Raw genomic sequence first — 115,343 nt, 5'->3', positions numbered from 1 at the left:
CAATACTCTGCTGTGATGCTGCAATACGTATTTGTTACCCGCTTGCAGTGATTTTTGATCGAGCCAACACAATAGAACTTCTACATCTTTTTCAACAAAAGGAAGTTCTTCGGCTGTGACAAAAAAATCACCTCTGCTGATATCTACATCATCTGTAACATGCAATACCACAGGTTGCCCTTCCACAGCAAAATCATTTTCAATTCCATTAATTTCGATTTTAGAGATTTCTGTAGTAATCCCTGCCGGAAGAATGTGAATCTGGTCTCCTTTTCTGAATTGTCCGCTTAATACTTTTCCTGCATATCCACGATAATCGTGCAATTCCTCAGTTTGTGGACGAATAACATACTGAACCTGAAAACGACTTCCACTTGCAAATTCTTCATTCAACTCAACATTTTCCAAATATTCTAACAGTGAACTTCCTTGATACCAATCTGTTTTTGAGGACAATGAGACAATATTATCTCCTTTCAGAGCAGATATAGGGAAATAGCTCACATTATTTAATCCTAAATTTTCGGCAATGGTTGAGTATTCTTCTTTTATGGCTTCGTAAACTTCTTCTGAATAATCAACCATATCCATTTTATTGATTGCAACCACCACTTTTTTCAGTTTAAGCAGTGATGCAATAATAGAATGTCTTCTGGTTTGCTCAATAACTCCTTTACGGGCATCAATAAGAATCACCATCAAATCTGAATTAGAGGCTCCCGTAATCATATTTCTCGTGTACTGAACGTGTCCCGGAGCATCTGCAATGATGAATTTTCTTTTAGACGTTGAAAAATACCGGTAAGCAACATCTATTGTAATTCCCTGTTCTCTTTCCGCACGTAAACCGTCGGTCAAAAGAGCAAGATCAACTCCGTCTTCATTTTTATTTTTTGAATGTTTTTCCAGAACCTCCAACTGATCCTGCAAAATGCTTTTGCTATCGTAAAGCAGTCTTCCGATAAGGGTACTTTTCCCGTCATCTACACTTCCTGCTGTTATAAATCTTAAAATATCCATATGTAATTCATTAATGATGAGTAATAGGTAATGAGTAATTTGCTCTACATAGAATTATTGCCCATTACTAATTGCTGATTATTGATTAAAAATAGCCTCCTTTTTTACGGTCTTCCATCGCGGCTTCGGTGACTCTATCATCGATTCTCGTTTCTCCTCTTTCCGAAATTCTGGTCGCGACTATTTCTTCAATCACTCCATCAATAGTAATCGCCTCAGATTCCACCGCTGCAGTGCAGGTCATATCTCCCACGGTACGATAACGGATCTTTTTTGTGGTGATAATATCATCAGATTCCAAAGTTGCATATTGAGAATGGGCGATCCATTGTCCGTTAAGATCTATCACCTCTCTTTCATGAGAGAAGTAGATAGAAGGAAGCTCTATTTCTTCTCTTTGGATATAGCTCCAGATATCAAGTTCTGTCCAGTTGCTGATAGGAAACACTCTCACATTTTCCCCTTTATGAATTTTCCCGTTGAAAATATTCCACAATTCAGGACGTTGAAGTTTAGGATCCCATTGCCCGAATTCATCTCTCACCGAAAATATTCTTTCTTTAGCTCTAGCTTTTTCCTCATCCCTTCTCGCCCCTCCAATACAGGCATCAAATTCAAATTCTTCAATGGTATCTAATAAGGTAAAAGTCTGCAACCAGTTTCTGCTCGGAAATTTACCTTTAGGCTCTGTTAATTTTCGGCTTCTAATCGTATCTTCCACTTTACGAACCACCAAATCCACCTCTATTTGGCTGACCAGCTTATCTCGAAATTCCAAAACTTCAGGAAAATTATGTCCCGTATCTATATGGACAAAAGTGAAAGGAATTTTTCCGTAACGAAATGCTTTCGAAGCCAAATGAGCCAAAACAATACTGTCTTTTCCTCCGCTAAACAGTAATGCAGGTCGTTCAAATTGTCCTGCTACTTCCCTTAATATGTAAATAGACTCAGATTCTAATTGATCTAAATAATTTAATGTTGACATTTTTGTTTGTTTTTATTGATGAATATGTAAACCGCATTCTTTTTTATTGGCATCTTCCCACCACCATCGGCCAGCTCTGAAATCTTCTCCTTCCTGAATTGCTCTCGTACAAGGTGCACATCCAATACTTGCAAAACCTTTTTTATGCAGGTAATTATAAGGAAGCTGATTTTTTTGAACATAATCTGTAACCTCTTGTGTCGTCCAGTGAAGAATTGGATGGTATTTGATAATTTGATTATCGTGATCCCATTCCAGTTGAGGCATATGTTGTCTGTTTAAAGAATGCTCCGATCTTAATCCCGTGATCCAGACTTTATAACCTTTGAGTGCTTTTTTTAAAGGATGAACTTTACGGACATTACAGCACTCTTTTCTTTTCTCTACCGATTGATAGAATGAATCCGGTCCATTTTCTGTTACAAATTGTTGCAGCTCTTCAGCATCCGGATAATAAGCTTTGATATTCTTTTTAAAAAATGCTTTTGTAGCTGCCCAAGTTTCATAGGTCTGTTCAAAAAGCCTTCCTGTATCCAGTGTAAAAATCTGAATATCTAAATCTTTTATCAAATGGGTCACCACCTGATCTTCATAACTGAAACTGGTAGAAAAGATCAGTTTCTGAGGAAATCTCTCCGCTAATAAACGGAGAAAACCCTCTTGAGAAACCGTATCAGACGTTTCTTCAAGCAGCTCATCAAATTCTTTTTTCAGACTGTTTTCCATTGCATCTTGAAATTAATTGATGCAAATATATATATTAATTCTATAACTCCTATCAAATTAGTAGAATTTAAATCTAAAAAAATTTATTTCTTTTGCATGAAAGCCGTTAAAGTAGCCTCCATCATGCTTTTTCTGGTTTTTTCACGAACATTGATTAATTCATTCCTCAGATAACATGATGCTTCATCTACACAATCATCACAAGCTTCGTAAAAGTTTAAAGAAACACAGGGAGTAAGAGCAATAGGTCCGTCAAAAATACGGTAAAGATCAGCTAAAGAAACATCATCGGGAGATTTCAACAAATAATATCCACCGGCAGTTCCCTGTTTACTGTTCACCAATTTTGCTCTTTTTAATTCCAGCAGAATTTGCTCCAAAAATTTTTTAGGAATATTTTCGTCTTGCGCAATAACAGAGGTAGACAGAAAGCCCTGATTATAATTCTTGGCTAACCTTACCATCGCTTTTAAAGCATATTTGCAACGTTTGGACATCATAATAGATGCAAGTTATAATAATTTATTTGATTTATGAAATCAGAGGTTAGATTTAAGTAAAACCATCGATTGACTTTATTTCTATTTAAACTTAGAAATTTTTCAATCTAAAAATTTGATTTAAAACATGATAAAATCATAATTCTTATGTATTAATTTATAATTATCGTTCTTGATTTCATATAGTAATATTTTGTTTATCTTCGAAATTATGCAATCGATTACATAAAGTGAAAAATTTATTTTAATTATCCCGACAGTGCAGGATAATTTTTAATCACAATAATTTTAGATTGCGATATATAAAGAAATAATCAAAAAATTCTTTAAAAACTAAACAATTTCAAATCATTATGAAAAAATGTGCTTTACTCTTTCTGGCTTTACTACTATCAATACAGATTCCTGCCCAATATAAAGCGTGGACTTCATCAAAGCAGCCCTTACAGGAAATTAAAGCTCTGAAAAAACAAATTGTAAAGCCCAATTTCCGTCAACAGGACTATTTGATTACAGATTTTGGGGCTATTGGTGACGGAAAAACAAAAAATACGGAAGCTTTCAAAAAAGCCATTGAAAAATGTAATGCAGAAGGTGGTGGAAGGGTAATTGTTCCTAAAGGAGTATTCTTGACAGGTGCTATTTACTTAAAAAGCAACGTCAATTTACATTTAAGCGACGGTTCTACCATTTTATTCAGTCAGGACAGTAATGACTACCCTATTGTGTTTACAAGATGGGAAGGAATGGAATGTATGAATTATTCCTCTTTAATTTACGCTTACGAAGAAGAAAATATTGCAGTTACCGGAAAGGGAATCTTAGATGGAAATGCAGATAATGATAACTGGTGGTTCTGGTGCGGTGCAACAAAATATGGATACAACACCTCTCGCCCCGGAAGACAAAATCCTGCCCGTGCAAAACTTCACGAATATATGGCTGAGAGAAAACCGGCAAGAGAAAGAATTTTTGGAGACGGATATTACTTAAGACCAAATTTTGTTCAGCCTTACCGATGCAAAAATTTCTGGATGGCAGATGTTGAGGTAAAGAATTCTCCTATGTGGAATCTAAACCCTGTTCTTTGTGAAAATGTTTTGATCGAAAGAGTGAGAGTAATCAGTCACGGTCCTAATAATGACGGTTGCGATCCTGAAGCATGTAAAAATGTATGGATCAAAGACTGCTATTTCGACACAGGTGATGATTGTATTGCTATAAAATCAGGAAGAGATGAAGACGGAAGAGACATCGGAAGACCTGCCGAAAACCACATCATAGAAAACTGTGAAATGAAAGACGGACACGGCGGAGTGGTAATTGGAAGTGAAATTGCTGGAGGAGCAAAAAATATTTATGCGATAGGAAACGTGATGGACAGCGAAAACCTTGACAGAGCATTGAGAATTAAAACCAGTTCAAGCCGTGGAGGAATTATCGAAAACGTATTTTTCTATAATACGAAAGTTGGAGCTTACAAAGAAGCAGCCGTTCGTTTCAATATGCACTATGAAAAACCGGGAAATCATATTCCGACTATCAGAAATATCTGGGTAGAAAATCTTACCGTAGATAAAGGAGGAAAATATGCCGTATTTTCTGATGCTTACGAAACGTCTCCTGTCACAGATTTTACCATGATCAATGCTAAAATGAATGGAATTCAGATTCCTTATAAAGTAGATTACATGAAAAATGTAACTCTGAAAAAAGTAACTGTTAACGGGAAGCCATTAACCGAGCTAAAAGACTAAAATGCGAAGAAAAACCATTCTGGCCGGACTTATTGTTTTATCAACATTCTCACATTCTTATTCCCAATCGAAACATTGGCAGAATAAAGAACGTGAATTGCACTACAAGGAAGACAAAGGTGATTTTTTATTAGTAAATGGAAAATACCGTTTCAACCGTGCATTGTACGGTGATAGTCGTGCTTCACGTGTAGAAGCCGGAGATCTACCTGAATTTGCATTATATCTTCCCGGAATGGGTGGAAATCTGCAGTTTGTTATCCAAAAAGGAAATTCCATTAAAAAACTGATTAATGCAGAAAAAATTGAAACACGTTATCGTCCCGGTTCAATGCTTTATAGTATTAAAGATCCGATTCTTGGATTTGGAACTTTAAAACTGACCGTTTTAGCACAATCAAAAGAAGAAGGCCTGGTTCTAAAAATGGAAACCGAAAATATAGATTCTTCGACAAAAATTTACGCCATTTACGGTGGTGCAAGTGGTACAACTTTCAGCAGAAATGGAGACATTGGTGCAGATCCGGAATCTGGATTTTATCTGTTGCCTGAATATTGTTCGAATAATCAGTTTCAGGCATTAAAAAATCAGTTTCAATTGAATTATTTAAACAAGAAAAAAGAAGCTCAAATCGTTAATGGGAACTTTTCAAATGTTCCTTTTTTGCAGATGACCGATGCAAAAACATTGGAAAACCTTTCTACTTTTACTCAAAATAAAATAGATAAATCTCCGATTATTTACGCTTCCTATTCAGCACAACAGCAACCTGTTTATATTCAAATCTCTAAAGGAAAATCTAATAAAAGTTTTTCTGATGAAGACTTAAAAATGCTTTTTAATGAAGCTGAAAGATCACGATTAACATTAACCAATCAAGTTCAACTAAATACACCTGATGCAGAGTTAAATAACTTCGGAGCTAATCTGGCTGTTGCAGCCGATGGAATCTGGGAAAGCCCTACTTATCTTCACGGTGCTGTAGCATGGAGAATGCGTTTAAATGCGTGGCGTGGAGCTTATGTTGCAGACGTTCTCAGTTGGCACGATCGTGCAAAAGAACACTTTGAAAGTTATGCCAATTCACAGATTTTACAGCCCGATTTTGCTCCTGTAGAAATGGATACGAATCTTCATTTGGCTCGACATGCTGAGAAAATTGGGAACTCTGTATTTTCAAGCGGATATATTTCCAGAAATCCGAACGATAATACAAAACCGCATCATTATGATATGAATCTGGTGTTTTTTGACCAAATGTTTACGCATTTCAACTACACCGGAGATCTTGAATTTCTAAAGAAAATGTGGCCGACAATGGTTCGTCACATGGACTGGGAAAAAAGAAACTTCAAACGTGGTGATTTGTATGATGCCTATGCAGCCATTTGGGCAAGTGACGCATTACAATATTCGGGTGGAAAAGTTACCCATACTTCGGCCTATAATTACAGAGCCAACCGCGAAATGGCTAAACTGGCAAAAATTATAGGTGAAAATCCTCAACCTTATGAAAAAGAAGCAGAAAGTATTTTAAATGCGATGAAAGCCCAGCTTTGGATTAAAAACAAAGGACATTTCGCTGAATATAAAGACGCTTTGGGAAATCAAACCCTTCATGACATCCCCGGAATCTGGTCGATTTACCATGTTTCGGATGCCTATATTTTAAATGAATTTGAGGATTATCAAAATTTACAGTACATCAACAATCATATTCCGAAGATTCCTGTCACAGTGAAAGGTGCTGTAAACAAAGACTATTATACACTTTCTACCACCAATTGGCAGCCTTATGACTGGTCGATTAACAATGTTGCTTTGGCGGAAAACTTACAAACGGCTTTGGCGTATTGGCAATCGGGAAGAAATGAAGATGCTTACCAACTGTGGAAGGGAAACCTTGTCGAAAGCATGTATTATGGAATCAGTCCGGGAAATTTTGAGCAGCTATCTCATTACGATGCATTTCGTGGAGAATTGTACCGTGATTTTGCAGATCCGATCGGCGTTGCTGCAAGAACCTTAACGGAAGGACTTTTCGGAGTTTATCCTAAATTACTAGACAATACCATTGAAATAAAACCAGGCTTTCCAAAAGACTGGAATTTTGCAGCATTAAAACTTCCGGATTGGGAATTTAAATTTAACCGAAATTCAAAGAAAGCAGCATATTTTTTCAAATCAAATTATTCGAAACCGGTTGCTTTGGAAATGCAGATTCCGGTGAATCATTCTAATATAAAATCGGTAAAAGTAAACGGAAAGAAAGTAGAATGGCAAATAAAACCAAATTCTATTTTGCAACCTTTTGTACAATTTAAAACACCAGCTGGAAAAGAATTTAACATTGAAATCATTTATTCCGGAGAAGAATTGAAAAATGAGCAAACTGATTATATCAATTATATTTCCGAAAATCTTCAGTTGAATTTAGATTCAAAAAAGAAAATTAAACAAGTTTATGATCCTCAAGGATTAATTAAAAATTCCCCTCCTTTGGAGGGGTGGATTCGACCAAAGGGAGAAGACGGGGTGGTCAGTCCACAATTTGAATTAATTCAACAAGAAAGAAAAGGAACATTTTTCGTACAAGTTGAACAAAACGGAACCACTTGGTGGCAACCTGTGAATGTGGATATCCGTTTTCCTTTGGAAACAAAATGGGAAAATAAAAAACTTACCATTCAATCAAAATCAACAAATACCATCAATGGAAAACCGAGTATTAATGGTTTAAATAAACCTTTTTCAGTTCAAAAAAATCAAAATATTTCTATTGAAATTCCTGCAAACTATTTAACTAAAGGAACCAATTCTATTGAGCTTGAATACAACGGAATTAAACAAAATATTGAGATCACAGATTGGGAAATTGAAAATCAAGGCGATTTCAATATCGTTTCATTAGCTTCAACATACAATGAAAAAGTTACGGAAATTTTCAATCAGAAATACCTTTCACCCAGACTCAACGTCCCTACTCTACAGCTTCCATGGCAGGGAATAGGAAATTGGTGCTATCCATTGATTACCGCTCAAATCGACGACAACGGATTGATGAATAAAAGAAAAAACGGGAAGGTTGATTTCCTTGGAATACCTTTCCTTATTGATAATAAAGCAGATAAAAATATTGTCTTTACAAGTCAGTGGGATAATTATCCGAAATCAATTGAAATCCCTGTTTCAGGTAAAGGAAAGAAAATGTATTTCCTGATGACAGGTACTACCAATCCGATGCAGTCACAAATCATTAACGGAAAAATTACTGTTCAATATGTTGATGGCTCAACTTCAGAATTGAAACTGAAAAATCCGGTGAACTGGTGGCCGATTGAGCAGGATTTGTTTGATGATAATTTCGCTTTTGAAATTCCGGATGACAAAATTCCTTACAGAGTTCAACTGAAAACAGGGGAATTGTATAAAGGCGGAAGTTTGCGTCAATATTCAGGTATCAAAGGATTTTCGGACCGTGCTGTAGAAGGCGGAGCTGCAACCATTTTAGATTTGCCAATTGATCCAAACAAAGAATTAAAATCAATACAATTAACGGCAGTAAGCAACGATGTTGTTATCGGAATGATGAGTGCTACTGTTTTAAAATAAAAAAATAGAATGAAAAAATTAGTCATATACCTGAGCCTTTTTTGCATTGGATTTTCTCCTCTCAATGCTCAGAAAATCGACCGTAAAAAAGTCGTTCAGCGACATAATATTGTGAATGTAAAAGCAGATACTTTATCTTCTTTAACGGTTGGAAACGGAAAATTTGCATACACCGTTGACATTACCGGAATGCAGTCTTTCCCGGAATATTATAAGAATGGAGTTTCTCTGGGAACTCAGTCAGAATGGGGATGGAACAGTTTTCCAAATACTGAAGGTTATAAGTTTGAAGAAACTTTAAAACCCTACGATTTTAATAATGACGGACGGAAAGCACTGTATAGTGTTCAAATCAAGGAACCTGAACGCAACAAAAAAGCCGTTGAATATTTTCGTGTGAATCAGCATCGTCTGCAACTAGGAAACATAGGAATCGAGCTGTATAAAAAAGATGGCCAGAAAGCTAAAATTTCAGATTTACAGAACATCAACCAGAAAATTGATTTATGGACGGGAATTATTACGAGTGAATTTACTTTGGAAGGAACTCCTGTAAAAGTTTGGACGGCTTCTTTCCAAAATTCAGATAAAATTGGGGTAAAAATTGAATCTGATTTAATTTCTCAAAAAAGATTAAAAGTATTCGCTCACTACCCTTCTCCGACCGGACAATTTTTGGATGACGCAGCTTTTTACGGAAATGAAAATCAACATTCAACAAAAATTATCTCATCTAATGCAACACAAGGGTTGATTGAACATAAGTTACAAACTGCTGATTATTTTACTCAATTATATTTTACAGAGGGTAAATTAAGTGAAGCAGGAAAACACCATTTCGTTTACGAGCCATCTACAAAAAACAAAACGGTTGAATTAAGTGTTGAATTTTCAGCTAAAAATCAAAAAACTTCTAAAAGTTTGTTTGCAGATGCCGAAAAAGAAAGCACGTCCAACTGGAAAAGCTTCTGGGAAAGCGGTGCAGCCGTTGATTTTGAAGGAAGTACCGATAAGAGAGCCAACGAACTGGAGCGCAGAGTGGTACTTTCAGAATATTTAACCAAAGTTCAATGTGGAGGAAGCAATCCGCCACAAGAAACCGGATTAACATTCAACAGCTGGTATGGAAAACCACACACGGAAATGCATTGGTGGCACGGTGTTCACTACGCTTTGTGGGGAAGACCTGAAATTTTGGAAAAGCAATTGGATTATTATTTCAGATCGTTTGAAAAAGCAAAAAAATTAGCTGAAAGACAAGGTTATAAAGGAGTTCGTTGGATCAAAATGTCGGATAATGACGGAAACGAAAGTCCTTCTTCTGTTGCTGCATTTTTGATTTGGGAACAACCACATTTAATTTATATGACAGAGCTTTTATATCGAAATAACAAGGATAAAAAAGTGTTGGAAAAATACAAAGATCTGATTTTTGCAACAGCTGAATTTATGGCAGATTTCGCTACTTACGATAAAGAGAAAAACCGTTATAACCTAGGAAAAGGAGTCATTCCTGCACAAGAAGTTTTCCCTGCGAAAGATACCTACAATCCAACTTATGAAGTTGCGTATTGGGATTGGGCACTGAAAGTCGCTCAGCAATGGAAGGAAAGATTAGGAGAGAAAAGAGATAAAAAATGGGATGATGTCATTTCAAAACTGGCACCGCTTCCGGTTCAGGATAATGTGTATTTATCGACAGAATCAGCGAAAGATTCTTTCACATTCCCGAAATGGATGACTGATCACCCTTCTGTTTTGGGCGCTTTAGGAATGGTTCCTGAATCGTCAAAACTGGATAAGAAAATCATGAAAAACACCTTGGATATCGTCTGGGAAAGATGGAACTGGGAACATACATGGGGTTGGGATTTTCCGATGACTGCGATGACTGCCGCAAGATTAGGTCTTCCTAACAAAGCGCTGGATGCGCTTTTCATGAATATTCAAACGAATACGTATTTGAAAAACGGACACAATTATCAGGATGGTAGATTGAGAATTTATCTTCCTGGAAATGGCGGAGTGTTAACAACAGTTGCGATGATGTTAGAAGGTTGGGACAATTCTACGGGTGAATTCCCTGGTTTTCCAAAAGATGGTTCATGGAAAATAAAAGCCGAAGGTTTCAAAAAAATGCCTTAATTTTTTTCACATTCATATAGTTCAAAGTCTGTTCTGAAAAGGGCAGGCTTTTTTTATTAGAATTATTTGCACAACTTAAAGATTTTCCAGAATTTCCCTCCCTATTTGGTCGGAAAATTTCAGATATTTTCTCTTCAGTATACTCAATTCTTACATTAATTTCAGCTGAATAAAAGCATCTTTATTAATTTAACATAATTAAAGAATAACTTGTAAAAAATTCGTAACTTGTCTCCCATGATTGTAAGTCAAATTTTGGAGTTATTTCTTAATTTGACACTAATATCCCTTTATTTAAAGCCATGGCAGAAACATTCGAAATTTATATTAATGAACATTCCAGAGTTCCGAAATACAAACAAATTGTAGATTCGATTCTGAATGGCATTGATGGCGGAGAGATTCAGATCGGAGAAAAAATCCCTTCCATCAATGAGCTTAGTGAGTCCTGTTTTCTTTCAAGAGATACAGTAGAAAAGGCTTATAAAGAGCTTAGGAAAAGGCAAATCATCGAATCTGTAAAAGGCAAAGGATATTATATTTCACGGGTTAATAAAAACGACATCATCAATATCTTCTTTTTGATCAATAAGCCAAGTACTTATAAAATGATGATTTATAATTATTTCGTCAATGCAATCGGTACCAAAGGCAATGTAGAGATGTATATTTACCATTGTGACGAAACGCTTTTTATTAATTCTTTAAAGAAAAATCTTGGTGGTTTTGATTATTATGTCATCATGCCTCATTTCCGCGATGAACAGTCAAAACATACAAGTTCTACACAGGAAGTGATCGATATGATTGAAAAAATTCCTAAAAATAAATTGCTGGTACTGGATAATACCAAACCGAATATTTCAGGGGAATACGGCTCTATTTTCCAGGATTTTGAGCATGATATTTATGATGCTCTGAAAGAAGGTTTAGATAAGATCAAGAAATATGAAAAAATTATCTTGGTATATCCTAATAAATCAATTCACCCTTATCCTTTCCGTATTGTCCGTGGTTTTGAAAAGTTTTGTAAAGATTTTAAACTGGATTATGAAATTCTGGATGAAATCTATCCCGACATGGAATTGCAAAAGGATATTTTCATCACAATTCGTGAACGTGATCTGGTGAATCTGGTAAAACAAGTCAGACAAAACAATTTGAAATTAGGCGAAGACATCGGCATTATTTCTTACAATGAAACCCCATTAAAAGAATTGTTGGGAATTACTGTGATTACAACAGATTTCAAAGCGATGGGAGAATCTGCAGCGTATATGATTTTAAAAAATAAAAAAGAGTCTGTAAATAATGTATTTAAATTTATTCAGAGGGATTCTCTTTAAAATATAATTTCTTACTTAATTCATTCTAAAAGCGCAATCGATTGCATTAAAATACCCTAACAACAATACCTTTAAAACTATATATTCAATTATGATTAAAAAATTAATTTTTGCCATGAGCTTTATATTGGCAATAACTATTTCAGCACAGAAAATCAATGACAAAGATGCCGTGAATGCTGTTGCTGAAAAATTAAGGCTAGCCATGATCAGTGGAGAAAAATCTGAGCTAGAATCTTTAATTCTACCGGAATTAACTTATGGACATTCCGGAGGTCACATTGATGATGCAAAAGAATTTGTAGAAAAATTAGTGAGTAAAAAATCGGACTTTTTAACCATTGATATTACCAATCAAAATGTAAGTATTGTTGGAAATACAGCAATTGTTCGTCATCATTTTTATGCAACGACTGCTGATGCGGGAAAAGCTCCGAGTGATGTAACACTGGATATTTTATTGGTGTGGACGAAGGTGAAAAATGACTGGAAATTATTGGCGAGACAGGCTGTAAAATCAGAGAAAAAAAAGTAGTTATTCTATTTTATTATAAATTAAAATTCGCAGGGTTTTCTTTGCGAATTTTTTGTTGTTAAGATATTTAATTTTGAACCATTAAGATTTTTATTAAGAAGTTGAGAATATTAAGATGAGCTTCGCTTTAGGCAAAATACTTGTAAAAATCTATTTGATTTTCTTAATTACACTTAACAACTGAAATATTCTTAATGGTTTAAAAATATATTGTTATTTTTTTTGACGCAAAGATTTTACATTTCATTCAGAATATTTTGAGTGAGCAAAGAATGAAATCAATGAATTGATTTTTAAGAAGCGGGCTTCTTCAGCGACAAAGTTGCTTTACTTCACTCACTTAAATTGAGCTTTTTCAAAATTAAATCTTTGCGTTTAAAATTTGTTTTAGGTTTTGGCTAAAGCCAATTCAAGATGTTTTAAGAAAAAAACGGGCTAAAGCCCGTTTCTATTGAATATTTATTCTGTATTATTTTACTCTAAAATTTTGTAATTCTTCTGGCTTTTCACAGCACACCTGCTCCATTACCTGTCTGAACTGCATTTTAAGCATTTCAATGATGTGATCTCCCCCTTTGTCTCCTAAAGCTCCAACGGCATACATAAAAGTACGTCCCATAAAGGTAAACTCTGCGCCACAGCTCAAAGCACGGGCAACATCAGGACCGGTTCTTACGCCACTGTCCATCATAATTTTAATTTTGTCTTTATATTTTTCGCTGATTTCTTTTACAACGGCAATTGTAGATTCTCCAGCATCTAATTGTCTTCCCCCATGATTGGAAATTATCATTCCGTCGAAGCCTAAACGTACTGCTTCTTCGGCATCTTCATCGGAAGCAACTCCTTTAATGACCAACTTGCCTTTCCATTTATCACGGATTGCTTTGATTCGATCTGAATTTAATCTTCCTGAAAATGTAGAGTTCATGAATTGTCCCAATTGTTTTACGTTCATGTTTTTATCCATGTATTTTTCCATGGTTTTAAAACTCGGAACTCCATGTTTCAGCATTTCTAAACACCATTGAGGTTTTGCCAAAGCCTGAGAAACATTTCTGAAATTCAATTGGGGAGGCATTGCCAAACCGTTTCGGATTTCTTTTGCTCTATACCCGAAAGTTGGAACATCAGATAACACACACAATACATCATAACCGGAAGCTTCACAACGATCGAGAATATCGTCTCTCAACCACTCTTCTCTCGGATGATACAATTGATACCAAGCTTTTCCTTCAGTTAGTTCCGCAATCCTTTCGATACTGCTTGTCGTAACGGTACTTAAAATGAAAGGAATGTTATGTTTAAAAGCTGCTTTTGCTAAAATTTCAGGAGCATTTGGCCACATCAGACCTTGCAAACCAACAGGGGAAATTCCGAAGGGTGCTGAATATTTTACACCAAATAATTCGGTTTCCATGTTGGCTTCTGCATATGTATTATTCAAATAACGAGGACGAAGCAGAACATCTCTCAATTCGTTTGTATTTCTGTCTCTGTTGATGTTTTCGTTACAACCTCCATCCAGATATTCGAAGGCAAAACGAGGCATTCTTTTTTGAGCTCTTTCAATCAATAATTCAAGAGAAGCGTAACGGGTATCAAATGGAAATGACATAATTATAAATTAAGAATTAAAGGTTGAAGCACTTTCATCTGATAATGCTGCTGTAAAAAAGTATCGTCGATCTTCTTATTCGAAATCACCATAGAAGCTCCCAACGCAGAACCTAGCGGAGAATGCGTTGACATTACATGATAATCCTGAAAATGGTGAGACATCAGCTTCATAAATACATCATTATCGGTAAATCCTCCATCAATATAGATGGTTTTAATTTCTGAATTTCCAATCGCATTTTTAATGGTATGAATCTGTAAATCCATTAATTCGATCATTAATTGATGATAGGCTTCTTCAAAAGTAGCAAAAGAATTCAAATCTGTCTCACTGATCATTTTTCTTTTTAAAATAATGCCTTCAAAACGGAAATACACAGCTTTGTGCTTCATTAAACGAAGATACAACTCCTGATCGAACTGCACTTCTCTATGGAAACCGTATTCTTTACCATAATGAGCACACAGTTTTTCAACCTGAATTTTATATTCATTTCCCATGAAAAAACGAGATGCTTTTACTCGTTTCCCATCGATTCGCATATAATTCAGACAGTTGTTTTCGATATCTTCATCGGTTAAACTTTCATCATTAAACGGATTTAAAGAAATACTCCATGTTCCTGTTGAAAGCAATAAAAACGGTTCTTTTTTACTTAAAATATAAGGTAAAAGCGCAGAGGAACTGTCGTGAATTCCAACGCCTATTTTAATTTTTTTGTTTCTGTAAGAGGTATTGATACTTGCAGAAGTGGGTACAATCGGAGGTAATAAAGCATCGATCTCTTCTTCATACACCCAGTCGTGATAATCTGCTTTGTCGTAATCCCACAAATTGGTGTGGCAGCCTATGGAAGTAAATTCCGACACACAAATTCCGGTAAACAAATAGGATAAATACTGTGGCAAATGAAGACTGTAACGGATCTTTTTAAATACTTCCGGATGTTTGTATTTCAACCAGAACAATTGTAGTCCTGAGTTTAGCATTCCTGCCTGTGGAGAAGCGGTTTCACGAGCAATTTTCAGTTTACTTCCGTGTTTTTCGTAAAATAGATCCAGAATTTCCTGATCCATCGGTTTGGTGTAGTTGTACAAAGGAGTCAGAACATTTCCTTTTTGATCCAAATGCACGAAACTCGCTCCATACGTTGAGAAATTGATTGCTTTTACTTCAAAATTTTCATCATCCAGAATAGCATTAAAATTATCTTTAATCCAGTTCTGCAATGCGGCAAGGTCTTCTGTCGGATAGCCATCTTCATCCGTTGTGAGGGGCAGTTCGGTGTACTCACGAACGATTTCTTTATAATTTTTATCAAATAAAAAGAATTTTTTATTGGTCTTTCCAATATCAAATACGATGGTTACCTTTTTTTTAGACATTCTTGCGATGAATTAAATTGTATATGATGAAACGAAATAATTTTTTTCAGGTTTGGTTTTATCTGTTCTTTTATATTACAGGAAACAAAACAATCTCCTGCAAAAATTTTGTATGAATACTTTGTGTTTTTTTTATATTTTCAAGACATTTTGCTCAACCCTGTGTTAAGCTCAAAGTCTTTAAAGTTGGATAGTATTCAAGAACCATTAAGGAGTGTTCAGATATTAAAATCTATAAAGAAAAAATCCATAAATTTCCTAAGCTGCACTGCTTAAAATTCTAATAATCTAAACACTTTCAACCTTAATGATAAAAAAATAAGGATACATATAATTAAAAACTTTCGATTGCACCTGAAAGTTTAAATTATCAATTTTAAATAAGATTACAATCCTGTTGCTTTTACGTTCAGACCTCTCTCGGTAATTAAGTTTTCTCTTACCTTTAAGTTTCTGTACGCCGCAATCGGATCCAAGGCAGCGCCTGTCTGTAATCTTGCAGCTCTCAATAATGGACGAACATCTGTTCTATACGCATTTTGTAAAATCTCCTGCGCACGAACAACGTCATTATTCAATTGAGCATCTTTTAACGCTTTCTGATCTACTAAAAGAGCTTGTGTATAAGCAATTAAAATCGCTTCTAAAGACTGAATTAAATCTTCCAAAGGATCTTTGATATTGTGACTTGCATCGATCATCCAAGCCGGATACGGGTTTTGAGGATTGTTTTCAATTCCGTAAACCAATTCATTGAAAATTAAGAATAACGCATAAGGTTTGATAGAACCCACCGTCAAATCATCATCTCCATATTTACTGTCATTGAAATGGAAACCTCCCAATTTTCCTTTATACATCAAGGTTGCAACAATTTGCTCAATGTTTGAATTCGGCAAATGATGTCCTAAATCTACCAATGTATACGCTCTTTCACCGCAAGCATTAGCCAACATGAAAGACGTTCCCCAATCCTGGATGGTCGTTGAATAGAAATTAGGTTCGTAAGGTTTGTATTCGATGAATAATTTCCAGTCTTCAGGCATTCCTGCGTAGATCTCTTTTAAACTCTGCTCTGTTTTTGACAAAGCGTTCTGGAAATTCAATTGACCTGGGAAACTAGCTCCATCTGCCAACCAAACAGTCAAGCTTTTTGAATCTAATTCTTTTCCGATTCTGATCACTTCTTTATTATGTTCCACAGCATAAGCTCTAGAATCTTCATTTATTGAATTTAAAGAACCAAATTTATAGGAATGTTTTGCATTCGGCTGATCCTGAAATGTGTTAGAATTCATCGCATCAAAAACAAGTCCGTGAGAAGCCGCTTTTTCTTTGATTGCTTTCACATCACTCGGTATATCCCATGGAATATGCAGAGAAACTGCACCTGCAGAATGCGTTAAAGCATGAATTAATCCAACATCATCTAATTTTTGTTCTAAAGAAGAAGGTTCACCACCGTAAGAAAATCTTCCGAAACGTGTTCCTCCAGCTCCTAAAGCCCAACTCGGAATGGCTACCTGAAAATCTGCAATTTTATTAACGATTTCAGCAACATTTACTCCTGTTTTTGTTAGTTTATTTTGTAGAAAATCAAAATCTATATTAAAATTTTCAACTTCATTTTTATTGTACTGTTCAAGTATTCCTTTTTCTATAATCATGATTTGATTTTTTAAATTTTTAAACTGAAGATTGATTACAAACTAAAATTAATTTAAACCATTAAGATTTTTAAGTTTTTAAGGAGAATTAAGAGAAATAAATTTCTTAAGATCCATACTTAAATTTGCCAGCAAATCCTTAATCTTACTTAATTCCTAAAGTATTCTTAATGGTTTAATTTTATTTATTTTCAGCTTAAATTAATCAGCAATTTAATAATTATCTGTTTTACAATTTATCTTGGGAATGCATTTGCCATTCCACCATCTACATTGATGATGTTTCCTGTACTTTTATCTAAAATAGCCACACAAGCGAACACTCCGTTTGCGATGTCTTCAGGAAGAATAATTTCGTTTAATAGGTTTCTTTTTGCGTAAAATGCAGGTAATTCTTCAACAGAAATTCCGTTTGCTTTTGCTCTTCCTTCTGCCCAAGAACCTTCCCAAATTTTGCTTCCGACGATAACTCCGTCCGGGTTTACAACATTCACTCTAATTTTATCAGTCGCCAATTCAGCCGCCAATAATCTTGTCATGTGCTGTTGAGCAGCTTTTGCTGTTCCGTACGCTACGTTGTTTGGTCCTGCAACTAAACCGTTTTTACTTGCAATGTTTACGATATCCCCTCCTAAACCTTGTTTTTTAATGATCTCAACTCCGTTTTTAATCATCAGGAACTGTCCTTTTACCAGAACATCTTCTAATAAATCCCAATCTTTAGTAGTAGTATCTTCTAATGATTTGGAAATTGCCAAACCTGCAGAATGAACGATGATGTCTACTCCACCAAAAGCTAAAACCGTTTCTTTGAAAGCGTTTGCAATTGCCTGTTCGTTGGTTACATCACACGGAACACCTACAGCCTGATCTTTGCTGTATTTCGCCGTTACAGAATCCAAAGCTTCCTGATTTAAGTCTGTGAACACTACAACTGCACCTTCCTGAACCATTTTATCTGCAATTGCCTGTCCGATTCCACCTCCTGCTCCTGTTACCACAGCGATTTTTCTTGACAATGGTTTTTCTTTTGGCATTCTCTGAAGTTTTGCTTCTTCCAACAACCAGTATTCGATGTCGAATGCTTCCTGTCTTGGTAAAGACGTATATTCAGAAATAGCTTCCGCACCACGCATTACATTGATTGCATTTACGTAAAACTCACTTGCAACACGTGTTGTTTGTTTATCTTTTGAGAAACTGAACATTCCTACTCCCGGATAAATGATGATCACCGGATTGGGATCACGCATTGCAGGGCTGTTCGGATGTTTGCACGTTTCGTAATATTCTTTGTATTCTTCTCTGTATTGTTCGAAAAGAGGAGTCAGTTTTTCTAAAATTGCAGCTGAATCCGTTAAATCTTCATTTGGAGAAAGACTTAGAATCAACGGCTGAATTTTCGTTCTTAAAAAGTGATCAGGACATGAAGTTCCAAGTGGAGCTAAACGGTCTAAATCATTACTGTTGATGAATTCTAAAACAGTATCGCTGTCTGTAAAATGACCTACCATTCTGCTTTCTGAAGAAGCCAAACCACGCAATAAAGGCATAATCTGAGCTGCTTTTATTTTACGGTCAACCGGAGAAAGAGATTCAACTTTTTGTCCTCCGAAAACCTGTCCGTTCTCTTCAATTTTTTTAGCGATATATTCAGAAGCCATTTCAATAACTTCTAAACTATTGATATAGCATTCGTAAGAAGTATCTCCCCAGGTAAACAAACCGTGGCTTCCTAAGACGATTCCACGAATTCCCGGATTATCATTTAAACATTTTTCTAATTGTAATCCTAAATCGAACCCTGGACGTTGCCAAGGAACCCATCCCATTGTGTCTCCCCAGATTTCTTTTGTGATTTTCTCACTATCTTTTGCTGCCGCTACTGCGATTAAAGCATCCGGGTGAAGGTGATCGATATGTTTGAATGGAAGAAGTCCGTGAAGAGGAGTATCAATAGAAGGTGCTTTGCTATCTAAATCGAAAATACAGTGATTGAACAAACCAACCATTCTGTCTTCGTCAGCTAATCCTTGATAAACATTTTTTAAGTTTCGTAGTCTTTCTGTATACAAACCAGCGATTCCTTTTCTTGTTAAAGTTCCGATGTCACCCCCAGAACCTTTTACCCACATTACCTCAACATTTTCATTAGTTAACGGGTCTTTTTCGATGGTCTTGCAACTTGTATTTCCTCCTCCATAATTTGTGATTCTTAAATCAGCTCCCAAAATGTTTGAACGATATAAAAATAAAGCAACCTGATCGTCTCCTAAAGCCGCTGCCTTATTTTCATCCCATAGATAGTCTACGTATTTGAATGTTTTTACTTTTTCCATTGTTTGTCTTATATTTCTAAATTGTATTCCAAAATTAGATGGTAATATCCGTTACAGCATCCCGTACTATACTGGTAAATACTGAATTTAAAGATAAATTAACGTTTGATTTCACATCTTAATTCATCTATATATCAATCTTATTGGAATTATTATGATTCTTATTTTATGATTGGGTGGTTTTAAAAATTTAAACATTAAGAAAAATTACTTCTCTTAATGTTTAAATTATTTTTAAGTGTTTGTTTATTAATATCCAGGAAGCTGAGTCAGATTCGGATTATCCACCAATGGATGTCCTGCAGATGCAGATGCAAAAGGAAGTAATTCTGTTTTATTAGGTACAAATCCGTAGAAAAGACCTTCTCCTCCTCCTTCGATCCAGTTTGGATATGTTCCGCCGTTTTCTGCAGAACCTGTTGGTTTAGTATATATAATTGCTCCGACCTGAATTGCGTTGAAACCTCCTGTAAAGCCTACAGCCTTTCTTGCATTCCCGTTAAAAGTACTTGTATAAGCTTCAAACATTTTAGTAGGATACCATTTATCACCAGCAACTACCGTTTGTCCGTGTGCAGTAACTATGTTTGCCAAAGCGGTCTGATAGGCAGCGTAACCTGTAGAAGCTGTAGGAACATTTTGAACAATTGCAATTTCTGCCGGGCTTGTTATTTCAATGTATTTAAGTGCTAAGAACGGATCTCCATATACCTGTGCATTTTTTTCAAATTTATACAGACGTAAAGCAGGAGTATTTGCATAAGCTCCAGTTTTGTTTGATAAATTTTTCATTGCCAGTTTTGTAGCTTCAATTTCGCTGGCAATACGATTCATTCTGATTAAATCTGTACGAAGATTAAATTCACCTGCAAATTCCCATTTACGTTCCTGAACAATAGCATTTTCAAATGCCTGTTGACCAGTTGGAATTGCTAATGAGCCTATTCCCGCACGAGTTCTTACTTGTTGTAAAGCCGCTGTTGCCTGAGCCGTAGGTGCTCCATTTAAATAATTCTGAGTTTCTGCATACATTAATAAAACATCTGCATATCTAATAATCGGAATGTTTAGATTACGAGCATCCGCAGCCTGTGGAGCAACACCCCATCCCATTCTGAATTTACCTGGTAAGATACAAGAGAATGTAGTTCCTACATTCACCCAAGTATCTGTTGCTGCACCAGCGTTTAAGAAGTAAATACTGTATGAAGTACAAGAAACATCTCTACGCGTATCACCAGGATTAAATGACAGATAATAACTTGGTAAAATAAACTGTAATGCTTTACGTGAACCATATGTACCTCCACGAGACCCTTCCATAGCATAGACACCAAAGGATGAATTTGTGTTAGGTCCGTATTCCGCTATGTGCCAAAGTATTTCCGGATCACTTACTCCATATTTTCTTTGGCAGAAATTGAACCATAATGCTTCAAAACCACTTTTACCGCTTTGAGCCTGTACTAAACTGTTTGTACCTCCATTAATTACAGCCGCAGCTGCTGCATCTGCAATTTGATACAATTGCTGAACTCTTGCATTATCCGGACGACGAGACATTGTTCCTGCTGCTCCAGTATTAAGATCCCATCTTAGAGAGTAACCTGCTGCATACAAAGCAATTCTTGCTAACAAAGCATTACCTGATGCTTTTTTCAAACGCTCGTTTGTTCCGGTAGTTGGTAGATCATTTACTGATTCCTGCATATCAGCAATGATATGATCATAGATACCATCACGCGACGAACGTTTTGGATATAAAGTATTAGGATCATTAGGATCTGCCTCTACTAATGGGATCCAAACTGCAGGAACATCTCCATAAACTCGGATCAAATTATAGTAACAAAATGCACGGATGGCTTTTACTTCTGCTAATAATGCATTACGCCTTGCACTAACAGGCATTTTGCTTAAACCGCTAATTGCTATATTGGTTCTCTCTATTGATGCATACATTACTGAATAAACCCCTGTAAGTGTATAAGGTGTTTTTGCATCATAGAAGTAATTACAAATATTGTATTTAGAGTTGTTCGTTGTACCATCTTCCGCAGAGTGAACTACTGTATCACCCGCTCCTAATTGATAAAACATTTCTGTAGGAACTATACCTCTATAACATCCTTGGACAAAAAGATCTGCCGTATCTAAACTTTCAAATATCGATTGTGTATCAGATGTATTAGGGGATGGCTGGTCTAGAAAATCATTACTGCATGAGCTAACACTAAGTAACGTAATTAAAATAGCCGGAACTAGCAGTATTTTTTTTATTGAAGTACGTTTATTAAATATATTTTTCATGATCTGAATATTAAAAAGTTAAATTGATACCAAGAACATAGCTTCTTGAACGTGGATAGGAAGAACTATCATATCCAGGTGTTATTGCAACACCGCTTGCTGCCGCAACTTCAGGGTCATAACCAGAATAACCAGTAATCGTAGCTAAATTATTAACTGTGACATAAATACGTGCATTAGTTACTGAAATTTTATTTAAAAATTCTCTGTTCAAGCTATAACCAAGAGTTAACTGAGCAATTCTAAGATAAGACCCATCTTCCACATAATACGATGAAGGATATGTAATATTCGCAGTATTTGTATTGCTTAAGCTCCAAAGGCTTGAACCTTCATTAGGATTAAGTTCTTTTAATCTTGTCAAATTGGTAGTTGCTTGTCCTGTATTAGGATCAATCAAATGATAATAATTATTTCCAAATTCGGAAGCTGTATTCTGATACAATGCATATGGGCTCAAACTTTGTTTGGTAGCATTATAAACATCTCCACCAACGCTGAATTTCATAAATATTGCCAAATCAAAACCTTTGTAAGAAAAATTATTACTGATACCCCCAATAAAGTCAGGCGTACCATTTCCTATTTTCACTAATTTTCTAGTGAACTGATCTCCAGCTTCATTATCTGCAGCAAATTTCATATCTCCAGGTTTAGGAGTTCCTGTTGCCGGTTTTACAACGCCCGGTTTTAACGTCAATGTACCATTTGCAGCTTGAGTAAAATCATCGGTTGTGTAAATTCCCTGATAAACATAACCATACATATCTCCTAGCTGTTGTCCTACAGTGGCATAATAAGTTACCTGACCACCTCTGTTGCTTCCTACAGTGAATTGTCTGGAATCCCTTCCGCTATCAAGAGAAGTTACTTTAGACTTATTGAATCCGATATTAGCATCTGTCGTCCATCTGAATTTATCTGATTTTAAATTAACTGTGTTAAGGGTGAATTCATACCCCTTATTAGTCATGGTTCCAATATTCTGATATTGGTTTGAATACCCAGTATGAGCAGGAAGTACTGTTAGTAATAACATTTTGGTCACATCATTTTTATAATATTCTGATGTTAGTTTTATTCTATTATTGAAAAATGCTAAATCTATTCCAATATTAGTAGCTTTCATAGCTTCCCACTGAAGACTTTGATTACCATAAGTTGTGCTGGTTACTAATGCAGGGTTACCTATTGTATTATTCGAAGGATAGTCTGTAGATACTACATTGGTTCTCCACAGATTACTTGGAACATCATTATTTCCTGTTTCCCCGTATTCAATACGGAATTTCAAATCGTTGACAATATTATTAATCTTATGATCTTTCCAGAATCCTTCTTGAGATACACGCCAAGCAGCAGCTACAGAAGGGAAGTTCCCCCATCGGTAATCTTGATAAAATTTTGAAGTTCCGTCACGACGTATTGTAGCTGTCAATAGATAACGGTCATCATAATTATAGTTTACACGTCCAAAGTATGAAATCATCGTTACGGGCGTTGCCGGACTTACACTCTTGTCTTTTACAGTAGCATTATCAATTTGATTCAGTCCATAATTTGGTAACAATGGAAATTTGATAAGTGTTATGCTGTTACCTTCAGATGTTCCATATGTGGCTTCTGTACCGACAAGAGCAGTAATTTTATGTTTTTCCGCAAAAGTTTTATTATAAGTCACTGTATTAGTGATTTGATAACTATAAGACTCTCTGTTTCCAATACTTCCATTGATACCTGTGTTTACAGGATCTGTAAGATATGCTCTGGAATTCGCATCAGAAAATGAAGTGGATTTACTACTATTCCAAGTATATTGTCCTGCAGTTCTGAGTGTGAAATTTTTCAGAAAATCTATTTCTAAACCAACATTAGCCACAAAAGAGCGCGAACGGGCGTTACTTGTAGAAGCATTATTTTCTATATAAGGATTTTCCGTATCGTAATTTGAATCGAAAGCAGAGAAATCACCATAGGTTTGAGTATTATATAACTGATCTAATGTAAATTTGGTTCCACCATTGATTGGCTGTAGAAGCACTTTCTTCATTCCACCGTACGATCCTCCTCCATTTACAGATTGGGAAGTGAACATTGATCCAAAATCTACTCTTATTCCTTTATAAAGTTCAGATTTTATATTGGCACGCAAAGAGTTACGGGTTTCATCGTGATTCGCAAGAATACCTTGTTGCTTGTTATAATTATAACTGATGAATGCCTGGGTTTTCTCGCTACCCATGGAAATATTGAAGTTTTGATTTTGGGTCAAACCTGTACCGCCAAATACCTTTTCCTGCCAATCCAATGAAGGAGCGGATGCATAGCGGTTGTTAATCCTGCTATATACCCCTGTATAAAATCCCGGAGAATCTGTTCCCAAGCTGTTATCATAAACATTACTCCATTGCGCTGTTTTTCCTCCGAGTTGCGCTAGCTCATATTGATATTTTACATAATCTTCTGAGTTTGAAAGCATATCTAATTTCTTGGAAAGCATATCGAAACTCATAAAAGAGTTATAATTAAGCGTAATTTTTCCTTTTTTACCGCTTTTAGTTTTGATTACAATAATACCATTAGAACCACGCGAACCATAAATTGCAATGGCTGAAGCACCTTTTAATACATCAATACTTTCAATATCATTAGGATTGATAATATTCAAAGCATTATCCAATTGAAAACCATCTACAATGTATAATGGGTCTGTACCTTGAGTGATAGAAGCACCACCACGAATAGTTACGTTTGCTCCAGCTCCTGGGGCTCCACCTGATGTCACAATATTCAAACCAGCCGCTCTACCCTGTAAGGCTTGTAAAGCATTCATTGCCGGTGTAGCTGCCAAATCTTTTGCAGATACTGACGATGCAGATCCTGTTAAGTCTGATTTTTTCACTGTTCCATAACCAATCAACACTACTTCCTCAATATCCTTAGTTTTGTCTTTTTTTATGGTATCATTTACGGTTTTTTGTCCGAACATAAAACCTGATGCCAACAAAAACAGCGGTGCAATGAGCGGCTTAAAATTCTTAGGTTTAACTTTGATTAGCATATATTAATTTTTATTTACTTTTATTTACATTCCGAAAGTACATTGTTGCTCATGTTTTAGCATCCTGCAATATCCTGCATTATAAAATTCATAATTTTTCATAAAATTTTATATATTTTATCATTGAATTTTCAAAATATTATCAATTTAATTCTGAAAGAGCAGATATTTTTTAAAATTTTAAACTTTTCTAAAAGTATGATATTAATCATATTTTAACTAAATAATAACTAAAAGAGTTACTGAAGATCCAAAAAAGACGATCAAAAAAATGATCGTCTTCAATTGTCAATATAAATTCTAAAAAACACTAACTGACTATGATTTTTTATTTCATGTAAAATACTTCTCTTAAAGGGATACTTACAGGAGAACTATCTTCATTGGTTTTCATAATATCTTTCATATACTCCCACCATTTTTGCATGACAGGTTGAAATGGTAAATTCTGGTACTCTATTTCATTGTGGCAATCTAAAACACCATACAAAACCAAGGTTTCTTCATCTAAAAAAATAGAATAATTAGCAATTCCTGAGTCTTTCAAAAGATTTGTAAGCTCCGGCCATATCTCATCATGCCGTTTTTTATATTCGGCTTCAAAACCTTTATTGAGGAACATTTTAAATGCAATTCTTTCCATGATATATTATCGCAAAGAGTTTCCGTATCCTACAATTAATATAGAAACAAACATTACGATCATCCCAATTACAATAGTGGAAATGGTCTTTTTAGAAACTCCTTTCCATTCTTTGATGACAACGCCCCATAAATTAGCAATCAAAATGATAAATGCCATGTGTAAAATCCATGAACTTGGACCATTCCCCATTTTACTTTCTCCCATTCCGTAGAAGAAAAACTGTAAAAACCACATGGTTCCTGCTAATGCACAAAAGATAATATTAGCTAAAACAGGGACATTCTTTTTCTTATAATCTGTGTAAGATTTATTTTTAAATGAAAGGTAAAGGCAACCAATCAGGTTTGTCGCCATTCCGCCCCAAAGTACAACAACATAGGTAACGTTATTTTGAAAAAGGAATTCACCCTGTCCCGGATTCGCAACTTTCCATAGATCATTAGCAATAATTGCCATAGGCTTTCCTGCTTCCAGTCCAAAATTAAAACAAGCACTTAGCACACCCGAAATAATGGAAACTAATAAACCTAATCCAAATTTATATTCTGTTTTTACTTCCGTTCCATGAGGATCTAAAGAATCGGTCTGCAATTCTTTTTCTTTCATCATTCCCGCTTTTCCACTGATGATAATTCCTACCACACAAACCAAAAGTCCTAATAAGACAAACTGTCCCCATGAATTGGAAAACATTAAACCTATATTGTCTTTTCCTTCTTGAGGAGAAAATTCGTAATAAATAGAAGGAACGAGCGAGCCAAATATCATGCAAAGTCCCAAAATAATGCTGCTTCCCAAGGCAACGCCCAAATATCGAACGCCCAAACCATATGTGAAGCCTCCAATTCCCCATAAAGCACCAAATAAGAACGTTAATCCTAATATTGAAGAGCTTTCATTCTGGATGATTTCCCAAAAGTTTGGAATCGTCATAAAAGCAGCCAGCGGCGGAACAATAATCCAGGAAACAATTCCTCCGATCAACCAATAGGTTTCCCAAGACCAACCTTTTACTTTTTTATAGGGTAAATAAAAACTCCCCGACGAAAATCCTCCTAAAAAATGGAAAAAAACTCCTAATAATGCGTTCATACTTTTGTCTTATGATTGAATTTGAAAATTAATACTATGGAATCGATTGCGCATCTTGTAGTGTCATGCACAAGATTTTATTATTTTCTTTTCGGTAATAAAACTAAGATTTTTTATTAATTCCGTTAATTTTAAGTAAACATTGAAGAATTTAAATATTCACAGATATATTAATATAAAGATTCTCAATTTGATACACGTTTATTAAAATAAACAAAAAGGTCCAATACATCCACTTTTCAGGAGATGATATTATTAAACTTTTTCACCATTTTATAGACTTAGACTCATAAAATTAAGCTTTAGAAATAAAATCATTACACAAAAAATAAGGCTTCAACCAAAATCTTTGTTTAATTTTAGTCAAAGCCTTATCAATAGACCTAATTTACTAATCAGATTAGAATTAACTTATCCTGTTAATAATTAAAATTGAAAGCGTTTAATTTATTTTAATTTATAAACCTCGCTTGCCGCAAGTAATAAACATCCTAATCCATAATCTTCAAAATCCGGAACTTTATCAATGGCTAAAGGTTGACCGTCTTTCGGTTCTTTTCCTGTTCCCTGAACCCATCCTAAAAATCCGTTTGGCTGAACAGAGTCTTTTACAATCGCATTCCAAGCTTTGATCACAACGGGTAAATATGTTTTTTTATCGATTAGCCCTTTGTTCATTCCATAAGACATTCCGTATACAAACAAAGCGGTTCCCGTCATTTCTTTTCCACCGAAATTTGTAGGATCATGAAGACTTACATTCCAAAAACCATCTTCTCTCTGAAGAGAAGGCAATGTGGATAACAGATCTTTATAATCCTGTAAGTATTCTTTGTAGTGAGGATCAGATTTTGGCGTATCATCCAAGGTACGTGCTAAAGCTGCCACTACCCAACCGTTACCACGACTCCAATAGCAGTCTTCCCCATTCGGTTCTTTGTAAGGAGGAACAAAGCTCTTATCTCTCCACCACAATTTATCTTTTGCATTATACAGACCATTTCCGCCATGTTTGTATTTTGTATAGGCATACATTTCGTAGTTTCTGTCAAAATACTTCTGATCTCCTGTGATTCTTCCCAGTTTCGTAAAAATAGGCATCGACATTTGCAAAGCATCAATCCACCACCAATCATCAACCTGTTTAGTGGCAATCATACTGTCCATCGAAGCTTTTACCGCTTTAATTCTTTCAGGATTTTTTTTACCATCAATCTCATAAAGATCAATATAAGTCTGTCCGCAAGCCTGATGATCTGCATTTCGGGTATACGTTCCGCGCATCAAATCCCAGTTGTGTTTCTGTGACCAATCCATCGCGTAATTATAGTATTCCTTTTTAGGATCTACTTTGTATAAAGCGATTAAACCTTCATAATAAACCGCACGTGTCCAAAGATTACTTGGCCATACTTTTTTTCCTACAATCTCTTTTCCCGGATCGGGCCATTTGTTCATAAAATAACGATTGGCACGTTCTGCAACTTCCAGAACTTCTTTTTTGTTGGGAAGAGCTGTTTTTTGTTTTTGTGCTGAACAGGAAGAAAATCCCCCGATCATCAGTGCAAAAAAGCTTGCCGTTAATAGTTTCCTCATAATATTTTATTTTATATATTTTTTCAGTTCACAATTTTTCAATTGTTTGATTCCTTTTGTTACTAATTCTGCATTTAATATTGCTCCTTCTCTATTGGTATGGGTATGATCTTTTGGAAAGAATACTTTCACTTTCTCCGGTCCCATTTTCTGATATTTTTCAATAACCATTTCATTCAGATCGATAAAATAAGCTCCGGTCTGCTCTGCAACTTCATGAGCCCAAACTCCATATTTGTCTTGTTGAATTTTACCATTTTTATCAAAATCATTCCTCGGAATAGGGGAAACAATGATTGGTATTGCTCCTTTTTCTTTGGCCTCATTTGCATATTTTCTCATGTAATAGCCATACGTATACACGGTTTCATTCACTTTTCGGATCGGATTATAAATATCTTTTGATTCTTCTCCGATTCCTTTAATCGTTCCTCTCGCTCTCAACGTATCTGCCAATTCACCCCCATCATTGTGGCCAAACTGCATCAAAACATAATCTCCTTTTTTAATGGTTTTCATAATGGAATCCCATCTCCCTTCTGTTAAAAAAGTACGGCTGCTTCTTCCGCCTTTTGCATGATTTTGGATTTCAATTTTATTGGTATTTAAATATACATCCATAAAACTTCCCCATCCCCAAAGTGAATCCGCCCCTTTTCCGGAACCGTTCTGCACCGTAGAATCTCCGATTATGTACAGCACTGGTTTATCCTGGAGCTTTTGAAAGGAAACTCCTAAAAATACAACCAACAGCACAAACGGAATGATAATTTTAATTTTCATAAGTTATTTTTTAGGATTTACTGTATAAATATTTAGCTTTGGAATTTCTTTTACTGATTCATCCAGATAATAGTCTGTATGCGGAGGCTGATTATAGCCTACATTTTGCCATACAATGCTCAATCTGTATTGAGGATTATGCATCAGCGTATACAGTCTGTGTTTGGTCGGAATAGTAGAACTGAAAATTCTAAGCTCCTGGTTATCGGCTGTTCTGTAAATTAGTTCTTCACGCCAGTCTCCGAAAAGATCTGCCACTAAAGACGGGTTTTTCTTTGTTCCGTTATTAGATTCACATTTAAAATCTTTTGCATCAAATACAACATCCGATTTTGCATTTTTCCAGTCCCATTTTGAAACCACAGTTCCGTCCAAAATCTCGCTTAAAAAATCTCCGTCCCAGTAGATTCCCATATTACAGGCTGGAGTTTTTTCTCCGATTTTATTTCCTTTGGCGTCGTAAAGTCCTTTCACGCCTGCTCCTGCTGCCCAACATTCAGAACCTTCGTAACGGGGATCTATATTTAATGATAATCCTCTTCCAGGACCTTGAAATTTACTTTTCGAACTGTATTCCAAAGAAGGTAATTTCCACAGCACTTTTCCTGTTTTGGCATCCCTGAAATGCGCTCCTGCATCATCAAATCTTTCCTGAATATCAAAAATTTCCAATCCGGGATTTGACGGATCAAGATCTCCTACGTGCAATGCATCACCGTGACCATATCCTGTACTGTTCAGTACTTTACCGCCATCATCAACTGTCATGGCTCCGAAAATAATTTCATCTTTTCCGTCATTATCTACATCTGCAATGCTCAGATTATGATTTCCCTGTCCTCTGTATTTTTTATTTTCTTCTGAGCTTTCGGTATCAAACAACCAACGAAGACTGAGTTTTTTATTTTTATAATCCCAAGCTGCAATAGCCGTTCTCGTATAATATCCTCTGGACATCACAATGCTCGGCGTTTTTCCATCCAGATAAGCAACAGCTCCTAAAAATCGGTCGATACGGTTTCCTTTTGCATCACCCCATGTTTCGGTCATTTGTTCATTAGTCGGATTTAAGCTGCCTGCAAATCTCGGAACTTCATAATTCACAGTATTGATTTCTGCTCCGGTTTCCCCATCAAAAACAGTCAGATATTCCGGTCCCGAAAGGATAAACCCGTTTTCATTAACGTAGTTCTTGGTTGGATCTCCTATATATTTTCCTTTTCCATCTTTGCTTCCATCGGCTGTTTTCATTACAATTTCGGCTTTCCCGTCCTGATCCAGATCATAGACTAAAAACTGGGTGTAATGGGCTCCTTCTCTTATATTTTTGCCTAAATTAATTTCCCATAAAAATGTTCCATTCATTTTATAAGCCTGAATAATCGGCTCATCAGTTATTCCTTTTTGGCTGTTATCGTGTGACATTCCAGTCTGATGAATAATGATTTCATATTCTCCATCACCATCCAGATCCGCCACGGAAGCATCATTGGGTGAATATCCTGCAGGTGTTTTTAAAGGAATTGAAAAATAAGGTTTCTGATTAGCAACATATTCCGCAACATCCTGATCTATCCATAGATCATTCGTATTTGATTTGACGAAATACGTATAGCTTTTGCCTTTATCCACAGTTTTATCTAAAAAATTAGTTTCATTAAGCAAAGGCTTTTCGTTCAGCTTTTTAGTCTTATTATTTTCTGTACGGTACAGATCGAACTGAGTATTCTGCGGTTCTGTACCCAGCAATCGCCAACTCACAAAAACGCCTGAATTTGCAGGAACAGCCACGATTCCTCTTTTCAGATGCTCCATTTGTCTTTGGGCAGAAAAAGCCTGTGAAAGAAAAATGGCAGAGGTAATGAAGATATATTTGACTTTCATAATTCTAATTTTCAATTTTTGTGAGCATAATGACTTTTATTTTTCATTTTTATTATCTGTTCTTTTTGTCTTGAAACAAAAGAACCAAAAATTCAAGACTTGGAAACTCAGCTAAAATTTTAAATAAATTCCTAAAATTTCCAAACTCGGGCGGAAAGACGATTGGATTGTCCAATACCATTTTTTGCCGCCACTCAAACACTGGAAATTTCTTAACGGAATTTCCTTAAAATTTTTTAACGCTTCCGTTTCCTATGTCATCATAAAATGTAACCAATTGAATTGCAATCATTCAATTTCAATCGATTGCACATTTGTAATTTATTTAACCTGCTTCAACAGCCATTTTACCCATTCTTCAGTTCCCTGATAATTGGTGAAATCTGCAGGCAGTTTTTTACCGTCAATATATTCATTGTAGCACCAAGGATCTCCTAATGCGAAAACAGTTCCTTTGCCCACTTTTGCGATTGCTCCGATATTTTTACCTTCTGCAGTCAGGATAGCTTTTGCAGGTGATTTCACATTTATTGAGCTTACTTCTTTCATGTATAGTTTTTGCTCAGAGAAAACTTCATTTCCGGCAGGAACCATCACTTTTCCCTGTTCAAATTCTCTTTTCTGAACACGGTTGTAACTGTCATCATTAAAATGAATCCCAAATTCTCCGGCCAGTTTATTGAAATGTTCAAACTCAGAATTACCGTTATCATTGCTCATTAAAACCAAAACGCCTCCTTTTTTCACCCAGTTAACAAGGTTTTTGATAGAATTGGCGTCGATCAGATTTGCTTTTCCTCCATACGCTTCCTTATCAATATCCGCATCAACGATGATGTAGATGTGGGCTTTTTTTAAATCATTTTTTGATGGAGCGGTCGTCAAAGTACTGATTTCTGCACCTTGTTTTTGAAAGATCTCACCTAGCAAAGAAAACCCTCCGTTGGTAGTATCATTCCAGGTATAATGCCAGGATTCCAGTGCTTTAGTTTCTTTATTTTCTCTTTTTTCATTGTTGAAAAAATTGTCTAAAACAACTTTCGGTTTGTTCTGCGCGTTGGAAAAACCAAATGCCAGTAAGCTTCCTAATGCGAATATTTTTACTATTTTATTTTTCATTTTACATGTTATTTTGAATAATATACAGGAATCAATTGAATTTCGCCATCTAAACCAGAAGGCTGTACTTTCCAGTCAGAGGCATCGAAAGGTTTATAATCAATATTTACAAAATTGATTTCATGATAATTCCGCCATTCGATTTTATGCTGGTCCATATAACGGATTCTGTTAGCCATCAAATTAGATACTTCGATCTGAATGGTATTTTTTCCTTTTTTCAAATATTTTCCTATGTTGATTTCAAACGGAAGACTCCACACAATTCCAGCATCCTGTCCGTTGACTACTACTTTTGCACTTTCGTACAATTTATCAAATTTTAAAACAAAATCATCTGCTTTATTACTTTTTAGGTTAAATGAAGTCGTATACACTCCGGTCCCGGAGAAACTCTGTGTTGGAGCATCTTCCGTGAAATTTGTCCACGGTTGAAGCGCACTCAGCGTTCTGGATTTTGGAAGTTCAGGACCACCTTCTTTAAAAGTCAGTTGCCAAGGTTGATTGAATACAACCGGAACATCAGTCTTTTCAACATATTTCCATTTTGAAATAGAATTATCAGAGGTTTCTGAAGCTTTTATAATTAAAGATTCACCTGATTTCAGTTGAACTTTAACTGAATTACTCTTCATTTCAGCAATTCCAAATTCACCATTTACAGGATTCATTAGCGCAACTTGTTTTCCAATGAAATTCAAAGGAATATTCTGATTAATTTCTTTCGAAGTGTGATTGACTACGTAATAATATTTTCCTCCATCAAACTGTCTTCTTACAAATTTCAATCCGGTGTCGGTTAACTTTTCTCTTTCAATTTTTAAATATTCCAGACCTTTTTCTACATCAGAGCTTAAAATAATCTTGCCTTTTCCGAATACTGCTGTTTTTAAATTTCCATTTTGCTGAAAAGAAATTTGATTCCATAAAGATTGTGATTCACTTCTTCTTTTTTCCATCTCAAAAAATCCGGGTACTTCTTTCGGCTCAGACTGAAAAATCACTGAAGCTCCGTTCTGAGCCAGATTCAGAATACTTTTTAAAGTAGACTCAGGAAGATATTTAGATTGTGGAATAATTAAAACCTTATAAGAGCCTCCGTTTTCTGAAACCTGAATAGTCTGATTTTCAGACTTCGCCTCATCAATCATTTTATCTGAAACCATATCCAGAGAATAACCGGATTTTCCTAATTTTTCAAGGTTTTCATAAAATACGGTCGGATGCAGCCACTTTTCAATATTATGAATTTTGAAAGCCATATCTTTTCCTTTCGGACTCGCCCATTGGTCATAAACCGGCCAGTACATCAGGATTTCATTATCAGATTTACCGCTTTGTAAAACGGCTTGTGTACGTTCAATATAAGAATTCAACCCTTTGATATTAGGCCATAAACTGTTTTCGGGAACGAAATTGGTCGAGGCATAAAACAACCAGCCCGGAAACTGAACATCAGCTGGAGTATACGTTGTTCCGTGGTAGAAAATATGATTGATTCCTGATAGGAAAATCTGTTCTGCTTCAGGTTTTACCTGTGACCAAGACGTTTTGAAATGCTCTGTCAACCATGTAAAAGATTCATTGGAAATCAAAGGTTTTCCTGTAATGTTTGCTGCTGAAGAGGCAAATTTCAGCATATTGATATCAGGAACTTCTTTTGTATTGATGTCTTCAACATTTCTTTTCAACCCCTGAATATCGAATTTTGTGCTTCCAAAAGTTTCGGATTCCGGAATGTCAACTGCTGCATACAGATCTAATAAATTCCCCGGTGAACCGTGTGCCTGATTGGTATTTTTTGAATTTTTGGAATGTGCCCAGTTTGTAAAATTATCCGTGAAATTATGTAAAATCAGTTCACTCATGGTTTCACGGTAATCTGATTTTATTCTTCCTGTTATCTCATTTTCCTCATCACTCACCAGATATTTGATGTACGGACTCAGATCATATCCTCTTCTCTTTTTAAATTCATCTTTAAAATCGGCAGTCCAGTCGGCATTATAAACTTCATAGCTGTCATTGAAGAAAGAACGGACACCATAATTCGAATTTCCAAAGGCTGTATCGAAAGTTTTCAGATAATCCTTCGTTGCATCGGGAGAGAAATGATCTAATGTGAAACCTTCTCCACCCGGAGCGGCACGTTTTACTTTTTGCAGTGTTTTACCCACAAAAACAGCATAAATGGTCCATTTTCCTGCACCTGGCTTCCAATTAAGTGAACCGTCATCAGAAATTTTATCGGTTACAACAACCGCCTCATTTTTTTCATTATATGCGGTTACAATATCAAGTTTTATTGTTTTTAAATTCTTCTGTTTTTCATCTTTCAGTACAATTTTCTCTGAAAATTTTTCATTCGGCTGAATGGTGTAAGTCTGAACGATCATTTTCGTTGCAGCATCCTGCTCATTGACCTGCGGTCCTCCAATTGGCCAGCCTGTTCCGATCGCCATATCAACTCCCATATTCAGGCTTTTTGCTTTATTTGTCGTAAACTGAAGCATTTTCATCCATTCCGGAGAAAGATAATTGAGGTATCGGTTTTCAAAGCCTTTTGCACCATAAATAGGGACAATTTCAACGCCTCCAAAACCTGCTTTTGAAAGGGTGGTCAATTGCTTATCCAGCCCTTTTTCATCAACAGCGCTTCCCATCCACCACCAACGCGTCCACGGTTGAGCGGTATTGGTTGCTTTAGGCCAAGGATTTTGCGCGGAGAGATTTCCGAAAGCAAAACAGAGAACGCTTAGTTTGAGTATATTTTTAATTTTCATTTTTCAACTTTAAATTTAACCACAAAAAACACAAAAGTTTTTAAACACATTAGATATTTTAAGAAAATGATTCGACTGTTTAGAAGAGCACATTAGCTTAAAAATCAAAGTTTTTAATTTCCATCAGGTTTTAAAGATTCCATAAAGATACTTTCCGGCCAGTGAAATTTATCTGCTGCATCAGGTGTATTGGGATCAAAGGTTGTATAGCTTTTGGAAACATATTTCTTCAACGGCAGATTTTGATCAACAATAGATTTTACGACACATTTTGCCAGTTCGTAGGCTCCGTAAGGATTAAAATGGGTATCATCCGCCAAAGCATTTGGTTGATTTGGATAACTGTTTGCAGGATAATATACAAATGCTTTTTTGGCTGCTTCCGGTCCCATCGCTTCGAATAATTTTTTGCTAAGTGCATTTAAATCTATTAAGCTAACGTTTTCTTCTTTTGAAATTTCGCGCATTGCGTCAGGAAAATCATCCAGAGTATTGACGATTTTATTGTTTTCATCAAAAACTCTACGATTCATAGAGGTTACCAACACCGGAACTGCGCCCAATTGTTTTGCTTTGTGAATCCATGCTGTAAGTCTTTTTCTATAGCCGGATTTTGTACTGTTTCCCGCTTTTTGGTCATTGTGTCCAAACTGAATGAAGAGATAATCTCCGGGTTTAATTCTGTTCCAGATTTTATCGATTCGATGGCGGTCTTCAAAAGCTTTTAAGGTTTCCCCGCTTTCGGCATAGTTGGCAATTACCACTTTATTCAGAACGAAAAAATACGGCAGCATCTGTCCCCATGAAGCCCATGGTTCATATTGTGCATCAACAACGGTGGAATCTCCTGTTAAATAAATAGTTTTTGCTGTTGTGTTGGGTTGAATGATTACTGAGCAGACTTTAGGTGCTTTATCATTAAATTCTATCGTCAACAGATTATCCCAATGTAAATATTTTGTTTCTCTCGGTTTCAATTTGACAATCCCTATTTTTTCTCCGTTCTGATTACGGATAATGCTGTCTTTTACGTGAACTGAAATTTGTTTTTCAACGATTTCACCTTGTTTTGTTTTGACATCACTTAACATCAACCGACGGTTTTCTACACGAACCGTTGTTTCAGAAGTTCCTTTTGTGTCGCCTAAATTAAGGGTAATATCATAATTGCCTTCAGGAATTGCTACCGAAAAATAAAACGGTTTATTACTTGTAATAAAATCTCCTGTCAACGAGTTTCCTCCTCTGTCAACAGCTTGTAAACCGGAAACATCCATAAATCCATAACCGATTTTTTTATCAAATTTTGAAGTGGGTGTAATCGGGATAAATCCATTTTCCACTCTGTTTCCTCCAAAGTCAAATTTGAAAGTTGTTTGCTGACCGAATATCAACGAACAGATAAGAAGCATTAAAAATCCTACTCTATTTTTCATCATTTAATCGGTTAAAATATTTTCTTTTGGCATGGTAAATTGCTTGTTTTCATTACCCAGATCCGGCAATCCGAAATAGAAATATAATGTTCTTTTAAATGTTCCGTTCAGATGATTGGGCTCACTTTCCAATCCTAAAGATTCGGTTTTATCATTAATGTTAAATGCCAAAACGGTTCCCAAAGGCGGAATAGCATCTAAAAATGAAATATTTCCGGTGGGTAATTCCGGATATCCTTTTGCTCCGTAAATTCCATAAAAATCAAAAAGTCTGACGAACATTTTTTCTTCTTTTGTTCCGATGGTAATCTTCCCTTCTGCGGTATCCAGCTGCATCCAGGAAATGTCATCAAAATAGCCTTTAAATTCAGGATAAATCCAAGGCGATTGTCCGGTTCGTGTTGCATTTTTTAAATTCTGCCAGACATTATAAGTCTGTCCCTGAGTTCTATTTTTCCAAACGTGATAAGGACCTTTTCCCAACCATTTTGCATGGATGACGTAGTTTTCAGGATAATCAAAGCTTACTCCGGCAAACTGGTAATCTCCCGAAAGCGAATATTCGTAGTTTAATTCTAAAACTCCATTTGGATTGAGCTTCCAAAGAATTTTATTTCCGTTTTTATAGGTTGCTTCTATATTTTGATTCTGTCCTTCTACAAAAGATTTTATGGATGATAATTCCATTGTGCCATTGACGAAAATAGGGCCGTTTCTGAAGGTCATTTTTTTGCCTTTTTTATCAACAGTGACAGATTTTAACAGGCCGTCTTTTTTTCCGATGGCTAATTCTTTTTCATCAGATTTCAGAATAAACAAGGAATCATTTTCTACAACAGAAACCGGAAATTCTGTATGTAACGATTTAGAAAACTGTTTTGAAATGTCTTCATTAGTATTAATCTTCCAGGTCCATGTGTAAATTTCTTTTCCGAAAGGATCGGTTGCCGTTAACAATAATCCTTCACTTTCTTTCCAATTTGACGGAAGATTTAAATTGATATTTCCTTTCTCCGTTGGCTGAATAGCCGGAGATTCTACTTTTCCTGTTTTTATTACATCAAATCCGGATTCAGAAGAAAATGGTGTTTTAAACTTAACTAATTTCCATTCGAAATGACAATCCTTTGTATTCGTAAAATGATAGCGGTTTTCTACGGAAATTATTCCATTAAAATCGTTTGGTATTGTTTTCAGATTAATTTTTACCGGACTATAAATTTCACGAATCGCATAAAAACTCCCTTCTTTTTCACGATGTGGACCCAACACTCCGTCTGGAGCGTTAATTGCGTTTACATCAATTTGATTATTGAAATCACTTCTTACCAACCCTTCATCCACAAAAGCCCAGAGAAATCCTCCCGCTCCTTTCTTGGAATTCCAGTGAAGTTCCCAGTAATCGGCTAAAGAAGTTCCGCCACCACCGTCATCCTGTGCGTGCAAAAATTCGGTCGGCATATAGATATTTTCGCCTTCAAGGATGTTTTTTGTGCTGTAATAATCTTCGTAGTGATTACAGTCAATTCCGTTGAACGCATTTCCGGGTTTATGGTGTGCATGAATAACGGGACGATTTGACAGATCATATTTTGCAAATTCTGCATCCAAATCAAAATTATGTCCGCCTTCATTTCCGTTGCTCCAGAAAATAATGGAAGGATGATTGGCATCTCTTGTCACCATTTCTTTCACGAGTTTTTTCCCAACTTCCGTGCTGTATTTTTTTTGCCAGCCAGCCAATTCATCCAAAACGTATAAACCAAGTGAATCACAAATTTTTAAAAATGATTTGTTGGGTGGATAATGGGAACAACGAACCGCATTCATATTCATTTCTTTGATGAGCTGAACATCCATTAAATCTATATTTTCAGTAACAGCTCTACCTGTTTCCGGCCACCAAACGTGCCGGTTGATGCCTTTCATCTTTACTTTGGTTCCATTGATGAAAATACCGTCGCCTTTTCTTATTTCTATGGTTCTGAAGCCAAATTTTTCTTCGACTTGGCTGAGAATCTTTTTATTTTTGTGTAAAGTAAATTTTGCTTTGTATAAATTGGGCGTTTCCGCGGTCCAGAGTTTTGGATTTTTTACTGAAAACTGGATTTGTTTTATAGTATCTCCTTTTTGAATCTGAACCTGCGATTCACCAACTAAATTATTTTTAACATCAAATAATTCTACTTTTACAATATTGGCAGCATTGATTCCTTTTACATGAATATTGGAGCGAAACGTTCCGTCTGCTTTGGCCTCAATAGCTGTTGATGTGATATGTTCTTTCGGGTTTGCTTCCAAATACACTGGGCGAAAGATCCCACCTAAAATCCAATAATCCGCAAGACGTTCTGCATTGTTGACCGATTTATCAGCCGACATTTTGGAAACTTTGACTTCCAGAATATTTTCTTTCCCAAACTGAATTTTATCTGAAATATCATATTTAAATTCATAAAAGGCTCCCTGATGAACTGCTCCAGCCAATTGTCCGTTGATTTTCACTTCGGTATCGGTCATAGAGCCTTCAAAAACAATATTGATGGCTTTTCCTTTCCATGAATTGAGAATCATAAAATGATGCTTATAGAGACCTACTTCATCATTAAATTTAAAGTTTCGGCCATATGTCACATAATCGCGGCCGTAATTGTAAGAACCGAAACCCTGCTGCTCCCAATGAGAAGGTACATTAATTTTGTCCCAACTTCCCGATTTCCTGCCTCCGCTGATCCAAAAATCCCATTCTTTGGTATGCTCTGCATCTTTCCCACTCAGGAATTGAATTTCCTTAGACTGAGAAAATAAAAGCTGTGAGCAAACACATAAAAGAGCGAATATTTTGGAAGAAAAGTTCATTATTTTGTAGCAAGGTCGGAGTCGTCTTTTTTATCGTAAGTCTGTCCTAAAGAAGCTACTTTAGTAACATTTACTTTGATTTGTTTTAAATTTTGAATCGCACTTAAGTTTTGTTCTTCAGGCTTTAATGCTTTTATTGTAAGATTTTCAAACGTGAAATCCTGTAATTCGTATAAATCTGATTTCTCAACTGCAAAAGCGGTTTCACAACTGATATCAATGTTTTTTAAAACTACATTATTAGCTAAAGATCTTTTCGGTTTTTCTTCCCCTTTTAAGTCAAAAAACTGGCTCCATCCTTTTACATATAAAAACGTTTTCACATTTCCTCTGATATTATCAAGCGTGATATATTCGTAGTGTTGCGGGGTATCAGGACGCATTTTCAGATGTAATAATCTTGATGCATCTTTCACCGTTGAATTTCTGAAAAGAATATTGTAATTGTGAATTGATTCACTTCCGCAAGTCAATGCAGAATGACAGAATCCGAACGTATTGTCTTCGATAATGATGTTTCTGTTTTCTCCATTTTCAGGAGCTCTATCGGCTTTCGGACCTTTTCCGCCTTTTAAAGCAATGGCATCATCATTGACAGACAGGTAGCAGTTTTTCACCAGAAAATTGGTACAGGCATCGATATCGATCGCATCTGTGCTCGGTGCTTTTACAGGTTCTTTCGGTGCTAAAATCGTTAAGTTTAATAATTTTACGAATTCACTTTTATAGTAATGTGTACTCCAGAACGGAGAATTTCTCACCGTAATTCCTTCAATCTGAATATTTTTTGAGTTGGAAACATAGATAATTCTAGGTCGCATTTCATCCATATTGGTACATTTAGGATTCCATTCGCGCCTTTTCCAGAATGATTTCCAGTATCTCAATCCATTTCCGTCAAGGGTTCCTTTTCCTGAAATGGTAAAGCCATCCAATCCATCTGCATTAATGATAGCCGGAAAATATTTTACGGTTTGACCTTCCATTCTGGTGGTGACTACAGGAAAATCATTAATGTCGTCGCTTCCTTTTAATTTTGCTCCGTTTTCTAAATATAAATGGGTTCCCTGTTTAAAAAACAGAGAGCTGATAAGGAAAGTTCCTTTAGGTACGACGATTACTCCGCCACCGTTTTTAGCCGCATTATCAATAACCGCCTGAAATTGTTTAGTCTGAAGAACAGTACTGTCATTCTTCAACCCATTATCGGTAAGAATGTATTTTTTTCCTAATTTATTGATGTCTGTAGGTTTATTTTCTTTAAACCATTTTGGAATTGCGGTTCCGTCGGGAAATTTATCCTGACTTTTAACTTCCGTTGAAGAGAAAAAAAGTATAAATAGAGCGCCTAATACGCCTGATGTCTTTGAAAGTTTCATAACTTTTTGCTGTGAATCCTGAATTATTTTAACTAAACTAATTAACAAAAATAAAAGTATACATTTTAAAAGCTTACGGTATCCTGCTCTTTCATGTGGAAATTTTGATTTTAGCTATCAGAAAGGTATAAGTTTTTTATTATTTTAAAACCTGTTCCAGTAGAGAAGTCTCTCCCAATTTCCCTATCTTTAACTTTTATTTTTTAATTCTTTTATGGATATAAGACCTGATCAGAATTCCATTATCACCCAACGTCTTCAGGAAATGCAGAAAGAATGGTCTATCCTATCTGCATTGAACCGTTCATTTTCATGTGTTTTGGATAAAAAAAGTTTTGGACAGGCTTTACAACAATCTTTCAAAGAAGAATTGGGATTTCATGAATGTGTAGTGTTGCAAATTGATGAGCAACATAAAGAAAGTGAAGTTTTTTATTCTACGTTTCAAGTTCAGTCTACCCAAAATCAGTCTTTGAAAAGCTATCTCCAACAATGCATCACTTCTCCTGAAGCTGTTCTTTTTGATCTTAAAGATTTTAAAGAAACAAAAACCTTCTTTTTTGAAGCCAAGAATAAAGAAATGCGCTCTGTCATTGGTTTTTGCCTACCTTCTGTTGAAGAAGCCATAAATATCATCTTTCTATTTTATAAGAATTTTGTTTCGTTAGCTGATATCAATGAAAGAATTTTAACCCAAATTTCTACACAGCTATCCATCACCATCAGAAATATTTCTCTCACGGAAAAGTTTAAGAATCTTGAAATCCAGAATGGAAATTCACAAATTGAGATGGAAACAGAGGTTTCTCAAAAACAGGAACACGGATTTCAGGGAATTATCGGAGAAAGTGAGATCATGAAGGATATTTTTGAGAAAATTTCACAAGTTGCTCCATCTGAATCTAATGTTCTGATTCATGGGGAAACAGGTACAGGAAAGGAATTGATTGCTCAGGCTATTCATCAGCTTTCTAATTTTTCTCAGAAAAAGATGATCAGAATCAACTGTGCAGCCATTCCGGCGAACCTCATCGAATCCGAGCTTTTCGGGCATGAAAAAGGAAGTTTTACAGGAGCAACGGAGCAGAGAAAAGGAAAATTTGAAGAAGCTCACAACAGCACTATTTTTCTGGATGAAATCGGTGAACTACCCTTAGAATTGCAAGGTCGATTGTTGAGAGTTTTGCAGGAAAAAGAGATTGAACGAATTGGCGGGAATAAAAGGATAAAAGTGAATGCAAGAGTCATTACCGCCACGAACAGAAATCTGGAAAAAGAAGTACTTAAAGGAAACTTCAGAAGTGATTTATTCTATCGTCTGAATGTTTTTCCTATTGAATTACCCGCTTTAAGAGAAAGAAAAGAAGATATCCCATTATTGGCAGAATATTTTCTGAAAAAACTGCACATAAAAACAGGAAAAAAAATCACCGGATTCTCACAAAAAGTAATGCATCAGTTGATAGAAAATTCCTGGTTGGGAAATATTCGTGAACTGGAAAATATAATAGAACGAAGCATTTTAACTGCGAAAGATAACATCATCAAAGAAATAGATCTCCCCAAAGTCATAACTGTTCAGAATGATCATCAGGATTTTCAGATCAAACCATTACAGGAGATTGAGAGGGAGTATATTTTAAAAGCTGTTTCAAGATGTAATGGAAGAATTTCCGGTAAAAATGGAGCTGCTATTTTATTGGGATTGCCTTCTACAACATTGATTTCTAAAATGCAGAAGTTGGGGATTAAAAAGGAACACTATTTTAAAGGAAATGATTGATTTTCTGATTACAACGTTGAATTTTAACGCAAGGTTCGCAAAGTTTTCTTAAACAACTAACTGTTTTTTAAGGTTCGCAAGAGCGTTTCACTTAGCTAAGAGAATTTTTTTAAAAATTATGAATGAGAAAGAAATTAATCTTTTAAACCATTAAGATATTATCTAAGAAATTAAGTTTATTAAGAGCTTTATTTATAATTTTTTTGACGCAAAGGATTATTTCTCTGGCTTTTTGATTGAAGAGAGCAAAGACTGAATCAATTTCATTGATTTTATGAAGCTGATGTATATTTATTTTTTTCAAATCATACTTAAATATTCTACATATCTTAAATAACATCTTAATAATTCAAAGAAACTTATTCTTTCATACTCATCTCAATTTTCCCGGAAGATAATGCCCAAAAGATCCAAAGTCCCAAGATGATCATTAATGAAACTATAGGAATCCAAAAGGAAAAAATGAGGGCTATTACGTAAATTGGTAATCCGTAAAGGTAATTATTATGAATTTTTCTGATGGCTGCATCTGTAATTCCCGGACGGAGTAATTTTTTATCGCGACTTGCCAAAAACCAGAGAAGATTGTAAGCCAGATTGATAAAAACAAAAATCCATGTATATAGGGCTACTACAACAGAAGATGCTTCTCCGTCAAAATAACGGGCCAGTAAAGCAGTCGGATATGAAACCGCAGAAACCAAGAACAGTATTAATCCATTGGCAAACATGATCGCAGAATTTCGGCTGTAAATCTGTTTAAAAATTTTATGATGATTCACCCACATGATGAAAATGCTAAAGAACGAAAGGATGAAAGCCAGAAAAGCCGGCCATTGATTCTCGATATATACCAAAAGATCACTCCCGTTTTTTATAGCATCTTTTTCCGGAACGTGAAGATCTAACACCAAAAGTGTGACTGCAATGGCAAAAACGGCATCACTGAAGCCTTCTATTCTTAAGGTTTCTTTTTCCATGACTGATTATTTTGTTTGATTTTGTTGTTAATTGTAAAAGCGCAAGGATTTTATCTTCGGTAAAATTGAAGATTAGTTTTTATTGAAATTTTTAAATAAATTTTGGCTAAAGCCTTTATGTTTTACGTTTATTGAAAAGCGGACTAAAGTCCGCTCCTATTGAATGGATTGTTTACGTTTTTTGCCATTGGCTACGCTGAATCATTGATTTCTGACGAAGGAAAAATCTTATGAGAGAATATTAGAGATGCTTCACTCCGCATTGCTTTTTTCAGAATGACAAAATCGATGGATATTTATGTTTACTTATACCCTTTATCAATTCCCAGTTTTTTCATTTTAGAATATAAAGTCTGAGGTTGGATTTTCAATAATTCTGCAGCACCTCCGATTCCTGAAACTTTCCCGCCACAATTCTGAAGTGCATTCATAATGTGTTCTCTTTCCATTTCTTCCATCGATTTCAAGACACCTTTATTCTCAACTGATTCCGAAGTATTTTTGGGAAGTTCAAAGTTTTCAATTTCATTGGTTTTTGCCAAAAGAACGCTTCTTTCAATCAAATGCTCCAGTTCACGGATATTTCCCGGCCAGCTGTAATTTAATAATTGTTCTACAGCATTCTTGCTGATGGAAGTTATATTTCTTCTGGAAGCTGTTGCATATTTATTGAGGAAAAAATTGGCTAACAATTCGATGTCTTCTTTTCTTTCTCTCAAAGGCGGTAATTCGATCGGGAAAACATTTAATCTGTAATATAAATCAAGTCGGAATCTCCCTTCTGCAACTTCTTTTTCAAGAGAACGATTGGTTGCTGCAACGATTCTTACGTTGACTTTTATGGTTTTATTTCCGCCCAGTCTTTCGATTTCTTTTTCCTGTAAAACTCTCAATAATTTCACCTGAGAATCTAATGGTAATTCTCCAATTTCGTCAAGAAAAATTGTTCCGTTATTCGCCTGTTCAAACTTCCCGATTCTTTGTGTATTTGCTCCTGTAAAGCTTCCTTTTTCATGTCCGAAAAGTTCGGATTCAATTAAAGATAAAGGCAATGCCGCACAATTGACAATCACAATCGGCTGAGATTTCCTCTCGGAAAGTTCATGAACAGAATGGGCTATTTTTTCTTTTCCTGTACCACTTTCTCCGACTACCAAAACAGAAGTATCTGTTGGAGCCACCACTCTTACTTTTTCAACAACATCCTGAAGCTCCGCACTTTTTCCGATGATTCCTTCAATCGATTCGTTGTCTGAATTTTTAATGAATTCACATCCTTTTTCAATATCAAAACGATATTTGGCGATGTCGAGCATAACGATGAGATCCCGTTCTCTGAAAGGCTTTACCATAAATCCGTAAGGTTGGGTTTCCTTCACCGCTTCTAACGTTGACTGATTGGTATTTGCAGAAATGTATAAAAACGGAAGATTGATCTCACGTAATTCCCACGCAAGATCAATTCCTGTAAGATCGCCTTTCAGCATGATATCGAGAAGTACCCAATCTGGTCTTTTTTCGGCAATGGATTTTCTTGCCTGAACTACAGAAGAGGCAATTCCTGTTACCTGATATCCGGCTTTTATTAACATAATTTTGAGATCATTGGCAACAATAAACTCATCTTCTACAATTAAAATTTTTTCTTTCATTGCTGTTTAAAATTTCCGCTTCTTATTTTGAAGCTTCCATTTCTATATTTTTCTTAAATGTTATTTTTATGGTTAAGCCCACTTCATTTTCAAGAGAAAAAATTCCGTCCAGCTGATCGGTCAGTCCTCTCATTAAGTTCATTCCCAAAGATTCGGTTTCGTCGATATTAAAGTCTTTCGGAAGACCTATTCCGTTATCTGAAATAATCAGTTCATAAGAATCATTTTCAACACTTTTAAACGAAATTTTAACTTCGCCTTTCCGATCGTCCGGAAATGCATATTTCACCGTATTATTAATTGCCTCATTCACAATGAGTCCCATCGGAACCGCCTGCGCAACATCTAAAAAAACTTTTTCTGTATCCATCGTAAAACTGATCTTCTTTTCTGATGAATAGCATTCTTTGATATAAGCAATCAACTCATAAATATACCACGACATATCAATCGTTGACAGATTGTCTGACTGATATAATTTCTGATGAATCAAAGACATCGCATGCATTCTGTGCTGACTGTTTTGAATTGCCAACAACGCATCTTCATTATCTAAATAAGCAGATTGTGTATTTAATAAACTAATGACAATCTGTAAGTTATTTTTTACACGATGATGAATTTCCTTTAACAGCCATTCTTTTTCAGCAAGTAATTTTTTCAGTTGCTCGTTTTGCTCGTCAATCTGTTTTCGTTTTGATTCTAACTTTTTATTTGCATTAGATTTCAGCCTTGAACGATTGTACAGTAAAGCAGCAAAAAGAAGCAGAGCTATAATACTTCCTATAAAAACATACCGAATTACTTTTTCATTTTGAATTTTTGCTTCCTGTAATTTTCGCTGGTGGGTAAGCAGTTTAATGTTTTTATCTTTCTTTTCTGTTTCAAACTGAAGCTCCAAAGCCTCAGAATGTTTTAGCTTCTCCATATTAAAAAGTGAGTCTCTAAAAACCTGATGCTGTTTCAAGTGTTTTATTGCCGATTCGTATTTTTTATTGGCATGATCAGACTGGTAGGTTAACAGCTCAATCTGTGAATACAAAATGAGCTGATTGGATTTTTTAGCAAATTCTTTAAATTTCTCAAGATAGGCATAGGTTTCTTCTGCGTGACCTGAGTTTTGAAGATAAATAATGATTCCGTTAAGCTTGTAATACAGACCTATTTCAGATTCTTTATATTTTTTCAATAATTCCTGATAATAAGGTTCTGCTTTATGAGGCTGCTTCAACAGTGAATAACAGATGGTGAACATAAAAAGCTGTCTTATTTTGGTCAATTCATCTGTTGGAGGATATGCTTTCTCTGTTTTCTTCAATGTTCGCAACGCTGCACGATAATTCTTTTGCTGACAGTATAAGGAGGCTAAATTATATGTTAGAACATTAATATCGCTTATATTTTTGTATTTAATAGCGATATCCAACGATTTTTCAAAATTGGCAAAAGCCAGATCGTACTTCAGCACATCATAATATGCCAATCCCAAATGATTGTAAATTGTGCACCACTGATAACTTTTATCGTCTACATCTTCTGCTGTTTTTTGCGCCAGCAATGCATATTGTAAAGAAAGCTGCGAATTTTGCAATATCCCGTAATTTCCAGACATTAAGGTATAAACACCCTGAAGTTCTTTGAAACCGATAGATTTATAAATATTCAACGCATTCTCGAGGAGTTCCAAAGATTTTTGGTTCTCCCCTAAAATGCTGTAATAATCTGCAAGATCTTTTAAAGCGTCACCTTCTTTTTTGAATAATTTATATTTCTTATAAAGTGGAATCGCAAGCTCAAGGTATTTTATTTTCTTTTTAAAACCTTCTTCTTCATAGCCTTCATAGGCACAAAGTTCTCTGTAAACATCAGGAAGAACGGACAGATTATTTTGCATCGCATACGAAAGTGCCTCATTGGTCTTTTTCTGTGCGGTTTTAGAATCACCTTTTTCACGGGTAATCTGAGCATCCAGAAGCATCAGCTTTCCCATTCCTAATTTATATCCTAAAGAATTGCTCAGTTTCTGACCCTGCAGTCTTAGTTGATCAGCCTTGTCAATATCTGTCTTGATTTCTCCTTCTTTTGTTAAATAGTAGTCACTTAACCTGATAATCAATTCAACTTTCTGCGTATTATTTTCGGCTTTACCGATTTCCCTTTCCAATTGTTTTGGGTCTTCTTTTGGTTGCCCCTGAATCATTAAAAAAGCAGAAAAAAGCAATATTGCTGAAGATAATATACGCCAAGAGGTAAAAGTGAATTTCATTGTTTAAAGATAATCTATTATGCTTTTATTTACCAATGTTGATTCTTAAATTTTACGGTGATAAAAATAACAAATCAACATCGCCAAACCAGGTAAGACAAGCGTTACCAAACCAAATTGTTTTCCTGCATACGCGCCTAAAAAACAGCCGACCAAAAATCCTAAAATAGTAATCAATTGCTTTTTTAAACTTTCTAAAGCTTCTGGATGATGGAATCCGTTTTTCAACAGTGTTCCGAAATCCAGAGAAGCCTGAGTGACGTTTCCAGTCATCATTGTAGTGGGACCATGCGTTTCCTTTGCATACAATTTTCCAAAGGCATTCTGAAGTCCCATTGCAAAAACAGCCATCATCGTTATTGCATACATCATCCATTCTTCAAAGGCATTATTGTAATGTAAAACCGCAACAATAACGCCGCTCAACAATAATAAAATGCCTTCCCAGCATAAAATCGTGTAATGATTAAGTGCTTTTCCTGCAATCCTTCCGCCAACAATTACTGCCAAAATAAATACAGGGAAAGTCAGCAATTTTACCCAGGCATGAATATCGGACCCTTTCACAAACTGATAGGCAAATACAATAAAGTTTCCTGTAACGTGTGCCGAAAAAATAGCGTCTGCCGATACAAAGGTTACCGTATCACAATAGCCTGCAATCATCGTAAGCAGTAAGGTTACATAGCCAATATTATGTTTTACTTCCATGATTTATTTTAAATGAGAACGGAGCATCCAAGCCATTTTTTCGTGAGTTTCCAACAATCCGGTGATAAAATCACTTGTTCCGGCATCACGAAATTCAACAGCAAAATTTTCTATATTTTCACGAAGATGAATTAAGATACTTTCATGATCGGAAAGCAATGCTTTGATGTATGTTAAACTGTCATTCGATTCCAAATGATGTTCTGAAAGGTGCGTTAATGCAAGATATTCTCTCAGTGTCGCAGGAGCATAATGTCCCAATGTTCTGATTCTTTCGGCAATAGTATCAATAATTCCGTCTAACTGCTGATATTGTGCTTCAAAAAACAGATGTTTGTTGTAAAAGTCCTGCCCTTCTATATTCCAGTGGGCTTTTTTTGTTTTGGTGTACAGTACAAATTCGTCTGCTAAAGTTTCTACTAATATTTCAGCAACTTTTGCTAGATTTTCGTTTTTAATTCCAATTGAAGTGTTCATTTTAAATATGATTTAATAAATAATAATCGAGTGAATATTTTCCTGCACCAAGAGCAAGAATGAGTAATAATGACAAGGTGTACATAAATGGGACATCGCGAACTTCCAGAGAATCTTTTCTGTGAACCACGAAATACCCAATTGCAGTTACTCCGATCGTAGGTAAAACTGCCAGTCTTGTTCCCAATCCTAAGATGATTAAAAAAGGAACGACCAAATCAGCAAATGAAGCTACCAGAGCATTCATTTTATCGGGTAGTCCGAGCGGATTTGGAATGATTTCTTTCTGTCCGTTTTCCAGCCTGAATTTCTTTAATCCATGAACTCTGAATAATTGAATTCCAAATAATACACGGAATATCAGAAAGGCAATGTCGTTAAATGACGAACCCAAATCTGAGGTTACAATTTGTTTTAAAATTTCCATAATTTTTACGTTTAAAAAGCAAAACAAGAACAGCCCAATGCACCCCAAAACGAGTGGTAATTATTAACAGGAACATTGCTCATTCTTGCTGCATTGTGATTGTGCTCATGAACATCGCAGCTTCCGGAACAACTGTGAACCTGTGAAATCAAAGGTGCTTTCAACTGAGATTGTGCATTTTTTTCAATTTCTTTCTGAAAATGTCCGCCGACAGGAGAATATCCGTTATACAAATTTGTAGGCGACCAATCCGGAAGAACAGGAATGGATGGCGGTGCAAAGCTTGAAAATTCACCTTTTGCATAGACAATTTTCCCATCTACCATTGTCATTTCCGATTCAATATTCTTGATTTCTTCATCTTCAACCGTGAAAAAATCTTTATCTAAAACCGCCAAATCCGCAAACATTCCTACCTGAATATCTCCTTTTTTCTGCTGTTCCTGAGAAAACCAAGCGCTTCCTTTGGTATATAATTCGAGTGCTGTTTTTCGGTCTAATCTGGTTTCGTGATACAACTGAAGTCCACCCACCGTTTTCCCAACCGTTAACCAATACATCGAAACCCAAGGATTGTAACTGCTTACTCTTGTTGCATCCGAACCGCCACCAACAGGAACTTCCATTTCCAGCATTTTTTTGATGGGTGGTGTACTTTCCGCAGCCGCTGAACCGTAACGATCTGTAAAATATTCACCTTGGTAAGCCATTCTGCTTTGAATCGCGATTCCTCCGCCCAGCATTTTTACTCGTTCTATATTTTTTTCATCAATAGTTTCGGCATGATCAAAAATCCACGCTAATCCATTGAAAGGAATGTCCTGATTTACTTTTTCAAAAACATTTAAAAATCTCGTAATGCTTTCATTGTAAGTGGCATGAAGTCGGAAAGGCCAACGGTTTTCCACCAACAAACGAACAACTTTTTCTAGGTCAGCTTCCATATTTTCAGGTAAATCAGGTCTTGGTTGAAGGAAATCTTCAAAATCAGCCGCCGAAAATACCAGCATCTCTCCCGCTCCATTGTGGCGGTACATATCATCACCCTGATACAGTTTTACAGTATCAATCCATTCACTGAAATCTTCAAATTCATGCTTTGGTTTTTGGGTAAAAAGATTGTAGGCGATTCTTACAGTAAGCTGTTCTTTCTCATTCAATTCATTCACCACCTGATAATCATCCGGGAAATTCTGGAAACCACCGCCTGCATCAATCACACTGGTAATCCCGAAGCGATTCAATTCTTTCATAAAATGTCTCGTAGAATTCACTTGATGTTCATACGACAATTTTGGACCTTGCGCCAATGTTGAATATAAAATCATAGCATTTGGAGTGGCGATAATCAATCCTGTCGGTTCTCCGTTTACATCTCTTTCGATATGCCCACCAGTGGGAGCAGGGGTGTTCTTGGTAAAACCAACTGCTTTCAAAGCCGCTCTGTTCATCAATGCTCTGTCATACAAATGCAGGATAAAAACTGGAGTTTCGGGAGCAATGGCATTGATTTCTTCCAAAGTCGGCATTCTTCTTTCAGCAAACTGAAATTCTGACCAACCACCAACCACACGTACCCACTGTGGAGAAGGTGTTCTGTCAACCTGATCTTTCAGCATTCTCAAAGCATCGGCTAAGGAAGGAACGCCGTCCCATCTTAATTCAAGATTATAATTTAATCCACCACGAATCAAGTGAATATGAGAATCATTGATTCCCGGAACGACTCTTTTCTTTTTTAAATCAATAATTTTTGTAGATTCATCTGAAAACTGATCGACCAAACCATCGTTTCCTACTGCAATAATTTTTCCGCCTTTAATAGCAACCGCAGAAATATCGGGTGTTTCCTGATTGAAACTATGAATTTTTCCGTTGTATAAAATAAGATCTGCTTTCGTCATTATTTCGTGTTAAGTTTTACGATTGCCTCTTTAATTCCACCGCCTGCAACATTGAAAAACGCAGGACCTGCCAATAAAATCAGTTTCTGAACCGTCATTTTTTCGGACAGATGGTTTTGATTTAAATAGGATTGAGCGCGATATGCATCAAAAGCTCCCAATACCACATTTTCAGCGACCAAAGCCGTTGGAGAATCAATTCCTGCATCTTTGATATCACTAGCGAAAGACACGGTTTTTACTTTTAATTTTAAGGCTTCTCTCATCGCCACGCTTCCGACTTCTTTCATTAATTCAGCATCAAAGGAATTTCTGTTTCCTAAACCGATTAACAATAGTTTTTTAGATGATAAGCTTCCTTTTGGAGGCGCAATTAGTAAAGTTTCCAAAGCATGACCTTTGAATTTTCCAGTTTTTCTGACATCGGTAATTGCTCCTTTTAAAGCATCATCCAAATGAACCATTCCGTTGAGTTCTTTCGGTAATGCAGGTGGATTGAAAATATCGCCGTCTGTATATTCGAAAACACAGGCAATTTGTAAATCTGCTGTTGCAGCAGAGGGTCCCTGAACAAGTCCGATAATTGAAACTCCGTCAACAGTTCCCCAAGTTGTGGTAGTTCCGATCGCTGTTTTTGTTTCCGTTGTTTGTGCGGAAACGAAACTGGTTGCTGAAGTGGCTAAAACAAATGCCGTGAATATTGTTTTTGACCAGTTTAGATATTTTGAAATTGATTTTTGCATAATAAATGATTTTGTTTTAATGTTGGAAAATCGCAAAGGCACTAAGTTTTTTGCCATTGTTATCTTTTTAAGACGCAAGGATTTTATCTGCGATAAAATTTTAATCCGCTTATTTATAAAGTTTTTCACTAAATTTTCATCTACAATCCTTATTCTCAATCTTTGTCATTCCGTAGGAATCTAAACATAGGAGAAGAAATAATTGCTAAAAAATTCAAGTTGAGATCCCTACGGGATGACAAACTTTATGGTTATTTTTCTGTGTTGAATTTATTGACTGACACTTTAGCTTTAAAAAAAAAGGTTGACGAAAAAGATATAGTGGAAAGCGGGATTAAGCTCCTTAAAAAATTTACTCGTTAAAATTTAAATCCTAATCGAATGTTGTAGAAGACCCCGCTTTTCGCATTTGGGATGATATCCTCAATAAAAGATCCTTTTTTGAAGTACTGAATTCCGCTCACCAAAGAGATATATCTATTAAAACTGTATGTGAAATTAGTTAAATAGGCTGTTCCGATATATTTTTTGTCTGAGCTGCTTCCGGGACGGTTCAACACTCCGCTTGGTCGGTAAACTCCATCGTTAAAAGAATATCGCCAGTTGAAAACGGCATCCATCTGCATTTTAAGTTTTGAAGTCAAATCCAGTGTGATGTAGGGATGAATATCGATTAAATTGACAGGGCCAATCTGCGGACTGAATCCAAAATACCCCCCTTTCGGATACAAAGGATTGAAAGTCTGGAGTTTTCCGTCGTTTTTTCCTTTATCACCGGAAATATAATCATTTCGAAGGTTGATACTTGGCTTCCACTTCATGTTTTCAAACAGATATCCGATATCTACAGAACCTGTCCACGCACTGATATGGTCTTCTCCAAAAGTTCCAAACTGATAGGCCGCTTCAAGATTGTAGATAAATCCGCCTCCGTATTTCCAGAATCTTCCACCGACAGTATGGCGTTTTTCTTTAGCTGTTCCTGCTTCAAATTGAGATTCATCTCTTCGGATTCCGATGTAATATAAATCCAGATTTCCAGCTTTTGGAAAAATGATTTTGGAATATAATCCCCACAAATTGAGCTGTTTTGACATTTTATTATCGAAAACTCCAACATTGATGCTGTCTGCCATCATTGCAAAAGCATCGACTGAAATATTCTTCTGGGAATACATTAATTTAGCCCCTGTAAAAGAAAGCCTCGCGTTGGGACCTTCTCTTACGGAAATCAGTCTTCCTGAGCCATAATCCAGCTCCTGTCTCCCGATTCTGGAGGTAAGTTTTCTGTTTTTGTTTTTTACAAGATCTACATCAATAAAGAGGTTTTGGATACTCAACTGGTCTTCATCAATTCCTCTGGAACCGTTTTTTCTTCCGTTTTGTAAAGCGCTTCGAAGCTGTGAAAAAACTCTCACCCTTTCACCCAAATGCAAATCTGCATGAAGATCATACCGTTGCAGAAAAAAATTGTTGTGTCCAATATTCAGCCTTCCCCAATCTTCGTTGTTGAAATCTGCATATTCGTATCGCGCTTCTCCTCCGAAAGAAAGATAGATATTTTTCTTTGCATTTAATGGGAGAAATTTAACCTTATTATAAAAAGTATCTGAAGAATCTTTTAAATATTCATAGTTTTCATCGTAACGTAGGAGCTTGAAACTCTGTGCCGATAAACTTTCAGAACAAAAAAAGATAGGTAATAAAAGCGATAGGTAAAGGGCAGATTTCAACATTGAAAATTGTATATAAATATTAGTGGTTCAACATATTGTGAGCGTAGTGAATTCCCAATCCATAAGAACCTCCGTATTTTTTCATCAGATTCGTTACCGGAACATACGTTTCCTGACGTGCCCAATCTCTCTGCAATTCTAAAATATACTGAATTGAGGTCACAGGTTTTACGCCCGCGTGAATCATTCTCTGCACTGCTCTTTCATGGGCTTCATCTGTCACATCTCCACAAGCATCAGTAATTACATACACATCGTAACCTTCTTCCAATGCAGATAATGCAGGTCCTACGATACAAACTCCCGTCCACAAACCTGCAAAAACCAGTTTCTGCTTCTGAGTTCCTGTAATGGCTTTATAAGCGTTTTCGTCTTCCCAGGTATTCATCGTTGTTCTGTCAATATATCCTGAAGTTGCGATGGGATATGCTTCTTCGATTTCAGGAAAAACAGGTCCCGCGAAACTTTCTTCAGCAACAGTTGTAACGATAGTCGGAACGTTGAATATTTTTGAAGCTCCGCAAACTACAGCAACATTATTACGCAGTTCGTTCATAGAGATACTTTTTGTTGCAAATGCCATCTGACCTTCGAAATCGATAAGGACAAGAGCATGATTATCGGGAGATAGTAGTTTTGTTGATGGTTTCATAAAGTTTATTTTTTGATTTTTAATGTTGATTTTTACTTACATTTTTTATTTTTAACCACAAAAGAGACAAAAGATTAACACTTTGGTTATTTTAAGTTTATTATTGAATCGTAAAGAAGAGCACATAAATTTTATACAATCTTCATTGAGACAATAAGTGCTTTTGTGACTTTTATGGTTTAAATTTCATCAGTTTACAGTCAGTTTTTTAATAAGTTCTGCACTTGTGGCGTCAGCATAAATTCCATAAGCACTCGTCATAATTCCTTTGATAGAATGCTTTTCAGAAGCGATCCCGTAGACTACATCTTCATCACTCTGATCTGTATCTCCTTCAAAGCGGAACATATATTCAATTCTGAAATCTTTTGGATAGAGATTGAGGAAGTTATTGAGGAGAATGCAGTCGTTTTTCAGGTTAAAATCTTCTGTAAATCCTTTTTGATTCAACCACTGAACCGCCTCAGTCAACGTATCAAAAACTGGCTGTGTATTCATTTGTTAAAAATTATAGATTATGCTGTGATGAAAGCTAAAATATCGTTGTTGATCGTTTCTGCTTCCGTAGTCGGCATTCCGTGAGGGAAACCAGGATAAGTAATCAGTTTTCCGTTCTTTAATAATTTTGCTGCTTTGATGGCTGCATTTTCGATGGGAACAATCTGATCATCTTCCCCATGAAGCAATAAAACAGGAATTTCAACAGCCTGTAAATCTTCTCGGAAATCCGTCTCGGAAAAAGCTTTAATTCCGTCATAATGAGCAACGATTCCGCCCATCATACCCTGTCTCCACCAGTTTCTCTGTACACCTTCTTTAATTACCGCTCCTTCTCTGTTGTATCCGTAAAAAGGAATTGTTAAATCAATATAAAACTGCTGTCTGTTATTCAAAGTCTGATCTCTGATATTGTCGAAAACTTCCATTGGAACTCCATCCGGATTGCTTTCATTCTGAACCATTATTGGAGGAACTGCACTGATTAGTACTGCTTTTTTAGCTCTTCCATTAGCGTATTTGTTTACATAGCGAATTACTTCTCCTCCACCTGTTGAATGACCGATATGAACGACATCTTTCAAATCAAGAAATTCCACCAATTCAGCGGCATCAGAAGCGTATTGTTCAATGGTGTGATTATAAATATTCTGGCTCGAACGACCATGCCCTCTTCTGTCGTGAGCGATTACTCTATACCCTCTCTGCAAAAAGAAAATCACCTGTGCATCCCAATCGTCTGATGATAAAGGCCAACCGTGGTGAAACATCAATACTGGTCCCTGTCCCTGATCTTTGTAAAAAATTTCTGTTCCGTCTTTTAATGTTAATGTGCTCATTGTTGTCTATTTTTTATTTGAATTAATAATTAAAACCTGTGAGCATAATGCCAAAAAATGACCCAAAATAATTAAAATACTGATATACAAACCTTTTATTAAATTTACATCTATTTTAAAATTACGATATTTCGTAATTTTATGAAACGCTATTTTGATTTATATAAAATCAAGAGATATTCATCAGAAAAAAACACCAAACAAAAATTTGTCTGGTGCTATTTATTTAAAGAAGAAATTCAATTTTAACTTGAATTCAAAAGATAAATTAAATAGTTTTGAAACCTAAATTCAGAAATCAGTTTTCTATTTTTTTGAAATTTAAACCATTATACTTAACATATCCGGATTATCATTCAAATAAGACTCGAAATAACCAAGATTTTGCATTCTTTGTTTCAAACCATTGAAATCTGAAATATTAGAAAGTTCGATTCCGACAATTGCCAAAGCAGTTTCTCGTGAATTTTTCTTGGTGTATTCGAAATGCGTGATGTCATCATTTTTTCCTAAAACATTCAGAACAAAATCTTTTAAAGAACCAGGTCTTTGTGGAAACTTAACCATAAAGTAATGCTTTAAACCATTATAAAGCAAAGCCCGTTCTTTGATTTCCTCCATTCTCGTAATGTCGTTGTTGCTTCCGCTTACGATACAGACTACGTTTTTACCTTTAATCTGATTTCGATATTGTTCCAAAGCAGAAATAGAAAGAGCTCCAGCCGGTTCCAAAACAATTGCATCTTTATTATAGAGTTGAAGAATCGTATCACAAACTTTGCCTTCATCCACAGGAATACAATCTGTAAGTGCATTTTTGCAAATTTCAAAAGTCAAATCTCCAACTCTTTTCACCGCTGCACCGTCAACAAAGCCGTCAACTTCAAGTAATTCTGTATTAAGATTATTATCGATTGAAGTTTTCATAGAAGGCGCACCTTTTGGCTCAACTCCAATCAACTGAGTCTCTTTCGACAATTCTTTAAAAACTGTTGAAATTCCTGAAGCCAAACCGCCACCGCCAATCGGAATGAAAATAAAATCAATATTTTCTTTTTGCTGTTCTAAAATTTCCAATGCTAAAGTTGCCTGACCTTCGATAATCTGAATATCATCAAAAGGATGAATAAAAGCCGCTCCCGAAGTTTTTGCAAAATCCAAGGCAGCATTTTTTGAAGCATCAAAAGTATCTCCAACCAATTTAATTTCGGCAAATTTTCCACCAAACATTTCTACTTGTTCCAATTTTTGTTTTGGAGTTGTTACTGGCATAAAAATCGTTCCTTTGATTTGGAGTTGTTTACACGAAAAAGCTACACCTTGAGCGTGATTTCCAGCACTGGCACAGACAATTCCTTCCGAAATTTTGCCTGCATTGAAAAGACTTTTTATTTTGTTATAAGCACCTCGTAATTTGTAAGATCTTACAGGTTGTAAATCTTCTCTTTTGAGGAAAATATTCGCTCCAAATTTTTCTGACAATCTCGCATTGTATTGCAAAGGCGTGTAATTCACTACATTTTCTATACTTTTTCGGGCTTCTTTTACCGCTTCCAGGGTAGGAAATATTATCGTTTTATCCATCTTCATTTATATTACAGATTCTTTGATTTTAGTTTTATTTTTGTTGTTCCATTTTCCAGAACAAGTTTGTGACTGAGTTTTTTTGGTAATTGAGATTCAAAATGTCCCACATAAATCAAAGATTGCCCTTGAGTTGCCAAATCATCAATTACCTGATTGAAATATTGTGTCTGTTCATTATCCATTCCCTGACAAGGTTCGTCCAAAATCAAGAGTTTTGGTTTTTTAATCAATGTTCTGGCAAGCAAAGCCAAACGTTGTTTTCCTAAAGGAAATGTGCTCAACTTTTTGTTTTTATCATCTTTTAAATCGAAGAAATAGAGAATCTGTTCCAACTGTTGTTGCTGGTCAAAACTCAGTTTCTGATACAGGCTCATCGAATCAAAAAAGCCAGAAGCAATAGTTTGTCCAACGTTGGCATTCATATCAAAATACCAATGCAACTCGGGAGAAATCATTCCGATTTTTTCTTTGATATCCCAAATACTTTCGCCACTTCCCCGCTTTTGTCCGAAAAGATGAATTTGGTTGGCATAAGCTTGCGGATGGTCGCCATTCAATAAACTCAACAAGGTTGATTTTCCAGAACCGTTATGACCTTGCAAAAGCCATTGTTCTCCTGAATTGACTTCCCAATCGATATTTTTCAGGACTTGTTTTTCGCCGTAAGAAATATTGATATTTTCTAATTTGATTAGACTTTCCTGTTCGTTTTCCTGATTATTCTGCAAGAAAAAAGGAAGCGATTTTGGAATTCTTTCTTGACCTTTTGAAAAGTTTTTTGGAGAATTTCGGTGAACTAATTTTCCGTTTTCTATCTCTACAAAATACTGAACACTTTCTGGATATTCGTCGTCATTATTAATTAAAATCAAAGTGACATTTTCTTGAATTAAATCATCAAAGGCCTGATTCAAAAACTGTCTCGATTTTACATCTAACCCCGTGTAAGGCTGGTCTATAATCAAAACCCGGGGTTTTAGCCAAAGTGCTTTCAGTAATTGTAATTTCTTGTGTTCGCCACTCGATAATTCTATTAATTGCTGATTTTTGAAATTCTCAAATCCACAAGGTTCTAAATACAATTCTAATAGTCGTAAATCCAAATTTTCTTCTTTCCCGAAATGATTGAGTTCTGCAAAAACAGTTAATGTATCATTTTTAGCAAATTGATTATATCGCTGTTGATAATAAAAATTGCGGTCACCTTCTAGATTACTGAACTGAAACCAATTTGAAACATAAAGAACCTTTTTTGGCAATTCTGAATTTTCATTAAAATTGAACTCAACTTTCCCTTCGAAATTCTTGATTTCTCCAGAAATGACTTTGGCTAAAGTTGTTTTCCCGCTTCCGCTTAATCCTCCTAACATCCAGCATTCTCCGACTGATATTTGCCAGTTTAAATCTTCCAATATGGGTTTATCGTATTGGAAATTGAGGTTTGAAATTTGGATGATTGGAGTTGACATTATTTTATTTTTAAACGCAAAGGGTGCAAAGTTTTTTTTATATTCTTATTGAAAATATTTTAAGGTTCGCTAAGGCGCTTCGCTCAGCAAAGAATAAATATCCAATTTGTCATTCCGTTGAAATATTTTTGTTTAACTTTCTACGGAATGACAAAATTTGAATTTAGGAACAAACTTTATTTTTATGACAAATCCCTAGCCCCGATTGCAGCGGCATCCTTTTGTGATGAGGAACGAAGAGCAAAAGATATAGCGGAAAGCGGGATTAGCTCCTAATTTTAAACTGTTTTGATAGATTTCATCGCAGTCATTGCCTGACGCAGTTTTCTGCCGACAATTTCTACTGGGTGATTTCTCAAAATGTCGTTTACGTGAACCAATTGAGCGTTGTCAACTGAAGCTTTTTTGCCTTCATTAAAGTTTTTCCCAACCAAATCCGTATCCACCGATTTCATAAAATCAGCCAACAAAGGTTTACAAGCCTGGTCGAAAAGGTAACAGCCATATTCCGCGGTGTCGGAAATCACACGATTCATCTCGAAGAGTTTTTTTCTGGCAATGGTATTGGCAATTAAAGGTGTTTCGTGAAGGGATTCATAATAAGCAGATTCTGGCTTAATCCCAGCTTCTACCATTGTTTCAAAAGCCAGTTCAACGCCGGCTCTGATGAACGCCGCCATCAAAAGATAATTGTCAAAATACTCCTGTTCATCGATCTTCACATCGCCTGCAGGTGTTTTTTCAAAAGCTGTTTCTCCTGTTTCTGCTCTCCATTTGAGAAGATTGGCGTCTCCATTTGCCCAGTCTTCCATCATTGTTTTGGAGAATTCTCCCGAAATGATATCGTCCTGATGTTTCTGGAAAAGTGGTCGCATAATGTCTTTCAGTTCTTCTGACAATTCGAAAGCTTTGAGTTTTGCGGGATTTGAAAGTCTGTCTAACATTCCGCTAACACCTCCGTGTTTCAAAGCTTCTGTAATAACCTCAACGCCATATTGAACCAATTTGGAAGCGTAACCTGCATCAACGCCTTTTTCTACCATTTTATCAAATGAAAGGATAGAACCTGTTTGCAAAAGTCCACATAAAATGGTTTGTTCTCCCATCAAATCAGATTTTACTTCTGCCACGAAGGAGGATTTTAAAACACCAGCTTTATGACCGCCAGTTCCTACACAATATGCTTTTGCTTCTGCCCAACCTTTTCCTTGAGGGTCATTTTCAGGATGAACAGCAATCAACGTAGGAACACCGAAACCACGAAGATATTCGGCACGAACTTCGGAACCTGGACATTTGGGAGCAACCATAATTACGGTCAAATCTTTACGGATTTGCATTCCTTCTTCCACAATGTTGAAACCGTGAGAATAGGACAAAGTTGCGCCTTGTTTCATTAATGGTTGAACTGCATTAATCACAGAAGTATGTTGTTTGTCGGGCGTTAAATTGATAACCAAATCCGCATTTGGAATGAGTTCTTCGTAAGTTCCGACTTTGAAATTATTTTCGGTTGCGTTTTTCCAAGAATCTCTTTTTTGGTGGATTGCTTCCTGGCGCAATGCGTAAGAAACGTCCAGTCCACTGTCTCTAAGATTCAGACCTTGATTCAGACCCTGAGCTCCGCATCCTACAACCACGATTTTCTTTCCTTTCAACGCAACAACGCCGTCAGAAAACTCTGAACTGTCCATAAAATCTGCCTGTGCTAACTGATGCAACTGGTCTCTGAGTGATAAGGTATTGAAATAATTTGCCATATTTTTAAGTAAAAATGTAAAAAGCATCAAGTAAAAAGATTACCGTAGCTACTTTTTAGGATTAATATTTTTTTGATTTTAAATTTTGATTTTTGAAAATTACATTGTGAAAACATCGTCTCTTTTGTCGAGATATTCGTTTTCAATAAGCTCAGGAGAAGGTTCTCTTTTTTCGAATTCGAGGACTTTTTCGTGAATTCCTGCACTATTTTTGATGATTGCGATTCTCGCTCCACGAACGAATTCGATGAGTCCGTACTTGTTGAGCTCTTCTGTCAATCGGTCGATTTCTTCACGATGTCCAGCAGTTTCAAAGACGATATAATCTTGACGAATCACAACCGTGGAAGCTCCATATTGACGAAGCAATCTTTCTACATAAACCTTTTCTGTCACGACATTTGCGGGAACTTTGTAAAGTGCCTGTTCCTGCCAGACAATCTCATCATCGGTATTGAAATAAGCTTTCAGAATATCGATTTGTTTTTCTAATTGACGACAAAGTTTTCTAACAACTTCTTCATTCTCGTTAATGACAATTGTGAATCTATGGATGCCCTCAACTTCTGAAGGAGATGTATTTAAACTCTCGATATTGATTTTTCTTCTTGAGAAAATTCCTGAAATTCTGCCGATTAATCCAACCGAATTTTCTGTGTATAATGTGATGGTAAATTCTTGTTTTTCCATTTTCTTCTTTATTTAAGTCTGATTTCTGAAACCGAAGTTCCCTGTGCTACCATTGGAAAAACGTTATTTTCTTTCCCAACCATTACTTCCAAAAGAAAAGCGCCGTCGTGATTAATCATTGTTTCCAAAGCTGTTTTCAGGTATTTTCTTTCAGATATTTTTTGTCCGTCGATGTAATAACCTTTTGCAACTGCTACAAAATCTGGACTTGTGATATTCACAAAAGAGTAACGTCTGTCGTGGAACAACTGTTGCCATTGTCTTACCATCCCAAGAAATTCGTTATTGAGAATCAAGATTTTAACTTTAGCTCCAAACTGCATAATCGTTCCCAATTCCTGCAACGTCATTTGGAATCCGCCATCACCAATGATTGCAACAACTGTTTTTTCAGGTGCACCGTACCAAGCTCCAATCGCCGCTGGCAAACCAAACCCCATTGTTCCCAAACCTCCGGATGTTACGCTGGATTTAGAATTATTGAATTGAGCATATCGACAAGCAACCATTTGATGCTGACCGACATCTGTCGTGATGATTGCGTCTCCATTTGTTAATTCATTCAAAACTTTGATTACCTCTCCCATTGTCATTACATCGGTGGTTGGATTAAGTTCGTTTTGAATAACTTCTTTGATTTCTTCTTTTTCCAATTCTCGGAATTTTTCCAACCAGTCTGAATGGTCATTGTCTTTCAATAAAGCAGTTAAAAGTGGAAGCGTTTTTTTGCAATTTCCCCAAACGGGAACTGTTGCTTTCACATTTTTATCGATTTCGGCAGGGTCTATATCAAGATGAATGATTTTTGCCTGTTTTGCATATTTATCCAAACGACCTGTAACTCTGTCATCGAAACGCATTCCGACTGCAATCAAGACATCACACTCATTGGTCATTACGTTTGGTGCGTAATTTCCGTGCATTCCTAACATTCCGACGTGTAACTTGTGATTGGTTGGAAGTGCGCTCAATCCCATTACAGTTGCTGCTGCAGGAAGATTGATTTTCTCAATAAAAGCTTTGAATTCTTCCTCGGCTTTACCTAAAATTACACCTTGTCCAAACAGAACAAAAGGTTTTTTAGCTTGATTAATCAATTCTGCAGCCTGCTCGATATATTCATTTCTTATTTCAGGTTCAGGGCGATAACTCCTGATATGATTACATTTTTTATAACCTAAATATTCAAATAATTGTAATTGAGCATTTTTGGTAATATCAATTAAAACCGGACCGGGACGACCTGTACTTGCAATATGAAAAGCTTTGGCAATGGCTTCTGGGATTTCTGTTGCATCTGTTACCTGATAATTCCATTTTGTAACAGGTGTTGTGATGTTGATAACATCGGTTTCCTGAAAAGCATCTGTTCCCAAAAGCGAGGCAAAAACCTGACCTGTGAAGCAGACAATCGGATTGCTGTCTATCATCGCGTCTGCCAAACCTGTCACCAAATTAGTTGCACCGGGACCACTGGTTGCAAATACAACTCCCGTTTTTCCGGAAGTTCTCGCAAATCCCTGCGCCGCGTGAATCGCACCTTGTTCGTGGCGAACCAAAATATGTTTTAGTTTTTCGGAATAGTCGTATAATGAATCATAAATCGGCATAATTGCTCCACCTGGATAACCGAAAATTGTATCAACATTTTCCTGTAACAGCGCTTCTAAAACAGCTTTTGAACCGGAGATTTCTACCGGTTTGGGCTGTTCTAATTCTGTATTCTCTATTTGTAAAATGGTCGTATTCATTTTTAATATTTTAAATTTTGGCTAAAGCCTATAATTTTTTCTGGTAAAAACGGGCTAAAGCCCGTTCCTATTGATTTATAAATCAGTTACACAACCTTGTGACGCATCTGCGACAGACTTAGCGTATTTGTACAGCACACCGCTTTTCACTTTGTATTCGGGCTGTTGGAACTCGGCTTTTCTTTTGGTAATTTCTTCATCTGACAACAATGCGTTAATGGTATTTTTTTCTGCATCCAATTCAATCACATCGCCGTCTTTTATCAAGCCAATCAGTCCTCCGGAAAAAGCTTCTGGTGTAATGTGACCAACCACAAAACCGTGCGTTCCTCCAGAAAATCTTCCGTCTGTAATCAATGCAACATTTTTACCTAAACCTGAACCCATCAAAGCTGAAGTTGGTTTCAACATTTCCGGCATTCCGGGCGCGCCTTTTGGTCCTTCATTTTTAATGACGACTACATTTCCTTCCTGAATTTTTTTATCTTCAATTCCTTTGATGAATTCTTTTTCGCCATCAAAAACGATTGCAGTTCCTTTGAAATAAGCGCCTTCTTTTCCTGTAATCTTCGCAACAGAACCTTTTTCAGCCAGATTTCCGTACATAATTCTAATGTGACCGGTTTCCTTGATTGGATTTTTGATATCGTGAATGATATTTTGCTGTCTGTCGATAATTGAAGTCACGTGTTCTAAATTTTCAGCAATGGTTTTTCCCGTAACCGTTAAACAATCGCCGTGAAGCAAGCCTAAATCCAATAGATATTTCATTACCGCAGGAACTCCGCCAACTTTGTGAAGGTCTTCCATTAGATATTTACCACTTGGTTTAAGGTCAGCCAAAAATGGAGTCTCATCACTGATTTTTTGGAAATCATCCAAAGTCAAATCGTATCCGATGGATTTTGCAATCGCAATAAAATGAAGAACTGCATTTGTACTTCCACCCAAAATCATAATTAACCTCAAAGCATTTTCGAAAGCTTTCGGCGTCATGATATCGGATGGTTTAATATCTTTTTCGAGAAGAATTTTAACATAATGTCCGGCAAACTGGCATTCTTCTTTTTTCTCTTTGCTTAATGCAGGATAAGATGAAGAATAAGGCAAACTCATTCCGAGAGCTTCAATTGAGGAAGCCATTGTATTGGCAGTGTACATTCCGCCACACGCTCCTGCGCTTGGACAAGAATTTTGAATCACACCTTGAAAATCTTCCTCAGAAATTTTGCCTGCGATTTTATTTCCTAACGCTTCGAAAGCTGAAACTATATTCAAATCTTCGCCTTTGTAATGTCCCGGTGCAATACTTCCTCCATAAACCATTATCGAAGGACGGTCGAGACGAGCCATTGCCATCAGAGAACCCGGCATATTTTTATCGCAACCAGGAACTGTAATCAATCCGTCGTAATATTGTCCTGCACAAACAGCTTCGATGGAATCCGCAATGATATCGCGACTTACGAGAGAATAACGCATTCCATCTGTTCCGTTGGTCATTCCATCGCTGATTCCAATGGTGTGGAACATTAACCCAACCAAATTCTGTTCTTTAACACCTTTTTTTACAATCTCTGCCAAACCATTCAAATGCATATTACAAGTATTTCCGTCGTAACCCATACTTGCAATTCCGATCTGTGCTTTGTCGAAATCTTCTTTTTGGAAACCAATCCCGTAAAACATCGCCTGAGTGGCAGGTTGTGTCGGATCTTTCGTGAGTATTTTGGAATATTTATTAAGTTCTACGTTACACATACTGCAAGTCTGATTTTAAATAAGAATAATCTTCTTCTAACACCAAATGACGATAAGCTGTCTGAATTTTGGATGATAAACTGTCTTCCCAATTCAGTTTGAAAGGAACGTTATCCAAAGAATCTAATGCTACAATTTCGGCCGCTGTTCCACAGAAAAATCCGGCATCTGCACCCTGCATTTCTTCCGGTTTGAAGAATTTTTCTTTGTAAGGAATTCCAAGATTATCACAGATTTCAAAAACTGTAGCTCTGGTAATTCCAGGAAGAATGCTTCCTTTTGCTGGTGTGAAAAGTTTTCCATCTTTTTCGAAGAAGATATTCGCACCTGAACTTTCTGCTACATTTCCTTCAGCATCCAAAACCAAAGCTTCATCAAAACCTCTATCTTTCGCTTCCTGACAAGCTAAAATTGAGTTAACATAATGACCGCTTACTTTTGCTTCAACTTTAAATGCTTTTGGATTTGGACGTTCAAATGACGACGTCATAATTCTCATTTTATTTGCCATATAACCGTTGTCCCAATTCCAAGCTTCGATGACGAGATAACTTTTTTGACCTTTTGACAAAGCCATATTGGGTGAACAAATGACGATCGGGCGGATATAAGCGTTGCTTAGATTATTAATTTCCAATAATTTGTACGTTGCCTCTACCATGTCTTCGGTAGAATAATCGAAAGGCATCAACATTGTTTCTGCTGATCTTCTCAATCTGTCATAATGCTCTTCTGCTTTGAAAATTTTGGTTCCGTTGTCTGTTTTGTAAGATTTAATTCCTTCGAAAACAGCATATCCGTAGTGTAATGATTGACCGTACAAGTCGGTCTTAGCTTCTTTTGCTTTCACATATTCCCCATCAAAGAAGAGAACACTGTCGTCATTGTAATACATTTTGTGTTGATTTTTATGTTTATTATTTGTCTTATCTTTTTTAAATAAAAAAACCACTCTCATGATGAGAATGGTCTGTTGTATTTCAATTTCAAAAATTATCACAAGCCATCACTCACCACCGGAATCCGATAATGACAAGAATGACAATAATAATAGTTGTGTTATTCATTCGCTTGTTTTGAACGATACAAATGTATAAACTTTATTGAGCTTTTCGTAAAATATTGATTTTAAAAATATCGAAAATGCAGTAAAAGTATTCTTTTTTACGATATTCATCAAAACAAAAACAATCCGTAAAAAATTGATTTTCAATTAATTAAATTTTAAAAAATTACGATGTCAAAAATTTAACTAAATGCTTGAAATGCAGAGTTTATTTTTAATTTCTAAAATGAGATAACCCAATCATTAACATTCAAATCATGTAAATTATTGAGTTATTTTACTTTTATGCATGTAGCAATTTTTCCATTGCTTCGCCAATTGCATGTGCATAGATCTTTGTATCTCCTACCGGAATATCAAACAGATTATTTTCCAATCCAATGAATAATTCATCTGCAACTTCACTTGCCGGAATACCTGCCGCTCCGCCAATTTCGGCAGAAAACTCTGTATTTACCAATGGTGGATAAACTTCATAGACCTGAAGGTTTTTCTGTTCTTCATAGGTTTGTCTTAAAGCAGTTGTATAGCTGTGTAGCGCTGCTTTACTTGCACTGTAAGTTGGCAGGAATTTATGACTTCTATGTACTGCTATAGATGATATATTTACTACAGCAGCTTCTTCTTTTGCCAATAAATGAGGAAGCATCAATTCTGTAAAATGAATGATTGCAAAATAGTTCGTATTCATTTCGATCAAAGCTTTTTCGTGCGCATTGGTTGTTTCACTTAATAAATATCCAAAAGCTGCTCCTGCATTGTTGATAATGATATTTACATCTGCATGATTCGTTTTCAGATCTTCTGCAATACGGATTCTATCTGCTTCTACTGATAAATCTCCCTGAATCGCTACAGCATCTTTCAATTCTGCTAGAGCCTTTTGAAGGCGTTCTTCACTACGTCCGTTGATAATGATTTTGTTCCCTGCATCGCTTAATTTTTTAGCAATTGCCAATCCTATTCCGGCACTTCCACCGCTAATGAATATTGTATTTCCTGTTGTTTTCATTTTAAATACATTTATTTAATAATTAATGATATTGTCTGTTTTTACACTTTTATTTCTAGTAAAATAATTTTGAGTCCTTTCATGAAATATACTTTTTAGTATATTTTTATTTAAAAAAAATTACAGCATATACTGCTCTAATTCTTTCTTTAGATCTTTTATAAGCTCAAGCATTAGTTTTCGAGAGCCCATGGTTCTGCTTAAAACGATTCCTCCTTCAATAGCCGAAAACATTTTAAACGCAAAAACCTCAGCATTAAGTTTTTTTGAAAACTCGCCTTTAGCAATACCTTCTTTTAAAATATTTGAAAGACCTTCCTGACCTGCGTGAAGAACGGTTGCCACTTTCTTTTTAATAGATGGAAAATGATCATCTGCTTCTACGGCGGTATTAAAAATAGGACAACCACCTGCAATGTAAGTATCCATAGGATTTTTATAAAAATCAAGGTATAAAAAAATCTTTTCTTTTGGTGTTTTTCCTTTTGAAACTACAGTTGCTACTTTCTCTGACATTTTTTTTAGGGAAAAGTCAATTACTTGTTCGGATAAATCATCTTTTCCATTGAAATGTCCGTAAATACAACCTTTTGTCAGTTTGGTAGCTTCTAAAACATCATCAATACTTACACCAGAAATCCCCTTCTCATTGTAGAGAGGACTAGCTGTTTCTAAAATAAATTGTTTTGTTTTTTCTGCTTTTGTTAACATGACTTTCAAATTTCACAATACAAATGTACCAAAAAGTATATTTTAAATCCAAACAAAATATACTTAAAAGTTTATTTTAAAATACAAATAATTAAAAATCAATGCGTTAAATTAAAAATAAAAATAAATATCAATTCATAAAAATGAATTCATTTAATTGATTACCTTCACCTATACGTTTTACAGAGCTAAAAATACCTTGAAGATGAACGAAATCTTTAAAATGTTCAGGATAGATCCTGAAGAGTCAGATAGAATTAACAAAGCAGAAAATGATCCTCATCACCATGATTATGAAGAGTTGCTGATTGGAAAATATGGTCAGCTGGAACATTTCATTGATTTTAAATCTCAGCTGATAGATGCTCCTTTCGTCAGTTTTATTGCTCAGGGAAAGTTACATCGTGTAAAACCTCTTATTAAAGACGGAAAATGCGATATCTGGACTATCCGTTTTAAGCGTGAATTTATTGCTGAAACTGTTTTTCAACTCTATTCTTCTTACCACGACAAAGCCAACATATGTTTAAAAGCAGACTCGTGCTTTGAGAGATTGGATAGTATTTGCCAAATCATCTATGACGAATATCTTCAACCCAATGCGGATTTATCCATTATCCGACAGTTACTGAGCAGTCTCTTCACCATTATAGAATCTGATCGTAAAAAACTCAACCTCAATTATGATGAGTCAAAAAAAATTCAAAGTCTGACTTTTAAAAATTTTCTTCGTTTACTGGAAGAGAATTATAAGGAAGCCAAAGATGTCAATTTCTATGCTGAAAAGCTTTTTATGAGCACCCGAAACCTCAATATCATCTGTCAGGATATTCTTCATCAGAGTGTTTCGGAAATTATAGAAATCAGAAAATTAACCGAAGCCAAAAACCTGCTGATCACTACTGATAAGACGATTGCAGAAATCGGTTATGAATTAGGTTTTAATGAGAAGACTTATTTCACCCATGCTTTTAAGAAAAAAACAGGAATCACTCCCTCAGAATACCGAAAAGAAATGATCAAGATTATTTCCTAAAAACACAACTATTCTTCTGATAAGTGTTATCTCTTCCTTTCGTTTGTTTTGGAAATTTGTAATATAATTTTAAACAAATAAAAATGAAAAAGACATTCTTAACAAGAGGAGTATTAGTAGCATCATTAATCGTATTATCAAGTATTTCGATTGATGCTCAAAGCAAAAGATCAGCAAAAAGTGATGATGCATTAAAGCAGATTAAAGAGCTTACTGCTGCCAACGAAATTATAGCAAAAAATCTGGAAACTTTTGACACCCTGGATTATACTGTTTTCAGTAACAGAGACTGGAAAAGGCTTCATGAAAGTCATGCTAAAGATATTCTTGTCCATTTTCCTGACGGACATACTGAAAAGGGATTGGAACAACACATCAAAACGCTTGACGCGATGTTTGTTTATGCACCGGATACAAGAATAAAAGAACATCCCATAAAAATAGGAAGCGGAAATATAACTGCCGTTATGGGATACATGGAAGGTACTTTTACAAAACCCATGCCTCTTGGTGACGGAACTTTCATACAGCCTACCGGAAAAAAATTTAAGCTTCCCATGGTAACCATCGGAATCTGGAAAGAAGATGGAACCATGAGTGAAGAGTATTTATTTTGGGATAATAAATCTTACATGGATCAAATCATGAATAAATAAACATGAATGAAGCGAAAAGATTTTCTTAAAGTTATGGCACTTTTACCTATAGGAGCCGCAGCAATGAAACTTAGCAAATTGCGCTCTCTTACCGACAATATGGCTCCATCAGAACGAATGCCGGTACTTTTTTTAGGACACGGAAATCCTATGAATGCAATTGATGACAATATGTTTACTCAGGGATTTCAGTCAATAGCCAAAACATTACCAAAGCCAAGAGCTATTCTTTGTATTTCGGCACATTGGGAAACGAAGGGTACGTTTATCACTGCAATGGAACATCCGGAAACCATTCATGATTTCGGAGGTTTTCCTCAAGCTTTGTTTGATGTACAATATCCTGCTCCCGGAAGTCCAGAGCTTGCTTTGGAAACCAAAAAACTGATACGTTCGGTTGATATTAGCTTAACTGATGAATGGGGATTAGATCACGGCTGTTGGACTGTTGTTAAATTTTTATATCCCAATGCAGACATTCCTGTGATTGAAATGAGTATGGATTATACAAAAGGTCCGGAATATCATTATGCCTTAGGAAAAGAGCTTTCTGCCCTGCGAAGAAAAGGAGTTTTGATTATAGGAAGCGGCAATACGGTTCATAATCTAAGAATGGCAGCGTGGGATAAAATGATGACACCGGGATATGGTTTTGACTGGGCAATTACCGCCAATGAGAAAATCAAACAGCTTGTTACAGATGGAGATCATCAGTCTTTGATCCGCTATGATAAACTGGGGAAAGAGATTCAACTATCAATTCCTACTCCTGAACATTATAATCCTCTGCTTTATATTTTAGGTTTACAGGAAAAAGATGAAAAAGTTACCATTTTCAATGATGCTCTTGTTGCCGGATCGCTCAATATGATGTCCGTGAAAATCGATAAGGCATGATAGCATCAAAATATGTACGAATATCAACTTTACTGCTATTCGTTATTTTAATAAGTTTAAGTTTCAAAATGACAGATACAACTCAAAAACCATCATTGCATTATTTGGTAAGATCACCAAAAGTAAAAACTGAAAAACCACCATTAATCATTCTGATGCATGGTGTGGGAAGCAACGAACAAAATATGTTTTCTTTTGCCCATGCACTTCCAGACCAATTTCTGGTAGTATCTGCAAGAGGTCCATTGGTTTTGGGACAGAACAGTTTTGCATGGTTTCAGGTAAAATTTACTCCACAAGGTTCAGTAATCAATGAAGAACAGGCGGAAAGTTCTAGAAAAGAAATTTTAAAATTTATTGAAGACCTTAAAAATGTTGAGGATTTTGATGAGAATAAAGTTTTTCTAATGGGATTCAGTCAGGGTGGAATTATGAGCTACAGTGTAGCTTTGACGGAACCTGAAAAAATTAAAGGAATTGCAGTTATGAGCGGAAGGCTGCTTCCAGAAGTAAAACCTTTGTTTTCCACAGAAAACCGATTAAAAAATTTGAAAATATTTGTTTCTCATGGAACACAAGATTCAGTTTTAAAATTTCAATATGCTTTGGATGCCGTTGATTATTTACAATCAAAAGGATTAAAACCTGAATTTCATCAATATCAGGAAGATCACACTGTTAATCAGGACATGCTAAATGACGTTATAAAATGGCTCTCGGCGTCTGAAAAATAGTTTAGATGATAGGAAAAAGACATTAAAAGAAGACTTTTTAAGAATCGAAATAAAAAGCTAGGCAATACAGTTGTTTAGCTTTTTTGTATTTTGTTATCTATTTATTTCCTGTAGATTCAAATTTTATCCTTAAAAATCACAATAAACTTACAAAAAATACGATTTAATTATTTCCCGCAAAGATTTCTAGTTTTTATAAAAATTTATACTGCCTGAAACATTTACTGGATTCATATTACTAATTAGTAAACATATCACTCTCTTTTGATAAATACTTTAGAAATAGAGTATATTTGAGAGTCAAATACGTTTACTATACAACAATAAACTTATAAAATATTGAGATGCAGACATCTTCTATGAAAATTGCTACTACTATAGCTGCAGTTTGTTTCAGTACAGTCTTTTTTGCACAGCAAAACTATTCGGTAAGTGGCACGGTAAAAGACAAAAAAAATGGCGAATTGCTCTTAGGCGTTTCCATAAAAGTTGCCGAAGATCCTACCATCTCTGTTGTTGCCAATGAATACGGATTTTATTCTCTTTCATTGCCAAAAGGTTCTTATACCCTACTTTTTTCCAAATCAGGTTTTAAAGATCTGCAGCAAATTGTAAATGTAGAAGATAATGTGAAGATTAATATTGAGATCAGCTCAGAAGAACAGGATAAAGTCGCACAAATTGAGGAAGTGGTCGTTTCCGGCGTAAAGAAAGACAAAAATCTTTCTTCGGCTCAAATGGGAACTGAAACACTGAGCATGAAAAACATTGAAAAACTTCCGGTTTTATTCGGTGAAAAGGATGTCATGAAAACCATTCAGCTATTGCCCGGAATAAAAAGCACCGGTGAAGGAAACAGTGGATTTTCTGTACGAGGCGGTGCTACTGATCAGAACTTGATCTTACTGGATGAAGCTCCTGTTTATAATGCTTCCCATTTACTTGGGTTTTTCAGCACCTTTAACAGCGATGCATTGAAAGATGTGAGTATCATCAAAGGGAACAGTCCTGCTCAATACGGAGGTCGTCTTTCCTCCGTTCTGGATGTGAAAATGAAAGACGGGAACAATAAGGATTATAACTTAAATGGAGGAATTGGTTTGATCAGCAGCAGACTGAGCGTTGAAGGACCTATTCAAAAGGAAAAGTCATCATTTATCATTTCAGGAAGAAGAACGTATGCCGATTTATTTTTAAAGGCGACAGATGATTTTAAAGACAGTAAATTATATTTTTATGATTTAAATCTTAAGGCCAATTATCAGATTAATGAAAATAACCGACTTTATTTATCCGGATATTTTGGAAGAGATGTTTTAGGTCTTGGAGATACTTTTTCAACCGATTGGGGAAACACAACGGCTACGCTGCGCTGGAACAGTATTATAAGCAGCAAGTTATTTTCAAATACATCATTCATTTACAGCAATTACAATTATAATGTAAGTTTAAGCAGTAACAACAATACTTTCGGACTTGATTCTCAGATTGAAGACTGGAATATAAAACAGGATTTTTCGTGGTTTGCAGGAAATAAGCACAATGTAAAATTTGGGTTACAGTCAATTTATCATACCATTACTCCAAGCAGTGCTTCGGGAACCAGTGTAAGCAGTTTTCCGAGAAATGCGAGATATTCGTGGGAAAATGCAGCTTATATCAATGATGATTTTAAAGCGACAGAAAAGCTGACGATTAATTATGGGGTAAGACTTTCGGTATTCAGTGTATTGGGTGGTGATACCTTCAACACGTATGAAAATGGAATTCTTACCGATTCTGAATATCTAGAAAAAGGAAAATTTGGTAAAACATATGTGAACCTGGAGCCTAGAATTACAGCAAATTACAGAATTAATGAAGTGAGCAGTATTAAAGGAGGATATTCAAGAAATACACAGAATTTACATTTATTAAGCAACAGCGGAAGCGGAAATCCTACTGACCAATGGATTGGAAGCAGTTACACTGTAAAACCTGAAATTGCAGATCAGATCAGTGCAGGATACAGCCGAAATTTTAACAACAATAATTATGAACTGAATGCAGAGATCTACTACAAATCTATGCAGAATCAGATTGATTATAAAAATGGAGCACAAATTACGTTCGATACCGCTGCAGATGTAGAAAGTGAGCTGTTATTCGGAAAAGGAAGAGCTTATGGTCTGGAATTAATTGCTAAGAAGAAAAGCGGTAAATTAACGGGATGGATCTCTTATACTTTATCTAAAACCGAAAGAAAAATAAACGGAATTAATGATAATGAATGGTACAATGCAAGACAGGATAAAACCCACGATCTTTCTGTCGTAGCTACTTATCAGTTGAATCCGAAATGGTCTTTCTCCGGATTGTTTCTTTACAGCACAGGAAATGCAGTGACCTTCCCTACCGGAAAATATGAACTGAACGGACAAACTGTTTTCCAGTACAGCAACAGAAATGCAGACAGAATGCCTGCTTATCACAGAATGGATTTGAGTGCAACGTATGAACCGAGTTCTAATAAGCGTTTCAAAGGTTCGTGGTCATTCGGAGTTTACAATGTGTATGGAAGACAAAATGCCTATACGATTACTTTTGAAGACAATCCTGATAAACCGGGAACGACAAGAGCAATGCAGACCTCTCTTTTCCGTTGGGTACCCAATATCACTTATAACTTCAAATTTTAATTCATGAAAAATTTATTTTTAATCATATTATCTCTGTTTATCGTTACGTCTTGTGAAAAGGAAATTGATCTTGATTTGGCGGATGAAAGCGGGAAAATCGTTATCGAAGCAAATGTAACTGACCAAGCCGGACCTTATTATGTGAAGATCACGAAATCTGTTGCCTTTACAGAAAACAATCAATATCCAGCCATCGAAAATGCACAGGTTACTTTAAGTGATAATACTGGACAAACGGAAACCTTGCAATATGTTGGCAACGGAACGTATAAAACCTCAACTTTTGTAGGACAATCGGGAAGAACCTATACTTTAAAGATCAACGCAGAAGGACAGGAATATTCTGCACAAAGTACGATGCCTACAGCCGTTTCTTTTGACGGACTGGATCAGGACTCGTTTATGGTGGGAGGTGAAACAAGTTATACCCTTTTACCCGTTTTTACAGATCCATCACCTTTAGGAAATCGTTATCTTTTTGTGTATACAGTAAATAATAATTCTAAGAAGTTTTTCTCAGAGTTTTCCGATAATGTAAATAATGGAATGCCCAATCAGAGACCTTTAATCCTTCCTAATGATGAAGGTGATGCGGATGATATTAAAGTCGTTGTAGGTGACACCATTCATGTGGAAATGCAGTGTATTGATGACAAAGTGTACACTTTTTATTCAGCGCTTCTGCAACTTTCCGGAGGTGGTCCCGGAGGAGGAATTACTCCTACCAATCCTCCGAGTAACATCAGTAATGGAGCATTAGGTTATTTTTCTGCTCATACTGTAAGAACAAAAAGTACAGTCATTCAATAAGTGTTATTTTAGAAATAACACTTATTGAATAGAACTAATCCAATGCTTTTTTATAAGCTTCTAAAGCTCTTTCTCTTGCCAATCTGTGATCGACCAAAGGTTTGGGTTGATCATAGTTGGGAAGCCATTTTTTAATATACTTAAGCTCTTTGTCAAACTTTTTGGTTTGTTCCTCGGGATTGAAGATTCTAAAATAAGGCGTTGCATCACATCCCGTTCCTGCTACCCATTGCCAGTTTCCATTATTGGCAGAAAGATCATAATCCAACAGTTTTTGTGCAAAATAAGCTTCTCCCCATCTCCAGTCAATCAAGAGATGTTTGGTTAGGAAACTTGCCGTAATCATTCTTACCCTGTTGTGCATGAAGCCTGTTGTGTTAAGTTCACGCATTCCTGCATCTACAATAGGATAACCCGTTTTTCCTTCGCACCATGCTTTGAACTCTTCTTCATTATTTCTCCAGTGGATGTTTTCATATTTTTTCTTGAAACAATGGGTAACCACATAAGGAAAATGAAAAAGAATCTGCATAAAAAACTCTCTCCATATCAATTCATTAAGCCATGTTTCGTTATGTTTAAGAGCAAATTGTACACATTCTCGTACAGAAATAGTTCCGAAACGAAGAGCTACTCCCAAATGACTCGTATGATCTAAAGAAGGAAAATCTCTATATTGTCCATAGGTTTTAATAATTTTTAGATCAAGAGATGGTTTTGTAAACATAATTTCTGTCTTTTTAAATCCAATATCCTCAAGACTGGGAATATCTTTTGGATTACTTATATGAACTAAATTATTAAAGTCAGGAGCAAAAGTTTCTATAGATTGTAAAGCCTCTTTCCATATTTTTGAATAAGGAGTAAAAACAGTGTATGGAGACTTATCACTTTTCAGGATTTCGTTTTTTTCAAATATCACCTGATCTTTACAATCTGAAAAAGCAATATCTTTTTTATGAAGAAAATCCTTTACCTGCTGATCTCTCTTGATCGCTTGAGGTTCGTAATCCCGATTACAAAACACAGTATCAATCTCAAATTCTTCGGTGAGGCTTTTAAAAATATCCAGAGGCTTCCCGTGATATACGGTAAGTCCGCTTTTTAAATCAATTAAATCTCTTTGCAGATTAGCAAGAGCCTGCTGAATATAATCTACTCTTTTATCCGACTTATCCTGAAGCTGATCTAAAATTTCCGTATCAAATATAAAAACTGGCATTACTTTGAGCCCAGATTTCAAAGCATGATACAGTCCTGCATTATCTTCTAGTCTAAGATCTCTTCTGAACCAAAAAATATTTATTTTATCCATTTCCATTAGATTTTTGAACTAAAAATATATTCAACATCATTATCTCCTTTTGTCAAAATAATCATGAGATTTTATTATTATTGAAAAGATTTTCTAAGACTTTAAACCTGTAATTAAAAACGTGTTCAAGCTTTTTTCTTACAAATATTTTATGGGCAATTTCTCCCAAGAATCCAAAAGGAAGTTCGTATTTCACTGAATCTTTCATCAATATTCCTTTGTCATTGATTATAAATTCATGATGATGGTTCCAAAGTTTATAAGGTCCTTTTTTCTGAAAATCGGTAAAGCTTTTTTGAAAGTCAACCTGTGTGATTTCTGTTTTCCATTTCATTTTTATTCCCAGTATCGGCGAAATATAATAATCAATGATCATTCCTTCATAAATTTCATCATCTTCCATTTTAGTCAGCACCGTAAATTTCATATCCGGAGGTGTGATCGTTGAAAGATTATTTGCCGAGGAAAAAAACTTCCACGCTTTTTCTATATCACAATATAGTTGCTGCTCTCTATAGATTGTATGTATCATGTATTTTATGGTGCTATCCTGTAAAAGAAAGATTTTATGCTAATTTCCTTATTTTTTTTCAAATACATCTATTTCAAATCTTAAACTTCCTAGGAACAACAAAAAAAGAAAATACTAAAAAGAGATTTGAAGAACCTTTAATCCCACAACATTTTGAAGATCCTCTACAAGATAATTAGCTGTCTGAAAAGTTAATTTCCTTTCTTTACTCAGCTTATCCAAATAATTAAGATATTCATCCTTCTCATGATCAGAATAATATACCACAGAGATCTTACCTTCTTCAACAATTCGCCTGGCACTTCCTTTTATCCGGGCTTTATCTATCCTTTTTTTAATAACCTCATATCTTACATTATAAGACCCATCAACATCGAATCTCTTTTCATCCATTCTAAAACGTATAGATAACGGTGAGTGATATACAAGTATAAGCCCTGTTACCCCCAATGGATAAGGAAGATCATGCTTTTCATTTTGGAGTGCAGTGACCATATCGATGAGTGTAATAAGTTGCCAGTAACGTAATTCATATAGTTGTTCATCCGTAAAAGTATGACGAGGGGCTATTTCAGCACCCACATATAAATTAAAATCAACACCGTCAGTTTTATATCGTTCAAAATAATGGGGAATGATGTTCTGGGCTTCCTTCTGATGGTCATCCAAAATATTGCTCAGTTTACTATTAATTGTATCAACCGTATTTGAGTAAGCCTGTCTTTTCAGATGAAACTTTCCATTCAACTCGGTCCCTCTAAAATATTCCACTACATCCATATTCATTGATTCATCAACATGATTCTTCCGAAGCCACCCATGCGCTTCTTCGTCAAGAAATTTCACTACTCTTTGTTCGGTATTTACATCAAAAGAATTTGTGATCTCTGTTAAAAGATTAGTAATTGTTCTGAGAAGTAAATATAGTTCATGATGTTCTTTCAATTCCCCATTAAATGTTGATAATAATGCATGTAGTTCATGAAGTTGGAGCAGCAGATCCAGCTCTACGCTTTTATTTCTTGCTTCAGAAGACCCTTTGATATCTACTTGCCCGTAAAGGGCGTACACGTTATTAAAAACAATAGATTCTAACGAACCTGAACTGTCCAAATCATTCTTCTGAATATACTTCTCCACGACTTGATGAAACTTCCAGTAAACACTTTCATGAATAGAAGTATAATGATCCTGAATCATTGCCTGTATCTTATTTTGGTGCATGACAATAATACGATGCAATGTTTCAGATAAATATCCCATAAAGATATCTAACTTTTGTGCGCTAATACTGTTAAGCACAAGTTCTTGAGGACAATAGACTTCTAAAACAGCAATCGTTTCATTTTCGTAAACAACCGGAACAAGTAAAAAGCTGCCACTAAAACTCAGATTTTTAAAATTAATTAACTTTTGGGGAACTATTGTTTTCAAGGATGAGGTAGCAAAATAAGTTAGCTTTTCAAACAATAAATGACAGATTTCAGGGGCAAGTACCTCATTGGCTAGATTCCCTTGCATTGGATCTATAGAAATGAAAGTTGGGAAACTCTTCGTAAAATTTACTTCATAAAGTTTATTTTCTTCCTTTTTATACAATAATAAGCCACATCTAAGATTTGATACTTTAAAAATAGTATTGATTATAGTTTCCGTCTGTTCTATCAAATGTTCAGTCCTGTTGCCAATAAAACTTTCTTTAAAGGTCGACACTGCGCTTTCCACGGTAACATCAACTAAGTTAATAATCGCAAATCCCGATAAAACATAGCTTTTAGGGGGAAACATTTTTTTCCAAAGGTCAATATCATCATAATTATCAATTAAACGAGCTATATCGACATCTTGAAGATTATACGCTCTCGAGGTTGGAATGACATCTATAAAATCAGCATTATAAAGAATTCTATAGGTTTTATAATTACCATGCGAATCAGGTATTCGGTAAAATAGTGGTTTATAAAGGTCTAATTGAACTTTATAATGTTCATTTAATATAATACAGCAAAGCGGAATGTAAGAATTATAGACATCCAAATTTCTTATATCCAATTGAAATGTCTCTCCTGCCTGTTTCAATATCGACTTGAATCTTTCGGTATGGTAAAAGAAAAAATCTGTGTAAGGTATTGTGACCGCCTTTATTTCGTTATGGGTTAATAATTCAGGAAATAAAGGTCTTAATAAACGATCTATTATTGGGAAACATGTATCAAACTCTACACCATCCATAATACCATCTTTAATTGCAGGATAACCTTGTAGCTCTATGAACAGCAACCGCTCCTTTTCGTCCGCAGTATTCTGTTCTACTTTTAACTGTAAATCCTTTATGAGAGCTTCAAAGGAAATATTAACATCAAAAGGACTATCTTGGTAATCAATTTTCATCTTTGGATTATTTTATCGTTTTTCGAAAATAATATACAAAAATTTTAAAACAATTAGGGGTACCATCATTAAAATAGACCCTTAAATTACTGATAATAAATATTTTCCATTCTTCAAAAACATTATTATTCATCTACAATTCCAAATATTAGATTTTTATAACAAAAGGTAATCAATTCAAATCAGCAAATTGATCATATTTAACGAATTTTAGCTTAAATATTTCAGTATGAATTTGGTTAAAAAAATAGGCTATATCTTTTTATTCATTCAATCAGAAAGCTTCGCACAGCAAAATTCATCAACCTCTGTTTGGTACTTTTCGGGAGTCTCTTATAAGGTTTCATCAGCTTTTAGTATTTGGGGGCATTATGGGATTAATAATAATCAGGATATAGATGGGCTCTACATTCAATCCTTTATTAAAATCAACAAACATATCACTTTAAACCCTTCCTATCTCATGCTGGCTTTTGACAATGAAGGAATTAGCCGCAGCGAAAACACATTTATGCATTCTGTCAATTTTCAGTTATTTATAGGTAGATTCCTCCTTGAAAACCGGAACATGATTTGGAACTGGATCAGAAAAGATACCGAAGATCTTTATTTTTATAGGAATCGTAATCGTTTACATTCTCCGTTTCAAGCGGGATCAGGACATGGGAAGCTATACGCTTTCAATGAGATAAGCTATTCTTTTAATCAAAAAAAATTGAATCGAAACCGTTTAGGGATAGGATTTAATTATGATTTATTAAAAAATCTAAATATTGACGGATTTTACGCCTTACAAAGTGATTTATCCAGAAATAAAACTCACTATATCTTAATAATGTTAACAATTCAACTTTAATATTGATTTTACAGAGTTTAAGAATAACATCTTATCGGCTTTCCCTGTAAAAGGTAGGATTATTACCAGACATTTTCTTAATAAATGCTGTCAACTGAGAAGTATAAGAAAAGCCTAATAAATACGCAATTTCTTTAACAGATCTTGTCGAACTTTGAATCATATGGATTGCTACCACGCAAGCCTTTTCATCGATCCACTGTTTGGCAGTTTTACCAGATTTCAGTTTGATATGCTGTGAAAAATAATTTTCGTGAAGGGATTGCTTACCAGCATAATCTTTTACACGCAACTGTTTACATTGCTTTCCTTTTTCGATCTGCTCATACTGCTCTTCCAAATGTTTGGTGAAATTCTTTAATATATCTCGGCCCCTATTTTCTATATTTGTATACTGATAAAAAGGCCAAAAGGTCTGCTTCATATTCAGCAGTAGTCGAACTAACAAATTGGCAAGCATATATTTCCTGTACATCGATTTCAATCTGAATTCATCATCAATTTTTACACAGATATTCACTAGTTTATTATAGATTTCTCTATTTAATATAGACGGAGCCGTACATTCAAATAAAAGAAAGGGAAACATTTTGTACAGACTGACGCCAGCATATCGAAGTAAGAATTGTTCACTAAATTTATAACAATAAGCTTGGCCAATCCGATACCACGTAATTTGACACTGGCTATTTGGCTTATTCAATAATATAGAGAAAGGCTCGATTTCTACAGCGGTATTGTCTCTCTTATAAAGACCTTGCCCATCTATTACTAAAATTATAGTATAGGTATTTGAACAATATGATAGTGTTTTATACGGTAAATGACCACGCAATTGATAGAGATCCTGCTTAGTAACATCTTCTTTTATAATTTCGGCCGATAACACAGACTCCAAAAAACTTTTGCCTTCCTCATCAAAAATATGATCAATCCTGTCGTCCATAATACTTCATTTAAAAAAATTAGGTGTTCAAATGATAAATCCTACAGAGCTGACGAAATCGGTTAGGAGATATTCCGGCGTGCTTTCTGAAATATGAACTAAAGTTTGCAACTTCATAAAATCCATACATAAAGGAGATTTCTTTTATGGATTTATTGGAGTATTTTAGTAAATACATAATATCATCTATTATTTTCTGATGTATCCAAAAACTGGCAGTTTTCCCTGTATTACGATAAACCATACTAGACAAATAATTACATTGAACATGTTGTAACATGGCATAATCACTGATCCTATTTACCCGGTCTGTTTTTCCCAAAAACAATTCGGATATGTTCTTTTCCAGATTCAGAAAAAATCCATTCACCATTTCCGTTTCCCTATTGGTTATTAAGGCAGTCAATCCACCGATTTTGTTCTCCTCCATTTTCTGAAGTTCCAATAACAATCCCGACAGTAAATTTCCAATGATATCATACTTAAATAATGAATTAGAGGTTGCTTCTGCATATAAATTTGAGCAGGTCTCTTTTATTTTACCCATCATCTGAGAGTTTAAATCAAAAGCTACCGCATTGGAGCATATCGCAAATTTATTGATACTCATATAACCATATTCTCGTAAAAAATCCGCACTGAAGGTTATGTAATAGGCTCTTTCAAAAGATAAAAAACGACAGGACACAAAAACATCCGGCTGGGTAAACAGTACCCAATTTGAAGTGAGATAATAGGATTCGTTTCCAACTTCAAAATAACATTCAGCCGAGTCTATAATGGCAATGGAAAAGAAATCCGGTCTGAAGGTGTGTGAGTGAAATGGCAATTGAAAACCAAGGTCTTCTATCTTGACAATTGAAAAATCTTCATGGTCAAGATAATCAGAAACTGTTAATTCCAAAGATCTAATACAGTCTCTTATCTTCGTCATGCCCGTTACTAAAGGCATTAATGGCTTATTTGAAATTCTCATGGCGATACAATAGGTTAGAAGTTCAAGGCTTAAGCACCTAAAAATAGCATTTTTTTTTAACAATTCAAATAGAAAATAAATTCAATCATTTAAATAGCAACACTTTACAAAAAAAATCAAGTATTAGATCTAGCTCATTCCAATACAATTCTGTTAATCTAGCACATCAAAAAATATGGTAATAAATCCCCGCCGAGATGCAGGATTACCCCTTAACGTACTATAATAACTGTTAAAAAATATTCAGATAGTACAAATTTGACAAAATCTTTGAAATTCATAACAAAAGCATTAATCTTCATATTAAACCATCTGCCTGTATATCTGAACTTTGTCAATAGAATTAAGAGCAAGATTTTAAACATGATTAAATCTTCATTAGAAAACAAAGTTTAACATTTAAATAAACCTAACAATGGAAATCAAATTACTCTCAGCGCAAAAAGCAATGACATTGGCAAAGGAAAAGGCAAACTCAATTGGTGTTGCTGCTGATGTTGCAATCGTTGATAACTATGGTTATCTAAAACTATTCGAACGTATGGACAACGCATTTCTAGGCTCTATAGATGTTGCCCTGCAAAAAGCTAAAACCGCAATGCTCTTCAGAATGAGCTCAGAACAAGTCGGCTCATTTTTAGAACCCGCTGCTGCCGCTCACGGACTCATCAATACAAGCGGAGGGCTCGTAGGCTTTAAAGGAGGTCTTCCTGTCAAAGAAAATGATGAAATCATCGGATATATAGGAGTTTCAGGTGGAAGTCCTGATCAGGATCTGGAGATAGCAACGGCCGGAAGCATTTTATAAAAACAAAAATTACATAGTATAATTCAACAAATCAATTATCAATTTTTTAAACCAACTATCATGTCAACAAAAACAATTTTAATTACAGGAGCAGGATCAGGATTCGGAAAAGGAGCAGCAATCGGAATGGCTAAAAATGGTCACAATATTATTGCAACAGTACATGTTTCATCACAGGTAACACCACTTAGAGAAGAGGTTGCTGCCTTAGGATTATCTGATAAAATCAGAGTAGAACGTTTGGATCTTACAGACCATTATGACATTAAACAAGCGATAAAATGGGATTTTGATATACTTTGGAATAATGCCGGAATGGGAGAAGCAGGACCTGTTTGGGAAATTCCAGTCGATATTGTGAGAAAAAACTTTGAAGTAAATGTATTTCTGCCATTGGTACTAACACAAGGCGTAGTTCAAAAATGGGTAAGAGAAGGTAAAAAAGGAAAAGTAGTATTCACTTCTTCAATGGGAGGATTATTTACACCTGCCAACTGGGGAACTTATGTATCTACAAAACATGCACTTGAATCTTTAGCTGAGGCAATGCAACAAGAGCTAGCTGCCTATGGCATCAAGATACAGACTATAAATCCGGGAGCATACTATACGGGTTACAACGAAACAATGGCAGATAATCCGTTCCGTTGGTTAGATGATGAAGTAAACTTCACAAAAAGAGCTGACCTGCGTAAAGGCTTTGATGATTTCTTTGCTACCCCAGAAGGAAAAATGGATGCAACAGAAATGATCGACCGTATGATCGATATCGTTCCTGCTGACGAAGGAAAATTCAGAAATGTCGTTCCTAAAGTGATTGAAGATATGCTTAAAGACCATCAACTTCAAGCTTGGGAAAACAAAATTTAATAAAACGAGATTTTAAATTATTAAAACTGCCGGTTTCTTGCCGGCGTTTTTTTTATATTTGATAATATCTTAAAATTTAGGCTATGAATACCAACCCAGATATTCAACGATTAAATGATATCCCTACACAGCTCCCTATTTCATTAGATTATTATGAAACATGGAATATCCGTGTCGTGAACCGCAACCAGATCCCCTGTAACAATTACCTTTCTCCGAATCGAAGAGATTTTTACAAAATCCTTTTTATCAGCTCCGGAAGTGGGATATTCACACATGGTATGAACAGTTACGAAATTAATGAGCCTACTATCCTGTTCCTTCATCCAAATGAAATTATCTCTTGGCAAAACTTTACTCCCAACAATGATGGAGCTGGACATTACTGCTTATTTAAAAAAAGGTATATTGAACAGCACCCAGCCTTAAAGGCAGCCGTTGATAAATACGAAATTTTCAATAACCCCAATAAAAGTATCATTAAATTGGATCAGTCGAGTACAAAGACAGTCAACAATCTATTTGACCAGATGCATACTCAAATAAAGGAAAAAGAAGCATACGCTGAAGATACTTTACAGGTATTTTTACAGTTTATCATTATTGAGAGCATTAAAAATGCTACGTTTCCAGAGGCTAATACTGTAACAGACGACTTTGGCCACATCCATCATTTCTTTGGACTTTTGGAAGAAGAGTTGTCGGATGTAAATTTTTCCAATCCTTTACGTATGAGAACAGCTAAGGAATTTGCTGACAGTTTGCATCTACACCCTAATTACCTGAACAGTCTTTTAAAAAAACATACTGGGGTAAATATCAGTACCCATATAAAGAATCGATTATTGGAGGAATGTAAAGCGCTGTTATTACAGACCCATTGGTCATTGCAACAGGTCGCTTATGCTGTAGGATATGCAGAACAACCTAATTTTAGTGCTTTTTTTAAAAAGAACGTAGGAATCACCCCGGGAGAATTCAGAAAAAGCTACATGACCGCTTAATTTTTTGCCATTTCTTTGAAATTCATAACATCTCATTTACTATTGATATAAATTAGCCTTTGAGTTTACCTGAAATTTGTGTTATCAAATTAATATAAAATCTTATCAAAATGAGTAACACAAAAAACAGTAAAGTCTGGTTGATTACAGGAGCATCAAGAGGCTTCGGTCTAGAAATTACCAAAGCAGCGCTTGCCGCTGGAGACAAAGTAGTAGGAACGGTTCGTAAACAACCGGAAAACCTTTCACAGGAAATTAATAATGAGAACTTTTTTGCAGTAACCATGGACGTTACTAACGAAGAGCAAATACAGAAAGCTGTCGATGCTGCCCTTACCCATTTCGGAAGAATAGACGTTTTGGTCAATAACGCAGGATTTGGTCTTCTGAGTGCCATTGAAGAAGGAAGTGATGCTGAAAACCGCAAAATGTATGATACCAATGTATTTGGGCTCTTGAATGTAACACGTTCTGTTCTTCCCTATCTGAGAGCTCAGCGCTCAGGTCATATCATAAATATATCGTCCGTTGGTGGACTGAGAGCATCTGCAGGATGGGGTTTATATTGTGCCACAAAATTTGCAGTAGAAGGAATAACCGAAGCATTGGCTATTGAAACTGCCCCCCTTGGTATTCACGCAACAGTTGTGGCTCCGGGATATTTCCGCACCAATTTCTTGGATGGATCTTCTTTAAACACTGCAAAAAATCTGATTGAAGATTATGCAGAAACTTCCGGAAAAATGCGCGAGGCAGCTTCTCAGATAAGCTACAATCAACCTGGTGACCCGAAAAAATTCGCGCAAGTAATCGTAAAACTTGCAGCGTCAGAGCATCCTCCCGTACATCTTCCTGTAGGAAAAGACACCTTACATTATTTTCAGCAAAAAATGGAAAAATTCAATACTGAAATTGGACAATGGTATGACACCATTACTTCAACAGATCATGATGACGTTGCAGAACAAGTTAGTCTAGAAACAAAAAATTAGTAAACATTAATCCGTAAAAAAATGGAAAAGAGATATCCAGTGCCTCCTTTTACCTTGGAGACCGCATTAGAAAAAATACAATTGGCAGAAGACGGTTGGAATAGCCAAGATCCGGAAAGAGTAGCTTTAGCATATACTCTTGACAGCGAATGGCGTAACCGTGATCAGTTTATCAATGGACGCGAGGAAATTATAAAATTTCTCAGCGGTAAATGGAAAAGGGAACTGAATTATAAACTCAAAAAAGAGTATTGGGCACATACGGATAACCGTATCGCCGTACGCTTTGAATATGAGTACCAAACAGTTGATGGAAAATGGTATCGGGCTTATGGAAATGAAAACTGGGAATATGATGAAAATGGTTTAATGCAGAGAAGATTTGCCAGCATTAATGATGCAGAGATAAAAGAGGAAGAGCGTAAGTTCAAATAATTCTTTTTATCAATAAGAAGAAAATGGATTGATCTAAGATGTACAATACTAAGTATGATAAGATTCTTCTGATTTTAGCATTTTAATTTCATTTGAAAATTCAATTCTATAAATAGGATATTCCATCTCCATCATAAATAATTATTAAAGTAATGAAAACAACAATTTTAATACTCGTAATTAGCATGTTAACAGGATTAAGTAACCAAAACGTAAATGCCCAGACGAAAAAAGAAATCGTTAGTAGCGCATTTGATGCATGGGCACAAAAAGGAACGAGTGATGTTTTTGACCTGCTTGCAGATAACCTTGAGTGGCGAATCAATGGTAGTACCCAATGGTCAAAAACCTACCATAGCAAACAGCAATTTTTGGACGAAGTAATCATTCCACTGAATAAAAAACTGTCCGTAAAGATCAAACCGACCGTGAGAAACGTCTATCAAGATGGAAATACAGTCATTGTCATTTGGGATGGAAAGGCTACGGCTCTTGACGGTAAGCCCTACCGGTCAACCTACTCCTGGAACATGACCTTTACGGACAATAAAATAACTCACGTGGAAGCTTTCCTCGATGGTCAGGAATTTGGTGATATAATGGCGCGAATAAAGATAGATTAACAATCATTTCTCAAAAGTTGATATCATATTAAATAAACAGCATTTTTTAAGATATAAAAAGAAAAAACAGCCTCACTTACAGATAAGTGAGGCTGTTTTTATAAAGAAATTTTATCGTTACTGACCTGAAGAACTTCCTTAAAAGAACGATTCCCGTCAATCCTTCGATTTACAATATTTGAATTAATCTCTATTCTTTAATAATACCCAACCTGTAAAAACAATTTTAGGTCTTTCTTTCGATAGTTCATCCCAGGAAATATGATACCAATACGTTTGCGTAGGTACTTTTCTGCCCTGAATTGTTCCGTTCCAGGTATAATTATTAAAAGAGTTTCCTTCAAAAACTTTATTTCCATATCTGTCGTAGATAACGAAAGTTAAATTTTTCTTGTAGCCCAATTCAGAATAATTAATTACATCGTTGTATCCATCACCGTTTGGTGTAATTACATTGACAAGATTCGGAACGGTAACGGTTACCACTACAGGATCACAATTGTAAAAGTCTTTCACATAAAACGTATTTTCTCCTCTTGTTAAATTGGAAAATACATTAGATTCCTGCCATTGAATACCGTCCAAAGAATACTGGTACGGAGCTTTTCCTCCTTTCACCTCAACAATTGCTGTATTACCTTCCAAATTGATTCCTTTAATGACGGGAGATTCTGATGGAATTACTTTTACTTCCTGTCTCAACACACATTCTCCGCTTTTAAGATCCACCCAATACGTTCCTACTCCAACATGGGTAATACTTTGAGTCGTTGCTCCCGTACTCCATAAATAAGATGAAAAATTCGCGCCTGCATCAAGAGTTGTTGTGTCTTCCATACAAATAATCTGATCTTTCAGTGTTTCAGAATAGACAGGAGGGATTACATTTAACGTTACTTTAGCGATACTTCCGCATCCATTACTGTTGATTACTTTGATGTAAACCGATCCGTTCGCAGAAATATAAGCTTGAGGATTAGAAATTTCATTAATTCCTGCAAGAGCATCATTGTAATTGATGAAATACTTTTTGGTAATTCCTGTTTCCGTAGTTACGGGTGCCTGAGTAAGGTTAAAAGTTCCTGTTGAAACATTATTTGTATTGAAACAGCTTCTTAGGGTAGTTTCATTCACCGTCGGAACAGGATATAACTTTAAAGAAATTTTAGCAATTGCAGTACATCCTGTTGCTGTATTAATTTTAACATAAACCTCACCTTCTGCTGATGAAAAAGTTGCAGGATTCGTAATTTCATTTGTTCCGGAGTTTAAGTCCGCAAGTGTCCTATAAAATTGTTTCGTTATATTGGTAAGCGGAGTTACATTAGCCTGTGTAAGATCAAAAACAGCAAAACCATTCATCGGGCAACCGAATAGGGTCGCATCCATCTTTTCAACGTCTTTAGGGGTTAAAATAATCTTCGCATCGGGATTGTCACAAAAAGTTCCGCTGTTATCTTTTACAATTACATTCACCGTTGTGTTTACTGAAAACTGATAGCTGGAAGGATTGGTAACCTGAGTTCCGTTCACTATATAGGTAAAAGTATAGTTGGCAGGATTATTGACAAATTGAGCATTAAACGATGTTAAATCTGTTGTCACAACTCCCGTAAGAGCATTCGGACACGTTTCTGAAGGCGTTACCGTATTCTGAAGCAAAGGAACTTTATCTACATATACTTTTACGTTTTTGATGGAATGTCTTGCACTTGCCGCTCCTGTAGAAGCTGAAAATCCGAAATATCCCTGTGTCATGGTTGCCGCGCCGCCGGAAGGTACAAAAGACTGATTAACCACTGTATTATTATCAATCTTAATGATAATGATCCAATTGGCAGTATTGTTCGGATCAATTTCTCCGTTTACCTCAACGTGTCTGTAAGTACTTCCAACAAAAGGAATAGTCGAAATCAGATCGGGGGTATGATAAGTACTGTTTGCGGTATTATTATACTCAATATTATTATTTCCGGCCGGAAGATTGTTGGTTCCATACAATACATGCACTTTGCTCATCTGTCCTTCAGAACTGTTGTTGAAAATATCAAATGCTACCATCAACCCACTTGCATTGCTCGGAATTCCCAGACCTGCTCCCTGAACATAAGATGCCGGTGGATTGGCTAAATACCAAAAAGCAAAACCATCACCCCGTCCATAGCTGGTGGTACCGTTTCCGTCTATTCTAAAATCAAATTCCACTTTCCATTTGTCACAATACTTAAGATTGATAGGATCATCCAGTTTTATGCCTCCCACCTGACTGATTTGATCTGCTGTAAGCTGAATAAAATCTGTATTTACGGTAGCAGAAGGAACTAAGCTCCACCCAGTGGTATTCACCGGATTTCCTGATAGCTGATAAGATTGGGCATTTATTTGATGACACAAAGCCAAAAGCGCAACAAAACCTGTAACTAAAAACTTCTTCATGATATAAATTATTTTAACGCAAAACAAAAGGACTTTAAAAAGCCCTTTGTTATTACTCAAGCGTAGAGTATTTTAATTTTTGATAATTTTTTTAGTTAAAGTATTTCCGCCTTTTAATTTTATTTCCACAATGTAAACTCCTTTAGGCACAGATTCAAGATCAATCTGATTACTGTTGAATTTCACATTTAATTTCTGACCTGCCACATTGTAAACATTTACATTATCAATTAAGGTATCAGCTTTAATATAAAGAATTCCTTTGGTCGGATTCGGATAAATTCCTACGTTTATTTTCGGAGTATTCTCAGTGGTTCCCAATGCTGTAAAATCTTTAACACATCGTACTGACTGCCCTCCGTCTCTTCCCATACTGTTAGTAATGGCAACATTTGGGCTTATATATAAATGCTGTCCGGATCCTGTATAAGGTGATGAAGTAGATGACCAAAGGTATAGACGTGTACCTGGTGAAAAAATTCCGCTATAATCTCTCATTCCGGCAGGAACCAGTTTTAAATTACTTGACAAAGCTGAATTAATATCTGAAATATTTTCTGCACTTACAACATTTTCCACTTCGCCAATGGAAGGAAGTCTCCAGTTGGTTCCGATTTCTTTACAAGGATCAACGCCTGTTGTACCGTTTGCGGAAGATGTAGTTTCTCCGTCCCAAGTATCGCTTGTCTGACCGTTTGACCACCAGTTTGAACCTGAATTATAACCTGCAGAATAAAAAGAAGCACTTCCAGCAGTAATTCCTTGAGGATTGTTAGGTGAAGGCGCCGTTCCGTTCAGAACCGAATTTCTTTTTTGATGCCCGTCTGCCCATCTTCCCCATTGGAAAAGGTCACCATAAGCCTCTTCATCGGTAAGTGAAGAAGCCACTTTTGTACTTCCTAAGTTTTGCTGTAACCAGATTTTTCCGTCAGCTCCTCTTACCGTAGCATATGTAATCGATTGCGCGTTATAATTAAAAGTTACGCAACCAATATCCCCCGGAGTATTCCCCGGATCTGTATTGTTACAAACCGGACTAGTATTAGTAGATAATGCTATTCTCTTCACAATCGTGTTATTCTCAGAATAGGCTAAAACCAAATAATTATTAATATTATCGACTGTAAGATCATTGTATGTAGCCTGTCCCGCAGAAATGAAATCTCCACCAAATGTTACCCAGTTTTGAGTCGCAGTATCTAACTTATACACCGTATTTCTTAAGAAATTGTCATTTTCCCATCTGCTAGCAACCACATAAGGGGTTCCGGAAGCAGTTACAGCCAATGCAACATGTTGCGTTATGCCATTTGAAAAATTGGCATTTCCAACCTGTGTCCATGAAGTTCCGTCAAATTTTTTAACGTTTACTTTTTTACCTGCCGAAGTCGTTGAAACGTAGGCTACATAAAGATTATTATTCCCATCAATCGCAAGATCTGACGTATATTGCTCTCCTGAAGAAGCGTTATCCACAATACTTCCGCCTACAAGAGACCATGCATCAGATGCTGAAGCATTCACAGAGTTTTGATACACTTTTAAACCACTGGAAACATTAGCGGTGTAAATGATATTATTGGTTCCAATCACCATTTCTGCAAATTCGGCTCCACTGGAAAATCCTGCATTTCCTACCTGTTCCCAAGCTCCGTTTACATAACGTTTTACCGTCCCGCTTCCATAACTTCCGTAAGTAACTAATACATTGGAAGCAGAAACTGCAGAAGCCTGATAGTTTGTTGTACTCGTTGAAACTTTTGGTAAAACAACCCATGAACTCCCATTGAATTGTCTTGCCTCAAAACCTGTTCCCTGATTGGTATAATATATATTTGTTCCTGAAGGATCAATTGACAATGAGTTGTAGGTAGCATAACTTGTCGTAATTCCGGCACTTCCTCCTACATATGCCCATGAAGTTCCATTAAACTTCTGAACTGAACCTTTTGAAACCGACAGATCATAATAAGACAGATAATAGTTTCCTACATTATCAATCACAAGATTATTAAAACTGCTCCCACCCGCTGAAACAGCTGCAGTTCCTCCGACATTTTCCCATTGTTGAGCATGCAAATTCCCCAAAACAAGTAATCCGAATCCTATTCCCCATTTTTTAATTAATTGATGTGCAATCGTATACATAATTTATTTTTAATTATTCTAATTAATAACAAAGGTATACTAAGATGATGAGCGTTTATTATCATTCTCAAACATATTATTATCATATCAAAAGATAATTAGCCGTTTTTTAGAAAATAGTAAACTGAATTCGGATTTGCTAAGATTTATATTAACTTATGAAATTTTACAAAAACGGAAAACACATATGAATCACTATTTTAATTGAATATTTAATACTATTTTTTTTATATATTTAATTTTTAATTACATATTTTAAATAAATTTATTAATTCCATATTCTAACATTTAAATAATATAGCCTATGAAACAACATCTTTACAACATTACAAATTCTTTTTTCTTTAATTCAACCTAAATATCAATCACAGGAAATAAATTATAATCTAGTAAAAAACACATTCATTTAAATAAACAAATAATGAAGTTAATGTTTAATCAATAAGAATTGTATACATCTAAAAAATCTACTTTTTTTTCTAGCCATTTTACTATCAATGCAAAGTTTTGGGTTGCAGTATGAGTATGATGGTAGTGCTCATTGTGTAAGTAATACGATGTTATTTACAAGTGAGCCAACATCCAATTTCAGACAATTAATATATTCTCCGTCTGATTTTGCTGCTATATCTCCGTCAGGAAATATAGTGGCTGTTTATATGAAAACCTCTAGCGGTAACCCAATCGCCAATTTAACGGCGAAAATGGAAGCAACGGGGTTAAATCATATGTTTAATACGTTAAATTTAAAATCATGAAAAAAATTACACAACAATCAAAACTTAAGATATGGGGACTGAAAACTAAAGCCTCGTTTTTTATGTTATTTGGTACTATTTTATCTGTTAATCAGGCACAAGCACAGACTTTCTCTTATACAGGAACTGTACAATCAGTAACCCTTGCCGCAGGTTCATATGAGATAGAAATGTGGGGTGCAAATGGCGGTGGTGGCTATCAGAGTGCTTTAATAGCCAATGGAGGTAAAGGAGGTTATTCTAAAGGTACCCTAAACGTTTCTACTTCTACAACTTATTATATTTATGTTGGTGGTAAAGGAACTGATGCTACGGGTACCGGTGCTGGTACTGTTTATTCAGGCGGTTGGAATGGCGGAGGAGATTCTGGTCAAAATAATTATACAACAGCTACTTCGTATCGCGCAGGTGGTGGTGGTGGCGGAACTGATATCAGAACAACACAAAATACTACCTATGCGGACAGAATTATTGTTGCTGCCGGCGGCGGCGGCGGTGTATATAGTACTACTTATCCAGGTGGAAATGGAGGTGGAACTTCAGGTGGAAACGGAGGAAACACCTACTTTGGAGCCGGAGGTACACAAACTGCCGGAGGAGCTGCTAATGGAGCTACCAATAATATAGCCGGAACGGCTGGAGTATTGGGAATTGGTGGAAATGGAGGTACAGCAGCTAGTAAATCTGGCGGCGGCGGTGGCGGCGGCGGCTATTATGGCGGCGGCGGCGGTGCTACTGGTAATACTTCATCATCGCAAGGTGCTGGTGGTGGAGGTTCTTCTTATATCGGAGGGGTGACAGCGGGTACTACCATTGCATTTGGTGGTTCTGGTTTTGTTACTAATCCTGATACTACGGGTAACGGTAGAGTCACTATCACTAGTTCTTCATTGTCAACATCTGAAGTAAGAACAAAAAATGATATAAATATTTATCCCAACCCAACGACAGATTTCTTAAACGTAACAAAAGTTTCAGATAAAGCAACATATAAAATTTATAACGTTGCAGGGCAATTAGTAAGTAAGGGAGATATGAATGGTGGAATAATTAATGTTTCAGCATTAACAAAAGGGACTTATATGATTACTATTGAAGATAAAGGAAACGATTTCTTTAAATCCAAGTTTATTAAGAAGTAACAAACTATTTAAATCTTGATGAATCTGCTTTCCTACATTTTGTTAATGGAATGTATATAATCGATATTCAAGATGATTCAACTTCGGTTTAGAAGAAATTCATCAAAGAATAATAATTTTTTAAATGAATAAGCTCTCATTTCTGAGAGCTTATTTTTTATAAACAGCTTAAAAATTTTTAAGTCTCAACCCTGTAGAAACATTATTTCCCTAAAAAAACACAATATTTTTGTTGCTGTTTTATTTATTTAGTTTTCAATACTTTACAATTTCTTTTTTTGTAACTTAGTGTTGTCAAAAAATATTGGCTTCATCCAGTCCGAATGAACGTTCAATTACCTCTCATCCCCACTCCGCCAATACTTTTTCAGAATGCATTATGCTCTTGGCAGCATAAAAACTTAGACCTAATCGCAAGATATTAAAGGGAGAAGCTGAAAACCCGAAAGAGTAAGCAACAATTAAAAACAATGACAAATGGAAACCCAACTAGAACAAATCCGCAATTTGCAGAAAAAAACTTGGAATCAGTCTTCTCCCGGCTGGAAAAAATGGGATAAGCTTACAATGGATTTTCTTAAGCCTGTTGGCGAGGAGATTATTCGAAAACTTGCGCCACACGGGGATGACTATGTTCTTGATATTGCAACCGGAACAGGTGAGCCGGGTTTAACAATTGCAGCCATGCTCAACAATGGAAAAGTTATCATGACTGACCTTGCTGAAGGTATGCTTGAAGTAGCCCGAGAAAATGCAGCTCAAAGAGGAATAAAGAATATTGAAACCGTAGTTTGTGATGTGAGTGAACTTCCTTTTCAGGACAACACCTTCGATGTCATCAGTTGTCGAATGGGCTTTATGTTTTTTCCGGATATGCTAATGGCAGCCACCGAAATGATTCGTGTACTGAAACCCGGAGGACGTATAGCAGCATCGGTATGGAATGGCCCCGATAAAAATCTCTGGTTCACCACAGCGATGTCCAGTGTGAACAGAAATATGACATTGCCACCCCCATTACCCGGTGCTCCGGGAATGTTCCGCTGTGCTGAAGAAAATTTAATGGTTGATTTATTTTCCAAAGTAGGGTTCAAAAACATTTCTCAAAAAAACATTGAAGATAAACTGAACTGTGGTACCGCAGATGTTTACTGGAGTTTCGTATCAGAAGTCGTTGGCCCTGTTGTCAATTCATTAAGTATGGCAGACGATACATTGAAGCAAAAAATAAAAGATGAAATTTATACAACAATAAATGATACCTACCCTAACGGTAAAGTAGCGATTGATTTTAGTGCGAATGTGATTTATGGTGAAAAATAATTTACCTAATAAAGGAAATACATGGAATTATAAACTTATTCCATAAACCTTCAGAAGCTATTAAATCTTCAAAAAACAACCTACTGTAAAACAGCAGGTTGTTTTTTTTTGCATTGTGACCGCAGAAGTAAAGTTTTCAAACGCTTTTATTTAAGATTTAAATAAAATGCAAGACTTTCAAAATCATTTAAGATGTGAAATATTTGAGTATATTAAATTTAAAAAAATTTTAAGTTTATAATCTCCTTTCTTGGTCGATAGATTGTTAATTTATTTTTAGAAATAATAAAATTTGATAAAACCCACTAGATAATTACCTAAATTTTATATTATCGAAGCATTAACTCTATCATAATCCTTCTTATGTACAGTCAATGCATCAAGAATTAGATTTCCAAAGTCCATTGTAGATTTTGTTTTGTATGCAAAAGCTTTTAATTCTGCAAAGCTTCTTTCATGTGTAACATTAATTAACTGTACATCTTTACTAACCAAACATTTCATACCACTTTCTAGAATAGTTTTACAGTAAGCTGCCCATTTCTCATTACATTTCTTTTTAGATTTGGACTGTGAGGTATCACTATGATCTAAGACATGATGCGCTATGCTCCATGAATCTCCTCTTCCAAGGTGAGTCGATGATGCCGGATAACCGTTAGCTTCCATAAACACTGAACAGGCAAAACAAGATCCGAGTTTTGTGGTCTCATATACCTCTTCTTTACCTTTGATGTTTAATGTTACTTTTCCTATAGCAATCTCATAAGGTACTCCTGAAGCTTTACCTGGATGTATATATTTATGCATTTCAACATCATAAACTGCCTGAATCATTCCATGTACATAGCCGACAATAGAATCAGAGTCTAATTTCCCTTGGTATTTCTTCGATTTATCTTCGTCCATAAAATACATTCCTTGTTCTTTTTGAACCTTTAATTGTTTTTGATTATTCTCTATCACTCCCCAAGCCAACCTTTGCTCATCCAATTTCCCCAGTTCTGCTCCGAGTTTCATATTTTTAATCTCTGTTGGAATCCATCTTCTTCCTTCATCCGGGATTTTAAACCTGTAAGTACAGAACAAATTACTCTGACCATCAGATCGTCCTGAAACAAAACCTGTATATGCACCAAACCCCTGATAACCAATCCGGATAACATTCCCCTGCTCATCTTTTTTGTTACCTAAAGTTAGATCATAAAGTTCTTTTGCAGCATATTCATTCCAAACACCTGGATCATATCTTTCCTCATCGGTAAAAGGCATATCACCGGTTCCTCCTATAATAACCTTTGCACTTTTATCATAAATGGGAGTAATTCCGAGCTGCATCACAGAACTTTTTGGAAGATCACTGTTTTGAAGAGCTTTATTGATTTTTGAAACACATAAATGATGATCGTTGATTGTTTTCAAATCTTCTTTCTCCGATATGTTTGTGGGATTGGTAATTTCAAAGTCAATTCTAAAGTTTTTTCCACTTTTTAATCTTTCGTAAGCATGCCCTACTATTGCGCATGTCATTATAATATCAGCATCCAATTTTGGATCGCTTTCACAGGAAAATATTCCTTTTTGTTTAATTATACTCATCGTAAATTAATTTAAATGTTAAGATTATATACAGACAATCTTTTAGATTGTCTGTAATAAATTATTATGAGTTTTTGATTACTGTGCTGGTTGGCTCCAAGGATGTTCCTGAAATTTCATACGTGTAATTTGTAGGACCATTTTCTACCTTATTAATTGCTTCTCTCCACGGATCCCAAAATAGACCTGTTGCAGAAAATGCTTTTATCCTAACATTATGAGCATCGCCGGGTAGAATGACTATTTTTTTATAAGGCGAAGTAACCTCTCCTGATGAAAAAGATTGAGGTATAATTTCACCTTTTTCATTATGTTCATCCCACTCAACTTCCCATTTACCGACATACCAACCATATTGAGCCAGCTCAATATAACCTGATGGATGTTCAATGCATTCTGTCTCTACATAACTTGCAGTAACGGGCATTGTAGCCAGTTGATGATCTTTAAGAAAATTTACTTTGTAAGCAATAGGCAAGCCTGGATTATCTTTATTTAACTGAATTCCATTTTCTAAAATTTTCCTTACTTCGTCAAAATCTCCACCATATATAACCTTACTGCTTATCTTTGCCCCACCTCCAATAATTGTTATTGAAAAACTCGAGCTTTTTGCAAGGCTTTCATACTTTGATCTATCTTCAGAAGAAATGTTGAGACCTCCCTTAGTAGCATATTTTAAAGTAGCTTCAAGATCTGTTTTTGTTGCACTTGATTCAGTATCCATTCTTACCATAATCATCCTTCCATAATCTACAGACTCTACATAGGCAGGAGGATTTGTATCGTCGAATTCTGATTTTATATCTTCAAGTGAAACTTCTTCGTCGAAAGCATCCGCCGGTGTTGAAATAGGATCAATAGCGACTGTATAGAATACCTGCTTAAACATAGCAATCGTTGTAGATTTATTTGCAGTTTTCTCAAATTTAAATTGACTTTTGATTGAATTATCTGCCCAAGAAGCATTAAATCCTAAATCAAGAGAAAGTTGGCTATCAGAATAAGCTTTTGTAATCTTCGATGTGACCAGAGCAGAATGGTCATATCCTTGAGGTAAAATATGTTCAATCCAGTTTCTTACAAGCTTATCAACCCCCTGTACTACATTTGAGAAAGTAGGATTTTCAATGACCACAGATGAGTCATCCATTCCAGGTAAATTGATCAATATTTTAACAGCGGCTCTATTAATGGCAACCGCTTGAGGTTTGCCTTCCGCTAGACTGCGGTTAGCACGTACAATTGCTCCCGGAAAAACAATCCCATTAGAAGGTGATAAAAGAGAAATTTCATCAATATTATTCGAAATATCTCTTTTCTTATTTGTACAGATTATTACACTGTTAGTAGTAGTTTTACTTTTTCCTGGAAGCGTTTCAGGATGATCTTCACTAATTGTGCTTAATAGTGATCTTGCATCATAATTAAGACCTTTTATATACTTGTTAATGTCTTGTTTTTTCATAATATGATTTATTTTGATGATTTTATAAATACTTAAAAATTAGTTTTAACTAACAAAGGAATCAGACTTCCCGTAGGTCGCTCTGGAAAATCCATTGCAAATACCCCTAGCTGTTTTCTTTCTGCCTCTAGCAAATACTGTTGAAGCCTTCTGTTGATACCATTATTTTGGTAAGCTACGGAATAAGGATATGCACCAGCTGAAACACCACTCGTAAAATTGATGAACAATGTTTTTCCATTATTTTGAGAAGTTTTATCAAGCAAATCTTTTACTTTTGACCACTTATCCCCTATATTAAATAAGGTATTCACCTTATAGGCATCTTGAACCGAAACCGTTTTGTCAGTTCCTTGAATATTCCAAGAAAAAGTATCGTTATCATTCCAATTTCCATGTGCTTGAATTCCAATTGGAGAGTTTGCATTGAACCTTCTCAACAGCACAATTTTGCCTCTGATATCTTTTAAAACTGGAATATCATTTTTCAAATACCATTTATCAAAGGAATTTCCGATATAATCATTAAAAGTTTCTTCAAATGATCGAGAGACATTTTTATCATCATACTCATGTTTTACGCACATAAAAATTGTTTCCCCTGGGTGATTATTCAGAAAAGAATAGCATGCATTCAAAACTCCATTAAAGTTTTGATTTTGATAAACCATTCCATGATGAATAGCGAAGGAGTTATCAATATGTCTGCACCTAACATCCAGGAAACGGATTCCTAAATCTAACTGTTCGCTGAAGCTTAAGTTTTGACATTTTACAAGATCTCCACCGTAAAGAGCACCCGAATCATGAGTTCCTGGAATTGTTAACTGTGACAGGAACTTATGATCATCTAAAAAAGACATCCAATTTGCAAGAGAATAATTATTTGCAATGATTCCTGCTCGATTTTGATTTCCAACAATCGTGACTGCAATCACTCCGTCATGACTCCACCCCAACTTTTTGTTTTCGCCGGATTTAGCACATGGATCACTAAAGTTCTGACATTGCAGAAATAAATTAAAACCATCTTTAGCCCGAGCTGAAAAATTAAGTTCCATCCCACCAGTCTCTGAGCTATAAAATGCTTCTGCACTATCATCTTTTTTGTTTTTAAATGCTCCTTCATTCCACTCAACATATACTGATACAGATTCTCCAGGAGAAATTGTTTCAGGAAAATTGCGATCCCAAGAATTCATCTGATAAGAATGAATGTGTCTTCTCTTCCATGTATAGGAAGATTTGTTACTGATTAGAATTTTTCCACCTTGTCCCATAATCTTTGTTTTGATTTGTTAAACATTATTTAAATTGTCATTTGATTATAAAACAAAGTAAGAGGAATTATCAGCGGGAAAACAGCGCATAAACAACCGAAAAAAAAAGCAGGTATTTCTACTTGCTTTTATGTATTTTAAAGAATATCAAAATATTTATTTTTAATGGCGAATATAATCAAGCCCGCTGTGTTCCGGGCTCCGGTTTTTATTAACAGATTATTCCTGTGCCCCTCAACAGTTCTAGGACTTATGAAAAGTTTTTCTGCAATTTCATTTGTATTAAACTGACTGCACAATAATTTTAAAACTTCAACTTCTCTATTGGAAATTTCTACTTCGTAGCCCAATAAATCTCTTTTGGGTATTTTTGTCGCATGACTTTCTTTAAGAGCTAACAGTGTTTGCTGATTAATATAGAATCCATTATTGTAAGTGCTTTTAATAGCCTCGAGCATTTCTTCTTTTTCGCAATTTTTAAGCAAATATCCAGATGCGCCCTGTTGTATCATTCTTGCCATAATCCTCTGATTTGAATGAAGAGAAATAATGATCACTTTAATATCCGGAAAATCACGAGATATGATTTCTTGTAATTGCAATCCATCCATTTCAGGCATTTCCAGATCCATCAAAATTATTGTAGGACCATTGTGAGTCCTTTTCAATTTATTCATACAATCCACACCGTTATCTGCCTCAAAAACAATTTCTATATCTGAAGCTGTATCTATGATAGATCTTATACCTTGCCTAAAAAGTTTATGATCATCAACAATCGCTATTCTAATTTTACTCATACTATTTATTACGGAATTTTTATCTGGACATGTGTCCCTTTCAAATTATCTATTATTTCGTACGTCCCATTTAAATAAAATAATCTGCTTTCAATATTTCTAAAGCCAATCCCTTTCTTTATTTTCAGATCCGATTTTTTCAAACCAATTCCATCATCATAGTAATCTATTAATAAAAATGATTCTCTGTAATTAAATATCACCGAAATATTATTTGCCCGCGCATGCTTAAAAGAGTTATTGATCAATTCCAATACAATACGATAAACCAATAGGGCACTCATATTCTGTAAATAAGTTTCAGCTAAATCATCAGAAAAAGTCATGTGAATTTTTACAGAATTTTCCGATTGATTTATCTGATCTGCAAAATTTAGAACAGCATCTGAGAAACCATAAGCTCCCTTTACTGAAGGAGACAAATCATGAGAAATCAATCGTGTTTTATCTATCAATTGATCAAAAAGACTCATAATCTGTTTTGAAAGATCTTTCAAATCTTTCTGATTTGCCCTGTCAAAATGATTTGTAAGCAATAATTTTATAGCTGATAGATTAGCACCGATTTCATCATGAAGATCCATCCCGATACGATGTCTTTCTTTTTCCTGAGACGAAACAATTGTATTGAGAAGGTCTTTTTGATGTACAAGTTCCATTTCCTGGGTCTTAAGTTTAAATTCTATTAAATTTTTCCTGTATTTAAAGAAGACGGCAAGAATAAAAGTTGTCAACATAAACAATCCTGACATTGTAACTAATATTGTGTAAAAGATATTCATTATTTCTCTTTTACTTTAATGTAGGCATAACCAAAAACCAGATACATACACAACATAATTGCTGCATGAAAATTCCAGACTATATTCTCCATATTTCTTGAAAGACTTAATAGCTCTCCTGAAAAGCCAAACAAGGCAGTACAGCAACTATAATACAGGAACAATCCCGAAATGATAAAAATCTCAAATTCCTGCTGTGTATTACTTTTGTGATTTAACTGCTTTAGTAAAAAATGACAACAGACCACCACAACAAATAGGCTTTCTAAAAATCTTGGTAATGAATTATGTTGATATAATGAGTATTTTACAGCGTACCCTATTGCAAATACAACAAATACAAAAGATATAAGAAAAAACAAATAGGTCTTTGTTTTTTTATTATAAAAAATACTAAAAACTACACATAGTAAACAAAAATCCAATAATGTGTACAAATGTAACAACGGTAGATTATTGATTCCCTTGTTTGCTGTAAACTTAGCTAGAACATTAAATACTAAGTTAAAGAGTAGATAAAAAAAAATACTTTTTGGGGGAACTTCCAATATCTCAATTTCACTAAGGCTACTGTGACAGGAAAAAATATAAAAGATGGGGCAATAATCCCCATAAAAAATGTAGACATATTATTTTTCTATTTATACAGTTCACTGCTTTTATCACATTGTTGGGGGCAAGGTGTGCTAAAATCATAGATTGCCGATTCCAAATCCAACCTTCCCGGATCAAGCATTTCCAACAAATCTTGTCCGTACTCTTGAACTAAAGGCTCTTCAGACTCATTTACCCCCAATACAGTTCCTCCTGCAACAGGAACTAAAAGCACATGTATATCATCCGATTTGGTATTGGATTGATCTTTTTTAGCTAAGTAAACTCTTAAAGAATGAATTTCCTTCTCTTTGCTATCTCCTTCTACTAATACGCTATTGTAACTTTTAATTCGTGTAAGAATATCTTCTAAGTCGGCAAGCGGTATTCTAAACCCTCTAAAAATATCTTCTTCAGTCGATTCAGGAGATAATTTAGCTTTATAAAATTCTCTCCAGTAAGAAGTTTCTTTTTTAGCTTTTTCAATATCAAATGTTTGGATTTGGTCTGTATTCATTTTTATAATATTTAATTCTAAAATTAAAAAAAATCTATTGAATTGTCATTTGTAATGGTGAAAAATTCAATACTAACAGCCCTTTTACTATCATAAAAATTTTACTTATCCAAGAAGTAAAAAAATATAATACCCTTCTTGAGAGTCCGAACCGATCTTCAATACCTATTAAATCTCAACTAAAACACCATTCCGCTTTTTATTTCAAACAGTCTAGGAATCTAAATAAAAAATGCCGCGTATTAATAAACATTCGCCAAACCTCCATCTAAAGGAATACTTGTTCCTGTTAGATAAGCTGCATATTCTGAAGCTAAAAAAGCAACCAAGTGTCCATATTCTTCCGGTTTTCCTAGTCTTTTCATTGGAATTTTACTTTCCCTGGCTTTTCTGAGTTCTTCAACAGAAATAGTACTTCTTTGTGATTCTCCTTCCATTAACTGTTGAATTCTCTCGGTATCAAAGTATCCCGTTAAAATATTATTAATGGTTATATTATGCTGTGCAACTTCGCTCGACAATGACTTTGCCCAAGCTGCTACTGCTGAACGTATAGAATTTGACAATACTAGATTACTGATCGGTTCTTTAACGGATAATGAGGAAACATTAATAATTCTTCCGTTTTTCTGCTTGATCATATGAGGTAGAGCTAAAGATGTTGTCTCAACTACCGTTTTAAATAATAGATCAAAGGCTACTTGAAAATCCTCTACATTTTTCTCCAAGGCCATCCCGGCATCTGGACCATTCGTATTATTCACAAGAATATCTACTGAATTTGTTCTAAAAAAATCATGAATAATAGCTTTATAATCATTAAATTTTAAGAAATCAGCCACAAGATATTGATGCTTTTGATGGTCAGAAATAACAGGAAGCAAGGATATAAAGTCTTTAAGTTTTGACTCATTTCTTGAGATAACGGTAACATTCGCACCACATTTTGCAAGTTCTATCGCAATTCCTGCTCCTATACCCTGTGTACCCGCTCCCACCAGAGCATTCTTAGATAGTAGATCTATTTTCATAAAACTGTAATTTAAAGTTAGCATACTTACTCCTTACCAGAAGTTGTTTTCATAATATAAATTTAATAAAATGCCTCTTTACTAATGCTTCTTATTTTGTAATTTCTCTTTCTATAGAAAATAAATGATTTTAAGCTTGGTTTTATAATTATTCACTATTTAATATTTACCTATGAATGACAACACCGAATATAACTTCCAAAGTATAGAAATCCTTATATTTAAAAAAAAGCTTAAAAAATTGAGTAAATCATTACGTCTTCTAAAATACGAGTGGTAACTTTCTTTAAAACCAAACGTAGAAAGCCACTCATTTGTTAATAAAATCAGTTTTAATTAACGCTGAATTGACAGGAATTTTAGAAGCACCTTTTCAAATATGCACATTAATTAATCTGCTTCTTTAGCTCTTCTTTACTTGGAAATATACCTTTATAACCTGCCTTTTTTTCCGAAGATGATTCGCAGCGTCTTTAATCATTTTTCATTTCTATAAAGTAATTTCAATCATTTTCGGAAACAATTTCACCTGAGTTTTTAGGGTCTCTTTTTAAAATTTCTGTAAAATTTATATTAAAAAAATTTGACGTTTAATAATAATCAATATATTTGTTTTTAATTATTCTAAATAATAATAAAGAATTCAGATGTACGAATCCTTTACAAGCCATTATAAAAATACAAAATACTAAAACGTAAAAAATAAAACCATGGAACAACACAATAAAAGAATTCTTGCTCTGGACTTGATCAAGGGTATGAGTGTTATCGGAATGATTATCATACACACGGTATTGATTTATGCCAATGTAAAATCACAATATGAAACAACAATCGGCAGTTTTATTGTTTTTTTAGGGAGAGGAACTTCAATATTCCTTATCTGCATGGGAATAACATTCATGACATCCCGCCATCAAAGCCTTAAAAGTGCGTTAAAAAGAGGAATTTTATTAGTCTTTGCAGGTTTATTCATGAATTTCATGAAGTTCATGATTCCGGTGATTTTTAATTTTGCACCTGATAATTTTATCCAGAAATACGAATGGCATGCCCCTCTTCATCAACAGTACATATATCTTGTACAGCTGGGTGATATTTTACAATTGGCGGGAATGTCCTTACTATTTATTGGTTTTATCAGGAAATATGTAAAAAATAAATACATCATTCTGGCTATAGGCTTATTTGTAGCACTTATATCTAGGGAAGTTAGTGGTCTAAATTTGGATTATCCTGTTATCAATTATGTTTTAGATCTGCTTTTCAATACGGATTATCCGGCTTATGTTTATTTTCCTGTTTTCCCATGGATGGCATTTATTATTATCGGAATGTTTTTTGGCAAGTGGTTTCAGGAATTGAACTATGATACCAAAAAGATTTTTGAAAAAATGCTGTATTTTGGAATAGCTTTTATTTTTATAGGCGCACCACTAGTTTTTATCTATGGTAATTACAATTATAACAGTTTCTATCATATGGGACCTGGAGGTGTTATTTACTTTGCAGGTTGGACTTTATTATTTCTATGGCTAATCAATACAATTACGGCAAATATCAAAGAAAATGGATTTATACGTATTCTAAAATATTGCAGTAAAAATTTAACTTCCATGTATATGATCCAATGGATCCTAATTTCATGGGGAAAAGGTATTTTTGGATATAGAGAGCACGGAATTGATTATGTATTATTACTTGTATTACTCTATCTATTTCTTACTTTTTCCGTACAGTTTATAATAGATATAATAATAAAAAAAGACAACAATATACTTAAATATACCAATAGTCAGAACTTAATAAACTAAAGAATTATATTTTGTATTAGTCAAAATTGTAATAAATTCGACAATTACAATTGTCCTTCCTTAGTTATATCTATTCGTTCCTCTTCTTTAAAAAAATTTATTAAACCTATGGAAAAAGTTCTGTATTATGTTCGATTTTGACCAAAGACTTAAATTTCAAGAAACTGTATTTCGAACACCTAAATTAAATTCCACAAAAATCATAAAAAAAGAGCCCGTCATCACGAGTTGTGAGACGGACTTTTTATTCAATACTTAAAATAATATTTCAGCAGTATCAACCTTTCATATTTAGTCTTTCCTCCTGCAAATCCAATAGTCTCAGATGCTTCCTGATAATATTTTCATCCAGTAAGAGTTCTTCCCGATTTTTGCTAATAAGCCAACTCCTTTGAGTGTCGAGAATGTCGATATAAATACGTCTGTATTCTTCATAATTAAGAATAATTTCAGAACTGCTTAATTGATTTTCATATTTCTGCAATTGATCTTTCAACGCCGGAAAGCTTTCAATTTTGTTAGCATACTCACTCTGTATCTTATCAATGGCTACTTTTGCCAGACTGTTCCGTATGTCATAATCAATCTCTTTAACACTTCTTATAAAATCCCGGTCTACCGGAGGGAATTTCCTTAATAAAAATGGAAGAGTAAGCCCTTGTAAAAGCAGCGTAAGCAGAATGACAATAAATGTAATAAAAAGAATCATGTTTCTTTGGGGAAACGGAGAGCCATCATCTAAAGTCAAGGGAATAGAAAGAGCCGCTGCTAAAGAAACCACCCCTCTCATTCCGGTCCAGCCAATAATTAATGGCGTTTGCCACCCAGGTGACTGCGGATCGGCAACAGTAATAAAATTTCTCATTACTAAGGTTGTAATCAGCGCTCCGTATCCCGCTAAAATTCGAACAATAATCAGCACTATGGTGACTGCAATTCCATAACCGATAGCAGTATAAATATCTGTGTCGCCCAAGCCTGAAACAATTTCCGGCAGATCTAGACCGATCAGCATGAAAACAATCCCATTCAACAGGAAACAAAAACTTTCCCAAACCGTTACCGTACGTATTCGTGATGCACTGCTTAAAAAATCATGACTGCGGTAAGAAAGAAACAGTCCACCAGTGACTACTGCCAAAACTCCGGAGGCATGGAGCTGTTCAGCCGCAAGATACATGGAGAATGGCGCAATAAAAGTCAGTAATATATCTATATTTGGATCAGTAGGCAATATTTTATGCATTTTCAAAAAAACATACGCAATCCCAAGTCCTATTCCTAAACCGCCAAGGCACATCCATACAAAACTTCCAGCTGCTTCATGCCAGACAAACTGTCCTGTTGCAGCAGCAATCATCGCAAACCTGAAAATGATCAAAGAAGAAGCGTCATTCAGTAAACTTTCGCCTTCCAGGATGGAAGCCAGTCTTTTCGGAACTTTTACAAACTTTAAAATTGCTCCGGCGCTCACTGCATCTGGTGGCGAAACAATACCACCCAGCAAAAAACCAAGAGCCAGAGAAAATCCCGGAATAAAATAATTAGCAAAAACAGCAACTGAGAGTGCAGTAAAGAAAACGACTACGAAAGCAAAGCTGAAGATAATCCTGCGCCATCGCCATAGCTCTTTCCATGAGGTTGACCATGCTGCTTCATACAGTAATGGAGGCAAAAAAATGATAAATAATAATTCGGGTTCTATCTTAATGGAGGGTACTCCGGGAATAAAACTTATGACAAGTCCTGCTAACACCAGTAAAACCGGATATGCAACTTTAATCTTATTGGCCAGCATGATGAGCATCGTGATTAAGAAAACCAAGAAAAGATAAAATTCAAAGTCTTTTAGCATATACAAAATTTTAGATACTTAAATATATATTAAATTCTTAAAAATGTTTACACTTCTATGGAATTTTCCCCTTAGAAAACTAATTATTTTCTTCGTTCATACTTCAGCTTTGCCAATCCTGTTTTAAATGTTTTTACCGTAATAAATTCAAGCGCTTGTTCCGATCTTTCGTCTTTAGAATGCCTTTAATAATATCTTTCTTAATTGCCTGTCAATTCCAATTTATTCCAACAATCCGTCTTGTTTTTTTCTGATAACGGATTAGAGGCCGTTTATCAAGGATATTCAAATCCAAACTCAAATTTTTCTAATTTGTCATTCCTCAATTTATAACTTGCAAAGTATTTGGGCATATTATTATTTTCTAAAATTTTAGATTTACTGTCTTTCGGTTGTTCAATTACATAATAAAGTTCTATATAATCTTTGGTACTGTCAATTGGGGCATAACAATTCCCAAGTTTTTCAACAATTTGCTTTTTCGTCAAACCTAATTTTATTCCTTTCTCTGTTTTAAATGAATCAAAGTTTAACTTTTTAAATCCATCATTTGTTTTATCTGATTTCTCAACTTCAATAATTGAAATCTGGTTTTTACTATCTCCGGGATATTGTGTTAATGTTAAAGTTTCGTTTCCAAGTTTTGAATAAAATCTATATTGGTCAAATTTGTCAATACTATTTTCTGAACCAACAATTTTTGTAGCACTTTCCGAATTTCTCAAAATTATTCCTGAAATTGATGTATCAGATTCGCTAAAAACGCAATTTGATTTTTTTAGTTTTTCAATCGCTTCATATTTTAATCTTTCTGCTTGGTCTGGCTCTGGAACAAATTCAGTTCTTTCACTCTCTCCTACAGTTTCTTTTTGCAATTTATTGCAGCTAGTTAACAATAGTAATGTAAAAATTATCATTAAAATATTTTTCATTTTTTTCGTTTTGTTTTTAGGATGGCATCAAACGATCTAAAAATTATTAAAAACTGATTTACAAGCAGCTAAAACGACACTCAATTTAGTTCTGAATCCTCTATTTTGCTAAACTGCTATTACTTTTCATTTTTTTTGTCCATTTTGTATAACTTCTATTTTTGTGTATCTAAAAACTTTTCCCGCTTCGTCTTGTCCAACTTTTGACAATTCTCTTTTTGGAAATCCATTTTCAGTCACAACCCGTCCCGTCACTTTGATAATAATTGGCAAATTTTTTCCATTAAAAAGTCTGTCTGCATCAATTAATTTTTCATTTGCCGGTTCTAACCAATAATACCGCTTTTTGTTATTATCCTCCCTTTTTCGATCTTCACTCCATTGAGCACAAGTACAAGAAATTGCATTATAGATTAAAGTTAATTGTTCAACTTTACTGTCTATTTTAAAATTTGGATTGTCAATAACTTCAAGCTTTTTATATCTAAAAACCTTTGCTTTCGGCATTGGTTCTTCCGTTTCAAGAGTTCCTTTAGGATAATCTTCTCTTTCATAAAATTGTCCTGTAACTTTAATTCTGTGTCTAAATGCATCAAAATATATTGGTAATTCTATAGTACTGTCGGCGGGTTCAATGTAAAAATGTAGTTTTAAATAATTTTTTGTTTTGTCGCTATTTTCATTGTCTTTAGATTGAATCCATTGAGGACAAGCGCAACCCCAAACAGTATATTCAAGTTCTAAATTTTCAACTTTGTCCGTCAGGATATTTGTTGAATCAGAAATTACTTTTGTATGCTTATTCTCAATTTGCTTGTGCGTTATTACTTCATCAACTCGTTTTTTAGTTTCTGCCTGTTCACAAGAAACTAATGTCAAGCTTAAAAGTAAAAGTGTCAATATATTTTTAAGTCCAATCATTTTTCGTTTGATATATCGCCCTAAATGGCAGATAACTTTTGAATTTGCACATTGCCTCAATCCGAATGATATAAGTCTTTAACTAATTTAAAATATTTTTTGCAATCTGATTATCAAAATTTTATAACGGTTCAATTTTATCTCAGGATATAATTTGACTTATTTTTCCATTCACCATATTCCGCTAATGGTCTAAACCGCAATGTTGTAAATTCAAAATGAAAATCTTTTCTATCTCGCTCTTTCATCGCATTGATATGTCTTTTGGGCTGTGGCATTTTACTATGTCCATGTACCATATCTGTCATTGCTTTTTGTGTTTTCCAAATGGAAAAAGTAGAAATAATGTTAGGATATCGAATGGAAGCCAAAGACAGAGTTGTCCGATTATCATCTCGAACTTGCTTTTCAACCGGCCTTCCCCAACGAAGAAATCTTGGTATTTCCATATACTTCATTCGAGCAATAGTAACCGCTACTACAGGAGTATTTTCGTTTTCTATTTCTACTTCGTTTTTCGGAATTTGAAACCCTGAGATTCTTCCCCATTGTCTTAAGAATTCTAACCTTACATGCCATCCTTTTGCTATTTGTTGGCCTTTTGAGGTTGATTGTAAAAAAACATTTAGGTTGTTTTCATTTTCCCATTGAGCAAAAAATACAATTTCTCTGTTAAAAAATCTGGACTTAGAGAAAATAGGTGAACCTAGGATCATCGCAGACATTGTTTCGGCATAAATCAATCCTTCTATTTGTTTTGATTTAATAGGAAAAAACATAATTCTGAGAGCATCAATTATTGGTAATTTCACAAGATGATACGAAAATACAGTCATTTTTTTAGGTCAATTTGGTTACAAGTAATGTATATGTTTTCTATAAAACCAGTCTATAAAATATTGTACAATGGTAATACTGTTTCTACTTTTCTATTCTTGAATACCTACTCACCACATTCATTTTAGAGTCCCCTTGTTTTATGGTCAGAATATCTGCTTCTTGATTATAATTAACAGCGTATTTGTATTTCTGATTAGCTTTTTCATCAAGAATTATGTTCCCTTCTACAAGTTTATATTTTAAGTTAACTTCTGTTTGATCTCCATCAAGCTTATAGGTTGTAATGGTGCTTTTATTAATATGAAGTTCAGCGGTTTTAAACTGATTATACAATTTTTCACCTATTTTTTTCTTTTCCTCGGAATCTTTAAGATTACCTACTGTTTTCTCAAAATAATTAAGGGTATATTTTTCAACATTTTCATAATAAATGGTATCAGAATCCATCGTATAGAGATTCAGCTTCCAAGTTCCGGAAATGTCTTTATTAAGTCTCTTTTCAGGAAAAAATAAAATACTGATTATCAAAAATATCAAACAAGTAACAATCTTCATTTTAAGGTATTTATTGGGTTATTTCGTATCGTTTTTTTGTTTTCTTTGCTTGAGGAAAATGCTCCATAGTATAAAGGTGATTATTCCAATGAAGAATGTAAACATGAGCGCTACATTAAAAAAACCGGAAGCCTCATTACCCATTGTTCTCCCCCAATAGGGAACCATCATCGCAATGCACACGCTAATCATGGCTAAGAATGATAGTGAAGATAATATAACGAGTATTATGAGTAGAATTCGGGTTATTAGTTTTAGTTGCTTCATGGAGTTATTAAAGGGATCTCTAATTTAATATTAAATTAGAATATATTATTCAGATTTAGTTTTTACAAATCGTATAGTTTCAGAATCTTGCTTATTTTGATCCTCAAAATATAAACTATAATTGTTATCATTATCATAAGGACTTGCCCATTGAGACAGATTGCCATTTTCGTCATAGAATTCAAACAGCCCATCAGTACCTCCAGTTTTCCAAGTTCCCTGCTTTTTTAATCCTATTTTTTCGCGCCCGTCAAATAAATAGGTTCCATCATCAAATAAAGTTAATTTAGATCCATTTATTTTACTTCTACTTGATTTAGACGAGCCATTACCGGAAGAATTTAAAGTATAAGTACCTGCAAAATTTTCCATTTCACTTTCATTAATTGATGGCAATGTTCTAAAATACCAAACAGCAATTAATCCCCAACACAAAATAGGGATAACAGTAATTTTAAGAGCAGTTTTTTTTAATGCAGAAGATTTTTTAATAAAAGCAATACACATTACAATGAAAGCAATGATTATGAATAGTCCACTGATTAAAAGTAGCAGTATGAATAATAGACTTTCTAGCATATTTTTTAGAATATTATTGCGGGAAATTATAGGATAGCCAAATTACAAAAGATATTACCAGAATTATAGAAGTTAACGAACCAAATAATAGTCCCCATCCTATTTCTTTCATTTTTGACTTTTCCTGATATTTTAAAGTAATTAAAACTCCGGATATAGCGCAACATATAAATATGAATACTATTAAATCGAAACTATCTAATAATTGCAGCACTACGATCAGTAAAAATTCAATAAAAATTGTTAGAACAAAAGAAATTAATTTCAATTTTTTGCATTTTTGTAAATGTAATAAATATTATTCTTGATGGTTGCAGATTACATACCTATTGTTGCACTTTCAGACTATTTATTTCAAACAGACCAAGTATTTTACGTTTAAAACATCGAACACAAAATATCAAATTTTAAAAATCTGATAAAGAGATATTTATGAATAAAAAAAAGAGACAACTAATAAATTGTTGTCTCATTAAGTGACCAAAGCAGTAAAGTTTTCGAACACATTTGTTGAAGACTTGGCAAAACTTGCTGAGCTAAAAAACTGTAATACTATTAAGATAATCTAATAGAAACTTACAATATCTTCGAAAAAATAATGCTTAAAATAAATAAAGAGGAGAACAATTTAATTGATCAGGAATTAGGAATTAGTAAATGAACAAAATATCTTCAGCATTTTGATTTTTTTTATTCTCATACCTTGGAGAGTGAGGGATTCGAACCTCTTCTATGGAAACACCTACACCCCTCTATTCTTTTATCTTAAAATAGTTTATTCCATGATTTTGCCATAGACTTCACAACTATTCAAAATGTAAATATTGCTGCTCTTAAGTAAGTTAATTCTTTACAAAAAAAAGTATTTTTTACTTATGGAATTTAATGTACTCAGCCGATACCCCTCACATAAGTAAAAAGAAAAAATTCGGGGAAAAATATCCGTTTTACAACATCTATTTTCCCCGAATACGACTTACAATATAATATGATAGGTTAATAAGGATCTTATTTCACTATATCTTTTGCTTTTTCAGATTCCATTAAATGATGTTCCAAAGTAGGAAGCGTCTTGCTTGCGAATGACTTCAAGGTAGATTCGGATCCTTCTGAAGCTTCTTTTTTAAATTCTTTTATGTCTTCCTTATGATCGCTCACCATGAAATCGGTATACATTTTATCAAATTCTGCCCCTTTTTTCACTTTTAGCTCATCATATTTCTTTTGTTTTTCCGAATCTAAAGTGGTGGGTAATGTATATCCTATTTCTGAAGCCCATTTTGCAAGTCCTTCATTTGCTTTAGTATGATCAGTAACCATCATTTTTCCTAATGCTTTTACAGCAGTATTTCCTGCATTGTCAGAGGCCAATTTTCCCATCATTACTTCCATAATACCTCCCCTTGCTGCATTTTCTGCAAATTCCTTGTCCTGCTCACTGAGTATTTTTTTAACGTCTCGTGTAGTGGATACGGTAATAGAATCCGTAACCGTCATTCCAGAATCGGCAGGTACAGTTACTACTGTACTGTCTGTAGATTGACTCACAATCATAGTTTCCTTTTTTTTGCAGGCCATGACAGCAAGGACTGACAAAAGAGTTACCATTGAATTTTTCATATTATAATTTAATTTTAGGTGTTTAGGGTCGTCTTAATTTATACCTCAACTCATTAAAATTGAGGTAATTTCTCCATTAAAACCTTGTAATCGAAAGTTTGGAAGTAAAGCAATCTTACCAAGATGAATAGGTATCTTGGTGCTTTTTATGAATACCTCAACCTAATCAAGCGGTTTTTTTCCTGTGATAATATTATAGAGAACCACAATAATTGCGATTACTAATAATACATGTACTAAATATCCCGTGCTGATTCCTGGTATGATTCCTAAAATTCCTAAAAGCCATACCGCAATACAGATAACTGCTATTAACCATAATATACTTCTCATGACAAAAAAATTTAAAGTTATACAATGAAATAAAGACATCGTTTCTGTCTATTATTAAAAAAATAGTTTATCGATCTTCACTAATCGGAAGCTCTATATACTCAAAGATATCTCTTTAAAAGTCTTTTGCTTATGACTCAAATCATAAACGAACGCCCAGTATTTGGTTATCTTTATAACACGATCATTCATATTTATTCCCAGCATTGTTTATCCCCCTCTTTGAGGGGGTATTTTTTTATCTGATATTTTTCAACAAATAATTAGAGTGATATTTGAAATAAGAACATGAAAAAAGCACTCTACTGAGTGCCCTGTTTAATCAGAGTTTCCTCCAACAAAAAAAATTATCTTTTTCAAAGGTATATATCCTTGATCTTACATCTTATGATCTGAATCATATGTAATGATTATATTTTGTTTTACATTTATACTAATATCATGCATATCTAGTCTATCATTATTATTTTCCCCTCTTTCGAGGGGATTTTTATTATACTAGTGTTTTATATTCTACACATTATTTTTTTTGGGTCGAAGGATTAGTCTGATAGAAGGATTATTAGTAATAAATAATCTTAACCAATCCAAAGCCAATCGGAGTTTATTTCGAAAGCCCACCAAGGGAATAATATGAATAAACAACCAAGTAAGCCAAGCTGTAAATCCTTTAAAAGAAAATCCGGGAATATCTACCACTGCGTTGAATTTTGAAATGATTGCCATCGTTCCTTTATCGTTATACATAAAGGGGGTTAAGACTTTCTCATCTTCAATCCTTTTTAAATTCTTTCCTAAATTTCTTCCCTGCTGAATGGCAACCTGAGCCAATTGAGGGTGGCCGTTAGGGTATTTTTCTTCTGTCATTTGCAAACAAATATCTCCCAATGCATATACATGATCAATTCCCTGAACCTTATTATATGCATCAACCAAAATTCTTCGTCCTTTTCCGATACTTTCCTGCGGTAAACCTTTTACTTCCCGACCAATCACTCCCGAGGTCCAGATCAACGTTTCCGTTTCAATAGATTTTCCGTCTGCCAAGATAACTTTTGAATCAATATAATCTTTTACCGCAACGTTTAAAATGATTTTAACACCCAGTTTTTCCAATTTGGTATATGCCGCTTTCTGAGCCATCTTACTCATTGGGGAGAGTAAAGCAGGAAGCGCATCAATAAGATAAATATGCATGAAGCTCCGATTAATTTCAGGATATTCTTTAGCAGCAATATATTGCCCCATTTCGGCAATCATTCCTGCCAGTTCCACTCCTGTAGGACCGCCTCCTGCAATCACGATATTCTGTAATTTTTGAGATTCTTTTACTTTATCATTTCTTGCCGCTTCTTCCATTGTCAAAAGCATATAATTTCTTACATAGAGTGCTTCATCAATTGTTTTCATAGGCAGGGCACATTTCTGTACATTCTCCATTCCAAAGAAGTTCGATTCCGTACCCAGCGCCAAAACAAGTTCATCATACTGAATTTCTCCATTCTCGGTTTCTATGGTTTTCTTTTCAGGGATCACCCTAATTAAACTTCCCATATAAAACCTTACATTTTTATAGTTTGAAAATAACTTTCTGAACGGATAACTGATATTGGAAGCTTCAATAAAAGAAGTGGCAACCTGGTAGATCAATGGTGGAAAAAAATGGTAATTATTTTTATCTACGAGTGTTATTATAAATCTATCGTCATTTACCAAAGATTTTATAAGATTAATCCCTGCAAACCCTCCACCTACTATGACAATGTGCTTTTTCATATGGCAATGAATTTTAAGTTATAGTACTTTATATTAATGAACAAAGTCAGAGGGAACAGCAATGTTAATTAACTAACCAATAATTCTAAAAATACTCTCAATTGGTAGGATTGAGTATTTATTTTACATTTTCTAAAGCAGTTATAGCTTTTATCAGATCAATTCCTTTTCCTAAAACAGGTTTGAACAAATCTCCTTTTTCCTGCAAACGTTCTGCCATATTCCTGATGGTAAAATCAGTAGGATGAAGACCTTTTTTTACTTCAGTCCATTCTAATGGTGCAGAAACCGGTGCTCCGGGTTTTGGCCGTATACTATATACACTTGCCAGTGTTTGTGCTCGTCTATTCTGCAAATAATCGAGATAGATTTTATTTTTATCTCTTTTTTGAAGGCTTCTTTCCAGGGTGGTAAGCTCCGGTAATTCCTGATGAACCAACTGCATGAGAACATGTCCAAAATCCTTCACCTGATCATAACTGTATTTTCCTCCCATCGGAATATACACATGAATACCAGAACTGCCTGATGTTTTCGGATATCCCATAATTTTTGCAATAGCTAAAACCTCCTTAACCGCTAATGCAGTTTCTATCACTTCTTCAAATGTATTTTTCTCAGAAGGATCAAGATCCAATACCAAATAATCAGGAAAATCGGCTTTAGGGATACGGCTTGTCCAGACGTTCAGTTCTATACAGCCTAAATTGTTCAGATATGCTAAGGTTTCCTTATCATTACAAATAATGTAATTGATGTATTTATCATTACTTTCAGAAAAGATTTTTTGTAAAGTCACCCAGTCCGGGGTATGCTCATCGGCATCTTTCTGATAAAAGTTCAATCCTTCGATCCCATTCGGAAAACGGTTGAGAGATTGCGGACGGTTTTTCAAATGGGGCAAAATAAATTTGGAAATGCTCTGATAATAGTCTACAACCTCTCCTTTTGTAATACCATCTGCCGGAAAATACAGCTTATTCTGATTGGTAAGCGTAACCTGCTGCTTTCCTATTTTCTTAACTTTATCTGTATCAGTGACTTTTTTTGCAGGGGTTTTAGCTTTCATATTCGGCTGTTTTTCAAGTGAATCAGTATCAAATTTCACATCTGTTTCATCTATGTCTTCTCTCAGTCGTAAAAAAACAGGATGTCGGTAGATATGATCTTTTGTAAGCTCCGTAAATTTTATTTCAGCTACTAATTCTGGTTTAATCCATGTAGCTTTGGAATTGGTTTTCGGGGTTATTTTGAATGCGGATTGCTTCACAATCAGTAGCTGCATCTTTTGGTGAATTTCTTTAAGACTTTGATCTGTAAATCCTGTTCCGGTATGTCCGCAAAACACCAATTCTCCATTCAGGTATTTCCCTAAAATAAGCGATCCGAACTGTTTTCTTGATCCTTTCGGTGCAGTAAATCCACACATCAGTGCTTCATCAGTTTTATGGATCTTTATTTTCAGCCATTCAGAGCTTCTGGTATTTTCTTTATATTCGCTTTCTGTTTTTTTGGCAATAATTCCTTCTAACCCCATATCTTGGGCAGCATGAAAGAAATCTTTTCCGTTTTGAAGAATATGGTCGTGATATTTGATGATTTCATTTTCAATCAAAGCCTCTTTCAACAATTCTTTCCGTTGTAGATAAGAAAGATTTTCCGTAGAATATCCGTTCAGCCAGAGCACATCAAAAACCTGATAGATCAAAACCAAGTCGGTATTTTGTTCTGCGATTCTCTGTAGCCACTGAAAATTAGGCTTTCCTTTATCGTCATAGGCAACAATTTCACCATCCAGAACCATTTCATGCTCCTGAATTTTGAGTGCATCGGCTACTTTTTTGAATGATTTTGAAAAATCCAGTCCGTTTCTGGAATACAGACGGATTTCACTGTTTCTTGTATCGGCGATTGCTCTGTACCCATCCCATTTTATTTCAAACGCCCAATCTTTGTCATCAAAAGGTTTTTCGCTTGTTTTACAGAGCATAGGTTTGATGAAATCAGACAATTTTTTCTCTCTGGAAAGTGCCGGAGCGTAATTTTTATAATGTTTTAGGCTTTCGGCGGTATCATTTTTTTTTTTACTGCTTTTCTCCTGAAGATAAGCCGTGACTTTAGATTTTTTTGAGGTATGCTCTTCGGCATCATAATCCTCTTCAACCGCATAACGGTCTTTATGCTTGATAAGAAGCCATGCATTTTCCTCCGTCGAGTTTTTGATTTTTACCAACGCAAACTCACCTTTCAGTTTTTTACCATGCAAAATAAATTTAAGAGATTGCTTATGCAGTTCCGCACGCATGATCAGGTCATCACTTTTTCCTTCTATTTTTTCTAAAGGCT

At 35.2% G+C, this 115,343-nt stretch carries 88 protein-coding genes (2 of these 88 cut by a window edge); 22 read left to right on the top strand and 66 right to left on the bottom strand.

Annotated elements, in window-relative coordinates; genetic code table 11:
* The 4 genes from RM51_RS11385 to RM51_RS11370 all read right to left on the bottom strand — a co-directional run.
* Positions 1–1,020, bottom strand: the 5' portion of a protein-coding gene (locus tag RM51_RS11385; RefSeq protein ID WP_039369249.1) for a sulfate adenylyltransferase subunit 1. The gene continues 219 nt to the left of window position 1, outside the view; the window shows 1,020 of its 1,239 coding nt (coding positions 1–1,020); it begins with the start codon at positions 1,018–1,020; its stop codon lies off the left edge, out of view.
* Between the two features lie 85 nt (positions 1,021–1,105).
* A complete protein-coding gene (gene cysD / locus RM51_RS11380) occupies positions 1,106–2,008 on the bottom strand; it encodes a sulfate adenylyltransferase subunit CysD (protein ID WP_039369246.1) in 903 nt (300 codons plus the stop codon).
* A 12-nt stretch (positions 2,009–2,020) separates the two neighbouring features.
* Positions 2,021–2,734 (bottom strand): phosphoadenylyl-sulfate reductase, encoded by a 714-nt coding sequence (locus RM51_RS11375; protein ID WP_052248482.1) that lies wholly within the window; start codon positions 2,732–2,734, stop codon positions 2,021–2,023.
* An 83-nt stretch (positions 2,735–2,817) separates the two neighbouring features.
* Positions 2,818–3,234, bottom strand: coding sequence for an RrF2 family transcriptional regulator (locus RM51_RS11370; protein ID WP_081999165.1), 417 nt, complete (start codon positions 3,232–3,234; stop codon positions 2,818–2,820).
* Between the two features lie 353 nt (positions 3,235–3,587).
* Between RM51_RS11370 and RM51_RS11365 the strand changes: the two genes are divergently transcribed.
* The 5 genes from RM51_RS11365 (at position 3,588) to RM51_RS11345 (ending at position 12,630) form a co-directional block, all read left to right on the top strand.
* The gene (locus tag RM51_RS11365) at positions 3,588–4,991 is read left to right on the top strand and encodes a glycoside hydrolase family 28 protein (protein WP_039369243.1); all 1,404 of its coding nucleotides are present in this window, start codon (positions 3,588–3,590) and stop codon (positions 4,989–4,991) included.
* A gap of 1 nt (position 4,992) precedes the next feature.
* Complete coding sequence (locus tag RM51_RS11360; RefSeq protein WP_039369240.1) at positions 4,993–8,604, top strand: DUF4450 domain-containing protein; 3,612 nt, start codon at positions 4,993–4,995, stop codon at positions 8,602–8,604.
* A 9-nt stretch (positions 8,605–8,613) separates the two neighbouring features.
* Positions 8,614–10,749, top strand: coding sequence for a hypothetical protein (locus RM51_RS11355; protein WP_039369236.1), 2,136 nt, complete (start codon positions 8,614–8,616; stop codon positions 10,747–10,749).
* Positions 10,750–11,051: 302 nt separating this feature from the next.
* The gene (locus RM51_RS11350; RefSeq protein ID WP_039369232.1) at positions 11,052–12,095 is read left to right on the top strand and encodes a GntR family transcriptional regulator; all 1,044 of its coding nucleotides are present in this window, start codon (positions 11,052–11,054) and stop codon (positions 12,093–12,095) included.
* Between the two features lie 91 nt (positions 12,096–12,186).
* Entirely contained in the window at positions 12,187–12,630 is a 444-nt protein-coding gene (locus RM51_RS11345; RefSeq protein WP_039369229.1) for a nuclear transport factor 2 family protein, read from the top strand.
* A 469-nt stretch (positions 12,631–13,099) separates the two neighbouring features.
* On the opposite strand, the gene RM51_RS11340 is transcribed toward RM51_RS11345, so the two are convergent.
* From RM51_RS11340 to RM51_RS11265, 16 genes are all read right to left on the bottom strand, one after another.
* The gene (locus RM51_RS11340; RefSeq protein WP_039369226.1) at positions 13,100–14,251 is read right to left on the bottom strand and encodes an alpha-hydroxy acid oxidase; all 1,152 of its coding nucleotides are present in this window, start codon (positions 14,249–14,251) and stop codon (positions 13,100–13,102) included.
* A 2-nt stretch (positions 14,252–14,253) separates the two neighbouring features.
* Positions 14,254–15,639: an FGGY-family carbohydrate kinase gene (locus RM51_RS11335; protein ID WP_039369223.1), complete on the bottom strand. Its 1,386-nt coding sequence runs from the start codon at positions 15,637–15,639 to the stop codon at positions 14,254–14,256.
* 386 nt (positions 15,640–16,025) lie between these two features.
* Positions 16,026–17,306 carry a sugar isomerase gene (locus RM51_RS11330; RefSeq protein ID WP_039369220.1) on the bottom strand — a complete coding sequence of 427 codons (1,281 nt, stop codon included), beginning with the start codon at positions 17,304–17,306 and terminating at the stop codon, positions 16,026–16,028.
* Between the two features lie 236 nt (positions 17,307–17,542).
* Positions 17,543–19,645 (bottom strand): bifunctional rhamnulose-1-phosphate aldolase/short-chain dehydrogenase, encoded by a 2,103-nt coding sequence (locus tag RM51_RS11325; RefSeq protein WP_039369217.1) that lies wholly within the window; start codon positions 19,643–19,645, stop codon positions 17,543–17,545.
* Between the two features lie 249 nt (positions 19,646–19,894).
* A complete protein-coding gene (locus tag RM51_RS11320; protein WP_117590347.1) occupies positions 19,895–21,955 on the bottom strand; it encodes a RagB/SusD family nutrient uptake outer membrane protein in 2,061 nt (686 codons plus the stop codon).
* A 10-nt stretch (positions 21,956–21,965) separates the two neighbouring features.
* Positions 21,966–25,016 (bottom strand): SusC/RagA family TonB-linked outer membrane protein, encoded by a 3,051-nt coding sequence (locus RM51_RS11315; protein WP_039369211.1) that lies wholly within the window; start codon positions 25,014–25,016, stop codon positions 21,966–21,968.
* 328 nt (positions 25,017–25,344) lie between these two features.
* Positions 25,345–25,659 carry an L-rhamnose mutarotase gene (gene rhaM / locus RM51_RS11310; protein WP_039369208.1) on the bottom strand — a complete coding sequence of 105 codons (315 nt, stop codon included), beginning with the start codon at positions 25,657–25,659 and terminating at the stop codon, positions 25,345–25,347.
* A 6-nt stretch (positions 25,660–25,665) separates the two neighbouring features.
* Positions 25,666–26,754, bottom strand: a complete 1,089-nt coding sequence (rhaT, locus tag RM51_RS11305) for an L-rhamnose/proton symporter RhaT (RefSeq protein WP_039369204.1) — start codon at positions 26,752–26,754, stop codon at positions 25,666–25,668.
* A 447-nt stretch (positions 26,755–27,201) separates the two neighbouring features.
* The gene (locus RM51_RS11300) at positions 27,202–28,350 is read right to left on the bottom strand and encodes a glycoside hydrolase family 88/105 protein (protein WP_039369203.1); all 1,149 of its coding nucleotides are present in this window, start codon (positions 28,348–28,350) and stop codon (positions 27,202–27,204) included.
* Between the two features lie 6 nt (positions 28,351–28,356).
* Positions 28,357–29,133 carry a rhamnogalacturonan acetylesterase gene (locus RM51_RS11295; protein WP_039369200.1) on the bottom strand — a complete coding sequence of 259 codons (777 nt, stop codon included), beginning with the start codon at positions 29,131–29,133 and terminating at the stop codon, positions 28,357–28,359.
* Positions 29,134–29,136: 3 nt separating this feature from the next.
* Positions 29,137–31,017: a rhamnogalacturonan lyase gene (locus tag RM51_RS11290; RefSeq protein WP_039369199.1), complete on the bottom strand. Its 1,881-nt coding sequence runs from the start codon at positions 31,015–31,017 to the stop codon at positions 29,137–29,139.
* Positions 31,018–31,338: 321 nt separating this feature from the next.
* Positions 31,339–32,136, bottom strand: coding sequence for a DUF4350 domain-containing protein (locus tag RM51_RS11285; protein ID WP_039369197.1), 798 nt, complete (start codon positions 32,134–32,136; stop codon positions 31,339–31,341).
* Between the two features lie 8 nt (positions 32,137–32,144).
* The gene (locus tag RM51_RS11280) at positions 32,145–34,919 is read right to left on the bottom strand and encodes a glycosyl hydrolase (protein WP_039369195.1); all 2,775 of its coding nucleotides are present in this window, start codon (positions 34,917–34,919) and stop codon (positions 32,145–32,147) included.
* Between the two features lie 113 nt (positions 34,920–35,032).
* On the bottom strand, positions 35,033–36,358 hold the full coding sequence (locus RM51_RS11275; RefSeq protein ID WP_228375810.1) for a rhamnogalacturonan acetylesterase: 1,326 nt from the start codon (positions 36,356–36,358) through the stop codon (positions 35,033–35,035).
* Positions 36,359–39,214: a glycoside hydrolase family 2 protein gene (locus tag RM51_RS11270; RefSeq protein ID WP_039369192.1), complete on the bottom strand. Its 2,856-nt coding sequence runs from the start codon at positions 39,212–39,214 to the stop codon at positions 36,359–36,361.
* Entirely contained in the window at positions 39,214–40,593 is a 1,380-nt protein-coding gene (locus tag RM51_RS11265; protein WP_084111101.1) for a rhamnogalacturonidase, read from the bottom strand. The genes RM51_RS11270 and RM51_RS11265 overlap by 1 nt, the downstream gene beginning before the upstream one ends.
* A gap of 214 nt (positions 40,594–40,807) precedes the next feature.
* Here RM51_RS11265 and RM51_RS11260 point away from each other — a divergent pair, with 214 nt between their 5' ends.
* On the top strand, positions 40,808–42,376 hold the full coding sequence (locus RM51_RS11260) for a sigma-54 interaction domain-containing protein (RefSeq protein WP_039369189.1): 1,569 nt from the start codon (positions 40,808–40,810) through the stop codon (positions 42,374–42,376).
* A gap of 359 nt (positions 42,377–42,735) precedes the next feature.
* Here the strand turns inward: RM51_RS11260 and RM51_RS11250 are convergent, their stop codons facing one another.
* From RM51_RS11250 to RM51_RS11145, 21 genes are all read right to left on the bottom strand, one after another.
* Positions 42,736–43,356, bottom strand: coding sequence for a TMEM175 family protein (locus RM51_RS11250; protein WP_039369183.1), 621 nt, complete (start codon positions 43,354–43,356; stop codon positions 42,736–42,738).
* A 302-nt stretch (positions 43,357–43,658) separates the two neighbouring features.
* Entirely contained in the window at positions 43,659–45,008 is a 1,350-nt protein-coding gene (locus RM51_RS11245; RefSeq protein WP_039369180.1) for a sigma-54-dependent transcriptional regulator, read from the bottom strand.
* Positions 45,009–45,030: 22 nt separating this feature from the next.
* Positions 45,031–47,274 carry a tetratricopeptide repeat-containing sensor histidine kinase gene (locus tag RM51_RS19140; RefSeq protein ID WP_052248481.1) on the bottom strand — a complete coding sequence of 748 codons (2,244 nt, stop codon included), beginning with the start codon at positions 47,272–47,274 and terminating at the stop codon, positions 45,031–45,033.
* Between the two features lie 45 nt (positions 47,275–47,319).
* Positions 47,320–47,985, bottom strand: coding sequence for a YoaK family protein (locus RM51_RS11235; protein ID WP_039369177.1), 666 nt, complete (start codon positions 47,983–47,985; stop codon positions 47,320–47,322).
* Between the two features lie 3 nt (positions 47,986–47,988).
* Positions 47,989–48,462 carry a Dps family protein gene (locus RM51_RS11230; protein ID WP_039369174.1) on the bottom strand — a complete coding sequence of 158 codons (474 nt, stop codon included), beginning with the start codon at positions 48,460–48,462 and terminating at the stop codon, positions 47,989–47,991.
* Position 48,463: 1 nt separating this feature from the next.
* Entirely contained in the window at positions 48,464–48,889 is a 426-nt protein-coding gene (locus RM51_RS11225) for a DoxX family protein (protein ID WP_039369171.1), read from the bottom strand.
* An 11-nt stretch (positions 48,890–48,900) separates the two neighbouring features.
* The gene (locus tag RM51_RS11220; RefSeq protein ID WP_039369169.1) at positions 48,901–50,793 is read right to left on the bottom strand and encodes an amidohydrolase; all 1,893 of its coding nucleotides are present in this window, start codon (positions 50,791–50,793) and stop codon (positions 48,901–48,903) included.
* A complete protein-coding gene (locus RM51_RS11215; RefSeq protein WP_039369165.1) occupies positions 50,793–51,536 on the bottom strand; it encodes a M17 family peptidase N-terminal domain-containing protein in 744 nt (247 codons plus the stop codon). Before RM51_RS11215 ends, RM51_RS11220 begins: the two co-directional genes overlap by 1 nt.
* Positions 51,537–51,895: 359 nt before the next feature.
* Positions 51,896–53,272, bottom strand: a complete 1,377-nt coding sequence (locus tag RM51_RS11205) for an alginate export family protein (RefSeq protein ID WP_052248480.1) — start codon at positions 53,270–53,272, stop codon at positions 51,896–51,898.
* 19 nt (positions 53,273–53,291) lie between these two features.
* Positions 53,292–53,924 (bottom strand): hydrolase, encoded by a 633-nt coding sequence (locus tag RM51_RS11200; protein ID WP_047439490.1) that lies wholly within the window; start codon positions 53,922–53,924, stop codon positions 53,292–53,294.
* 189 nt (positions 53,925–54,113) lie between these two features.
* The gene (locus tag RM51_RS11195) at positions 54,114–54,422 is read right to left on the bottom strand and encodes a hypothetical protein (RefSeq protein WP_039369157.1); all 309 of its coding nucleotides are present in this window, start codon (positions 54,420–54,422) and stop codon (positions 54,114–54,116) included.
* 17 nt (positions 54,423–54,439) lie between these two features.
* Positions 54,440–55,261, bottom strand: a complete 822-nt coding sequence (locus RM51_RS11190) for an alpha/beta fold hydrolase (protein WP_039369154.1) — start codon at positions 55,259–55,261, stop codon at positions 54,440–54,442.
* 321 nt (positions 55,262–55,582) lie between these two features.
* A complete protein-coding gene (ilvA, locus tag RM51_RS11185; protein ID WP_039369151.1) occupies positions 55,583–56,851 on the bottom strand; it encodes a threonine ammonia-lyase IlvA in 1,269 nt (422 codons plus the stop codon).
* Between the two features lie 5 nt (positions 56,852–56,856).
* A complete protein-coding gene (locus RM51_RS11180; RefSeq protein ID WP_185095005.1) occupies positions 56,857–58,317 on the bottom strand; it encodes an ATP-binding cassette domain-containing protein in 1,461 nt (486 codons plus the stop codon).
* 278 nt (positions 58,318–58,595) lie between these two features.
* On the bottom strand, positions 58,596–60,077 hold the full coding sequence (gene ilvC / locus RM51_RS11175) for a ketol-acid reductoisomerase (RefSeq protein WP_039369448.1): 1,482 nt from the start codon (positions 60,075–60,077) through the stop codon (positions 58,596–58,598).
* Between the two features lie 99 nt (positions 60,078–60,176).
* On the bottom strand, positions 60,177–60,767 hold the full coding sequence (gene ilvN, locus RM51_RS11170) for an acetolactate synthase small subunit (protein WP_039369142.1): 591 nt from the start codon (positions 60,765–60,767) through the stop codon (positions 60,177–60,179).
* A gap of 8 nt (positions 60,768–60,775) precedes the next feature.
* Complete coding sequence (ilvB, locus tag RM51_RS11165) at positions 60,776–62,518, bottom strand: biosynthetic-type acetolactate synthase large subunit (RefSeq protein WP_039369139.1); 1,743 nt, start codon at positions 62,516–62,518, stop codon at positions 60,776–60,778.
* Between the two features lie 75 nt (positions 62,519–62,593).
* Complete coding sequence (ilvD, locus tag RM51_RS11160; protein ID WP_039369136.1) at positions 62,594–64,279, bottom strand: dihydroxy-acid dehydratase; 1,686 nt, start codon at positions 64,277–64,279, stop codon at positions 62,594–62,596.
* Positions 64,272–65,174: a branched-chain-amino-acid transaminase gene (gene ilvE / locus RM51_RS11155; RefSeq protein ID WP_039369445.1), complete on the bottom strand. Its 903-nt coding sequence runs from the start codon at positions 65,172–65,174 to the stop codon at positions 64,272–64,274. The genes ilvD and ilvE overlap by 8 nt, the downstream gene beginning before the upstream one ends.
* Before the next feature lie 454 nt (positions 65,175–65,628).
* A complete protein-coding gene (locus RM51_RS11150) occupies positions 65,629–66,357 on the bottom strand; it encodes an SDR family oxidoreductase (RefSeq protein WP_039369133.1) in 729 nt (242 codons plus the stop codon).
* Between the two features lie 120 nt (positions 66,358–66,477).
* Complete coding sequence (locus RM51_RS11145; RefSeq protein WP_039369130.1) at positions 66,478–67,068, bottom strand: TetR/AcrR family transcriptional regulator; 591 nt, start codon at positions 67,066–67,068, stop codon at positions 66,478–66,480.
* 205 nt (positions 67,069–67,273) lie between these two features.
* Here RM51_RS11145 and RM51_RS11140 point away from each other — a divergent pair, with 205 nt between their 5' ends.
* The 6 genes from RM51_RS11140 to RM51_RS11115 all read left to right on the top strand — a co-directional run bounded on the left by RM51_RS11140 (position 67,274) and on the right by RM51_RS11115 (position 73,879).
* Positions 67,274–68,104, top strand: coding sequence for a helix-turn-helix transcriptional regulator (locus RM51_RS11140; RefSeq protein WP_039369127.1), 831 nt, complete (start codon positions 67,274–67,276; stop codon positions 68,102–68,104).
* A gap of 83 nt (positions 68,105–68,187) precedes the next feature.
* Positions 68,188–68,760: an ester cyclase gene (locus RM51_RS11135; protein ID WP_039369124.1), complete on the top strand. Its 573-nt coding sequence runs from the start codon at positions 68,188–68,190 to the stop codon at positions 68,758–68,760.
* A 63-nt stretch (positions 68,761–68,823) separates the two neighbouring features.
* The gene (ygiD, locus tag RM51_RS11130) at positions 68,824–69,657 is read left to right on the top strand and encodes a 4,5-DOPA-extradiol-dioxygenase (protein ID WP_039369442.1); all 834 of its coding nucleotides are present in this window, start codon (positions 68,824–68,826) and stop codon (positions 69,655–69,657) included.
* Between the two features lie 68 nt (positions 69,658–69,725).
* Complete coding sequence (locus RM51_RS11125; RefSeq protein ID WP_039369121.1) at positions 69,726–70,391, top strand: alpha/beta hydrolase; 666 nt, start codon at positions 69,726–69,728, stop codon at positions 70,389–70,391.
* 344 nt (positions 70,392–70,735) lie between these two features.
* Complete coding sequence (locus tag RM51_RS11120; protein ID WP_039369119.1) at positions 70,736–73,069, top strand: TonB-dependent receptor; 2,334 nt, start codon at positions 70,736–70,738, stop codon at positions 73,067–73,069.
* Between the two features lie 3 nt (positions 73,070–73,072).
* Entirely contained in the window at positions 73,073–73,879 is an 807-nt protein-coding gene (locus RM51_RS11115; protein WP_039369116.1) for a DUF4249 domain-containing protein, read from the top strand.
* 34 nt (positions 73,880–73,913) lie between these two features.
* Here the strand turns inward: RM51_RS11115 and RM51_RS11110 are convergent, their stop codons facing one another.
* From RM51_RS11110 to RM51_RS11100, 3 genes are all read right to left on the bottom strand, one after another.
* A complete protein-coding gene (locus RM51_RS11110; protein WP_394330997.1) occupies positions 73,914–75,194 on the bottom strand; it encodes a cryptochrome/photolyase family protein in 1,281 nt (426 codons plus the stop codon).
* A 61-nt stretch (positions 75,195–75,255) separates the two neighbouring features.
* A complete protein-coding gene (locus RM51_RS11105; RefSeq protein ID WP_039369111.1) occupies positions 75,256–75,726 on the bottom strand; it encodes an SRPBCC family protein in 471 nt (156 codons plus the stop codon).
* A gap of 114 nt (positions 75,727–75,840) precedes the next feature.
* Entirely contained in the window at positions 75,841–78,117 is a 2,277-nt protein-coding gene (locus RM51_RS11100) for a hypothetical protein (protein WP_039369109.1), read from the bottom strand.
* A 229-nt stretch (positions 78,118–78,346) separates the two neighbouring features.
* Here RM51_RS11100 and RM51_RS11095 point away from each other — a divergent pair, with 229 nt between their 5' ends.
* Positions 78,347–78,973, top strand: coding sequence for a DUF2490 domain-containing protein (locus RM51_RS11095; RefSeq protein ID WP_039369108.1), 627 nt, complete (start codon positions 78,347–78,349; stop codon positions 78,971–78,973).
* 31 nt (positions 78,974–79,004) lie between these two features.
* Here RM51_RS11095 and RM51_RS11090 read toward each other — a convergent pair whose 3' ends face one another.
* Both RM51_RS11090 and RM51_RS11085 read right to left on the bottom strand, forming a co-directional pair.
* Positions 79,005–79,919 carry a helix-turn-helix domain-containing protein gene (locus RM51_RS11090; RefSeq protein WP_039369107.1) on the bottom strand — a complete coding sequence of 305 codons (915 nt, stop codon included), beginning with the start codon at positions 79,917–79,919 and terminating at the stop codon, positions 79,005–79,007.
* Positions 79,920–79,938: 19 nt separating this feature from the next.
* On the bottom strand, positions 79,939–80,871 hold the full coding sequence (locus RM51_RS11085; RefSeq protein WP_039369106.1) for a helix-turn-helix domain-containing protein: 933 nt from the start codon (positions 80,869–80,871) through the stop codon (positions 79,939–79,941).
* Positions 80,872–81,310: 439 nt separating this feature from the next.
* Between RM51_RS11085 and RM51_RS11080 the strand changes: the two genes are divergently transcribed.
* The 6 genes from RM51_RS11080 to RM51_RS11055 all read left to right on the top strand — a co-directional run bounded on the left by RM51_RS11080 (position 81,311) and on the right by RM51_RS11055 (position 85,627).
* A complete protein-coding gene (locus tag RM51_RS11080) occupies positions 81,311–81,703 on the top strand; it encodes a GlcG/HbpS family heme-binding protein (RefSeq protein WP_039369104.1) in 393 nt (130 codons plus the stop codon).
* A gap of 60 nt (positions 81,704–81,763) precedes the next feature.
* Positions 81,764–82,573: an SDR family oxidoreductase gene (locus RM51_RS11075; RefSeq protein WP_039369102.1), complete on the top strand. Its 810-nt coding sequence runs from the start codon at positions 81,764–81,766 to the stop codon at positions 82,571–82,573.
* Between the two features lie 83 nt (positions 82,574–82,656).
* The gene (locus RM51_RS11070; protein ID WP_039369099.1) at positions 82,657–83,577 is read left to right on the top strand and encodes an AraC family transcriptional regulator; all 921 of its coding nucleotides are present in this window, start codon (positions 82,657–82,659) and stop codon (positions 83,575–83,577) included.
* Between the two features lie 110 nt (positions 83,578–83,687).
* Positions 83,688–84,569, top strand: a complete 882-nt coding sequence (locus RM51_RS11065) for an oxidoreductase (protein WP_039369096.1) — start codon at positions 83,688–83,690, stop codon at positions 84,567–84,569.
* A gap of 21 nt (positions 84,570–84,590) precedes the next feature.
* Positions 84,591–85,004, top strand: coding sequence for a nuclear transport factor 2 family protein (locus RM51_RS11060; RefSeq protein WP_039369092.1), 414 nt, complete (start codon positions 84,591–84,593; stop codon positions 85,002–85,004).
* A gap of 152 nt (positions 85,005–85,156) precedes the next feature.
* Positions 85,157–85,627 carry a nuclear transport factor 2 family protein gene (locus tag RM51_RS11055; protein WP_039369088.1) on the top strand — a complete coding sequence of 157 codons (471 nt, stop codon included), beginning with the start codon at positions 85,157–85,159 and terminating at the stop codon, positions 85,625–85,627.
* 183 nt (positions 85,628–85,810) lie between these two features.
* Here the strand turns inward: RM51_RS11055 and RM51_RS19135 are convergent, their stop codons facing one another.
* Together RM51_RS19135 and RM51_RS11045 are read right to left on the bottom strand one after the other, a co-directional pair.
* Entirely contained in the window at positions 85,811–88,063 is a 2,253-nt protein-coding gene (locus tag RM51_RS19135) for a T9SS type B sorting domain-containing protein (RefSeq protein ID WP_052248478.1), read from the bottom strand.
* 72 nt (positions 88,064–88,135) lie between these two features.
* Complete coding sequence (locus RM51_RS11045) at positions 88,136–90,211, bottom strand: T9SS type A sorting domain-containing protein (RefSeq protein ID WP_039369085.1); 2,076 nt, start codon at positions 90,209–90,211, stop codon at positions 88,136–88,138.
* 754 nt (positions 90,212–90,965) lie between these two features.
* Between RM51_RS11045 and RM51_RS19130 the strand changes: the two genes are divergently transcribed.
* Together RM51_RS19130 and RM51_RS11030 are read left to right on the top strand one after the other, a co-directional pair.
* The gene (locus tag RM51_RS19130) at positions 90,966–92,111 is read left to right on the top strand and encodes a glycine-rich protein (RefSeq protein ID WP_052248477.1); all 1,146 of its coding nucleotides are present in this window, start codon (positions 90,966–90,968) and stop codon (positions 92,109–92,111) included.
* A gap of 477 nt (positions 92,112–92,588) precedes the next feature.
* Positions 92,589–93,434, top strand: coding sequence for a class I SAM-dependent methyltransferase (locus RM51_RS11030; protein ID WP_039369079.1), 846 nt, complete (start codon positions 92,589–92,591; stop codon positions 93,432–93,434).
* Between the two features lie 324 nt (positions 93,435–93,758).
* Here the strand turns inward: RM51_RS11030 and RM51_RS11025 are convergent, their stop codons facing one another.
* The 8 genes from RM51_RS11025 to RM51_RS10990 all read right to left on the bottom strand — a co-directional run bounded on the left by RM51_RS11025 (position 93,759) and on the right by RM51_RS10990 (position 101,505).
* On the bottom strand, positions 93,759–95,033 hold the full coding sequence (locus RM51_RS11025; RefSeq protein ID WP_039369076.1) for a hypothetical protein: 1,275 nt from the start codon (positions 95,031–95,033) through the stop codon (positions 93,759–93,761).
* A 64-nt stretch (positions 95,034–95,097) separates the two neighbouring features.
* Complete coding sequence (locus RM51_RS11020; RefSeq protein ID WP_039369073.1) at positions 95,098–96,501, bottom strand: thiol-activated cytolysin family protein; 1,404 nt, start codon at positions 96,499–96,501, stop codon at positions 95,098–95,100.
* 32 nt (positions 96,502–96,533) lie between these two features.
* Positions 96,534–97,781, bottom strand: coding sequence for a phosphatidylinositol-specific phospholipase C (locus RM51_RS11015; RefSeq protein WP_052248476.1), 1,248 nt, complete (start codon positions 97,779–97,781; stop codon positions 96,534–96,536).
* 137 nt (positions 97,782–97,918) lie between these two features.
* Positions 97,919–98,581: a response regulator transcription factor gene (locus tag RM51_RS11010; RefSeq protein ID WP_039369070.1), complete on the bottom strand. Its 663-nt coding sequence runs from the start codon at positions 98,579–98,581 to the stop codon at positions 97,919–97,921.
* Positions 98,582–98,589: 8 nt separating this feature from the next.
* Entirely contained in the window at positions 98,590–99,240 is a 651-nt protein-coding gene (locus tag RM51_RS11005; RefSeq protein ID WP_165585001.1) for a sensor histidine kinase, read from the bottom strand.
* Positions 99,241–99,362: 122 nt separating this feature from the next.
* Positions 99,363–99,725: a hypothetical protein gene (locus tag RM51_RS11000; RefSeq protein ID WP_131667071.1), complete on the bottom strand. Its 363-nt coding sequence runs from the start codon at positions 99,723–99,725 to the stop codon at positions 99,363–99,365.
* Between the two features lie 275 nt (positions 99,726–100,000).
* Positions 100,001–100,474 (bottom strand): hypothetical protein, encoded by a 474-nt coding sequence (locus RM51_RS10995; protein WP_039369061.1) that lies wholly within the window; start codon positions 100,472–100,474, stop codon positions 100,001–100,003.
* A 242-nt stretch (positions 100,475–100,716) separates the two neighbouring features.
* Positions 100,717–101,505 carry an SDR family oxidoreductase gene (locus RM51_RS10990; protein ID WP_039369431.1) on the bottom strand — a complete coding sequence of 263 codons (789 nt, stop codon included), beginning with the start codon at positions 101,503–101,505 and terminating at the stop codon, positions 100,717–100,719.
* Positions 101,506–102,215: 710 nt separating this feature from the next.
* Between RM51_RS10990 and RM51_RS10985 the strand changes: the two genes are divergently transcribed.
* Positions 102,216–103,319, top strand: a complete 1,104-nt coding sequence (locus tag RM51_RS10985; protein WP_052248475.1) for a heparan-alpha-glucosaminide N-acetyltransferase domain-containing protein — start codon at positions 102,216–102,218, stop codon at positions 103,317–103,319.
* 277 nt (positions 103,320–103,596) lie between these two features.
* Here the strand turns inward: RM51_RS10985 and RM51_RS10980 are convergent, their stop codons facing one another.
* From RM51_RS10980 to ligD, 10 genes are all read right to left on the bottom strand, one after another.
* Positions 103,597–105,174, bottom strand: a complete 1,578-nt coding sequence (locus RM51_RS10980; protein WP_039369058.1) for a Na+/H+ antiporter — start codon at positions 105,172–105,174, stop codon at positions 103,597–103,599.
* Positions 105,175–105,449: 275 nt separating this feature from the next.
* Positions 105,450–106,106: a hypothetical protein gene (locus RM51_RS10975; protein WP_039369053.1), complete on the bottom strand. Its 657-nt coding sequence runs from the start codon at positions 106,104–106,106 to the stop codon at positions 105,450–105,452.
* 126 nt (positions 106,107–106,232) lie between these two features.
* Positions 106,233–107,027 carry a hypothetical protein gene (locus RM51_RS10970; RefSeq protein WP_039369050.1) on the bottom strand — a complete coding sequence of 265 codons (795 nt, stop codon included), beginning with the start codon at positions 107,025–107,027 and terminating at the stop codon, positions 106,233–106,235.
* Positions 107,028–107,164: 137 nt separating this feature from the next.
* Positions 107,165–107,863, bottom strand: coding sequence for a hypothetical protein (locus RM51_RS10965; RefSeq protein WP_039369046.1), 699 nt, complete (start codon positions 107,861–107,863; stop codon positions 107,165–107,167).
* A gap of 85 nt (positions 107,864–107,948) precedes the next feature.
* On the bottom strand, positions 107,949–108,422 hold the full coding sequence (locus tag RM51_RS10960; RefSeq protein ID WP_131667070.1) for a hypothetical protein: 474 nt from the start codon (positions 108,420–108,422) through the stop codon (positions 107,949–107,951).
* A gap of 312 nt (positions 108,423–108,734) precedes the next feature.
* Positions 108,735–109,268: a hypothetical protein gene (locus RM51_RS10950; RefSeq protein ID WP_131667069.1), complete on the bottom strand. Its 534-nt coding sequence runs from the start codon at positions 109,266–109,268 to the stop codon at positions 108,735–108,737.
* A 1,008-nt stretch (positions 109,269–110,276) separates the two neighbouring features.
* Complete coding sequence (locus tag RM51_RS10945; RefSeq protein ID WP_052248474.1) at positions 110,277–110,888, bottom strand: DUF4142 domain-containing protein; 612 nt, start codon at positions 110,886–110,888, stop codon at positions 110,277–110,279.
* Positions 110,889–111,050: 162 nt separating this feature from the next.
* Entirely contained in the window at positions 111,051–111,221 is a 171-nt protein-coding gene (locus RM51_RS19390) for a lmo0937 family membrane protein (RefSeq protein ID WP_039369033.1), read from the bottom strand.
* A 513-nt stretch (positions 111,222–111,734) separates the two neighbouring features.
* Complete coding sequence (locus RM51_RS10935; RefSeq protein WP_039369031.1) at positions 111,735–112,997, bottom strand: NAD(P)/FAD-dependent oxidoreductase; 1,263 nt, start codon at positions 112,995–112,997, stop codon at positions 111,735–111,737.
* Positions 112,998–113,115: 118 nt separating this feature from the next.
* On the bottom strand, positions 113,116–115,343 hold the 3' portion of the coding sequence (ligD, locus tag RM51_RS10930) for a DNA ligase D (RefSeq protein ID WP_039369028.1). The gene runs 322 nt beyond the window's last position; 2,228 of the gene's 2,550 nt are visible here — the last part of the coding sequence; its start codon lies beyond the right edge, outside the window; the stop codon is at positions 113,116–113,118.

Source organism: Chryseobacterium taiwanense (assembly GCF_000813825.1).
Lineage (GTDB): Bacteria > Bacteroidota > Bacteroidia > Flavobacteriales > Weeksellaceae > Chryseobacterium > Chryseobacterium taiwanense.
This window is presented reverse-complemented; position numbering and strand designations above follow the sequence as displayed.

Coding starts and splice junctions, on each gene's coding strand:
- cysD (WP_039369246.1), bottom strand. CDS start 2,008: ATGTCAACATTAAATTATTTAGATCAATTAGAATCTGAGTCTATTTAC.
- RM51_RS11375 (WP_052248482.1), bottom strand. CDS start 2,734: ATGGAAAACAGTCTGAAAAAAGAATTTGATGAGCTGCTTGAAGAAACG.
- RM51_RS11370 (WP_081999165.1), bottom strand. CDS start 3,234: ATGATGTCCAAACGTTGCAAATATGCTTTAAAAGCGATGGTAAGGTTA.
- RM51_RS11365 (WP_039369243.1), top strand. CDS start 3,588: ATGAAAAAATGTGCTTTACTCTTTCTGGCTTTACTACTATCAATACAG.
- RM51_RS11360 (WP_039369240.1), top strand. CDS start 4,993: ATGCGAAGAAAAACCATTCTGGCCGGACTTATTGTTTTATCAACATTC.
- RM51_RS11355 (WP_039369236.1), top strand. CDS start 8,614: ATGAAAAAATTAGTCATATACCTGAGCCTTTTTTGCATTGGATTTTCT.
- RM51_RS11350 (WP_039369232.1), top strand. CDS start 11,052: ATGGCAGAAACATTCGAAATTTATATTAATGAACATTCCAGAGTTCCG.
- RM51_RS11345 (WP_039369229.1), top strand. CDS start 12,187: ATGATTAAAAAATTAATTTTTGCCATGAGCTTTATATTGGCAATAACT.
- RM51_RS11340 (WP_039369226.1), bottom strand. CDS start 14,251: ATGTCATTTCCATTTGATACCCGTTACGCTTCTCTTGAATTATTGATT.
- RM51_RS11335 (WP_039369223.1), bottom strand. CDS start 15,639: ATGTCTAAAAAAAAGGTAACCATCGTATTTGATATTGGAAAGACCAAT.
- RM51_RS11330 (WP_039369220.1), bottom strand. CDS start 17,306: ATGATTATAGAAAAAGGAATACTTGAACAGTACAATAAAAATGAAGTT.
- RM51_RS11325 (WP_039369217.1), bottom strand. CDS start 19,645: ATGGAAAAAGTAAAAACATTCAAATACGTAGACTATCTATGGGATGAA.
- RM51_RS11320 (WP_117590347.1), bottom strand. CDS start 21,955: ATGAAAAATATATTTAATAAACGTACTTCAATAAAAAAAATACTGCTA.
- RM51_RS11315 (WP_039369211.1), bottom strand. CDS start 25,016: ATGCTAATCAAAGTTAAACCTAAGAATTTTAAGCCGCTCATTGCACCG.
- rhaM (WP_039369208.1), bottom strand. CDS start 25,659: ATGGAAAGAATTGCATTTAAAATGTTCCTCAATAAAGGTTTTGAAGCC.
- rhaT (WP_039369204.1), bottom strand. CDS start 26,754: ATGAACGCATTATTAGGAGTTTTTTTCCATTTTTTAGGAGGATTTTCG.
- RM51_RS11300 (WP_039369203.1), bottom strand. CDS start 28,350: ATGAGGAAACTATTAACGGCAAGCTTTTTTGCACTGATGATCGGGGGA.
- RM51_RS11295 (WP_039369200.1), bottom strand. CDS start 29,133: ATGAAAATTAAAATTATCATTCCGTTTGTGCTGTTGGTTGTATTTTTA.
- RM51_RS11290 (WP_039369199.1), bottom strand. CDS start 31,017: ATGAAAGTCAAATATATCTTCATTACCTCTGCCATTTTTCTTTCACAG.
- RM51_RS11285 (WP_039369197.1), bottom strand. CDS start 32,136: ATGAAAAATAAAATAGTAAAAATATTCGCATTAGGAAGCTTACTGGCA.
- RM51_RS11280 (WP_039369195.1), bottom strand. CDS start 34,919: ATGAAAATTAAAAATATACTCAAACTAAGCGTTCTCTGTTTTGCTTTC.
- RM51_RS11275 (WP_228375810.1), bottom strand. CDS start 36,358: ATGATGAAAAATAGAGTAGGATTTTTAATGCTTCTTATCTGTTCGTTG.
- RM51_RS11270 (WP_039369192.1), bottom strand. CDS start 39,214: ATGAACTTTTCTTCCAAAATATTCGCTCTTTTATGTGTTTGCTCACAG.
- RM51_RS11265 (WP_084111101.1), bottom strand. CDS start 40,593: ATGAAACTTTCAAAGACATCAGGCGTATTAGGCGCTCTATTTATACTT.
- RM51_RS11260 (WP_039369189.1), top strand. CDS start 40,808: ATGGATATAAGACCTGATCAGAATTCCATTATCACCCAACGTCTTCAG.
- RM51_RS11250 (WP_039369183.1), bottom strand. CDS start 43,356: ATGGAAAAAGAAACCTTAAGAATAGAAGGCTTCAGTGATGCCGTTTTT.
- RM51_RS11245 (WP_039369180.1), bottom strand. CDS start 45,008: ATGAAAGAAAAAATTTTAATTGTAGAAGATGAGTTTATTGTTGCCAAT.
- RM51_RS19140 (WP_052248481.1), bottom strand. CDS start 47,274: ATGAAATTCACTTTTACCTCTTGGCGTATATTATCTTCAGCAATATTG.
- RM51_RS11235 (WP_039369177.1), bottom strand. CDS start 47,985: ATGGAAGTAAAACATAATATTGGCTATGTAACCTTACTGCTTACGATG.
- RM51_RS11230 (WP_039369174.1), bottom strand. CDS start 48,462: ATGAACACTTCAATTGGAATTAAAAACGAAAATCTAGCAAAAGTTGCT.
- RM51_RS11225 (WP_039369171.1), bottom strand. CDS start 48,889: ATGGAAATTTTAAAACAAATTGTAACCTCAGATTTGGGTTCGTCATTT.
- RM51_RS11220 (WP_039369169.1), bottom strand. CDS start 50,793: ATGACGAAAGCAGATCTTATTTTATACAACGGAAAAATTCATAGTTTC.
- RM51_RS11215 (WP_039369165.1), bottom strand. CDS start 51,536: ATGCAAAAATCAATTTCAAAATATCTAAACTGGTCAAAAACAATATTC.
- RM51_RS11205 (WP_052248480.1), bottom strand. CDS start 53,272: ATGTTGAAATCTGCCCTTTACCTATCGCTTTTATTACCTATCTTTTTT.
- RM51_RS11200 (WP_047439490.1), bottom strand. CDS start 53,924: ATGAAACCATCAACAAAACTACTATCTCCCGATAATCATGCTCTTGTC.
- RM51_RS11195 (WP_039369157.1), bottom strand. CDS start 54,422: ATGAATACACAGCCAGTTTTTGATACGTTGACTGAGGCGGTTCAGTGG.
- RM51_RS11190 (WP_039369154.1), bottom strand. CDS start 55,261: ATGAGCACATTAACATTAAAAGACGGAACAGAAATTTTTTACAAAGAT.
- ilvA (WP_039369151.1), bottom strand. CDS start 56,851: ATGAAGATGGATAAAACGATAATATTTCCTACCCTGGAAGCGGTAAAA.
- RM51_RS11180 (WP_185095005.1), bottom strand. CDS start 58,317: ATGTCAACTCCAATCATCCAAATTTCAAACCTCAATTTCCAATACGAT.
- ilvC (WP_039369448.1), bottom strand. CDS start 60,077: ATGGCAAATTATTTCAATACCTTATCACTCAGAGACCAGTTGCATCAG.
- ilvN (WP_039369142.1), bottom strand. CDS start 60,767: ATGGAAAAACAAGAATTTACCATCACATTATACACAGAAAATTCGGTT.
- ilvB (WP_039369139.1), bottom strand. CDS start 62,518: ATGAATACGACCATTTTACAAATAGAGAATACAGAATTAGAACAGCCC.
- ilvD (WP_039369136.1), bottom strand. CDS start 64,279: ATGTGTAACGTAGAACTTAATAAATATTCCAAAATACTCACGAAAGAT.
- ilvE (WP_039369445.1), bottom strand. CDS start 65,174: ATGTATTACAATGACGACAGTGTTCTCTTCTTTGATGGGGAATATGTG.
- RM51_RS11150 (WP_039369133.1), bottom strand. CDS start 66,357: ATGAAAACAACAGGAAATACAATATTCATTAGCGGTGGAAGTGCCGGA.
- RM51_RS11145 (WP_039369130.1), bottom strand. CDS start 67,068: ATGTTAACAAAAGCAGAAAAAACAAAACAATTTATTTTAGAAACAGCT.
- RM51_RS11140 (WP_039369127.1), top strand. CDS start 67,274: ATGAACGAAATCTTTAAAATGTTCAGGATAGATCCTGAAGAGTCAGAT.
- RM51_RS11135 (WP_039369124.1), top strand. CDS start 68,188: ATGAAAAAGACATTCTTAACAAGAGGAGTATTAGTAGCATCATTAATC.
- ygiD (WP_039369442.1), top strand. CDS start 68,824: ATGAAACTTAGCAAATTGCGCTCTCTTACCGACAATATGGCTCCATCA.
- RM51_RS11125 (WP_039369121.1), top strand. CDS start 69,726: ATGACAGATACAACTCAAAAACCATCATTGCATTATTTGGTAAGATCA.
- RM51_RS11120 (WP_039369119.1), top strand. CDS start 70,736: ATGCAGACATCTTCTATGAAAATTGCTACTACTATAGCTGCAGTTTGT.
- RM51_RS11115 (WP_039369116.1), top strand. CDS start 73,073: ATGAAAAATTTATTTTTAATCATATTATCTCTGTTTATCGTTACGTCT.
- RM51_RS11110 (WP_394330997.1), bottom strand. CDS start 75,194: ATGGATAAAATAAATATTTTTTGGTTCAGAAGAGATCTTAGACTAGAA.
- RM51_RS11105 (WP_039369111.1), bottom strand. CDS start 75,726: ATGATACATACAATCTATAGAGAGCAGCAACTATATTGTGATATAGAA.
- RM51_RS11100 (WP_039369109.1), bottom strand. CDS start 78,117: ATGAAAATTGATTACCAAGATAGTCCTTTTGATGTTAATATTTCCTTT.
- RM51_RS11095 (WP_039369108.1), top strand. CDS start 78,347: ATGAATTTGGTTAAAAAAATAGGCTATATCTTTTTATTCATTCAATCA.
- RM51_RS11090 (WP_039369107.1), bottom strand. CDS start 79,919: ATGGACGACAGGATTGATCATATTTTTGATGAGGAAGGCAAAAGTTTT.
- RM51_RS11085 (WP_039369106.1), bottom strand. CDS start 80,871: ATGCCTTTAGTAACGGGCATGACGAAGATAAGAGACTGTATTAGATCT.
- RM51_RS11080 (WP_039369104.1), top strand. CDS start 81,311: ATGGAAATCAAATTACTCTCAGCGCAAAAAGCAATGACATTGGCAAAG.
- RM51_RS11075 (WP_039369102.1), top strand. CDS start 81,764: ATGTCAACAAAAACAATTTTAATTACAGGAGCAGGATCAGGATTCGGA.
- RM51_RS11070 (WP_039369099.1), top strand. CDS start 82,657: ATGAATACCAACCCAGATATTCAACGATTAAATGATATCCCTACACAG.
- RM51_RS11065 (WP_039369096.1), top strand. CDS start 83,688: ATGAGTAACACAAAAAACAGTAAAGTCTGGTTGATTACAGGAGCATCA.
- RM51_RS11060 (WP_039369092.1), top strand. CDS start 84,591: ATGGAAAAGAGATATCCAGTGCCTCCTTTTACCTTGGAGACCGCATTA.
- RM51_RS11055 (WP_039369088.1), top strand. CDS start 85,157: ATGAAAACAACAATTTTAATACTCGTAATTAGCATGTTAACAGGATTA.
- RM51_RS19135 (WP_052248478.1), bottom strand. CDS start 88,063: ATGAAGAAGTTTTTAGTTACAGGTTTTGTTGCGCTTTTGGCTTTGTGT.
- RM51_RS11045 (WP_039369085.1), bottom strand. CDS start 90,211: ATGTATACGATTGCACATCAATTAATTAAAAAATGGGGAATAGGATTC.
- RM51_RS19130 (WP_052248477.1), top strand. CDS start 90,966: ATGAAAAAAATTACACAACAATCAAAACTTAAGATATGGGGACTGAAA.
- RM51_RS11030 (WP_039369079.1), top strand. CDS start 92,589: ATGGAAACCCAACTAGAACAAATCCGCAATTTGCAGAAAAAAACTTGG.
- RM51_RS11025 (WP_039369076.1), bottom strand. CDS start 95,033: ATGAGTATAATTAAACAAAAAGGAATATTTTCCTGTGAAAGCGATCCA.
- RM51_RS11020 (WP_039369073.1), bottom strand. CDS start 96,501: ATGAAAAAACAAGACATTAACAAGTATATAAAAGGTCTTAATTATGAT.
- RM51_RS11015 (WP_052248476.1), bottom strand. CDS start 97,781: ATGGGACAAGGTGGAAAAATTCTAATCAGTAACAAATCTTCCTATACA.
- RM51_RS11010 (WP_039369070.1), bottom strand. CDS start 98,581: ATGAGTAAAATTAGAATAGCGATTGTTGATGATCATAAACTTTTTAGG.
- RM51_RS11005 (WP_165585001.1), bottom strand. CDS start 99,240: ATGGAACTTGTACATCAAAAAGACCTTCTCAATACAATTGTTTCGTCT.
- RM51_RS10995 (WP_039369061.1), bottom strand. CDS start 100,474: ATGAATACAGACCAAATCCAAACATTTGATATTGAAAAAGCTAAAAAA.
- RM51_RS10990 (WP_039369431.1), bottom strand. CDS start 101,505: ATGAAAATAGATCTACTATCTAAGAATGCTCTGGTGGGAGCGGGTACA.
- RM51_RS10985 (WP_052248475.1), top strand. CDS start 102,216: ATGGAACAACACAATAAAAGAATTCTTGCTCTGGACTTGATCAAGGGT.
- RM51_RS10980 (WP_039369058.1), bottom strand. CDS start 105,174: ATGCTAAAAGACTTTGAATTTTATCTTTTCTTGGTTTTCTTAATCACG.
- RM51_RS10975 (WP_039369053.1), bottom strand. CDS start 106,106: ATGAAAAATATTTTAATGATAATTTTTACATTACTATTGTTAACTAGC.
- RM51_RS10970 (WP_039369050.1), bottom strand. CDS start 107,027: ATGATTGGACTTAAAAATATATTGACACTTTTACTTTTAAGCTTGACA.
- RM51_RS10965 (WP_039369046.1), bottom strand. CDS start 107,863: ATGACTGTATTTTCGTATCATCTTGTGAAATTACCAATAATTGATGCT.
- RM51_RS10960 (WP_131667070.1), bottom strand. CDS start 108,422: ATGAAGATTGTTACTTGTTTGATATTTTTGATAATCAGTATTTTATTT.
- RM51_RS10950 (WP_131667069.1), bottom strand. CDS start 109,268: ATGCTAGAAAGTCTATTATTCATACTGCTACTTTTAATCAGTGGACTA.
- RM51_RS10945 (WP_052248474.1), bottom strand. CDS start 110,888: ATGAAAAATTCAATGGTAACTCTTTTGTCAGTCCTTGCTGTCATGGCC.
- RM51_RS19390 (WP_039369033.1), bottom strand. CDS start 111,221: ATGAGAAGTATATTATGGTTAATAGCAGTTATCTGTATTGCGGTATGG.
- RM51_RS10935 (WP_039369031.1), bottom strand. CDS start 112,997: ATGAAAAAGCACATTGTCATAGTAGGTGGAGGGTTTGCAGGGATTAAT.